The organism is Enterococcus sp. PLH-Efm8, assembly GCF_053011625.1.
Map to the genome: position 1 here is coordinate 2,182,501 of NZ_CP172568.1, position 115,343 is coordinate 2,297,843.

General features: G+C 37.9%; 108 protein-coding genes, 1 tRNA gene, 2 rRNA genes, 1 other RNA gene, 1 riboswitch and 1 other annotated feature (2 of these 114 only partly in view). Of the genes, 29 read left to right on the plus strand and 83 right to left on the minus strand.

Translation table 11 applies throughout. The features are described from left to right. The 4 genes from ACIFUW_RS10805 to ACIFUW_RS10820 all read right to left on the minus strand — a co-directional run. Positions 1-420 (minus strand): 23S ribosomal RNA (locus tag ACIFUW_RS10805) (it extends 2,495 nt beyond the left edge of the window). Positions 421-764: 344 nt separating this feature from the next. Further along, positions 765-2,324: ribosomal RNA gene (locus tag ACIFUW_RS10810) — 16S ribosomal RNA — on the minus strand. Together the 16S and 23S rRNA genes form the textbook arrangement of a ribosomal RNA operon. Positions 2,325-3,021: 697 nt before the next feature. Beyond that, positions 3,022-3,384, minus strand: a complete 363-nt coding sequence (locus tag ACIFUW_RS10815) for a hypothetical protein (RefSeq protein WP_002287172.1) — start codon at positions 3,382-3,384, stop codon at positions 3,022-3,024. A gap of 73 nt (positions 3,385-3,457) precedes the next feature. Next, positions 3,458-3,838: a CvfD/Ygs/GSP13 family RNA-binding post-transcriptional regulator gene (locus tag ACIFUW_RS10820; RefSeq protein ID WP_002287231.1), complete on the minus strand. Its 381-nt coding sequence runs from the start codon at positions 3,836-3,838 to the stop codon at positions 3,458-3,460. An 81-nt stretch (positions 3,839-3,919) separates the two neighbouring features. On the opposite strand from ACIFUW_RS10820, the gene ACIFUW_RS10825 reads away from it, so the two are divergent. Next, positions 3,920-5,095 (plus strand): MalY/PatB family protein, encoded by a 1,176-nt coding sequence (locus tag ACIFUW_RS10825; protein ID WP_002296072.1) that lies wholly within the window; start codon positions 3,920-3,922, stop codon positions 5,093-5,095. Positions 5,096-5,171: 76 nt separating this feature from the next. Here ACIFUW_RS10825 and ACIFUW_RS10830 read toward each other — a convergent pair whose 3' ends face one another. Continuing rightward, positions 5,172-5,756, minus strand: a complete 585-nt coding sequence (locus ACIFUW_RS10830; RefSeq protein ID WP_002287167.1) for a peptidylprolyl isomerase — start codon at positions 5,754-5,756, stop codon at positions 5,172-5,174. Positions 5,757-6,164: 408 nt separating this feature from the next. Between ACIFUW_RS10830 and ACIFUW_RS10835 the strand changes: the two genes are divergently transcribed. The 3 genes from ACIFUW_RS10835 (at position 6,165) to ACIFUW_RS10845 (ending at position 9,359) form a co-directional block, all read left to right on the plus strand. Next, positions 6,165-7,415, plus strand: a complete 1,251-nt coding sequence (locus ACIFUW_RS10835; RefSeq protein WP_002297404.1) for an IS110 family transposase — start codon at positions 6,165-6,167, stop codon at positions 7,413-7,415. 324 nt (positions 7,416-7,739) lie between these two features. Continuing rightward, complete coding sequence (locus ACIFUW_RS10840) at positions 7,740-8,738, plus strand: NAD(P)/FAD-dependent oxidoreductase (RefSeq protein ID WP_002287165.1); 999 nt, start codon at positions 7,740-7,742, stop codon at positions 8,736-8,738. 111 nt (positions 8,739-8,849) lie between these two features. Next, on the plus strand, positions 8,850-9,359 hold the full coding sequence (locus tag ACIFUW_RS10845; protein WP_002287163.1) for a phosphatidylglycerophosphatase A family protein: 510 nt from the start codon (positions 8,850-8,852) through the stop codon (positions 9,357-9,359). A gap of 29 nt (positions 9,360-9,388) precedes the next feature. Here the strand turns inward: ACIFUW_RS10845 and ACIFUW_RS10850 are convergent, their stop codons facing one another. From ACIFUW_RS10850 to tadA, 7 genes are all read right to left on the minus strand, one after another. Further along, positions 9,389-10,048, minus strand: coding sequence for a TIGR01906 family membrane protein (locus ACIFUW_RS10850; RefSeq protein WP_002287161.1), 660 nt, complete (start codon positions 10,046-10,048; stop codon positions 9,389-9,391). 1 nt (position 10,049) lies between these two features. Beyond that, the gene (locus ACIFUW_RS10855; RefSeq protein WP_002287159.1) at positions 10,050-10,814 is read right to left on the minus strand and encodes a TIGR01457 family HAD-type hydrolase; all 765 of its coding nucleotides are present in this window, start codon (positions 10,812-10,814) and stop codon (positions 10,050-10,052) included. Positions 10,815-10,821: 7 nt separating this feature from the next. Then, the gene (locus tag ACIFUW_RS10860) at positions 10,822-11,499 is read right to left on the minus strand and encodes a YutD family protein (RefSeq protein ID WP_002287156.1); all 678 of its coding nucleotides are present in this window, start codon (positions 11,497-11,499) and stop codon (positions 10,822-10,824) included. Between the two features lie 36 nt (positions 11,500-11,535). Then, positions 11,536-12,921: a bifunctional metallophosphatase/5'-nucleotidase gene (locus ACIFUW_RS10865; RefSeq protein ID WP_002287155.1), complete on the minus strand. Its 1,386-nt coding sequence runs from the start codon at positions 12,919-12,921 to the stop codon at positions 11,536-11,538. Beyond that, positions 12,890-13,144 carry a hypothetical protein gene (locus ACIFUW_RS10870; RefSeq protein ID WP_002287235.1) on the minus strand — a complete coding sequence of 85 codons (255 nt, stop codon included), beginning with the start codon at positions 13,142-13,144 and terminating at the stop codon, positions 12,890-12,892. Before ACIFUW_RS10870 ends, ACIFUW_RS10865 begins: the two co-directional genes overlap by 32 nt. Further along, an RNA gene (ffs, locus tag ACIFUW_RS10875) (signal recognition particle sRNA small type) lies at positions 13,130-13,216 on the minus strand. The genes ACIFUW_RS10870 and ffs overlap by 15 nt, the downstream gene beginning before the upstream one ends. 21 nt (positions 13,217-13,237) lie before the next feature. Then, positions 13,238-13,753 carry a tRNA adenosine(34) deaminase TadA gene (tadA, locus tag ACIFUW_RS10880; RefSeq protein WP_002287154.1) on the minus strand — a complete coding sequence of 172 codons (516 nt, stop codon included), beginning with the start codon at positions 13,751-13,753 and terminating at the stop codon, positions 13,238-13,240. Between the two features lie 106 nt (positions 13,754-13,859). On the opposite strand from tadA, the gene ACIFUW_RS10885 reads away from it, so the two are divergent. Next, entirely contained in the window at positions 13,860-14,717 is an 858-nt protein-coding gene (locus ACIFUW_RS10885; protein ID WP_002287150.1) for a helix-turn-helix domain-containing protein, read from the plus strand. A gap of 80 nt (positions 14,718-14,797) precedes the next feature. On the opposite strand, the gene ACIFUW_RS10890 is transcribed toward ACIFUW_RS10885, so the two are convergent. From ACIFUW_RS10890 to ACIFUW_RS10900, 3 genes are all read right to left on the minus strand, one after another. Further along, positions 14,798-15,133, minus strand: a complete 336-nt coding sequence (locus ACIFUW_RS10890; protein ID WP_002287147.1) for a hypothetical protein — start codon at positions 15,131-15,133, stop codon at positions 14,798-14,800. 66 nt (positions 15,134-15,199) lie between these two features. After that, the gene (locus tag ACIFUW_RS10895; protein WP_002287145.1) at positions 15,200-16,570 is read right to left on the minus strand and encodes an RsmF rRNA methyltransferase first C-terminal domain-containing protein; all 1,371 of its coding nucleotides are present in this window, start codon (positions 16,568-16,570) and stop codon (positions 15,200-15,202) included. A gap of 77 nt (positions 16,571-16,647) precedes the next feature. Then, on the minus strand, positions 16,648-17,184 hold the full coding sequence (locus tag ACIFUW_RS10900) for a TetR/AcrR family transcriptional regulator (RefSeq protein ID WP_002287143.1): 537 nt from the start codon (positions 17,182-17,184) through the stop codon (positions 16,648-16,650). Between the two features lie 308 nt (positions 17,185-17,492). On the opposite strand from ACIFUW_RS10900, the gene ACIFUW_RS10905 reads away from it, so the two are divergent. After that, positions 17,493-18,974 (plus strand): helix-turn-helix domain-containing protein, encoded by a 1,482-nt coding sequence (locus ACIFUW_RS10905; protein WP_002287140.1) that lies wholly within the window; start codon positions 17,493-17,495, stop codon positions 18,972-18,974. Positions 18,975-19,076: 102 nt separating this feature from the next. Here the strand turns inward: ACIFUW_RS10905 and ACIFUW_RS10910 are convergent, their stop codons facing one another. The 7 genes from ACIFUW_RS10910 to ACIFUW_RS10940 all read right to left on the minus strand — a co-directional run bounded on the left by ACIFUW_RS10910 (position 19,077) and on the right by ACIFUW_RS10940 (position 25,812). Further along, positions 19,077-19,784: a zinc metallopeptidase gene (locus ACIFUW_RS10910; protein WP_002287139.1), complete on the minus strand. Its 708-nt coding sequence runs from the start codon at positions 19,782-19,784 to the stop codon at positions 19,077-19,079. Positions 19,785-19,862: 78 nt separating this feature from the next. Continuing rightward, entirely contained in the window at positions 19,863-20,201 is a 339-nt protein-coding gene (locus ACIFUW_RS10915) for a zinc ribbon domain-containing protein YjdM (protein ID WP_002287137.1), read from the minus strand. 110 nt (positions 20,202-20,311) lie between these two features. Beyond that, positions 20,312-21,274, minus strand: a complete 963-nt coding sequence (locus ACIFUW_RS10920; protein WP_002287135.1) for a DHH family phosphoesterase — start codon at positions 21,272-21,274, stop codon at positions 20,312-20,314. A 14-nt stretch (positions 21,275-21,288) separates the two neighbouring features. Continuing rightward, complete coding sequence (locus ACIFUW_RS10925) at positions 21,289-22,620, minus strand: DRTGG domain-containing protein (protein WP_002287134.1); 1,332 nt, start codon at positions 22,618-22,620, stop codon at positions 21,289-21,291. Between the two features lie 7 nt (positions 22,621-22,627). Further along, positions 22,628-23,308, minus strand: coding sequence for a metal-dependent hydrolase (locus tag ACIFUW_RS10930; RefSeq protein WP_002287133.1), 681 nt, complete (start codon positions 23,306-23,308; stop codon positions 22,628-22,630). Between the two features lie 218 nt (positions 23,309-23,526). Then, positions 23,527-24,006 carry an aminoacyl-tRNA deacylase gene (locus ACIFUW_RS10935; RefSeq protein WP_002287132.1) on the minus strand — a complete coding sequence of 160 codons (480 nt, stop codon included), beginning with the start codon at positions 24,004-24,006 and terminating at the stop codon, positions 23,527-23,529. 126 nt (positions 24,007-24,132) lie between these two features. Continuing rightward, a complete protein-coding gene (locus tag ACIFUW_RS10940) occupies positions 24,133-25,812 on the minus strand; it encodes a ribonuclease J (protein WP_002287130.1) in 1,680 nt (559 codons plus the stop codon). A gap of 547 nt (positions 25,813-26,359) precedes the next feature. On the opposite strand from ACIFUW_RS10940, the gene ACIFUW_RS10945 reads away from it, so the two are divergent. Further along, the gene (locus tag ACIFUW_RS10945; protein WP_059355908.1) at positions 26,360-27,862 is read left to right on the plus strand and encodes an ABC transporter permease; all 1,503 of its coding nucleotides are present in this window, start codon (positions 26,360-26,362) and stop codon (positions 27,860-27,862) included. 12 nt (positions 27,863-27,874) lie between these two features. Beyond that, the gene (locus ACIFUW_RS10950; RefSeq protein WP_002287128.1) at positions 27,875-28,537 is read left to right on the plus strand and encodes an ABC transporter ATP-binding protein; all 663 of its coding nucleotides are present in this window, start codon (positions 27,875-27,877) and stop codon (positions 28,535-28,537) included. 100 nt (positions 28,538-28,637) lie between these two features. Here ACIFUW_RS10950 and ACIFUW_RS10955 read toward each other — a convergent pair whose 3' ends face one another. From ACIFUW_RS10955 to ACIFUW_RS10985, 7 genes are all read right to left on the minus strand, one after another. Beyond that, on the minus strand, positions 28,638-28,841 hold the full coding sequence (locus ACIFUW_RS10955) for a CsbD family protein (protein ID WP_002287127.1): 204 nt from the start codon (positions 28,839-28,841) through the stop codon (positions 28,638-28,640). Positions 28,842-28,951: 110 nt separating this feature from the next. Beyond that, positions 28,952-30,136 (minus strand): beta-aspartyl-peptidase, encoded by a 1,185-nt coding sequence (gene iadA, locus ACIFUW_RS10960; RefSeq protein ID WP_002287126.1) that lies wholly within the window; start codon positions 30,134-30,136, stop codon positions 28,952-28,954. A gap of 156 nt (positions 30,137-30,292) precedes the next feature. Then, a complete protein-coding gene (gene yfcC, locus ACIFUW_RS10965) occupies positions 30,293-32,032 on the minus strand; it encodes a putative basic amino acid antiporter YfcC (protein ID WP_002294022.1) in 1,740 nt (579 codons plus the stop codon). 772 nt (positions 32,033-32,804) lie between these two features. Continuing rightward, positions 32,805-33,419, minus strand: a complete 615-nt coding sequence (locus tag ACIFUW_RS10970; RefSeq protein ID WP_002287124.1) for an SIS domain-containing protein — start codon at positions 33,417-33,419, stop codon at positions 32,805-32,807. A gap of 605 nt (positions 33,420-34,024) precedes the next feature. Next, positions 34,025-34,402, minus strand: a complete 378-nt coding sequence (locus ACIFUW_RS10975; RefSeq protein ID WP_002294021.1) for a hypothetical protein — start codon at positions 34,400-34,402, stop codon at positions 34,025-34,027. A gap of 299 nt (positions 34,403-34,701) precedes the next feature. Continuing rightward, positions 34,702-35,583, minus strand: a complete 882-nt coding sequence (gene galU, locus ACIFUW_RS10980) for a UTP--glucose-1-phosphate uridylyltransferase GalU (RefSeq protein WP_002287122.1) — start codon at positions 35,581-35,583, stop codon at positions 34,702-34,704. A 42-nt stretch (positions 35,584-35,625) separates the two neighbouring features. Beyond that, positions 35,626-36,645: an NAD(P)H-dependent glycerol-3-phosphate dehydrogenase gene (locus ACIFUW_RS10985; RefSeq protein WP_002287121.1), complete on the minus strand. Its 1,020-nt coding sequence runs from the start codon at positions 36,643-36,645 to the stop codon at positions 35,626-35,628. A gap of 224 nt (positions 36,646-36,869) precedes the next feature. Here ACIFUW_RS10985 and ACIFUW_RS10990 point away from each other — a divergent pair, with 224 nt between their 5' ends. After that, a complete protein-coding gene (locus ACIFUW_RS10990; protein ID WP_002296840.1) occupies positions 36,870-38,057 on the plus strand; it encodes an IS256-like element IS16 family transposase in 1,188 nt (395 codons plus the stop codon). A gap of 695 nt (positions 38,058-38,752) precedes the next feature. Here the strand turns inward: ACIFUW_RS10990 and ACIFUW_RS10995 are convergent. The 7 genes from ACIFUW_RS10995 to ACIFUW_RS11025 all read right to left on the minus strand — a co-directional run bounded on the left by ACIFUW_RS10995 (position 38,753) and on the right by ACIFUW_RS11025 (position 46,199). After that, positions 38,753-39,757 carry an SIS domain-containing protein gene (locus tag ACIFUW_RS10995; RefSeq protein ID WP_002287119.1) on the minus strand — a complete coding sequence of 335 codons (1,005 nt, stop codon included), beginning with the start codon at positions 39,755-39,757 and terminating at the stop codon, positions 38,753-38,755. 12 nt (positions 39,758-39,769) lie between these two features. Continuing rightward, on the minus strand, positions 39,770-40,819 hold the full coding sequence (locus ACIFUW_RS11000) for an SIS domain-containing protein (protein WP_002287118.1): 1,050 nt from the start codon (positions 40,817-40,819) through the stop codon (positions 39,770-39,772). 16 nt (positions 40,820-40,835) lie between these two features. Further along, a complete protein-coding gene (locus tag ACIFUW_RS11005; protein ID WP_002287116.1) occupies positions 40,836-41,657 on the minus strand; it encodes a PTS system mannose/fructose/sorbose family transporter subunit IID in 822 nt (273 codons plus the stop codon). Beyond that, positions 41,644-42,423, minus strand: coding sequence for a PTS mannose/fructose/sorbose/N-acetylgalactosamine transporter subunit IIC (locus tag ACIFUW_RS11010; protein ID WP_002287115.1), 780 nt, complete (start codon positions 42,421-42,423; stop codon positions 41,644-41,646). Before ACIFUW_RS11010 ends, ACIFUW_RS11005 begins: the two co-directional genes overlap by 14 nt. Before the next feature lie 16 nt (positions 42,424-42,439). Beyond that, entirely contained in the window at positions 42,440-42,910 is a 471-nt protein-coding gene (locus ACIFUW_RS11015) for a PTS sugar transporter subunit IIB (RefSeq protein WP_002287114.1), read from the minus strand. An 11-nt stretch (positions 42,911-42,921) separates the two neighbouring features. Beyond that, the gene (locus ACIFUW_RS11020; RefSeq protein WP_002287112.1) at positions 42,922-43,341 is read right to left on the minus strand and encodes a PTS sugar transporter subunit IIA; all 420 of its coding nucleotides are present in this window, start codon (positions 43,339-43,341) and stop codon (positions 42,922-42,924) included. A gap of 80 nt (positions 43,342-43,421) precedes the next feature. Next, complete coding sequence (locus ACIFUW_RS11025) at positions 43,422-46,199, minus strand: sigma 54-interacting transcriptional regulator (protein ID WP_002287111.1); 2,778 nt, start codon at positions 46,197-46,199, stop codon at positions 43,422-43,424. 190 nt (positions 46,200-46,389) lie between these two features. Between ACIFUW_RS11025 and ACIFUW_RS11030 the strand changes: the two genes are divergently transcribed. From ACIFUW_RS11030 to ACIFUW_RS11040, 3 genes are all read left to right on the plus strand, one after another. Beyond that, entirely contained in the window at positions 46,390-46,614 is a 225-nt protein-coding gene (locus ACIFUW_RS11030; RefSeq protein ID WP_002294014.1) for a hypothetical protein, read from the plus strand. A gap of 778 nt (positions 46,615-47,392) precedes the next feature. Beyond that, on the plus strand, positions 47,393-49,108 hold the full coding sequence (locus ACIFUW_RS11035) for an ABC transporter ATP-binding protein (RefSeq protein WP_002294013.1): 1,716 nt from the start codon (positions 47,393-47,395) through the stop codon (positions 49,106-49,108). 2 nt (positions 49,109-49,110) lie between these two features. Then, positions 49,111-50,874, plus strand: coding sequence for an ABC transporter ATP-binding protein (locus tag ACIFUW_RS11040; protein ID WP_002289511.1), 1,764 nt, complete (start codon positions 49,111-49,113; stop codon positions 50,872-50,874). A 39-nt stretch (positions 50,875-50,913) separates the two neighbouring features. On the opposite strand, the gene ACIFUW_RS11045 is transcribed toward ACIFUW_RS11040, so the two are convergent. Both ACIFUW_RS11045 and mgsA read right to left on the minus strand, forming a co-directional pair. Further along, positions 50,914-51,450 (minus strand): folate family ECF transporter S component, encoded by a 537-nt coding sequence (locus tag ACIFUW_RS11045; protein ID WP_002289509.1) that lies wholly within the window; start codon positions 51,448-51,450, stop codon positions 50,914-50,916. Positions 51,451-51,487: 37 nt separating this feature from the next. Continuing rightward, a riboswitch (THF riboswitch) is annotated at positions 51,488-51,586 on the minus strand. Positions 51,587-51,772: 186 nt separating this feature from the next. Continuing rightward, entirely contained in the window at positions 51,773-52,195 is a 423-nt protein-coding gene (gene mgsA / locus ACIFUW_RS11050; protein ID WP_002289508.1) for a methylglyoxal synthase, read from the minus strand. A gap of 208 nt (positions 52,196-52,403) precedes the next feature. Between mgsA and ACIFUW_RS11055 the strand changes: the two genes are divergently transcribed. Continuing rightward, complete coding sequence (locus tag ACIFUW_RS11055) at positions 52,404-53,513, plus strand: ABC transporter ATP-binding protein (RefSeq protein WP_002289507.1); 1,110 nt, start codon at positions 52,404-52,406, stop codon at positions 53,511-53,513. Between the two features lie 123 nt (positions 53,514-53,636). Here the strand turns inward: ACIFUW_RS11055 and ACIFUW_RS11060 are convergent, their stop codons facing one another. The 5 genes from ACIFUW_RS11060 to ACIFUW_RS11080 form a co-directional block, all read right to left on the minus strand. Next, positions 53,637-54,266 carry a hypothetical protein gene (locus tag ACIFUW_RS11060; RefSeq protein WP_002294011.1) on the minus strand — a complete coding sequence of 210 codons (630 nt, stop codon included), beginning with the start codon at positions 54,264-54,266 and terminating at the stop codon, positions 53,637-53,639. Positions 54,267-54,716: 450 nt separating this feature from the next. Continuing rightward, entirely contained in the window at positions 54,717-55,601 is an 885-nt protein-coding gene (rsmA, locus tag ACIFUW_RS11065) for a 16S rRNA (adenine(1518)-N(6)/adenine(1519)-N(6))-dimethyltransferase RsmA (RefSeq protein ID WP_002294004.1), read from the minus strand. Further along, a complete protein-coding gene (gene rnmV / locus ACIFUW_RS11070) occupies positions 55,594-56,163 on the minus strand; it encodes a ribonuclease M5 (protein ID WP_002305490.1) in 570 nt (189 codons plus the stop codon). The genes rsmA and rnmV overlap by 8 nt, the downstream gene beginning before the upstream one ends. Further along, positions 56,156-56,932: a TatD family hydrolase gene (locus tag ACIFUW_RS11075; protein ID WP_002294001.1), complete on the minus strand. Its 777-nt coding sequence runs from the start codon at positions 56,930-56,932 to the stop codon at positions 56,156-56,158. Before ACIFUW_RS11075 ends, rnmV begins: the two co-directional genes overlap by 8 nt. Positions 56,933-57,086: 154 nt before the next feature. Then, the gene (locus tag ACIFUW_RS11080; RefSeq protein ID WP_002294000.1) at positions 57,087-58,409 is read right to left on the minus strand and encodes an APC family permease; all 1,323 of its coding nucleotides are present in this window, start codon (positions 58,407-58,409) and stop codon (positions 57,087-57,089) included. A gap of 174 nt (positions 58,410-58,583) precedes the next feature. Here ACIFUW_RS11080 and ACIFUW_RS11085 point away from each other — a divergent pair, with 174 nt between their 5' ends. Further along, a complete protein-coding gene (locus ACIFUW_RS11085; protein ID WP_002293998.1) occupies positions 58,584-59,171 on the plus strand; it encodes a hypothetical protein in 588 nt (195 codons plus the stop codon). Positions 59,172-59,649: 478 nt separating this feature from the next. Here ACIFUW_RS11085 and metG read toward each other — a convergent pair whose 3' ends face one another. Next, positions 59,650-61,659, minus strand: a complete 2,010-nt coding sequence (gene metG, locus ACIFUW_RS11090) for a methionine--tRNA ligase (RefSeq protein WP_002289325.1) — start codon at positions 61,657-61,659, stop codon at positions 59,650-59,652. A 267-nt stretch (positions 61,660-61,926) separates the two neighbouring features. On the opposite strand from metG, the gene ACIFUW_RS11095 reads away from it, so the two are divergent. Beyond that, positions 61,927-62,205, plus strand: coding sequence for a hypothetical protein (locus tag ACIFUW_RS11095; protein ID WP_002289337.1), 279 nt, complete (start codon positions 61,927-61,929; stop codon positions 62,203-62,205). A gap of 96 nt (positions 62,206-62,301) precedes the next feature. Then, positions 62,302-63,123 carry an NUDIX domain-containing protein gene (locus ACIFUW_RS11100; RefSeq protein WP_002289327.1) on the plus strand — a complete coding sequence of 274 codons (822 nt, stop codon included), beginning with the start codon at positions 62,302-62,304 and terminating at the stop codon, positions 63,121-63,123. Positions 63,124-63,407: 284 nt separating this feature from the next. Here ACIFUW_RS11100 and ACIFUW_RS11105 read toward each other — a convergent pair whose 3' ends face one another. The 5 genes from ACIFUW_RS11105 to opp3b are packed head-to-tail and all read right to left on the minus strand — an operon-like array spanning position 63,408 to position 68,434. Then, the gene (locus ACIFUW_RS11105) at positions 63,408-64,418 is read right to left on the minus strand and encodes an RNA-guided endonuclease TnpB family protein (protein ID WP_002289328.1); all 1,011 of its coding nucleotides are present in this window, start codon (positions 64,416-64,418) and stop codon (positions 63,408-63,410) included. A gap of 11 nt (positions 64,419-64,429) precedes the next feature. Further along, positions 64,430-65,383, minus strand: a complete 954-nt coding sequence (locus tag ACIFUW_RS11110; RefSeq protein ID WP_002289330.1) for an ABC transporter ATP-binding protein — start codon at positions 65,381-65,383, stop codon at positions 64,430-64,432. Continuing rightward, a complete protein-coding gene (locus ACIFUW_RS11115) occupies positions 65,373-66,443 on the minus strand; it encodes an ABC transporter ATP-binding protein (RefSeq protein ID WP_002289332.1) in 1,071 nt (356 codons plus the stop codon). The genes ACIFUW_RS11110 and ACIFUW_RS11115 overlap by 11 nt, the downstream gene beginning before the upstream one ends. A 5-nt stretch (positions 66,444-66,448) precedes the next feature. Beyond that, positions 66,449-67,492 (minus strand): ABC transporter permease, encoded by a 1,044-nt coding sequence (locus tag ACIFUW_RS11120; RefSeq protein WP_002289334.1) that lies wholly within the window; start codon positions 67,490-67,492, stop codon positions 66,449-66,451. Beyond that, entirely contained in the window at positions 67,493-68,434 is a 942-nt protein-coding gene (gene opp3b, locus ACIFUW_RS11125; protein WP_002293573.1) for an oligopeptide ABC transporter permease, read from the minus strand. An 83-nt stretch (positions 68,435-68,517) separates the two neighbouring features. On the opposite strand from opp3b, the gene ACIFUW_RS11130 reads away from it, so the two are divergent. Next, positions 68,518-68,865 (plus strand): DUF3899 domain-containing protein, encoded by a 348-nt coding sequence (locus tag ACIFUW_RS11130; protein WP_002293992.1) that lies wholly within the window; start codon positions 68,518-68,520, stop codon positions 68,863-68,865. Between the two features lie 69 nt (positions 68,866-68,934). On the opposite strand, the gene ACIFUW_RS11135 is transcribed toward ACIFUW_RS11130, so the two are convergent. Next, positions 68,935-70,596, minus strand: a complete 1,662-nt coding sequence (locus tag ACIFUW_RS11135; RefSeq protein WP_002289796.1) for a peptide ABC transporter substrate-binding protein — start codon at positions 70,594-70,596, stop codon at positions 68,935-68,937. A gap of 178 nt (positions 70,597-70,774) precedes the next feature. On the opposite strand from ACIFUW_RS11135, the gene ACIFUW_RS11140 reads away from it, so the two are divergent. Further along, entirely contained in the window at positions 70,775-70,894 is a 120-nt protein-coding gene (locus ACIFUW_RS11140; protein WP_002293990.1) for a ribonuclease P protein component, read from the plus strand. 247 nt (positions 70,895-71,141) lie between these two features. Here ACIFUW_RS11140 and ACIFUW_RS11145 read toward each other — a convergent pair whose 3' ends face one another. Continuing rightward, on the minus strand, positions 71,142-71,690 hold the full coding sequence (locus tag ACIFUW_RS11145) for an aminoglycoside 6'-N-acetyltransferase (RefSeq protein ID WP_002289795.1): 549 nt from the start codon (positions 71,688-71,690) through the stop codon (positions 71,142-71,144). Positions 71,691-72,242: 552 nt separating this feature from the next. Between ACIFUW_RS11145 and ACIFUW_RS11150 the strand changes: the two genes are divergently transcribed. Then, the gene (locus ACIFUW_RS11150) at positions 72,243-73,346 is read left to right on the plus strand and encodes an iron-containing alcohol dehydrogenase family protein (protein ID WP_002303623.1); all 1,104 of its coding nucleotides are present in this window, start codon (positions 72,243-72,245) and stop codon (positions 73,344-73,346) included. Here the strand turns inward: ACIFUW_RS11150 and ACIFUW_RS11155 are convergent. The 7 genes from ACIFUW_RS11155 to ACIFUW_RS11185 all read right to left on the minus strand — a co-directional run bounded on the left by ACIFUW_RS11155 (position 73,343) and on the right by ACIFUW_RS11185 (position 81,355). After that, on the minus strand, positions 73,343-73,549 hold the full coding sequence (locus ACIFUW_RS11155; protein ID WP_002321602.1) for a hypothetical protein: 207 nt from the start codon (positions 73,547-73,549) through the stop codon (positions 73,343-73,345). The genes ACIFUW_RS11150 and ACIFUW_RS11155 overlap by 4 nt on opposite strands. Continuing rightward, positions 73,539-74,606 carry a 23S rRNA (adenine(2503)-C(2))-methyltransferase RlmN gene (gene rlmN, locus ACIFUW_RS11160; RefSeq protein WP_002293986.1) on the minus strand — a complete coding sequence of 356 codons (1,068 nt, stop codon included), beginning with the start codon at positions 74,604-74,606 and terminating at the stop codon, positions 73,539-73,541. Before rlmN ends, ACIFUW_RS11155 begins: the two co-directional genes overlap by 11 nt. 229 nt (positions 74,607-74,835) lie before the next feature. Further along, positions 74,836-77,283 carry a DNA translocase FtsK gene (locus ACIFUW_RS11165; RefSeq protein WP_002289244.1) on the minus strand — a complete coding sequence of 816 codons (2,448 nt, stop codon included), beginning with the start codon at positions 77,281-77,283 and terminating at the stop codon, positions 74,836-74,838. A gap of 188 nt (positions 77,284-77,471) precedes the next feature. Next, positions 77,472-78,908: a glycoside hydrolase family 1 protein gene (locus ACIFUW_RS11170; protein ID WP_002289243.1), complete on the minus strand. Its 1,437-nt coding sequence runs from the start codon at positions 78,906-78,908 to the stop codon at positions 77,472-77,474. Positions 78,909-79,226: 318 nt separating this feature from the next. After that, positions 79,227-80,042, minus strand: coding sequence for an amino acid ABC transporter substrate-binding protein (locus tag ACIFUW_RS11175; protein WP_002289242.1), 816 nt, complete (start codon positions 80,040-80,042; stop codon positions 79,227-79,229). A gap of 17 nt (positions 80,043-80,059) precedes the next feature. Beyond that, on the minus strand, positions 80,060-80,695 hold the full coding sequence (locus tag ACIFUW_RS11180; RefSeq protein ID WP_002289241.1) for an amino acid ABC transporter ATP-binding protein: 636 nt from the start codon (positions 80,693-80,695) through the stop codon (positions 80,060-80,062). Between the two features lie 18 nt (positions 80,696-80,713). Next, a complete protein-coding gene (locus ACIFUW_RS11185) occupies positions 80,714-81,355 on the minus strand; it encodes an amino acid ABC transporter permease (RefSeq protein WP_002303625.1) in 642 nt (213 codons plus the stop codon). Positions 81,356-81,510: 155 nt separating this feature from the next. Continuing rightward, positions 81,511-81,745: a binding site (T-box leader), on the minus strand. An 89-nt stretch (positions 81,746-81,834) separates the two neighbouring features. Here ACIFUW_RS11185 and ACIFUW_RS11190 point away from each other — a divergent pair. Then, a complete protein-coding gene (locus tag ACIFUW_RS11190) occupies positions 81,835-82,320 on the plus strand; it encodes a prolyl-tRNA synthetase associated domain-containing protein (RefSeq protein WP_002289239.1) in 486 nt (161 codons plus the stop codon). A 271-nt stretch (positions 82,321-82,591) separates the two neighbouring features. Here the strand turns inward: ACIFUW_RS11190 and acm are convergent, their stop codons facing one another. Then, the gene (gene acm, locus ACIFUW_RS11195; RefSeq protein ID WP_002289238.1) at positions 82,592-84,757 is read right to left on the minus strand and encodes a collagen-binding MSCRAMM adhesin Acm; all 2,166 of its coding nucleotides are present in this window, start codon (positions 84,755-84,757) and stop codon (positions 82,592-82,594) included. A gap of 494 nt (positions 84,758-85,251) precedes the next feature. Further along, entirely contained in the window at positions 85,252-85,551 is a 300-nt protein-coding gene (locus ACIFUW_RS11200) for a bacteriocin immunity protein (RefSeq protein ID WP_002289237.1), read from the minus strand. Between the two features lie 350 nt (positions 85,552-85,901). Here ACIFUW_RS11200 and ACIFUW_RS11205 point away from each other — a divergent pair, with 350 nt between their 5' ends. Together ACIFUW_RS11205 and ACIFUW_RS11210 are read left to right on the plus strand one after the other, a co-directional pair. Beyond that, positions 85,902-86,534: a pentapeptide repeat-containing protein gene (locus ACIFUW_RS11205; protein ID WP_002289236.1), complete on the plus strand. Its 633-nt coding sequence runs from the start codon at positions 85,902-85,904 to the stop codon at positions 86,532-86,534. Positions 86,535-86,656: 122 nt separating this feature from the next. Continuing rightward, positions 86,657-87,295, plus strand: coding sequence for a CPBP family intramembrane glutamic endopeptidase (locus ACIFUW_RS11210; protein WP_002303626.1), 639 nt, complete (start codon positions 86,657-86,659; stop codon positions 87,293-87,295). Between the two features lie 118 nt (positions 87,296-87,413). Here the strand turns inward: ACIFUW_RS11210 and ACIFUW_RS11215 are convergent. Further along, positions 87,414-87,486 (minus strand) — tRNA-Thr (locus ACIFUW_RS11215). 120 nt (positions 87,487-87,606) lie between these two features. Here ACIFUW_RS11215 and ACIFUW_RS11220 point away from each other — a divergent pair. Continuing rightward, positions 87,607-87,849: a hypothetical protein gene (locus ACIFUW_RS11220; protein WP_002294094.1), complete on the plus strand. Its 243-nt coding sequence runs from the start codon at positions 87,607-87,609 to the stop codon at positions 87,847-87,849. A 138-nt stretch (positions 87,850-87,987) separates the two neighbouring features. Here ACIFUW_RS11220 and upp read toward each other — a convergent pair whose 3' ends face one another. From upp to ACIFUW_RS11270, 10 genes are all read right to left on the minus strand, one after another. After that, on the minus strand, positions 87,988-88,617 hold the full coding sequence (upp, locus tag ACIFUW_RS11225; RefSeq protein WP_002294095.1) for a uracil phosphoribosyltransferase: 630 nt from the start codon (positions 88,615-88,617) through the stop codon (positions 87,988-87,990). 133 nt (positions 88,618-88,750) lie between these two features. Beyond that, complete coding sequence (locus ACIFUW_RS11230) at positions 88,751-89,698, minus strand: alpha/beta hydrolase (protein ID WP_002303627.1); 948 nt, start codon at positions 89,696-89,698, stop codon at positions 88,751-88,753. A gap of 152 nt (positions 89,699-89,850) precedes the next feature. Continuing rightward, the gene (glyA, locus tag ACIFUW_RS11235) at positions 89,851-91,095 is read right to left on the minus strand and encodes a serine hydroxymethyltransferase (RefSeq protein ID WP_002294099.1); all 1,245 of its coding nucleotides are present in this window, start codon (positions 91,093-91,095) and stop codon (positions 89,851-89,853) included. Between the two features lie 174 nt (positions 91,096-91,269). Next, positions 91,270-92,295, minus strand: a complete 1,026-nt coding sequence (locus tag ACIFUW_RS11240; RefSeq protein WP_002294101.1) for an L-threonylcarbamoyladenylate synthase — start codon at positions 92,293-92,295, stop codon at positions 91,270-91,272. Positions 92,296-92,316: 21 nt separating this feature from the next. After that, positions 92,317-92,496, minus strand: a complete 180-nt coding sequence (locus tag ACIFUW_RS11245) for a hypothetical protein (protein WP_002300130.1) — start codon at positions 92,494-92,496, stop codon at positions 92,317-92,319. Then, the gene (gene prmC, locus ACIFUW_RS11250) at positions 92,489-93,328 is read right to left on the minus strand and encodes a peptide chain release factor N(5)-glutamine methyltransferase (protein WP_002303629.1); all 840 of its coding nucleotides are present in this window, start codon (positions 93,326-93,328) and stop codon (positions 92,489-92,491) included. The genes ACIFUW_RS11245 and prmC overlap by 8 nt, the downstream gene beginning before the upstream one ends. Continuing rightward, on the minus strand, positions 93,321-94,394 hold the full coding sequence (gene prfA / locus ACIFUW_RS11255) for a peptide chain release factor 1 (RefSeq protein ID WP_002289676.1): 1,074 nt from the start codon (positions 94,392-94,394) through the stop codon (positions 93,321-93,323). Before prfA ends, prmC begins: the two co-directional genes overlap by 8 nt. A gap of 2 nt (positions 94,395-94,396) precedes the next feature. Continuing rightward, a complete protein-coding gene (locus tag ACIFUW_RS11260) occupies positions 94,397-94,981 on the minus strand; it encodes a thymidine kinase (RefSeq protein WP_002289675.1) in 585 nt (194 codons plus the stop codon). 105 nt (positions 94,982-95,086) lie between these two features. Next, complete coding sequence (locus ACIFUW_RS11265; protein ID WP_002289674.1) at positions 95,087-95,335, minus strand: GNAT family N-acetyltransferase; 249 nt, start codon at positions 95,333-95,335, stop codon at positions 95,087-95,089. Next, complete coding sequence (locus ACIFUW_RS11270) at positions 95,326-95,556, minus strand: hypothetical protein (RefSeq protein ID WP_002294104.1); 231 nt, start codon at positions 95,554-95,556, stop codon at positions 95,326-95,328. Before ACIFUW_RS11270 ends, ACIFUW_RS11265 begins: the two co-directional genes overlap by 10 nt. Before the next feature lie 105 nt (positions 95,557-95,661). Here ACIFUW_RS11270 and ACIFUW_RS11275 point away from each other — a divergent pair, with 105 nt between their 5' ends. Next, complete coding sequence (locus ACIFUW_RS11275; protein WP_002289673.1) at positions 95,662-96,264, plus strand: class I SAM-dependent methyltransferase; 603 nt, start codon at positions 95,662-95,664, stop codon at positions 96,262-96,264. A gap of 103 nt (positions 96,265-96,367) precedes the next feature. Here the strand turns inward: ACIFUW_RS11275 and lepB are convergent, their stop codons facing one another. The 4 genes from lepB to ACIFUW_RS11295 form a co-directional block, all read right to left on the minus strand. Beyond that, positions 96,368-96,937, minus strand: a complete 570-nt coding sequence (gene lepB, locus ACIFUW_RS11280; RefSeq protein ID WP_002294105.1) for a signal peptidase I — start codon at positions 96,935-96,937, stop codon at positions 96,368-96,370. A 229-nt stretch (positions 96,938-97,166) separates the two neighbouring features. Beyond that, entirely contained in the window at positions 97,167-97,934 is a 768-nt protein-coding gene (locus ACIFUW_RS11285) for a DUF6681 family protein (RefSeq protein ID WP_002302142.1), read from the minus strand. Further along, positions 97,931-98,410, minus strand: coding sequence for a hypothetical protein (locus tag ACIFUW_RS11290; RefSeq protein ID WP_002294107.1), 480 nt, complete (start codon positions 98,408-98,410; stop codon positions 97,931-97,933). Before ACIFUW_RS11290 ends, ACIFUW_RS11285 begins: the two co-directional genes overlap by 4 nt. 124 nt (positions 98,411-98,534) lie before the next feature. Then, the gene (locus tag ACIFUW_RS11295) at positions 98,535-99,272 is read right to left on the minus strand and encodes an epoxyqueuosine reductase QueH (RefSeq protein ID WP_002287242.1); all 738 of its coding nucleotides are present in this window, start codon (positions 99,270-99,272) and stop codon (positions 98,535-98,537) included. 160 nt (positions 99,273-99,432) lie between these two features. Here ACIFUW_RS11295 and ACIFUW_RS11300 point away from each other — a divergent pair, with 160 nt between their 5' ends. The 3 genes from ACIFUW_RS11300 (at position 99,433) to ACIFUW_RS11310 (ending at position 103,099) form a co-directional block, all read left to right on the plus strand. After that, entirely contained in the window at positions 99,433-100,833 is a 1,401-nt protein-coding gene (locus ACIFUW_RS11300; protein ID WP_002287243.1) for a TrkH family potassium uptake protein, read from the plus strand. 222 nt (positions 100,834-101,055) lie between these two features. Next, the gene (locus ACIFUW_RS11305) at positions 101,056-102,408 is read left to right on the plus strand and encodes a Mur ligase family protein (protein ID WP_002287244.1); all 1,353 of its coding nucleotides are present in this window, start codon (positions 101,056-101,058) and stop codon (positions 102,406-102,408) included. Next, complete coding sequence (locus ACIFUW_RS11310) at positions 102,401-103,099, plus strand: type 1 glutamine amidotransferase (RefSeq protein ID WP_002287245.1); 699 nt, start codon at positions 102,401-102,403, stop codon at positions 103,097-103,099. Before ACIFUW_RS11305 ends, ACIFUW_RS11310 begins: the two co-directional genes overlap by 8 nt. A gap of 112 nt (positions 103,100-103,211) precedes the next feature. On the opposite strand, the gene ACIFUW_RS11315 is transcribed toward ACIFUW_RS11310, so the two are convergent. The 4 genes from ACIFUW_RS11315 to ACIFUW_RS11330 form a co-directional block, all read right to left on the minus strand. Next, the gene (locus ACIFUW_RS11315) at positions 103,212-104,507 is read right to left on the minus strand and encodes an ISL3-like element ISEfa11 family transposase (RefSeq protein WP_002297218.1); all 1,296 of its coding nucleotides are present in this window, start codon (positions 104,505-104,507) and stop codon (positions 103,212-103,214) included. A 175-nt stretch (positions 104,508-104,682) separates the two neighbouring features. Next, positions 104,683-105,834, minus strand: a complete 1,152-nt coding sequence (locus tag ACIFUW_RS11320) for a mannitol-1-phosphate 5-dehydrogenase (RefSeq protein ID WP_002287246.1) — start codon at positions 105,832-105,834, stop codon at positions 104,683-104,685. A 12-nt stretch (positions 105,835-105,846) separates the two neighbouring features. Beyond that, positions 105,847-106,284, minus strand: coding sequence for a PTS sugar transporter subunit IIA (locus tag ACIFUW_RS11325; RefSeq protein WP_002287247.1), 438 nt, complete (start codon positions 106,282-106,284; stop codon positions 105,847-105,849). A gap of 14 nt (positions 106,285-106,298) precedes the next feature. Beyond that, complete coding sequence (locus tag ACIFUW_RS11330; protein WP_002303600.1) at positions 106,299-108,065, minus strand: PTS mannitol-specific transporter subunit IIBC; 1,767 nt, start codon at positions 108,063-108,065, stop codon at positions 106,299-106,301. A gap of 263 nt (positions 108,066-108,328) precedes the next feature. On the opposite strand from ACIFUW_RS11330, the gene ACIFUW_RS11335 reads away from it, so the two are divergent. Both ACIFUW_RS11335 and ACIFUW_RS11340 read left to right on the plus strand, forming a co-directional pair. Next, positions 108,329-109,006, plus strand: coding sequence for an ATP-binding cassette domain-containing protein (locus tag ACIFUW_RS11335; RefSeq protein WP_002287251.1), 678 nt, complete (start codon positions 108,329-108,331; stop codon positions 109,004-109,006). 2 nt (positions 109,007-109,008) lie between these two features. Then, on the plus strand, positions 109,009-110,136 hold the full coding sequence (locus ACIFUW_RS11340; protein ID WP_002294108.1) for an ABC transporter permease: 1,128 nt from the start codon (positions 109,009-109,011) through the stop codon (positions 110,134-110,136). A 199-nt stretch (positions 110,137-110,335) separates the two neighbouring features. Here the strand turns inward: ACIFUW_RS11340 and ACIFUW_RS11345 are convergent, their stop codons facing one another. The 4 genes from ACIFUW_RS11345 to manA all read right to left on the minus strand — a co-directional run. Next, complete coding sequence (locus ACIFUW_RS11345) at positions 110,336-110,776, minus strand: PTS sugar transporter subunit IIA (protein WP_002303601.1); 441 nt, start codon at positions 110,774-110,776, stop codon at positions 110,336-110,338. A gap of 10 nt (positions 110,777-110,786) precedes the next feature. After that, on the minus strand, positions 110,787-112,820 hold the full coding sequence (locus ACIFUW_RS11350; RefSeq protein ID WP_002287256.1) for a BglG family transcription antiterminator: 2,034 nt from the start codon (positions 112,818-112,820) through the stop codon (positions 110,787-110,789). A 1-nt stretch (position 112,821) separates the two neighbouring features. Then, positions 112,822-114,525 (minus strand): PTS transporter subunit EIIC, encoded by a 1,704-nt coding sequence (locus ACIFUW_RS11355; protein ID WP_002303602.1) that lies wholly within the window; start codon positions 114,523-114,525, stop codon positions 112,822-112,824. 93 nt (positions 114,526-114,618) lie between these two features. Continuing rightward, positions 114,619-115,343 carry the 3' portion of a mannose-6-phosphate isomerase, class I gene (manA, locus tag ACIFUW_RS11360; RefSeq protein ID WP_002294110.1) on the minus strand. The gene runs 226 nt beyond the window's last position, so only the last 725 of its 951 coding nucleotides appear in the window; its start codon lies off the right edge, out of view; its stop codon occupies positions 114,619-114,621.

Sequence of the window (115,343 nt, forward strand, 5' to 3'; positions counted from 1 at the left end):
TCCGCCGTACTCAGGATCCTCCTAGGTGTCTTCCACATTTCGTCTACGGGGTTTTTACCCTCTTTGACTGACTTTTCCAAGTCATTCGACTATCTGAAAGAACTACCATATTGGAGTCCTACAACCCCAACAAGCAAGCTTGCTGGTTTGGGCTTTTCCCGTTTCGCTCGCCGCTACTCAGGGAATCGAATTTTCTTTCTCTTCCTGCAGGTACTTAGATGTTTCAGTTCTCTGCGTCTACCTCGAATGTGCTATGTATTCACACAATCGTAACATCCTATTAAAGATGTTGGGTTCCCCCATTCGGAAATCTCTGGATCATAGCTTACGTACAGCTCCCCAAAGCATATCGGTGTTAGTCCCGTCCTTCATCGGCTCCTAGTGCCAAGGCATCCACCGTGCGCCCTTATTCACTTAACCTTATCAACCTTACGGTTGGGTTTTGATCCTTCTTCTAGCGATAGAAGTTAGATCAAGAAAATAAGCAATTGAACTTATTAAAAAACTCTATCCAGCTCACAAATCAGCCTGTACGGCAAAAAGATCGATCGTCTCATAAAATCAAAGATTTTATAGCCGTCCGCCTATTTTGCTTTAGGCTAAACAATTTGTTCAGCTTTCAAATTCAACGCGGTGTTCTCGGTTTGTATTACTTACATTTACTTCAAATATCCAGTTTTCAATGAACAAAAGTGTTTGAGAGTAAACCTCTCAAAACTGAACAAAGTAAAAACAAATTGTGTAGTCTCCGTAATATTCCTTAGAAAGGAGGTGATCCAGCCGCACCTTCCGATACGGCTACCTTGTTACGACTTCACCCCAATCATCTATCCCACCTTAGGCGGCTGGCTCCAAAAGGTTACCTCACCGACTTCGGGTGTTACAAACTCTCGTGGTGTGACGGGCGGTGTGTACAAGGCCCGGGAACGTATTCACCGCGGCGTGCTGATCCGCGATTACTAGCGATTCCGGCTTCATGCAGGCGAGTTGCAGCCTGCAATCCGAACTGAGAGAAGCTTTAAGAGATTAGCTTAGCCTCGCGACTTCGCAACTCGTTGTACTTCCCATTGTAGCACGTGTGTAGCCCAGGTCATAAGGGGCATGATGATTTGACGTCATCCCCACCTTCCTCCGGTTTGTCACCGGCAGTCTTGCTAGAGTGCCCAACTGAATGATGGCAACTAACAATAAGGGTTGCGCTCGTTGCGGGACTTAACCCAACATCTCACGACACGAGCTGACGACAACCATGCACCACCTGTCACTTTGCCCCCGAAGGGGAAGCTCTATCTCTAGAGTGGTCAAAGGATGTCAAGACCTGGTAAGGTTCTTCGCGTTGCTTCGAATTAAACCACATGCTCCACCGCTTGTGCGGGCCCCCGTCAATTCCTTTGAGTTTCAACCTTGCGGTCGTACTCCCCAGGCGGAGTGCTTAATGCGTTAGCTGCAGCACTGAAGGGCGGAAACCCTCCAACACTTAGCACTCATCGTTTACGGCGTGGACTACCAGGGTATCTAATCCTGTTTGCTCCCCACGCTTTCGAGCCTCAGCGTCAGTTACAGACCAGAGAGCCGCCTTCGCCACTGGTGTTCCTCCATATATCTACGCATTTCACCGCTACACATGGAATTCCACTCTCCTCTTCTGCACTCAAGTCTCCCAGTTTCCAATGACCCTCCCCGGTTGAGCCGGGGGCTTTCACATCAGACTTAAGAAACCGCCTGCGCTCGCTTTACGCCCAATAAATCCGGACAACGCTTGCCACCTACGTATTACCGCGGCTGCTGGCACGTAGTTAGCCGTGGCTTTCTGGTTAGATACCGTCAAGGGATGAACAGTTACTCTCATCCTTGTTCTTCTCTAACAACAGAGTTTTACGATCCGAAAACCTTCTTCACTCACGCGGCGTTGCTCGGTCAGACTTTCGTCCATTGCCGAAGATTCCCTACTGCTGCCTCCCGTAGGAGTTTGGGCCGTGTCTCAGTCCCAATGTGGCCGATCACCCTCTCAGGTCGGCTATGCATCGTGGCCTTGGTGAGCCGTTACCTCACCAACTAGCTAATGCACCGCGGGTCCATCCATCAGCGACACCCGAAAGCGCCTTTCAAATCAAAACCATGCGGTTTTGATTGTTATACGGTATTAGCACCTGTTTCCAAGTGTTATCCCCTTCTGATGGGCAGGTTACCCACGTGTTACTCACCCGTTCGCCACTCCTCTTTTTCCGGTGGAGCAAGCTCCGGTGGAAAAAGAAGCGTTCGACTTGCATGTATTAGGCACGCCGCCAGCGTTCGTCCTGAGCCAGGATCAAACTCTCATAAAAAGTTCGAACAATCTTGCGATTGTTAAGCTCAATTTGTTTGCTAGCATATTGCTTGCTTGTTAAAAATGTTTGTTGTCTTGAATTGAATCAAGACGCCCTACACATTTGGTTTGTCTTACTTTGTTCAGTTTTCAAAGGTCTACTTCATCGGGAGTGTTTCCCGATTCGTTTTTGGCTGCTGTAGCAACTTTTATATCATATCAGAGAGACAAGCGATTGTCAACTCTTTTTTAAAAGTTTTTTTCGATTTCGTTTTTCGAAATCTTTCAGCAACTCATTTATCATAACTTATCGTTTGTTATTTGTCAAGAACTTTTTTGAAGTTTTTTTCGATAGAATCAAGCTTCGCAAGTGGTTCTTTTTTAACGACTCAGTTATCTTATCATGTCGTTAGTAACATGTCAATAACTATTTTTTAAATTTTTTAGAAATGTGATATAACATCCACTTCAGAATCAACGCTGTTAAATTTATCATGTATTTCTTCCTTGGTCAACTATAAATTAAGCATTACTTTGTGAAATGATTTTTCGATCAATTATTATTATTCGTTATACAACCGTTTTCAACATATTTTGAAAATAAAATGCACTAAAAAACTATCTTTAGCAGAACATTTCATTGTATTTTTTGGACCAAACAATAAAAAAAGAAGTTTGAAAAAAATTCAAACTTCTTTGTTCGCTTAATCTGTATTTTAGAAGAAAGGCACTCCCTCTACTTCGTAAGTTCCAAGAACAGAGCGCATTTGACCTGGTTCTTCCCAAATATATCCTTCGCCTAATTCTTCTCTTTGATTCTTTTGTTCAGTTTCAAAGACAAACAACGGAACATTTTCCTCTTTAATATGTGTATTTGTCAATTCCATCAAACTAATCTTGCTAACATCGATATGAACTATTTCTTTTAAGAAATTAAGTATATTCGCTAAACCAGTCTTTCCTTCAGAAAGTTCCGCTAACGCAAATTCCAACTTGTCATCAATTGAATGGACCAAAAATTTTTTAGTACCATCCTCCAAATGCAACATAATTGTACCAGCAACTCTTTTGCTTGCCAAAATTTCCACCTCGATCAACTTGTTCTATGGCTTACATAAAAATTCTAGCACATTTTCAGAAAAAATACACTTTTTATTTCTTATTTTCTTTCCGTTCTAGTTCAGATAATGCTTCTTCTATCCAAATAGGTAACTGCTCCGCAATAGTGGTAAATCCGATCTTACGATTTTTATTCGTGAAATACCTTTTTCTGCGATATGGAACAGCTGGATTTGTTTTTTCTAACGTTCTTAAAGATAAACTGATTTTTTTGGAATATTCATCAATGTCGATGATCTGAACTGTTACTGGCTGTCCGACTTTTAACAATGAATGGATATTTTTCGTATAACCGGATTGTACTTCTGAAACATGAATAAGTCCTTGCGTCTCGTTATCAAGAGAAACGAATGCGCCATAAGGCTGTATCCCTGTCACTTTTCCTTCAATTATTTGTCCAATTTTATAAGTCATCTACTTCCCTCTCTTCGCATTTATCATTATACTGTAAATAGCTCAAAAAAAGAAGCGACGAAAATGACTGGAGGTCTTAAGATGATCGAATTTGATAAACAGATTTCAAGAAAAGATACAGAAAGTGTAAAATGGGACGCAATTGCTGAGACATATCAAATGGATGACTTACTTCCTTTGTGGGTAGCAGATATGGACTTCTTGTCTCCCGGTGGGGTAGCTAAAGCGTTTAGTGAATACATCAAACATGGAATCTTTGGTTATGCCACTCTGTCTGATAAACTATATCAGGCTATCATTCATTGGGAACGCCAACACCATGCTGTGGAGTTGACGAAAGAAAATATCGTTTTTACAAGTGGTGTGTTAACCAGTTTAGCTGCAGCAGTACAAACTTTTACAAAACCAGGCGATTCTATTTTGATTCATGACCCAGTTTATCCTCCATTTTCCTCTATTATAGAAACAAATCAACGTCACATCGTTCGAAGCTCTTTGCTAGAAAAAAATAATCATTTCATCATGGACTTGTCTGACATGGAGAAAAAAATCGAAGAAAACAATGTAAAAGCAATGATTTTATGCAATCCTCACAATCCTGGAGGGCGTGTTTGGAGCAAAGAAGAATTGAAACAGTTAAGCGAATTGTGTTTAAAACATCAAGTGATTCTGTTTAGTGACGAGATCCATCAAGATTTAACTTTATTCGATCATACATTTACTTCCATGCTAACGATTGATCCTAATTTAGATGATCTACTAGTTGCTTTTACTTCCGCAACCAAGACTTTCAATCTAGCTGCAATCAAAAATTCAATGGTATTTATCAAAAATCCAGAGATGAAAGCTGATTTTGAAAAACATTTAGTGATGAACCAACAGCACGAAATCAACACTTTTGGACTGATTGGAACCCAAGCGGCTTATGAGACGGGTGGAGAATGGTTAAGCCAACTGATTCCTTATCTAGAAAAAAATGTTCAAACAGTTAATCAGTTTTTTGAACAGTATCTTCCGAAAGTGAGAATAATGAACCCTGAAGGAACTTACTTAATGTGGTTAGATTTTACCGCCTATATTTCAGACGACCAAGAATTGGAGAACACTCTTGTTCGGAAAGGAAAAGTCGTATTAAATCCTGGCATCACGTTTGGTCCTTCCGGTCATGGGCATATGCGCTTGAATATTGCTTGTCCAGAAGAAACTTTACTGGAAGGACTTAATCGAATCAAGTATGCTTTAGAGACAATCGATTAAATCATTTATTCAAAATAAAAGGACGAGACCTTACTAGGTTTCGTCCTTTTTCATAATTACTCCGTACCATACCAAACTATTCTGAAATTTCAATTGTTTCAATCACTACATCATGTACAGGTCGGTCTTGTGGACCACGTTGTACATTTGCGATTTCATCTACTGTGTCCATCCCTTCTAGTACATGTCCAAAGACTGTATGTCGGAAATCTAGCCAAGGAGTTCCGCCACCTTTATACGCTTCAATGATTTCTGATGGGAATCCAGCACCTTCTAGTTGTCCAAGCATATTAGCTGGCACATTTGTGTTATTTACAATAAAGAATTGGCTTCCGTTTGTGTTTGGACCTGAATTTGCCATAGATAAAGCTCCGCGAAGGTTGAACAGTTCACGACTGAATTCATCTTCAAAACTTTCGCCATAAATACTTTCGCCACCCATTCCTGTTCCAGTTGGATCGCCGCCTTGGATCATGAAATCAGGAATAACGCGGTGAAAAATCACGCCATCATAATAACCTTTTTTGGAAAGTTCAATGAAATTTTGAACCGTCTTCGGTGCTAGTTCAGGGAATAATTGAACAGTAATGTCACCACGGTTTGTTTTGATAACAGCTTTTGGTCCTTTTTCACTTTTTAAATCTAGTTGTGGGAATGCCATATTGTTTCCTCCTCGTAAAATATCATTTGTCTAATAGTTTTTATTCAAAATGTTTCTAGATTATAAAATTTATTGAATAACACATTCCTAACGGAATTTGTTTCGATATTGTGTGATTTCTCAGAGTACAATGGATGTATGGAAAGGATCCAACGGGAATTTGCTATTTCCTCCTGTAGCGTTTGTCTACCCTGTTTAGTCTGTTACCCGAACCACTGTTATCACTACCAACTCATTAGCTGTTTCGATAATGGACTAGACTTTCAAATAGTAGTTTGGAAGGCAGCTTCTAGCTCTTTTATCACCGTATTCTATTAGGCGAGGTTGTGGCTATACAGTGAGTTTCTGGGAAATCCCACAGTATCGAAGCATTTTCCAAAATTTATATCGAAAGGAGGTCCTTCTTCCATGAAATTATTTGTCGGTATTGACGTTAGCTCTGAAAAACTAGATGTTTGTTTTTTAACAGACGACAATCAATTGTCTATCTTATCTGAAATCTCTGTTGCCAATGACATCGAAGGTGCTTCATTCATACGAGAAACAATTCTTGAATTCAATGACAGCTACCACTTTGATCAAATTGTGATTGGCATGGAGTCAACGTCCATGTACAGCTTCCATCCTTCCATGTTTTTTCATGAAGATGAGAAACTAAAGAAGCTCAACACACTTGTAACGATTGAAAATCCTTTTCGGGTGAAACAATTTAGTCGCATGTTTGATGAGAATAAAACTGATCGAAACGATGCATTAAGAATCGCTGATTTCTTGCGTATTCAACGATTCACAACTTCCCCTATCAAAGAAGAGAAATACATGGCCTTACAGCGTTTAACACGTACTCGCTATCAACTTATTAAGCAATTGATTCGTACAAAGCAACATTTTCTTGAAAATCTAACGTACAAATGTAATACGCTTGCTCGAGAAATGCGAGACGAATCGACGAGTCTTTTTAGTGCAACCCTCATTTCACTCATGACGGAAGATTTCACATTGGATGAACTTGCTGAGCTTCCTTTAGAAGCTTTCTGTGATTTACTTCAAGAAAAAGGAAAAGGCCGTTTCAAGCAACCAGAAAAAATCGCTAAAGCAATTCAACGTGCAATTACCATGAGTTACCGCCTAGGTGCTCTTGCACAAGAATCAATTAATGTTGTTTTAAGTGTTCTCGTACGAGAAATACGAGCACTTGAAAAAAATATCAAAGAATTAGATAAAGCCATCGAACAAGTAATTGTTGTCATTCCAGAATATCAATGCTTAACCAGTATTCCAGGCGTTGGTAAAGTCTATGCTGCCGGTTTAATCGCTGAAATTGGTCAAATCGAAAGATTTGAAGATCAGACAAAATTGGCAAAATACGCTGGATTAAGTTGGAAAGTGAACCAATCTGGAAACTATCAGTCGCAAAATACACCTCTGACAAAACAAGGAAATCGATATTTTAGATACTACTTAGTTGAAGCTGCCAACTCTGTAAAAAATTATCTTCCTGAATACAAAGCTTTTTATCAAAGTAAATATAAGGAGGTTCCAAAGCATCAACACAAACGTGCACTCGTCCTAACCGCAAGAAAATTTACGCGTCTGGTGGATACGCTACTACGTAAACACCAACTCTATACGCCACCAAGGAGTGTGATAGAGAAATAACAATCCGTTATTGACGCAAATCCTTGAATCAACCCGAAAAAAATTTGATTTTGATCGGGTCTAGTTTCGTGCGCTTCAAAACATATTACTCAATAAAGAAAATCTTAAATTTCATCTTGACTTATCACCATTAGACTAATATTTGCATACTTCATAATAATAATAACATAATACCTAACCTCTCGTAAAAATACTAGATTTGTTTTCTTTTATTTTTCATCACTAGATACATTCTATAACTTACCGTTTCGATTTCGAATTCAAACATTTTTGAGAAGCATTCTCAATTAAATTCTGCTATAGTGTGAAAAGGGAGGAATTTTTATGGAAATCTATGACATTACAATCATCGGTGCAGGTCCTGTAGGGATGTTTGCCGCTTTTTACGCAGGAATGCGCCAAGCTAAAACAAAAATCATTGACAGTCTACCTCAACTTGGTGGTCAATTAGCAACTTTGTATCCCGAAAAATATATTTACGATATTCCTGGGTATCCAGCAATAAAAGCAAGTGAATTAATCGATCAATTAGAAAAACAATTAACTACTTTTAACCATACATTCCATTTAAAAGAAGAAGTTCTCTCGCTTACTCGTGAAGACGAAGTTATCGAGATTACTACAAATAAAGGCATCCATTATTCCAAAGCAGTCATTTTAGCTTTAGGAAATGGTTCATTCCAGCCAAGAAAATTGAATTTAGATAATGCTGAATCATTTGAAAACCACGGATTGGATTATTTCGTGAATGATTTGATGAAGTATGCTGGAAAAAAAGTCGCTATTGCTGGAGGTGGTGATTCTGCTATCGATTGGACGTTGATGTTAGAGCCTATTGCAAGCGAAGTTTACTTGATTCATCGTCGCCCGGAATTTCGTGCGCACGAACATAGTGTATCACGCTTGAAATCTTCATCTGTCAACTTGCTTACTCCCTATCTCATCGATGGATTATCAGGCAATAATGGGGAACTGACAGATATCCGGTTAAAAAAAGTGAAAAGTGACGAGACGATTGATTTGATGATTGATTCTCTGATCGTCAATTATGGATTCTCTTCTAATTTAGAACATCTTTCTTCTTGGGGACTTGATAGTACCAGAAATGCCATTACTGTAAAATCAGATATGTCTACTTCTATTCCAGGCGTTTATGCAGCTGGTGACATCTGTACCTATGAAGGAAAAGTGAAACTGATTGCTACTGGGCTCGGTGAAGCACCTACTGCAGTGAACAACGCTTTACACTATATTAATCCAAAGGAACGAACTCAGCCTGGTCACAGCACAAGCTTATACGATAAAAATCTTCGTCCTAGTTGATTTTTTATATCTCTTTGCATTTCAAGTTAAACCCGAAAGCAGTTTCTTGCATTTTTTTCATGTTCCGTTAACATGAAATAGAGAAAGAAAAAATAAAGGGGGAGCAATAATATGGTCGTCAAAACTGAGACTTTAGAAGAAAAGGCAAGAGAACTATTGAAGGAACGTGGCGTAACTGTAGAAGATATCGCACAACTTGTCATGTTTTTACAAAAAGACTATATTTCTGATTTGACTTTGGCGGATTGTACTGAAAGTGTCAACAGCGTGCTAACAAAGCGTGAAGTACATAACGCCATTATCACTGGAATCCAATTAGATATATTAGCAGAAAAGAAAAAATTGATGAGTCCGTTGCAACATATTATCGAAGATGACGAAGGCCTTTACGGTATCGATGAGATCCTAGCCTTGTCAATCGTGAATGTTTACGGTACGATCGGCTTTACGAATTATGGTTATATCGACAAGGTGAAACCTGGTATTTTAAAAGAACTAAACAGCCACGATGGCGTTCATGTCCATACCTTCTTAGATGATATCGTCGGAGCGATCGCCGCTGCTGCTGCCAGTCGATTAGCACACAAAGAACCAGAAAAAAGAAGTCGCCTTACTCAATAATTCAACAAAAAAAGAAAGAAAACGTCTATTTAGACGAGTTCTTTCTTTTTTGTTTGTTTCAAGCTATTTTTTCCTAAGAAAAGAAAAACAGCAAAAAATAATTCTAATAATACAAAAAATAAGATAAAGCTATGCATGAAAAATTCTTCTGGAAGTACATTGATGATTGGATCAGTAACGGGATCGAATAACCAGTCATCGTTGTTGAAAAACGTTTCATGAAAAAGGATAAAAAAGCGATCAAATCCTATCATCATGAAAAAACCGAAAACAACTGGCAGTAACATGCCGATTTGAAACGGACGAATCAACCGCCAAAGCCGATCATTCTTTTGCAAATATTTGATAAACAAAATACTCGGGATCAAAGTGATGAAAAACACAGCATAATCCACTAAAAACAAAATTTTCACTTCATAAAAGTGATGGGCTCCGCTAGCAGAAACTGGGAAATCTGGCAAGCTGAGGATGGTTTTGAAGGGATTATTGAGATAATTCATTAGGTGATCAAAATTTTTCAGTAACGTCTCTTGATCTAAAGAAGTATAATCCAAAATTTGCAAATGTCCGATATCAAATACGTATAGTGGTCGAAAGTTGATCGTCACACCAACTGCCAGACTGATCAGTGTCAGAAATAGGCTGAACAATCCAGCATATTCCATCCACTGCCATCTCGAATTTTTCATATTAGAAGCTCCATTCATCCAGTGATTGTTTCACATAGGTAGCTGGGATAGGCAACCCAGGTACATCTTCTTCTTTTGTAAAACCTGATAAAACGAGCAAAGTATCTATATTATTGCGTATCCCAGCTTGGATATCTGTTTCATAGTTATCTCCAACCATGATTACTTCTTCTTTTTGCAGCCCTAATACTTCAACGGCTTTATCCATAATGATGGCTTCTGGTTTTCCGATGTAGATCGGCGGCGTTTGGGTTGCTGTCTCTACAAAAGAGATGACTGACCCTGCTCCAGGAAGAAGGCCGCGTTCAGTAGGTATATTCTTATCTGGGTTCGTTCCAATGAAAGTAGCACCTTTTTGAATAGCAAGTGTTGCTTTAACTACTTTTTCATAGGTCAGATAATTATCTAAGCCTACCACTACATAGTCAGGAGCCTCTTCTTCCCATGTAAATCCGGCAGCTAAAATCAAGTCAATCAATCCTGCTTCTCCGATAACATAGACTTTTTTCCCTTTTCCATCTGCTTTCATAAAATCGATTGTTGCCAAAGTAGCTGTGTAGACTGTCTCTGGAGCTACATGAATGTCAAACTCATCTGCTAGACGATTAGCTACTGTTTCTGGTGACTTAGTCGTGTTATTGGTAACAAACAAGAAAGGTAATTTTCTTTTTTGCAATTCTTCCACAAATCGTTTACCGGCCGGTATGGGTTGTGTCCCACGATAAATCGTTCCGTCTAAATCAATTAAATATCCTTTATAGTCCATTCATCCACTACTCTTCCCTTTTTCTGATCGTAAATGCTGTTTTTGTTTTTTCTACTTGTTTAGGTTGTTCTTGTTTTTTTACTTTTTCAGAGGTTTTTGCTGACTCTGTTTTTCGATTTTTAATAACCGGTTTTTTGCGATTAGATGCGACTGGTCCTTTTTTCTCATCGATATACGCACGATTATGGTTTTTTTTCTTTTTTCGGCGCTGAGTTGTCTTTTCTTTTTTACCGCCGATTCTCTCGATGACAAAATACGCACAACCAAAATTGCAATATTCGTAAAGATAGTCTTCCAAGGAATCGATTCGCTGATCTGGATGCGCCCGTCGATTATCCGCTTGGAAAAATCCTTTTAGGCGTAGTTGTTCATAACCCCAATCTCCTACGATATAATCATATCGGGCTAGTACATCACTGTAACGTTCTCCAAGCTTTTCTGCATTAAATCCTTCACGATAATCGGACACAAGCCGATAATGTCTTTCACCTATCAAAAAATTACTGTCATCTAACAGTGTCACTAGCTCGCCTTTGACTTTTTCTGCTTTAGGCTCCTCAACGATTTCTTCCAAAGCAGCTGTCAGTTCTTCGGTGACTGTTGTTTCCTGTTCAGCTGATGATTTTTTCTTAGCAATTTCTGTTTTATGCTCAACGTTCTGCTGTTCATTTTGTTTTGCAGACATGCGTTCACCACCTATCTTTTTTATTATACCTTGTTTTTATTTGATTGGGTAGTGAGCTTTCAAGTAATCTCCTACCACACTTCGGATAAATTCAGGGAACAAAAATTCATTTTTTCCAGCAATCTCAATCGTTGGAAAAAATGGAACAAACATCAAATGATCTACGGTAGTAAAAGTATAATTTTTATTCAGATCGATTGGCTTGTTCTTCCAAAAGACTTGATGGTTAATAGAATCATATGTGATTCCATTATAGACCATCTGCCCAAAAATCTTACCGCGAAATCCCATTCCCTTCATAGGATAGTTACGTAAAAAGTTACGATTTTTTTCTATTTCTAAAACTAAGCGGATCAGATCATTTCCACCCAATGTGACATTTAACAAGTGCATCGGATGCGGCAACGCAGTGTGAAGCTGATCCTGATTGACCCGCCCTTTTGGAATTTCAGTTAAAAACAGACCACTGTTTAATATTGCTGCTTCCGTCTTTCCTCGTTCTTTCACCGCCTCAAAGGCTACTTGGATAAACGAATGCTCATTGAAGATATCTAGACTCAGAGAAAATGGCAAATCTGCTACTTCTTTTTCTTTTAATAATTCATGCCCACGTTCTAGATAACTATTTATTTCTTGTTCATCTTCTGTAAAAGCTGTCATTGTTTCGGTAGGGATGGCTTTGGCTGAATGCTTAAGGATTTTTTTCTCTTCATCGATGGTTAAATGGACTTCACCGACATACTGCCCGTACTTTCCAGCGGCTGCTATTTGGACATCATTGATTACGTGACCTTCTCTGAATAAATGATGGGTGTGCGATCCTAAAATAACATCAATTGCTGGTATTTCTTTTGCAATTTGGAAATCATCCTGAATCCCGAGATGACTCATCAAAACTAAAACATCCACTTGTGAACGTAAATCTTCGACTAATTCTGGCAAAATATCATAAGGATTCCGTATGTCCCAGCCATTCGGATTATAAGTAAGCGGAAATGGAGCAGTAAATGCAATTAGTCCGATTTTCGTCTGGTGTTTCGTTGTAATGATTTTATATGGTTTCGTCCATGCCGGTGGCTGGAGCGTATTTTTATCGAATAAGTTATCCAGGATGATATCAAACTCAGCATGATCGTATAAATGATTCAACTCTTCTTTGGAATTTCCTACGCCTTCATTGTTTCCTATCGTCGCTGCATCATAACCAACTTCATTCATCAGCAAGATATTTTCCTGTCCATTCGTTGCTTCTGACAATGGATGCCAACGATCCACAAAATCACCTAGATCTACTGCAATCGTTGTCGTTTTTTCTTTCTTTTCGTTTTCTCGTTTACGTTGATCCAAAAACCTTCTGATCCTTGGCCAATTTTCTAAATGAGAATGCAGATCATTCGTATGTAAAATCACTATTTTTTCCATGTACCCTCTCGCCTCTCTTTATCTTTATCATACCATAGGCAGCTTTTTCTTCCATTGAAACAAGCTCTATTTCAGAGTTTTTCCTGCCTTGAAGCAAATTGTATAAGTACAATATTCGATAAATCAGTCTGGCTAAAAAATCAGGAACATTCATTTTTACAGTACTATAAAAATAAAAAAAACAGACCCGAAAGTCTGTTGTCGTTTCATTATAATCAGACACATGGCGGAACCTGCTTAGTGCTGCTTCCTTCCAGACCTGACACGCTTCACAAGCCCACCATTGTCCTAGCCTTTCGGCAAAGAATAGTATACCTTATTTTTCATTCGTTGACCAGTCTTTTTTTAATTTCTTTTTTCGCTGGCGGAGCTTTCGGAAAAAGTCAGTCAAAATCATCCCACATTCGTCTTCTAAAATGCCACCTTCTACATATGCTTGGTGGTTAAACCGCTCGTCCTCCAAAAGATTCATCAAGGTACCGGCTGTTCCGCCTTTTGGATCATACGCGCCGAAATAAACTTCTGCTACACGAGACAAAATCATCGCGCCGCTGCACATAGGACAAGGCTCTAAGGTAACAAAAAGTGCAGCATCTTCCAAGCGCCAGCTTCCCACTTTTTCACAGGCTTCCTTGATTGCAAGCATTTCTGCATGTGTAGTAGCATCTTGCGTGGTTTCTCTAAGGTTATATCCTCTTCCAATCACTTTTCCATCCAATACAACCACTGCTCCAATCGGAACTTCATGAAGCATTTCTGCTTTCTTTGCTTCTGCCAATGCAAGGCGCATCCATTTTTCTTTTTCTACTGCATCAAGATTTGTATTTACCAATTACCCTTCCCTGCCTTTGTTTTTTCTTGTTTTACTTTAGCATATGATAAAAAGGCTGTAACTAACTTTTTTTTCTATGGTAAAATAAATACAAGAGGTGAACAAGATGAAAATGGATAAATTACTTGCTCTTTACCCACAAGCACAGAAAAAAAACTCTCCAGCATCAGAAGCGGATATCCTTTCTTTTGCAATTGATGATGCTTTTATCTGGATCAAACAAGATTCATTATCTCAACAAGAAACCAGCCTTTTGAAAGCGTTATTCCCTGTAATCAACGATCAAAAAAAACACCCATGGTATCACTATCTTTTTAAAGATGCTTCTTGTGTTCAAGAAAAAAGCTTTCGTTTGATCCAGCTTCACGTCGAATCAAAAGGAGAATTCTTAAAAAAAGAATGGCAAGATACTATTTTGGAATTATTTCGCTATTCTGCTGATTTCTTTTTTTATACAGACACAGATGCGCTCTTAGTCGAACAAATAAACCGTGATTATCTTGATGCTACTGAAATCAACGGTATTTTTCTATCTTTAGATGCTGATTTTGATACGACAACGTCTGTATTCGTTGGTTCTTTCCATTCACCTGGCACCGACCTCGTCCCTTTGTTTGCTGAAGAAAGAAAAATTTTTTTAACAGAGCAAAACAATCTTTATACTCACAGCCGTACTTTTTCTATGCAAGATGTGGCTTTACATTACTATACAAAAGATACTGTAAAAGATAGTAAGTTGATCAAAAGTTACATAGAACTGATCAAACAAAATGAAATGGAAGTGATCATTCAAGAATTATGGAATGAATTAGGCAATGTCAGCTCTGCTGCAAAAACACTGTTTCTTCATCGTAATACTCTAAAATATCGAATCGAAAAATTTCAAGAACAGTCTGGTTTCAATCTAAAAAAAGCCAACGATTTACTGTTTTGCTATCTTTTATTGCTTCATGAACATAATTAAAGATAGATTAAAGGGGTTGTGACAATAATTTTGTCACAACCCCTTATTTCGAATGAATAGTGTTCAAAAGCTAGTTTCTCTTACATCATTTTTTCAACAAAATGCATTAGCCGGTCTTTTACATCTTCGGTTGAATCTTTGATTGAATCACCATAAACAGAGATTTTCTTTTTTCCTGATTTGATTTTTGCTAACATTCCCATCAAAGAATCCAAGTCACTATCTGAAAGACCATCTACGATTTCTAGTAATTTTTCATTTCCATCAAATTTGTCATAGACGAATTTTTTTACTTTCGTCCGAGTAGTCATATGATGGATCTTTTCCATTACTTTTCCCGATACAACGACTGCTGTCGCTACACTGGCAGCGGCTGCTACGCTTAATCCGATTGTTACTTTTGTTGATGTTTTCATAAGTATCAGCTCCTTTTTATCTATCTCCATCATAGCATAGACAAAAAAATAAACGAACTAATCCACTCAGTGAAATCTCAATCCTTTAGGGAAAAAGTTCTTTACTGTTCCTTTTACTTGTTTCCCAAATCCGACAGGTATCTTATCTAATACTAGCAAAACCCATCCTTGATTCCCATCACGTTGAAATGTTTCTCCTGCTGTGTAAGATTGCCATTCCTTTTGAGTGATCGGCAAGCAAGGTATATTCTCTATCTTTTTTGTAGCAAGCGCTAATGCATAGCTAGGTTCAAATCGATTCTTTTTGAAATCTCCTAAATGCAAACCTGTACGTACGACTTTTAAACCATCGAGAGAAGGGGCTAACTCAGGAACTTCCCAAAGATGGTCGTTGAACACTAAAAGTCTTCCAGTAGCTTCATAATGAAAATCATTTGAAAACTCCGTCCAGAGTTTTTCCTGCTCTTTTGTCATTTGCACTTTACTTTTTTTTCGTGTCTTCTTTTCTTTATGCATCTGATTTTGTCCATGAAAAGTCAGCTTTGCAACAAAATGTCCTTCACCCTGATCTTTATGAGGCCATATACGTATTGTTTTTTCCAAACCAGCTACGCTTCCCCATTCAGAACGTCCTGAACTAACGGATTGAGTCAAAGGAATCTCCTCAATCGTTACTGGATAATTTTCTACAAGCCAGCTAATGATCTCTTCATTTTCTTCTGGTGCAAACGTACAAGTCGAATAAATCAGTTGTCCTTTATTTTTTAGCATTTTTATTGCTGAAGACAAAATCTCTTGCTGACGTTTTTGACAGTATAGCGGAGATTCTTCTGTCCACTCTTTTATTGCATTTGGATCTTTTCGGAACATTCCTTCTCCTGAACAAGGAGCATCAACCACGATCCGATCAAAAAAGCCCGAAAAATGAGGGACAAGTTCTGCGGGTGCATGATTTGTCACTATTGCGTTCGAAACTCCCCATCGTTCTATATTTTCTGATAAAATCTTCGCACGTTTCGGAAAGATCTCATTCGTCACTAATAACCCTTTCCCCTTCATTTGAGCAGCTAATTGGGTTGATTTACCACCGGGAGCCGCACACAAATCCAAAACTTTTTCACCGGGTTTTGCTGCAGCAGCTGTTCCAACGATCATTGCACTTGGTTCTTGGCTATATTCATACCCAGCTTGATGGAGGAAAGACTTTCCATTGACAGTGCCAAGAAATCCCTCATTGCTGTAGGGAGCGGGTTGTAATTCTTCGCTATGGTAAGTTTGGACCATGTCCAATCCTGCCGGTTTTAGTGGATTCCACCGAAATCCTTTTTTCACGCTTCCTTGTTCAAGCGCAGAAAAAAAATCGGATGCTTCTTCGCCTAAAAGAAGACGATATTTTTTGATAAATTGCTGTGGTAACGTTGTCGCTTCCTCCTTCATTCCAATGTTTCGTTAGACATTTTACAATCTTTTTTACGAAAAATAAAGGTGGCTGATCTACTTTTTCATGTTGCTGCCTAAGGTGACTGTTCCTTTAAGATATTTTCCAAGTATTCATCCGTCACCTCGTTTTTATCCCAAACAGCGTTCATCATTTCAAGAAAATCTTGAGAAGAATCATCTGAGCGCAAACTTCCCAATGCATTAAGCCATACCAATTCAAGCGACTTTTCTTCTTTGATCTTCGTGTGACCTTTGACATATGAGAAAAATGGCCGCTTAAATAGCGAATCCATGTCTAAATCAGATTTTGCAATGATTTCACGAATACTTTCATGGATAGAAAAAAAATCTTTCAATAAGTAGACAATGCTTAAAACATCATCGGAACTGCATTCAGCTAAGTAGTTTTCAAAATAAACAGTGATTTCTTCTAATATCTTCTCTTTTAACCCGCTGATTGATTTGAAATGTGTATAAATCGGGTATGTAGAACAACCGCAGAACTCTGCTAACTCTCTTGCAGTAATTGACTTCATTCCATATTCTTCCACGTATACCATACTTTTGAACAGCAAATATTCTTTACTATAATTTGTTACTCTCCCCATCATTCTTACCTCCGTCTCTTTTCATCTACCCATAAATAAATAACATAAATAATTCTAAAAATATTATTGATAATTATCAAAACATATTTAGTTATATCCATTAAAAATCAATTTTTCCGCCTTAAAAACAAGAATATCTTGACAAAATACCCTAGGAAATAAACAATAGAATAAACAAGGTAACAAAAAAATTAAATAACGTTATATAAAAAAGAAGGCGACACTCTGTGAGAATAACACAGACTGAAATGACTTTCCACTCACAGTTTTTGTCTAACTATATACAAAAACAGAATAAAAAGGAGGTATTTATGCTAATTGAAGCAAGAAAAAAAGAGTTACTTGTTCTACAAATGGTCATTCAAAAAAATAATTGTTCTTTACAAGAATTATCCAATGACTTACATATTCCAAAACGGACAATCAAAGAACTGATCCGAAAAATAAATGTATCACTCAAGCAATTTTTATTGATTGATGAATTTATTTATTCTAATCATAAAGGAGAGATCCAAACCAAAGAAACCGATCAAACTAAAAAGTTAGCTGTTTTTTCTAAGTTAAAATTATGCTACCTAAAAGAATCCAATCGTTTTAACTATTTGATGTTACTAATCAATTATCCACAAACTGCTGTACCAAAAAAATATTTACTTGAACAACTTTATATATCGCCCTCCTATCTCGAAAAACTGACAAAACAGCTCAATCATTCCTTAAAAAAATTCCATTTACGGATCCTATCTGTAAAAAATTGCTGTACTCTTGAAGGAAATGAGTTATCTATCCGTCTCTATCTTTACTTTTTTCTTTCAGATACATTTGGAGGTAACGATTGGCCATTTTCCTCACTTGAATTAAATGCACTAAAAATGAACAGTACAGATGAGCAAATAGAAAAAATTTCAAAACAAGAAAAAAATATCTACTTGCTGTTAACTTTATTCATATTACGAAACAAACAACAGGCATATTTTCCAAAAACTTCTTCTGAAATCACTGAATTGATGGACTTATTGCAGCATACACATGATTATTCAGAATACTTTACTTCTTTTTCAGTGAGTCGCCCTTGTGAAGAGACAGAAACAGAGAGAGCCTACTTTAATTATTTTTTCTATTGTTTTTTTCCAAATCAAATCTCTTTTCGACAAAAACAGGAGATTGGTTTTTTATTTTCCACAAGCAAAAACCTTATTTGTCGACAAGTCGGTCAATTGATGACTTACTTAACTCAACAGTTTCCTCTCAACCATTTAGAAAATAAAATACCAATTTATTTTTATTTTCTTGTGTTGGCAGTTGTTTTTTTCGAACTGTTGGGTGAATCCAGCAGTAGTTTTTCTACACTTTGCTTTCCAGAAGCCACGTCCAATCATTCTAGTTCTTTTATACAGGAAAAGAAATTAAGAGAAAAAATCGATACAATTTTTTCAAAAAATGGGGAAAGAAACCAAATCAGTCAATACCTTAGTCAATTGATCCAACACTTACTACAAACAGAAACGAAAGAGCAGTTACTCATCCATTTGCAGATAACCAAACAGTTTACAGGAAATTATCATCTTCAAAGCCATTTGCAGCAGTTATTTCGCAAAGATGCTGTTAAAATTACCGCATATTCAGAACATGCTGATTTGATCATTACAGATCAGCATGAGAAAATTTCAGATGAAACGGAGACTTTCTATCTGGATACAACGCACAATACAGTGTTATTTGGCAAGTTAATAAAAGCGGTTCATGAACTGTATATGAAAAAAGGTTATGAGAACAAAACAAAGAGGATGTGACAAAATTCTTGTCACATCCTCTTATTCCAAATAAATGGTATTCAATCAGCTAACTCTCGGTATTAGCTCAGATCAAAGCGCTGATTTCACAACTTCTTTATTTTAATCTCTTCGGTTGCCGCCGAACAATAAGATCAAGCGCAACAGCTGCAGGAATGTCGAAAGCGCTGCTGCAACATAAGTCAGTGCTGCTGCAAATAATACGTGTCTTGCCATCGGTACTTCTTCTTCCGTCAGTAGTCCGCCTTCACTCAAAATTTGGATTGCTCGCCGAGACGCGTTAAATTCGACTGGTAATGTCACCAATTGGAAAAGTAATGCTAAAGAAAAAGCGAAAATCCCGATATTGATTAACGTAGAGTTCCAGCTAAGCAATACACCTACCATAATCAAGGGGAACGAAATCATCGAACCAAAGTTAGCTGCTGGAACAAGTGCTGCACGAATCTTCAATGGGACATAACCCGAAGCATCTTGTACCGCATGTCCGCATTCATGAGCTGCTACACCTATCGCAGCAACTGAAGTAGACTGTGCAGTTGCTTGAGACAAACTCAACATCTTATTACCTGAATTGTAGTTATCTGTGAGATCTCCGGCAATTTGTTGAACACCGACATTATTTATCTGTTGACTTTGTAATATATATTGTGCTGCTTGTGTACCAGTCACATTGTTTTTGCTTCTCACTTGATCGTATTTTCGGAAAGTACTATTGACGTACGCTGACGCAATTCCGGAAATAACTAATCCAAGAATGACCAAAAGAAATGTCGGATCTAAAAAACCATACATTCCATAACCATACATTTTCGTTTCACTCCTTTTCGTTTACTTTATTTTATCATTAGTAGTAGGAAAAGAATGTGAAAAGACCTTGAATATTCTTTAATTCTTTTTCACAAATTCCGATTTCAGTTTCATCGGTCCAAATCCTTCTACCTTGCAATCGATATTATGATCGCCTTCTACTAAACGGATGTTCTTGACTTTTGTTCCTTGTTTAATGGCACCTGACGCACCTTTTACTTTCAAGTCTTTAATCACTGTCACGCTATCGCCCTCTAACAGACGGTTTCCATTTGCATCTAATACCACTAATCCGTCTTCTATGACAGTTTCTTGTTCTTCTTTGTTCCATTCGTTCCCGCATTCTGGGCAAATCAACAAGCCTCGATCTTCATATGTGTACTCTGAGCCACATTCTGGGCAATTTGGTAATGTCATCTTCTTTCTCCTTTAAAATCTTTAGTGAGCACTATTGTAACGGAAAAAGAAGATCTTGAAAAGATACATTTGTGATTTTTACTACAAAAGGCACGTTTTCGAACGAAGTATCATTCTGTTTTTCTGCTCTTATACGATTGGCATATATCTTGGATCTCTTTATAGATTTCCTCTACTTCTGCTAAATCTTTTGCATTCGCACCACTTGCTAATGGATGGCCTCCTCCATGATGGCGTTTAGCCAATTCATTGATGATCGGCCCCTTAGAACGTAAACGTACGCGGTAATACCCTGAAGGCTGCTGAACAAAAATCCCCCAAGCCAGCACTTCGTCAATCACTCCAGGAAGTGAAACGATCGAAGCTGTCTCTGAATCATCGATTCCATATTTATCAAGAATTTCTTGCGGAAGGATTATTCTTCCTGCACCATTTTCATCCACCTGGATATTTTGATAAAGATAACCGGAAAGTTTAGCGACTTTCATCGGCATTTGTTCAATCTCTCTGTTCAAAGCACTTGCATCAAATGGATAATTTCTCAATATCGAAGCAATCTCTAATGTACGGGACGTCGTGGAGGGATACAAAAAGCGCCCTGTATCTCCGACGATTCCTGCATAAAGTAACCGTGCAGCCTTAACGTTCATCTTTAAAGATTCAGGAAACATCAAAGCAAATTCTGCAATCATCTCACTACAGCTACTTGCTTTTGTATTTACCCACACAAGATCTCCATAAGGGTCATCATTGGGATGATGGTCGATTTTGATCAGTTTTTCTGCCAACTGATATCTTTGATCACTGATTCTGGGTGAATTAGCTGTATCAGTCACGATGACTAGCGCTCCTTGGTAGAAGACATCTTCAACTTCTTGCATTTCTGCTAAAAAGCGAAGCCCTTCAATCGTTTCACCTACTTGACGTATTTCTTTTTCTGGGAAACTTTCCCGTAATAGTTCGGCTAATCCTACTTGTGATCCTAATGCATCAGGATCAGGGCGCAAATGCCTGTGGATAATGATTTTATCGTATTTTTTTATTGTATCTACTATTTCTTGCTGTACTGTCATTTCACTCCTGCTTTCTAAGAACGTTCCATTACTTGACAAACAACGATTGCTTTGGAAACGATGGTGTTTTCAATAAACACTTCGATATCCAGTTTAGCGGAACGTCTGCCGATTTCCAATACACGTGGACGAATGTCTAATTCGCTTTCCAATTGGATCAGCCGCAAATAATGTAGGTTCACTTGTTCAATCAAGATATTTCGTTTTTGGTTCATCACCATTGTTTTTTGTGCGACATCAGAAATGATTTCGCTAAGTACGCCAAAAGAAATGGTTCCAACGCCATTGACCATTTGTGGTGCTACTACGAATTTGAACTTAGGGTTTTCCAAACGATTTCCTTCACGGTCAGTATCAATCGTATGGATATTTCCAGATATCTGATCCGAAATCGTATCTGCAATCTGCGGTTGTCGCTGGACAAGCTGCATCGCTTTCATTACATCTTGCCGGGTAATCAAGCCTTCCAATGTCAAGTCATCGGAAACGACCGGCATGACTTCTAGCCCATCCCAGATCATTTGATGGCTAACAGAGGCAATACTCATTGTTTTCTTTACACTGATTGGTTCTTTCGTCATCACCCGATCGATGATCTGGTTTGGCGATTTCCCTAAAACATCTTTTGCCGTAACAATCCCCATCAAACGATGATGGCGGTTGACGACTGGAAAACGCGAATGCTGCGTTTCTTCTGACAAACGCTGATAATCAGAAATCGTATCTGTCTGCTGCAAATAATGAGTCTTTTCAGCTGGCATATAGATATCACTGACAAGCATGATATCTTTTTTGATCAATTGGTCGCTTAACGCTCGGTTGATCATGGTTGCGACTGTAAATGTATCATAAGAGGTGCGTAAGATCGGCATTTCAAGATCATCAGCTAGCTTTGCAATCTCAGCAGTCGTATTGAATCCTCCTGTGATCAATACTGCGGCGCCATCTTCCAATGCTAATTTTTGGACTTCCGCCCGGTTGCCGACGATCATTAGTGATCCTGGCGTAATATAGCGTTCCATGGCATGTTTAGTCATCGCGCCGATGACGAATTTATTCAAGACCTTGTCTAATCCTGCCGCCCCGCCTAAAACGTCCCCTTCAATGATCCTGACGACCTCGCCAAATGTCAAACGTTCAATATGTTTTTTTAATTTGCGTTCGATACGGATGGTCCCTACTCGTTGAATTGTTGAAACTAGTCCGACATTTTCTGCATCTTTGATTGCACGGTACGCTGTTCCTTCACTGACATTCAATTCTTTTGCGATGCTTCTTACAGAAATTCGATTACCAACAGGTAAACTTTCAATATATTCTAAAATCAAATCATGTTTTGTCGCCATTTTCTGCCTACACTTCCAGCGTTTCCGAGACGCTCATTATTTTTCCTTCACTATCTTCCAGTAACTCTACAAAAGATTCGGGATCTTGTTCAATGACAGGGAAAGTATTGTAATGGATTGGAACTACTTTCTTGGCACGAATTGTTTGCGCAGCCTTTGCTGCATCTTCTGGCCCCATCGTATAGTTATCGCCAATCGGCAAGAAAGCGACATCAATATCGAATTCTTCTGCAAGCAATCCTAGATCACTGAAATAAGCAGTATCCCCTGCATGATAAATCGTTTTTCCTTCTGCTTGAATAATAATTCCGCTAGGCTCGCCCATATACTGAACGATACCGTCTACTTCATAGCTTGAACTATGCTGTGCATGTACGAATTTTACCACGCCGAATGGAAACGCATGTTTTCCACCGATATTCATACCGAATGAATCTACTCCTCTGCTGTTCGCATAATCAGCAATCTCAACAATACTGATAATTGTGGCTTGATTTTCTTTTGCAATAGGAATCATATCTCCTATGTGGTCACTATGACCATGAGTAATCAGCAACCAATCTGTCTTTACTTCTTCTGCAGTTAAGTCTGTCAATGGATTTCCTGTAATAAACGGGTCAATCATCACGCGTTGGCCATTTTCCATTTCAATTGTTAAACAGGAATGTCCATGATACGTAATTTTCATATTTTACACCTCGCGTTTTCTCTGTATCTTTTTTATTAAAAACGATTTCATCACTTGCACATCAATGAAAAAATATAGCTGCTAAATATATTTTCATTGGATTGATAGTACAGTATGTACAAAGCAATTGTAACAGATAATACAGGATGCACCAAGTACCAAGCAGATATAATCTCAAGTTTGAGGTCTCTGCTCTGCTTAGCTTCTCTTCTCGTCCCTTAACTAATTAAATCAGCGTAAATAGGATGGACGATCTTTTCTAAATCGGCTACTTTTATCCGAAGGCTTCTCCCGATTTCACCGCTTGACACAATTACTTCTTCTTTTTCTTTTAAAGAACTGTCTGCTAAAAAACAATAATCAGGATGTGCGAGTTTTATTCCAATAGGGGTGTTTGCTCCGTGGGGATATCCTGTATGCATTAATACAAAATCCATTCCAGGAAAACCAACTTTACGATCTTTCGTCACTTGTCTCGTTTTTTTGTAATCTAAGTGATCGTTCAAAGGAATCAATGCGATGATCACCCCAGTTTTGTTTCCTTTCACTACGAGAGTTTTACATATCAAAGCTGGATCAATCCCTCTTTTTTGTAGTTCTTCTGTGAAAGATTCTTCTACCACATGACTAAAATCAAGTGGTTGATAGCTGATCTTTTGTTCTTCTAAATAACGTTCGACTTTTGTTTGACTCATCATTGATTCACTCCCTTTATTCTATCGTTTATTATAAAGCGAGGGATGCTGTATTCAAAAATTATTTGTTTTTCGCAAAAAAAGAGCAAGACGAGCACTCTATAGAGAGGTTCATCTTACTCTTTTTGTTTATTTTTTATTTCGACGTTGAGTAGCTTCCATAATGACTGGCAAGATCACTGGGCGGCGTTTTGTTTGTTCAAATAAGTAACGGCCTAATTGATCTCGGATGTCTTGCTTTAATTTGCTCCACTCAAAATCATTGCTTTCTAAATGTTTCTCAACGATTGTTTCAATCATATTGCTGCTTTCTTTCATCAGATCACGGCTAGCTTTTACGTAAACGAATCCCCGTGAAGTAATTTGAGGTTTTGAAATGATTTTCTTTTCTCGCCGACTGATAGTGACAACCGCTACGAAAATCCCGTCTTCTGACAAGATTTTTCGATCACGTAAAACAATGTTTCCGATATCACCTATGCCTAATCCATCAATCATTACATTTTCTGCACTTGTAGTTCCTGCAACACTCATACGCTTGTTCTTATATTCCAGCACGTCTCCGCGTCCAGTAATATAGATATTTTTGTATGGCATCCCTACTGCATGAGCCAAATCTGCATGAGCAGCTAATTCACGATACTCTCCTTGAACTGGCACAAAATATGTTGGTTTCATCAAATTGATCATTAATTGCAAGTCATTAGGATTGGCATGGCCAGAAACGCGCATATTCTCAGAGATCAACTTCACTGTTCCACCAGCTCGATAAATGATATCTTCCGTTTTCGCCACGATGGTTTCCATCGCGATGCTTGGCGTAGTAGTGATATAAACCAAATCTCCTTCTTCAATCTTGACATTACGGTGTGTACCGTTTGCCATTTTTTGCAGAGACTTGATGGGTTCACCCATTCGGCCAGTTTCTAAAATGATCAGTTCTTCTGGATCATAGTTTTTCATGTCTTTCAACGTAACAAGCAGATCTTCACTTGGTAATTGAAGTTTTTCTAAACGCATCGCTGTGCGAATAATTCGTTCGAAATCTTGACCAGTCAAGACAACTTTTCGTTGTGCTTTTTCTGCTGCATCCAATACTTGTTGCACTCGTTGCAAATTACTTGCTACACAAGCGACGATGATACGCCCTTCCCAATATTTGATCGTATCAAATACTTCATCTGCTATTTGGGCTTCAGAAGCTACAGGCTGAGGATTTTCTGCATTTGCCGATTCACTTAGTAAGGCTAAGACTCCTTCTTTGCCGATTTCCGCCAATCGTGCATAATCTGTTTGATACATTGGGATAGCCGTTTGGTCAAATTTAAAATCTCCCGTATAAACGATACTACCTTCTTTTGTTTTCAGATTGATCCCCACTGAATCTGGTATCGTATGAGTGGTACGGAAAAAGCTCACTACTGTTTCACCAAAGTCTATTTCTGTATGCTCATCTACCACATGGAAATCCTTAAATCCTTTGGCTGCTTCATTACGACTGACATTCAATTTTGCTAACTCGATCGTCAACTCTGTCCCGAATACTGGTACAGAAATTTTTGACAACAAGTAAGGAAGTGCCCCGATCGCATCTGCATGTCCATGTGTTAAAAAGACACCAGCTACACGATCAATGTTTTCTTCTAAATACGTAAAATCAGGGATTACGACGTCGATCCCCAACAACTCATTTTCAGGATATTTTAGCCCACAATCTAAAATAAAAATATCCTCGCCCACTTCTGCGACATACATGTTTTTTCCATTTTCACGAACGCCGCCTAATGGGATAATTTTAATGGTACTCACAAACTTCACCTCTTCTTATGACATCCAAGTTTAAAGATGTCGATTTTCTTCTTTATCTAAATATATGAGCCATTCCAATGAAGCATATGCAAAATCACTATTTCTCAACTTATGGAGAATCAGCAGGAAAATTACCAGCACATCCGCGTTCTGACAGTTGGATGGGCATTTTATTTTGGATATACTTCATTAACAAAATGGATCTTTTGCGAAACGCTATAGCCAGAATACTTATATAAGTATTCAGCTGTTCCCCATTATTATACAACAAATAAACTAAATCGCTAGTATCAGCAATTGTTAGAACAACTATGCACGTAAAAATCCCTCTGTAGCATCTAGGATTTCTTTTGCTATTCCTCTTTCATTTCTTCTTCGTCGGTTTGAAACATACTTTTTTCATTTTACCACATTTTTTGCAATAACTATAGTGACTTTTTATATATACAGAACCTCATGTTGATGGTGTGCAAACAGCATAAGATTTAAGCTAGCTTTAAGATAGGTTGTCTATTATCAAATGCATCTACTAGGAGGGATGCAAAATATGAATTTTATGAAACGTGCATGGAAAAGTACAAAAGTAAAATGGGGACGTTCATTGTTATTGTTTGCCGTGTTCACAGCCATTCTTATTTTTGTGCTAGCTGGCCTCACGATTCGAAGCGCTGCAGAAGAAGCAGCGAATCAAGCACAAAAAGAAGTTGGAGCAACAGTGACTTTAAGTGCCAATCGAGAAGCTTCATTTAAAAAACAGGAACAAACTTCTTCAAGCGGTTCTACCACTGAAGAACGTCCAGATCCAGGCAGTTTTTCTCTTACACCAGTTTCCTTAACGGACGCGGAAAAAATAGCTGAATTAGATAATGTAAAGAGTTATTCCTTTGAAAGTTCCGCCTCAGCTATGGCAAAAGATGGAATAACTGCCATCACTAGTTCTGATTCAAGTGAAGACAGTTCAGAAACTACTGATGCAGGCGGTGAACCTGCTGGAGGAATGGGCGGGAATCCGCAAATGACTCAAGCAGACTTTCAAATCAGTGGTGTGTCAGCAACTGCACAAAATAGTAATTTTTCTGATGGAACAGCAAAAATCACGGATGGTGAAGGAATAGATGACAGCGACAAAGGCACAAACAATGTAGTCATTGATTCTACTCTAGCAGAAACAAATGACCTGGCAGTCGGAGATACTTTCACAATCACGAGTACTGAAGATGAAGATACCACTTATGAAATGACGATCAAAGGAATTTATGAATCCAGCGAAACAAGCGGCAGTATGGGTATGAAATTCAACTTCATGAATCCGTCGAATACACTTTACACTTCTTACACTTTTGCAAATGAACTAAATGGGACATCTGACGATAACACGATAGATTCTGCTATTTACACTCTATCTGATCCAGATAAAATGGATGAGTTTCTCAAAGAAGCTGAGAAGCTGATCGACACAGATACATTTAGCTTACAATCAAATGATTCCATGTATCAGTCAATGTTGGAACCTTTAAACAACGTGGCAAGTTTTTCTAAAAATGTTGTTTTACTAGTGACTGTAGCCGGTATTATCATACTTACTCTGATCATTATGATTACCATTCGGGAGCGTCGGCATGAGTTAGGCGTCTTGCTATCTTTAGGAGAATCCAGAAGTAAAATCATTCTCCAATTGTTTACCGAAGTGGCTATTTGTATGATTCTTGCATTAGGAGTTGCTTCGCTTAGCGGAAACGTCGTCGCGAATGCCGTGGGACAGCAGCTACTTGACCAACAGACAGAAACCACGACACAAAACCAGCAAGCTCCTGGCGGTGGACAAATGCCAGGTAACAGACAAGAACAAGGCGGTCAACGCGATGGTCAACAAGGAACCACGAATAATCCATTTGCTGTTTCTGATCAAGTCAGCGAATTGGAAATCAATGTCAAACCTGCACAATTGGGACTATTAGCCGGAGTAGCATTTGGAATCAGTCTGTTTTCTGTCTTTTTAGCTTCTATAGGGATATTAAGATTAAACCCAAGAAAAATCCTATTAAACTAAAGGAGGAATTTGATGTTACGGACAGAACAATTGGGATTTTGGTATCAAGATCCGCAAGATGCGCTTTATAAAGATGTAGAACTGAATTTCGAAGCTGGAAAAATGTACGCTATTTTAGGAGCAAGTGGTTCTGGAAAAACGACTTTTCTTTCGCTTATTTCTGGACTAGATGCACCAAAAGAAGGAAAGGTATACTATCAAGATCGTTCACTGAACAAAATCGGGTTAAGAAGTTATCGTAAAAATGATGTCTCGATTATTTTCCAAGCTTACAACTTGCTTCCTTATTTATCGGCTCTAGACAACGTCATAGCAGCAATGGAAATCACTAAGACCAAGCAAGAGAATTATCGACAAGTTGCTTTAGATCGACTGGCTCGTGTAGGAATTGATGAAATATTAGCAAAAAAACAGGTGACCAAACTTTCGGGAGGTCAGCAGCAGCGAGTCGCTATCGTTCGTGCTATCTGCTGTGAACATCAACTAATCGTAGCGGATGAGCCTACTGGAAATCTAGATGAAACAACTTCACAAGATATCGTCAAACTTTTCCAAGAAATCGCCCATGAACAAAATCGCTGTATTATCATCGTGACTCATGAGATTGAAGTAGCAAAAAGCTGTGATGAAGTCTTTGAACTAAAAAATAAAAAATTTCAAAAAATCGAAGTTTAAAAAACAGGATAATGATCAAATAAAAAATCCGAACCATATCTGTCTCGCAGATATGGTTCGGATTTTTTATTTGCTTGATTCAATTAGTAATAAGTGGTTTTTATTTTTTTTCGTCTTTTCGAGAAAACTTGTCTTTGACTTCGTCGCCTAAATTTCGAGCTTTTTCTTTGATGTCAGCACCTAGTGATTGTGCTTTCCCTTCTGTTTCTTTGCTCTTGTCGTCTGTTGCTTTGCCGTATGCTTCTTTTCCTTCACCGACTACTTTATCTTTCATATCTTTAGAACGTCCTTTTAAATCTGCCATTGTGCTTCCTCCTCTTAGTTTGTTTATTGATCTACCTTCAGGGTAACATCAACAACAGATACAGACAAACAGAACGCTCGTTTTCTAAAAAAGATAGTTAGAGCTGTTGATTAAAAACTTTTTTCGAAAGTCCCCCATACTTTGACTTCTTTTTCTTGGACCATTATTTCTCCTTTAGCGATAACTGTATCAATATCAAGCGTTTCTTTATCCAAGATACACAGATCTGCATCAGCACCAATTTCGATTTTTCCTTTTTTATCCAATTTCAATATACGTGCTGGATTACTGGTTATAGCTCGTAAGGCGATTTCCAAAGGGATACTTTCTTTTTGCACAGCTTCTTTGATCCCTACTAGCAATGCCTTGGCACTTCCTACTCCTAACCCTAGGAAATGATTGTTTTCATCAAAATAAGGCAAGCTTCCTTGTCCATCTGAGGTCATCGTGAAATTATCTAAAGAAACATCTTCCTCGATCAATCGTTTCAGTGCTTTGCTGAAGCGAACTTCACCATCTGTCTTCTCCCAAAAATCAGGATCTTCGCTAGCAGTGAAGTCAATCGTGCCACCACGTTTGGCAAATGCCACGCAAGCTTCAAATAATTCTGGTGTGCGATTTGCATGAGTAGGCAAAAATTGTGTGATCGGAATTTCTGTTTCTTCTACGATTCGTGTCAATAGCTCTAGCTTTCTTTTTCCTCCGCCTAAGTGGACATTGATGATCCCAGCTTTTCCGGATAACATGCCTCCTACACGAGCATCTGCTACTGCACGAGCGAACTCTTCAAAACTTGGCTGAGAAGAACGGTGATCGGATACTGCGATTTCTCCGATTCCGATAATTTTATCAATTGTCAAAAAGTCTTTGATGATAGAATCTGTTACTGTTTTTACCGGCAATCGGTACGAACCTTCGTATACATAAGTGGAGATTCCTTCTGCTTCCAGACCTTTCGCTTTGCTGATCAACGCAGTCATATCTCTACCTTCTCCGTCTGTTCCCAAACAACCGACAACTGTCGTTACACCAGCTGTAGTCAATTGGCTCAATGTGACTTCTGGCGTTCGATTTTGATAACCGCCTTCTCCTCCTCCACCTAAAATATGGAAATGACAGTCAATGAAACCCGGGGTTAGTACTTTTCCCTCACCTGAAAGTTCTTCTACTTCCACTCCTTCGTAGCCGCCTTCTAGCTGTTCTTCTACAGCCAAAATCTTCCCACCGGCAATCAGTACATCCATTTTTCCTAAGTAATCTGGTGCAAACACTTCAATTTGTCGAATGATTTTCATACATTTTTCCTCTTTCTTTAAGTATAACTGATGATAGGATCTTAAAAAATAATCCAAACGATAGGATCTTTACTCCTTTGATTTTACCGTAAAATGACGGTTCTTGGAGTCCTTATCTACTGTTTGGATTACTTTTTTATTTACAGGTCTCCAGTACTACTGCAGACCTATTGCAATGGCAATCATGATGAAAATAGTTCCTAAAACAAACAGGAATCCTTGCATCTTGATTTGGAATCTTGCCCATTTTGCCCATTCGATCCGTGCAACACCTAGCACACCAATCAAGCTGGCTGATACGGGTGTAAAAGCGTCCATAAAACCTGAACCAAGCTGATAAGCAAGAACTGCTACTTGTCTGGATACACCTACTAAATCTGCCAGTGGAGCCATGATTGGCATAGTCAAAGCTGCTTGTCCTGAATTTGATGTAACAACCAAGTTGAACAAACTTTGGAAGATGTACATCGCCCAAGCACCAATGACAGCTGGAACACCGGTCAACGCCGTCCCGATCCCATGCAAAATCGTATTCAAAGCTGAAGGAACAGATGCATCAGATCCTCCCAAGACAAGAAGAATCCCTTTGGCCATACCTACTACGATTGCTGTACCAGCTAAATCAGCTGCACCAGATTGGAAAGAAGAAGCGATGTCATTGACTTTCATTCCATCTAATTTGAAAAGAACAGCAATGATTCCAGCAACTAATCCCATCACAAAGAATTGAGAAGCGATTTCTGGAATGTAATAGCCTTTTTGAGTCACGCCCCAAACGATCCAGACAAGGACAACTAACATCTCTAATAAGATCAATTTATGCCCAAGCATGAATTTTTTATTTTCATCAGATGTCTTTTTGATATGAGAACGGAAATAATCATCTGATTTGTAAGTCAACGAACTTTCTGGTTTTTTACGGATTTTTTCTGCATATATCATCATATAACCAGCGGCTAATGCAGTAACAACTACCCACATAATCAATCGGAATGTCGCACCAGACAACACGGGGATTCCAGCAATCCCTTGAGCCACCGCTACGCTAAACGGGCTCATCCAAGAGGTCGCATTTCCGACTTGAGATGCGACATAAGTCACGGTTACTGCTACGATCGAGTCATATCCTAACGCAATGACAAATGGAACCATCACCATTGAGAATGGAATTACCTCTTCTGCCATCCCGAATGTAGCGCCACCGAATGAAAAAGCAAAGAATAATAGCGGTAAAGCTAAACGCTCCAGTCCCTTAGTTTTACTGATAAACGCATAGATACCTGCGTCGATCGCTCCGGTACGCATAATAATACCAAAAGCACCTCCAACAACAAGGATCAATGCAGCGATCCCTACAGCAGATCCATACTTATCTCCAGATACTAGTCCTTCAAAAACAAAATTTAAGAAACCAAAGCCGCCAAAATCATCTGTTCCCCATATTTTGGCTGTTTTATGCAATTTTTTAGAAGTATCATAGATATTTTCGCCGTACTGATCGTAAAGCACATCATCTGTCAAGGAGATTTCATCTAGTTTTTCCTGCGTAAGATTTTTTTCTCCGTCAGCAATGACTTTTTCCAATCCTTTTTCCGGAACATCCAGTTTTTCACGTTCTGCTGGATGATCTTGCAGTTCTTCTAATTGATCAAACACATACGACTTATCCAGCTCGTAAGCATAACGGAAGGAATCTTGACGTAAAACAGTACGAGTACTTGTTTCGCCATTTGCATCTTTGTATTCAATATCTTGCGTGCTGAACTTTCCTGCTGGAACGACAAAAGTCAGTATCCATGCAAAGATGACTACACCAAAAATAATGACATACGTATGGGGTGTCGATAATTTAGTGAAGTCGCGTTTCGGTTTTCCTGAAGAATTTGTTTTCTTCAAATTTATTTCTTCCTTTCTTTTTTCAGTAATTTTGATGAATAAAAAATGGATAATCAAATGAATTATACAGTAAAAATGACATTTCCACATGAATAATTTATTAGAAAATCACTTTTTTCTATTTTGTTTTTTTTCTCCTATGTATGATTATTTTTTTCTCTTTCCATTTATATTAAGTATTTTATTTCTCTGTTTTTCCTTAAAATTCTTTTTTTATTTTTAGATTAGAGAAAATCTCGTCCTGTTTTTTTCATTTTACAATCATTGAAAAATTGAATTTCATTGCAAAAAAAATAATAAACACTTATAAATATCCATTATCTATCCTTCAATTTTTGTGTATTTTATTTCTATTAGAAAAAGGTATCCTGTTGGACAATTTTGTTATATCAGGTAAACTTCATTGCAATAATGATAACAAATGTACTATAATTACTTTGTAAAGAGTTTTGGGGAAGACTCTTTCATCAACGTGTATTAAGAGACAAGAAAGAATCCATATGGATTCTTTCTTGTCTCTTTTTCCACTACTTTTTATTTTTCTGACACTACATATTCTTATAACTCATTTCTCATAACTGTGAAACAACTTATAAAAATAACAAACTTTAAACAAAACAAGCTTAAAATCAAAGATGATCCATCTTAAAATAACTAAAACAAAAAAAGTAGTCGTTGTTAATCCTCATTAATAATCGTTTTCTTTTTTTCAAACGCTCCATTTTTATGTGGAACATTATTTTTTTAAGGAACTTTGTCAACATGTGGATAACTATTTTCCACTTGTGTCCTGGACTAGCTGTTTTGCTGTAAAATACAAAACTTGCTGCAGCAAAAAGATCGTTGCAAGAGAGGCTGTTCCGCAGATCGCTGGATCTAGATTTGGCAAAGTCAAGACTGCATCATGTAAATTGGCGTGGTTGTCCAAAACCAAATCAGCAAATTCAAATAATCGCAAACCACTGCTATGTTGCGATTTGATACTTCGTGACAAATCAAATCCAGTAACAATGATTAATGGATGACCATTTTCTTTGATCCACTGAGCTAGTTCGATGATTGCCGGGTTTCTTCCTTCATTCGAAAGAAGAAGAAAAATGTCTTCTGATTTGACAGAAAGCTGATCAATAATTGCCTGTCCTGCACCTTCTAGCGTTTCATAGACACCTCCGGCTGGATTTTCAATCAATATACTTGGTACAAGATCCGGGGTTTGATCCCAAAATTCAAATGCTACACCACTTAGTGTGCGGCTAGCATATATCTGCAATCTACCACCTTGATTAATTTGTTTCGCGATCCAAGTGCCAGCTTGAAGCATCAGCGGCTCTTCTATCCTTAATTTCTCTTCCAATTGGTGATAATAGTCAAAATAACATAAACTCATTTATCTCTCCCGCCTAGCTATACTTGACATGAATAGAAACAGCTGCCTAATCTAAGGAAGTACATAAAAAAACAGTAGTTAGACAGTAACACATGTGGTCTTTGCTGTTTCAAACACAAAAAAGGCATTGAACGAATACGCCCAATACCTTGACATAGCAAATAAAACAACGTGCAGACCATGGAAAATATCTACATAGGGGTAGAATTTTCACCCTAGATTAGGTACAATAAATTAGGTCGATGCACTGCATTGACTATGGCAAAATGATCGGTCAGGGTGTATGTGTGTGACTGGTCATTCCCTGATTCTTAGCGCCAACTAAGGGTCAGGGAGCCTTTTTTTATTCAGCTGTTTCTATCTGAATTTATTGTAAGTAATCTCTTATCCAAGTGCAAGCAAGAAAATACAAAAAAACATTGGTATGATTTATATATATATAAATAACATAAAAAAAGGAATGGCTTATCCCGATACAACAAGCATTCCTTTAAAAAAGATTCTTTTATATAAGTGAAAAAAGCTTTTTTCCACCAATTAAATAAATCTCTCATCTCAATAGTTTATCCATTATTTTATCTTTTTTTGCGTATACCTACTAAATATTACCGTCTTCTTCTCGTTCTTCTACTTTGTTCGAGAGAATCTGTACTAGAAAAAGTAGTTGTATGTCTACCTTTTCTGCCTATCCGAGACTTTCTTTTCATATATGGGATATAAATGATTAGATACAGTACAGCAAAAAATAAAGCAAATACGCAAGCTTCCCAACTACCTAACGCCAATTCAACCATCAAGGTAGCAACCCCAACGGATGCTGCATACCAGATAAAAATCAGAAACGTTTCTTTTTTTCTGACCATGCGAAACATGATAAATAGACTAATAAGCAATAGTGGCAACACAAATATCCAATTGCTTCCTTCCATCAGCCACTTGAGTATATCAAGCAGCGACTGTGCAACAGCGACTAATTTTCCCATAGTGAACACACACCTTTTTTTATAATTAAAAAATTCGCCTTTTTATTCTACTATGAATCTTCTGGCTTGGCTTTCATTTCTCTTATGTAATCATTTTCTTTTATACAACTTAAAAAAAAATTAAACCATTAGCATAATATTTTCTGAATCTATTCACGAAAGTCTTTTTCTATCTTTCGTTTTCCACGACTCAACTGATCTAGAGTCAAAAAACTAAAACGACAGTTGCGCAAATGACGCACAAGCTGCCGCTTTAATAACAAATAGCCTTTCATTCTCAGCAGGCCACTTATTTCCAGTTAACTTTCTGTTCTTAGCTTTTTACTCAACTGGATAATATATGCACTTAATGAAGTCCCAATTTCCGAATGTTGAAGTCCATATTCAATATTTGTCTTCATATATCCTAACTTATCGCCTACGTCGTATCTTTTTCCTTTAAACTCTCTCGCATAGACCGCCTCTGTCTGGTTAAGAGTCTGAAGTGCATCCGTTAGCTGTATCTCGTTTCCTGCTCCTGGTTCTTGAGTTTCTAATATCTCAAATATTTTAGGAGTCAGTAGATAACGTCCGATAATGGCTAAATTACTTGGTGCTTTTCCCATTTCAGGTTTTTCTACAAACCCTTTTACTCTGCAACGACCCTTTTCGCTATCTGTTTTAGGATCAATAATTCCGTATTTAGATGTTTCATTTTCTGGTACACGCATGACGGCAACAGCGGAAGCTTGTGTTTCTTCATAATCCATCATCAATTGTTGAGTCAATGGGATATCATCTTTCATCAAATCATCCCCCAGCATGACGACAAACGGTTCATTTCCTATAAATGCTTTTGCTTGAAGCACGGCATCCCCCAGTCCTCTTGGATGAGATTGACGGATGAAGTGAAGATTGACTTGAGTCGTTTCTTCAACTAAAGCGAGTAATTCTGTTTTTTCCTTTTCCCGCAAATTGTTTTCCAATTCGATATTTGCATCAAAGTGATCTTCAATGGGTCTTTTTTCTTTTCCCGTTACGATCAAGATGTCTTCGATTCCCGAATCCAATGCTTCTTCCACAATAAACTGGATCGTTGGTTTATCCACGATTGGAAGCATTTCTTTTGCCATGGCTTTTGTTGCCGGCAAAAAACGTGTTCCTAGCCCAGCGGCAGGAATGACTGCTTTTTTGACCTTCACTTGCTGTTCCTCCTAAACGACGATTAACTATTGATCATCTATTTAACGAAGAGAAAATTCATTCTCCATTTTTCCGTCACGTAACATGATTTCTTTTGCTGCTTTTTTGATATCTTCTCCATTATACAAAACATTATAGATTGTTTGAGTAATTGGCATCTCAACACCTAGCTGTTGAGCTAGCTCTACTGCTGCTTTTGTCGTTGCCACACCCTCAACGACCATTCCCATGTTTTCTAGAACTTCTTCCAGCTTATGTCCCTGTCCTAACAAGTTACCGGCACGCCAATTGCGAGAATGAACACTTGTACAAGTAACGATCAAGTCCCCCACACCACTCAAACCGATAAATGTCAGAGGATTGGCACCCATCGCGACACCAAGACGGCTGATTTCTGCCAATCCTCGAGTCATGATTGCTGCTTTTGCATCATCTCCGAATCCTAATCCATGGATAGCGCCGGCACCAATTGCAATGATATTTTTCAGTGCTGCACCAGTTTCTACGCCAATCACATCATTATTTGTATAAATCCTGAAATAATCATTCATGAACAGTTTTTGTACATAGGCTGCTGCTTTTTGATCAATACTTGCAGCTGTAATTGTTGTGATATCATGTACTGCCACTTCCTCAGCATGGCTAGGACCAGATAATACAACAATTGCCTGTCTTTTTTCTTCTGGAATTTCTTCAGCCAAAACTTCTGAGATTCGTTTATGCGTATCTTGTTCTAGTCCTTTACTTGCATGTATAATGATTGGCTTAGTATTCATTTTACCAATAAGTTCCTGTGCGACTGAACGAATCGCTTTTGTTGGAACAACAAATAAAATAGCATCTGCGTTATCCACTGCTTCTGCCAATTCTTTATATCCGATAATCGATTCTGGGATCGTCAAATCAGGTAAAAAATGCTGATTTGTATGATACTTATTGATTTCATCAATCTGTTCAGGTACATTTCCCCAAATACGGACATCATGCCCGTTTTCTGCCAATGTTTGTGCTAAAGCAGTGCCCCAAGATCCAGGACCAAGAACTGCGATTTTTTGTTTCATGGATATTCCTCCAAATAAATAATTGATAATTTCCATTATAGTATACATTTCTTAAAGTTGGGACTAATTTCCATTGTTTTTAAGTGTTTGTTTACTTCTTTTATCGTTTTTACTTGGATTACGTCCATATAATTGTGTAAAAGTGAAGCATCAAAAAAGCCATTGATCTCAGTTAGGAGTACAATGTTTTTTGCAGAAAACATACTCGAATAGGACTGATATCAATGACTCAAGTACATTTTACTTTTGAAAGCGAAGAAATTCAAGCAATTATAAACGAAAGCGGTGCGAATGATACCGCAAAAACACTTATGACTATCATGTTTAATCAGCTGATGGAAGAACAACGAAATCAATATATTCAGGCAAATGCCTATGAACGTTCAGAAGAACGGCAATCACAAAGAAATGGTTACTACGATCGTTCGTTTACAACTCGAATTGGTACGTTAGAACTTCATGTTCCACGAACCAGAGACGGTAAGTTTAGTCCTACTATCTTTGAAAGATATCAGCGAAGCGAAAAAGCTTTGATCGCTGCCATGATTGAAATGGTCATTTCTGGTGTCTCCACTCGCAAAGTAACTAAAACAGTTGAACTGCTAACGGATGGTGCGACTGTTTCTAAATCATTCGTTTCAAATCTGATGAAACAGTTGGATCCATTTGTTTTTGAGTGGAGAAACCGGAGCCTAGAAGGCTCGGAATATCCATTTTTCATGTGTGATGCCCTGTATATGAAAGTAAGGGAAAATCATCGTATTGTCTCAAAAGGTGTATATATTGGTATCGGCATTGATTCTGATGGACGACGTACGATTCTTGGTTTTGATGTTCAAGACGGCGAATCGGAAGATAATTGGGATACCGTTTTTCAATCGTTCGTTCAACGAGGTTTGTTCGGTGTAAAACTGGTCATTTCTGATGCACACAAAGGGTTAGTTAAGGCTGTTCGCAAGAACTTTTTAGGTGCGAGCTGGCAAAGATGCCAAGCCCACTTTTTGAGAAATATTTTTGATAAGCTGCCAAAGAAAGTTTCTTCTGATGTAAAAGACGAGTTGAAGAGTATCTTTAAAGCCTCTGAACTTGAATTGACACGTGAAAGAAAAGAGCACTTCTTGGAAAAATATGGTTGTGATTCAAAATTAAGTGCTGCTTGCGACATTTTAGAAAACGGCTTTGAAGATGCTATTCAAATTTTGTCTTTTCCTGAAAATATCCGCCGAAGGATTCGTACAACCAATGTGTTGGAACGGTTGAACGAAGAGATTCGCCGGAGAGAACGAGTGATTCGGATTTTTCCAAATATCAATTCCATCACTCGGATAATTGGAACACTTTTGATGGAAAAAGACACTGAGTGGCTGGCTTCTCCACGAAAATATTTAGAATTTAATTCGAATAACATTTAGCACCATGAACCTGTGCGAGTCTCTTCTTTCTGAGGAGAGACATCAAGAGTCGCTGCGCTACTGCTCCTGACCTCTCTCCTCAGAAAGAAAGGCATGGCAGTTAGGTTCACAACGCAAAACATTGTGCTTTTGATGAGGTTGAACTTTTACACAAGATTGTGGACTTGACTTTTTACTTGAAATAATCAATGATATGTTACAATAGTCTACATTTTATTTTTACACTCGTTATGCTTTGCTTGTTCCTAAGAGGAAGCAGTTTTGACAATGTTACTACCAGCATTACTATTAGGAGGTTAGGAAACTTCTCCTAGTGAGTATTGATTTAAAATACATAAGAGACAGATTGAACATTTCTAAATCTGTCAGGTCCTGCAACGGACAGATTGTCTCTGTTGACGGTTGACATAGGAACTTTTGTTTTAGTCAACATTCTGGATACAAAACGCTATGTAAACTGGCGCAACTCGTTGTACTTGGACTTTTACTACGGATCCATGCAACAACTAAATAGTACTATTGCATAACAAAAAATGGTTGGCACCCACATGTCCCATTAAACAGATTATAAGTTGAACTGTAGATAATGCAAAAAATGTGTTTTATAACGTAATTGATGCCAATATTTTAAAAAAATAAAGGGAGCAGTTATCGCTGCTCTCTTTATTTTTTATATTCTTTTTATCCAGTCTATCCTAATAATCAAACTGACGATAGTAGCGGCGTATCTCTAATGGATGGCAGTTCAACTGCTCCACATGAGCATCGATGCGTTGTGTCACTACATGCATCAATAAGAAAGACAAAACACGTCCGCGATATTTTTCACTGATACCTTCTACTGGATAGTCTTTTGTGTCTATCAATGTATAATTGCTGCAAATTTTTGGCAAAAGTTTAGCCACACGTTCAGATAACACTCTCTGTTCATCTTCGCCTAAAAATAATGTGACTGGGGTTGTTTCTTCTACGATCTCTAACGTCCCGTGAAGAAACTCGGCAGCATGGATAGATTTCGATGGAAGCCAGCTTTGTTCTTCCCAGTAACACATGGCATATGAATAAACAGCTCCCCATTGATTCCCTGCTCCAATAAAATAATGCATACTATCACGTCGATGTTTTTCTGCAAATGATAAGCCAAATGCATCTGCTTTTTTCTCTGCTTCCACTAACCCTGTTGGTAAATAACGTTCGAGCTGTTCATAGTATTCTGAATAAGCTTCGAATTCTCCATTCAAATACATCAATCGATCTGCTGCCATAAAAAATTTGATTTGTTCTGTTCCAGGAGCTGGATAAGTGACCACAAAATCGCATAGCTGAGACAACTTACTGTTCGCTTTATCGATAAATCCAATCAGTGTCGCTCCTACTTTCTTGATTTGTTCTACTGCTTTCACTACTTCTTGAGTTGTACCGGTAACAGAGGACAAAATAACGATAGAATCTTTTGTTAATCTTTTGTTTCCAGTAGTGTAATATTCTGCAGCATGCTGTACAAAGACAGGCAAGTTGCTTTTCCCATTCATATAAGTGACAGCTTGCATCGAGGAAGCATACGTTCCACCGATTCCTAGATAATAGACAGCGTCAAATTTTTCCGCATAAAGTTTATCGATGATTTCTTCTACTTGCGGACGTAAAGCTAGTGCGCCTTTTATTGCTTTGATTTGTTCTTCTTCATTGAATTTCAGCATGATTTCCACCTCTTATAATTTACTTTTCAAGACTGTATCAAAGTCTTCAAAAATCTTTTTGTTCAAGTCAATACCTTTAGCTACTGCGGTTTTATAAGCGAATAGTTGAAACGGAACGACAAGCGCTAATACAGACAGATATTCATCACATTCTATTGCTAATCCAAGTGTTTTCTCGTTTCTTGCTTTTTTTGTGGTAATGGTGAGAGTCTCTCCAACGTACCGACTCATATATCTTTGCAACTTTTGCGAACGTTCCTTATTTACACTTTCCCCTTCAATAAAGAATAGCAAATGCGAAGCATCTGCCTCCAGGTATGGGCCGTGCATATAAGCTTCTAACTCAAATCCTTGTGACGGAACGCGGATTGTTTCAGTCAATTTCGTCTCTGCTTCTTTAGCTGTTCCCCAGTTTGGACCATATCCAATGGTGACGAAACGCTGTGCTAAACGAAATAAACTTTGATATCCATCAAAAAATTCTTCCGTTTTTTGAATAATCGCTGGTAAATGGTTGATTATTTTGCGCAACTGTTGCATGTAGTCTTGTTCTATTTTTTTGCTGATTTTATTTTTACTTATTCCAATTCCTATCCCTAAGAGTAGTAACTGTAAAACAGTCGCAGAATAGCCTTTTGTAACGAAGCCTACTGATTCTACCCCGGCACCTAAATCAATAATTTGTGCAGCTTCTAAAGCAAGTGGACTTTGCACGTCATTTGTGATAGCAACAACAGGTAACCCTTGTTTTTGTATCATTTTTACTGCTTCAACAGTAGAAGCACTTTTCCCGCTTTGTGACACAGCAATCACAGTATCGATTGAAGGAGAAAGTTTTCCATAATTGAAAAAATAAAAAGGTTCTTGAATATCGACAGTAAGATCACCATAAGATTCCAATGCTGGCTTCGCTGCTAAACAAGCGTTATAAGATGAACCCGTTGCTAAGATCAGTAAATTCACTGTTTTTTTCATATGTTCTCTTGTCGAAAAATCATTCTTTTTCAAGATCGTACTTAGTACTTCCTTTTCTTCATAGATATAATCTTGCATCGTAAACATTTTCTCTGCTCCTTTTTTAAAAAATCCCTATCCACGAACCAAAAATTCCAAAGAAAGCTAGTCCGATCAAGATCGTTAATGGTTTCACTTCTTTCTTCAATAGATAAAACACTATGCCAAATGCTCCAAGACATAAGATATTTGGAACGATATCATCAAAAATACTTTGAACAGTCACAGCATTTTCTCCTGAACCGATTTTTAAAGGAATATTGATGGTGATCATCGTGGCAGTCATTGCTCCAACGACCATCAGTCCAATAATAGACGCGCCTAATGTCAAACTTTCCATCATACCGTTTGCCTGGATCTTTTTCAAAAAACCCGTTCCTAAGCGATATCCCCAACCTGTTGCTAGATAGCGAAACAGAATGTGCGGAATATTGAAAATCAAAATGAACAAGATAGGGCCTAAAATATTTCCTTGCATGGCTAAAGAGGTACCCACACCTGTGGCAATCAATCGCAAAGTTCCCCAAAAGAAAGAATCTCCTAACCCTGCAAGAGGTCCCATCAAAGATGTTTTGATACTATCGATCGCAGTCACATCAAATTCAGGATCATCCTTATTTTCTTCCTCCATTGCAGCCGTGATTCCTAAAATCAGTGTAACGATATGTGGGGTCGTGTTAAAAAACTCTAGATGCCGTTTCAAAGCTGCTGCCATTTCTTCTTTCGACTGATATAACTTTTTCAAAATCGGAATCATTGCATAAACATAAGCCATATTCATCTGACGTTCATAATTCCAAGAAAACTCCATTTGAAAAGAACGCCAAAATACGTGATTTAGCTCTTTTTTCGTTATTTTGCTGTTTTTGATCTCAGAATTCTTCATCTTCTTCTACCTCCCCTGCAGTTGTTTGAAGTGGTAGTTGACGGACATTCATAATATTGACTACCACAACTGCTAAAATCGCACCAAAAATAGCTACTCCGGTCACAGGAATCTCTAAGTAAGAAGCTATAGCAAAACCTAAGAAAAAATATGGTGCAACTTGTTTGTTGATCAGCAAACGAGCAAGCATCGCAAAACCAAGAGCTGGAATCAACCCTGTAGCTACTGACAACCCCTTTTGAACGAAGTCAGGAATCATATTTAATAGATTTCCGATCGTATTGCTTCCCACCATATAAGAAACCATTACCACAACACCAAGCATCAAGGAAAGACCGATACCGGCAAGCAAGTGCATATGCTCGACTCCTTTATAATTTCCTTCTTCTGCATAATTGTCTGCTTTATGGTTCATAATTGGAATCAAAAGCCCTAAGTAAATATTTTTCAATATCAATGTCAACGTAGCAATCGGCAAACCTAGTAAAAGCGCGGTTTCTGTACCGGCTCCAGCTGTAATAGCAAAAGCCGTCCCTAAAATCCCACCGGTCACAACATCAGGTGGAATCGAAGCACCTACTGAGAACGATCCGATAAATGCTAACTCTAAAGTTGCGCCCATAATGATCCCAGTTTTTACATCACCTAACACGATTCCTGTAAACAGCCCCGTCACAATCGGACGAGAAAGCAACGATGTCCCTAGTGCATATTCTGATTGTGCGACAAATGCAACAATTCCTAATAAGACTGCTTGTACAATCATTGAGGTTCTTCCTTTCTTACAAAACTTCTCTTACATCCACTTTTTTATCTGCTGGTACTTGACGGATTTCTACTTCTATTTGTTTGTCAATTAATCGTTTCAAGCGTTCCTCCTCTTCTGGTAAAATATTTACCGCTTTTCCGATGCTGCGAGTACCAGGTTTTGCCTTGATCCCTCCTAAGTTGATGGTTTTGATTTCTGGATACGCTTCTGCCAGCTTATATGCATCCTCGATCGATTCCACTACGATGAATAACTTATATTTATCTGTCACCCCGCTTTTCAACGCGGCAATCGAGTCATCAATTGATTTGATCACTAGTTTGACTCCTTGTGGCTTGGCTAATTTGATCGTTGTCTTTCGTATCTCATTCGTAGGTACATCATCATTAGCAATCAAAATACAGTCTGCGCCTATTGTTTGTGTCCATGAAAAAGCTACTTGTCCGTGTAATAACCGATGGTCGACTCTTGTCAATACAATCATTTTTCTTCCTCCTAAAATTCGTCTTCTTCTATTTTCTGATTGAGCCGCTCGTTACAAAACTGGATCATTTTTTTTGAATCAGTTAGCACCTGCTGGATCAAAACAGTTGTCTCTACTTCAGCGTCCAACCGAGATACTAGCTCAATCAATAGTGGCAAATTCAATCCGGCAACGAGATAGACATGATCCCGATTGATATATTGTAAGAATTCGTTGTTGACACTTCCGCCAAAAAGATCCGTCAGAACAATGATTTCTTTATCTTTGTACCTCATAAAAAGCTGCCTTACTGTTTCCGCTAAATCAAAATTCTCATCAGTATAGCAATCGAATACAGTAATAGAATGATTTTTCCCATAGATCAGCTCTAATGAATCTAATATCCCTGAAGCAAATTTTCCATGGGAAGCTAAGATAATTTCTCTATCCACTTTTTCATCTCCTCTTTTCACTTACACATACTAAAAAAGCAAGTTGCATGCCAAAATTAGTGGCAACAACTTGCTTATGTTCAAAATTCTTCTTCTATCGAGAGAAACTCTGTATCTTCACTCAAAATATCATAGATATAGGCAATCTCAGAATTGGGGATCATGACACTATAATGCTCTTCAATGACACTAAACGCAGATTTAATAGCAGATAACCCTTCTTTTTGACACTGCTTCCATTTCTCTAATCCTTGATAGGTTTCGATTGGCATTTGTCGGATCAATCGTTCAATGAGACAGCTCACATGGACATACAACGCTAATTTTTTGGGATTGCTGATGCTTCGATTCAACTGCACCTCTAATTCTCTCATAAAATGATCGATTTCTCCCATCACCTTCTCTGTATCTAGAATAGTCACGGAATCCAGTACTTTTTCCAATGAAAAATTACGAATGATGCGCTGATTGAATATTTCCTTCTCTGAAGCATTCATAGTAGTGTCCAACCATTCAGCTAGTACAGACATCTTTTCCCCCGAGATGAGGTCTTCTAATGAAAGATAGTCGATATTGGTGATATCAGGATCTGTGGTGCCAATCATTCCTACGACTTCGTATATGGAAAATAATGGGTCACTGTTTTTCTTATCTTTTAATTGCTGATATTCATATGGGATGATTTTCAACTGACAAGCCGTAGGTAAGCTTTTTTCTAGCAGTTCACTTAAGTGGACCGCCGTACCGATTCCAGTGAAGCAAGTAGTAATGAGTGCTTTGGGTTTGTTTTCCTCTGGATAGAGCAGTCGCCATTCTGGCTGGATCTGTCGAACAGTCTCTTCTGCTATCTCTTCTAATGATACATTTTTTTGCAGGCATTCCCCTACTGTGATTGCTAAAGGTGTCGTCACATTATTCAAAATCAAAAGCGGTACGGATAACTGTTTTTTAAAAAACTGATGGATTTCTTTCAGAGATCCCATGTCTACTAATATGATCAATCCATTTGAAACATCGCTGTTTTCGCAATAATCAAGGATTTCTGAAGCAATCTGCTGTGGTGTGACATCTAGTGGCATATCAAATGATTCAAATAGATCCTCTTGTAATAAACGATTTACTACATTTGCCATACTGCTAGCAGTTGCATAACCGTGAGCAGCAATCATCGCTTTTGGCAGTCGTTTTTCTTTTGACCATTTCGCTTTTTTTAGATAGATCGTCAGTAAAATCCGATCCATACTTGTGTCTTCAATATCTAATTTGATCTTACTTAATTCCAGAATTCGTTGGACATAGTGATAACTAGATGGATAAGACTGAGAAACTTGTTGTTCTAATTCTTTGATTAGTTGGATAATATCATGTTCTTCCGGTAACCATTTGATAGTGCTTCGCTGATAGAGATAGTAACTCAAGGCATAGACACTGTTTCCATCGAATTTGATTTGATAGGCAGTTTCCATTTGTCGAAAGGTCTCTCGGATAGATTGTGTCCAATAAACCAGCAGCTCGTGTTTTTCTTGTCTACTGGTCTCAAACAGCAAAAAATCAAATAATTGAATCACTTCTTGCTTTAATTTTCCTTCGCAAGAATATAGCAGACAGTTATTTTTCTTGAAATCAATTAGGATTTGCTCAAAACTTTTAACGATTCGCTGCTGTTCGGGCTGTTGCTTCTCCATTAATTGCTCTAAGGTCTGGTCTTGCGTAATATAGATTCCTTGCTGTGCTGTATTTTTAGTAATAGGCTGCGCAAGTAGTTCTTTTTGCAAATGATGGATCGTGACATGGATTTCAGGCTGTTCACGCTGTTCAGCATATGCTTTTGCTGCTGAAACTTTGACGATATTTTTCAGCTCTCCTATGTTTCCGGATAATTTCTGACTTGTTAAAAGTGACAAAGCTGGTCCACTGACTGACAAAGGGCTCCCCATTTTTCTTTGTTCTTCGAGAAAAAAAGAGTAAATCAGTTCTAGCCGTTCATTACGACTACGCTGATTAAGTGCAGGTAGTTCGATTCGGATAGGTATTCTTCGAATGAAAGTTGTTAAGAAATGACTAGTAATCTCTTCAGTCGTAGCAAAAAAGAGACGTGTTTTGATCCGGCGTGACAAATTAGGTTCTCCCATACGATAAATCACACCTTGATCAAGATAGGTGAACAGTTTTTCCTGACCTTCTGGTGTTAAGCGATGTACCTCGTCTAAAAACAAGATCCCACCATCTGCTGCTTCAAAAGCCCCTTTTTTATTTTCTTCTGCACCAGTGTACGCTCCCTTAACATGTCCAAACAAATTGCTAGTCAAAAGTTCAGGATTATCTGCATATTGTGCACAATTAAAAGTGATGAATGGTGCAGAATCTTCTAGCAGATCATGAAGCAGACAATACTGATAGACCAAATTAACTAAATAACTTTTACCTGTGCCACTTTCGCCTGTAATCAAAAGTGGTAATCCGCCATCTGGATAGTAAAGAGCTGTTTTGATTTGTTCGATACTTTCTTTCAAACTGGCGTCGTATCCGATCATAAAAGAGAATAAGTCTTTTGGTTGCGCGAAAAAAGGCTGTTCCTCTTTGAGATCATCGATAGAAAAATAAAAATTCGTGCGTAACTTAAAAAATTGTTTTTCAAAAGCTTCTTTGTGGAAATAAATCACTGGTCGAGAATTGATTTTGACTAGTAGTTGCTCATCATTTAACTGGTTCAAATAATGACTGACTGTGTTTCTTTTTACCCCAAAATGATCAGCTAACCTTTGTGCTGTAAAGACCTCGTTCATATGTTCTAAATCGAAAAAGGCTGTCTGGTTCTCTAAGTAACATAAAATTTCCTTCTTCAACAACTTATTCACCCCTCCTCCATCATAGAAAACGGATTCATTTTGTCAATAAAATCTTTAATAAAGAATTGAAAAATATATCTTATTATAGACAGCAGCCTACTTATCCCTTATAATTTTTATTCTAAAAAACGTACAGTTCCTTCCAGTTTTTATACTGGAATTTCAACATATGAAAGAATAAGGAGGCTATGACTATTCAATGAAATCGGATAAATATAAAAACAGGAAACATACTTCCTGGAAAACTTTTCGAGAAATCATCGGATCTTATCTCGCTGTAGTTGTATTTTTGCCTTTGCTTTATATGGCTATGACAGAACAAACTCGTTTTATTGGCGTAGATACGCAATATATAGCCGAAACAGGATTTTTATTCATCTTTATCTTGATTTTTGCGTTCTATAAATCCTTCCATACAAAATAAGATTCACAGATTTCAACTTTCCTGTCTGTTTTTAGCTATTACAAATCCTTATATGTGGTATAACAACAATTTATTGGCATAATGAGGAAAAACGAGTTATGATGCTTTCAGAGAGTAAAGAGGTACTGTTGTCACCATCCTTTTTATTGATTACGTACACCACTCTTAGTTTTTTCCCATTGATTACGAAAACAAGGTAGAAACATTGATGTTCCTACCTTGTTTTCTTTTTTTATTTTCAGATCAAAATCTCAAGTAGCTTTTGACTTGATGTCGGGAGGTTGTCTTCGTTCCATCAAACCTGATAGAATCTGCGCCAAACCATAGTTTTCTCCACTATTATTTATTCCTCTAAGATAGTACCCACAATAAACGAATAAATATTTTTCTCATTTTCATACTCCTTCTTTGAAAATCAATTAGATTTCTCTCAACCCACTTTTTTACAAAAATTACGTAGCAAAAAAGATTGCAAGAACAAATTAAAAAAGAAGTAAATAGAGTTTCATCTATAAACATTTACTTGATATATTTTTTATGCAGAATTCATTTATAGAAAAATTAAGTAAAATAGACGTTCCTATGAATGAAGAGACTGGCATGTTTTCTCATTTTCTTTTTTTTAAAAAAAATAGTCTATTCAATTTCTAAAGCTTCTTCATAATAAAACTTTCATTTATGAAAAGGCTTGTTCTCTTTTCATTCTAAATTTCCTAAGCTACAATGTGGTAGTACTTGTTTTTTCAATTGTGGACAAATAAATAATAGGAGGAATCATATGATTCAGTTATTACGTTATGCAAAAGACTATCGTAAGCAAATCATTTTGGGCCCGTTCTTCAAATTTCTTGAAGCTGTCTTCGAACTTGTCCTGCCTTTAATGATGGCTTCCTTGATCGATAATGGACTAAAAATGAATGACCGAGGAAAAATCATTGAAATGGGCTTATGGATGGTCGCTATGTCTGTGATTGGTCTGATTTGTGCTATCATTTGCCAATACTATGCTTCAGTAGCTTCACAAGGATTTGGTACAGAGTTACGTAATCAGCTAATCAAAAAAATCAATACTTTCTCTCACAACGAGTTGAATCATTTTGGAACAGATACCTTGATCACCCGAATGACAAACGACATCAATCAGCTTCAGCTAGCTTTAGCAATGGTCATTCGTTTATTGATCAGAGCACCGTTTTTAAGTATCGGGTCAGTGGTCATGGCTTTTGTGATCGACTGGGAAGTAGGTCTGTTTTTCTTAGCATTATTGCCTATTTTCTCAATCATTTTATTTTTTATCATCAAAAAAACCGTTCCTCTCTACCAAAAAGTGCAAGAAAAACTAGATCAGCTCAATGAACACGTTAGTCAGAATCTTAGCGGTGTTCGTGTCATCCGCGCATTTGCGCAGACAAAAAAAGAAACAGAGAAGTTCGATAAAAGCACAAATGATCTAGCGAACAATTATTTACGTGTTTCCAATATCTCTGCCCTATTATCACCTGCTACAACCTTGATCATGAATGTCGGGATCATCTGTTTGCTGACAGTTGGCGGGATCAAAGTAAATATTGGTAGCTTGCAACAAGGACAAGTTCTTGCTTTGATCAATTATATGAATCAAATGCTTTTGGCACTGATCGTTGTTTCAAACCTCGTCGTGATCTTCACACGTGCCGAAGCTTCAGGAAATCGGGTGAAAGAGGTGCTAGACACAGAAAATTCGATTCTTGAAGCTGAGGTCAGTACTACTCCCGATTTTTCTTCTGAAGCAATTATCGCTTTTGACCATGTTGACTTCCGTTATACTCCTGATTCTGGTCTTTCTCTCCAAAATATTACATTTCAGCTGAAGCGAAATACAGTCCTTGGAATCATTGGTCCAACCGGAAGCGGGAAAACGACTTTGACACAATTGATTCCGCGTTTCTATGATGTCAGTTCCGGTACAGTTATAATGGACGGAATGGATGTTCGTTCTTGGCAGCTGGATCATCTCCGTCAGCAAATTGCTCTTGTTCCCCAAACTTCTGTACTATTTACCGGGACTATTCGTGAAAACCTTCAATGGGGTAAGAAAGACGCCACAGAAAAAGAATGTTGGGAAGCTCTGAAAATCGCTCAGGCAGAAGAATTTGTCCGTCAGCTTCCAAATGGTTTAGATACAAAAGTCATGGAAAATGGGAAAAATTTCTCTGGCGGACAAAAACAGCGACTGACGATTGCAAGAGCTTTGATTGCCAAGCCAGCATTACTGATTTTAGATGACTCTTTAAGTGCGTTGGATTATCAAACAGACTTGGATTTGCGTAAGGCGCTACAGACTTATCTTGGCAGTACAGTGATTATTATCTCCCAACGTGTCCGCTCTATTCAAGAAGCACATCATATCTTAGTGATGGATCAAGGTAAGATTGCTGCTCAGGGTACCCATGAAGAATTACTTGCTCAATCAGCAGAATATCAGGAAATCGTCGCATCACAGGAGGAAGAATAGTTATGAAAGTAAAAAAATTATCCTTGCAGACGCTCCGCCGATTCATTCCTTACCTTACTGCCTATGCAAAAGACATTTGGCTAGCTGTGATACTAGGAATCATCAATGGGATTGCAACAGTTGTGATGACGTTACAAATTGGTCAAAGTATCGATCAAATGATTGGAGAAGGACAGGTCCGCTTCAATCGACTGTTCCATTTACTTATTCTATTCGGTGGTATCGTTTTAATCAACGTAGTCAGTCAATGGCTCATCCAAGTGTTAAGCAATCGGTTAGCTTACTTATCCGTTGCAAAATTAAGAAAAGATGCATTTGCTCATCTGAATCGATTGCCACTTCGTTATTATGATCAAAACTCCCACGGAAATATCGTCAGTCGATTTACAAATGATATGGACAATATTTCCATTGCAATTTCTGCGGCCTTCAATCAATTATTTTCTGGAGTGGCAATCATCATTCTTTCGTTTATTTTTATGATGCGTCTAAGTCCACTTCTGACATTAGTCGTTCTTTGTTCTACACCAATTATTTTCCTTGTGAGTTGGATCGTTGCTCGTGCTTCACAAACAAATTTCGATAGACAGCAAAGGATTATTGGGGATATCTCGGGCTTTGTGACCGAACGAATCGGTAACCAGAAAATCGTGAAAGCTTTTCAGCAAGAAGAAGCTAGTCAACAGCAATTTGAACTGCTAAATGCTGATCTATATGAAAAAGGACAACGGGCACAATTTTCTTCTTCCTTGACAAACCCGTCTTCTCGTTTTGTAGATCACCTTGCTTATTTATCGATTGGTTTAGTTGGCGGCCTATTGGCATTGAAGAGTGGTTCGTCAATCACTGTTGGTGTGATTTCCAGCTTTACGATCTACTCAAGTCAGTTTTCTAAACCATTTATCGAACTTTCTGGAATCACGACACAACTGCAAACCGCTTTTTCTGGTCTAGAACGAGCATTTGATTTGATCGATCAGCCAGAAGAAAAGCCTGATTTGCCAGATGCCTATGCCTTGGAACCCAAAAATATCAAAGGAAAAGTCTCTTTTGATCATGTTTCTTTTTCTTATGACCCCAAGCAGCGTTTGATCGAAGATTTCAATTTTACTGCTTATCCAGGTCAAACCATTGCTATAGTAGGAAAAACAGGGGCCGGAAAATCCACACTTGTTAATTTGCTGATGCGTTTTTATGACACAACAAAAGGAACAATTACAGTCGATGACCATGACATCCGCTCTATCCAACGTGATACATTACGTAAAAGTTTTGGAATGGTGTTACAAGATACTTGGCTATTTGACAGTACATTGCGAGAAAATCTTCGTTTTGGGAATCCGGAAGCAAGTGACGCAGAAATCAATGATGCCCTAAAAGCCTCTTATATGTATGAATTTGTAGAACGTTTGCCGGAAAAATTAGATACTAAGATTGGCGGTCAAGGGTTAAAGATATCAGATGGACAACGCCAACTGTTGACGATTGCTCGAACGATGATCAGTAATCCCCCTATGTTGATCTTAGATGAAGCTACCAGCTCAGTCGATACATTGACAGAGAAAAAAATCCAACAAGCCTTCTTAGCAATGATGGAAGGAAAAACCAGTTTTGTGATTGCCCATCGCCTGTCCACAATCAAAAATGCGGACCAGATATTAGTGATGGATCAGGGAGCTATTGTCGAAATGGGCACCCATGATGAGCTGCTTCAAAAAGATGGTTATTACCGACGGCTCTATCAAGCACAATTCACAGCACAATAAAAACAAGCAGTCTTCTGGGATGGGAAGACTGCTTGTTTTTTATTTAGCGTGGATCGCTAAACTTCTTAAAATTTTTTTGTAAGGAATACTACGTCCTACGTAATAAATGGCAATTGATTGAATCGGTAACCATATTACTGTTTTTAACAGGCGGGGCGCCCAAACGACCCAGCTGAACAATGGCACATGGTACATCAACGCAAGCCATAATGGTGTCAAAAATAAGTTGATGATCAGCGTGACACTAAGCGTAGCCAGAATGGCATTTTTCCAAGTGATCTCTTTTCGATAGAAAAAGAATCCGTAGATTGCTCCTTCAATAAATGCATTCAATGTAAATCCAATAAAGAATGCAGATTTCGAGAAGAGGGCCATTCCTACTAAATCAGCTAAAACTGCGCCTATCCCTGACCAAAAAGGACCAAAAAGAATGCCCATGATCACTTGTGGAATAAATGTGACACTGATTTTAATAAATGGGGTCTCGATTGCTACCAGTCGGGACAAAGTGACCATCAATGCAATCAATAAGCCCATAATAGCAATCATACGTGCGTCTAACCGGTGTTTCTTCATTTTTAGCATCTCCTTTAAGAGCTGCTACATCGTATCATGCAGCGAATGCGAAAATAAAACCGCGAACATTACGTCCTTCGTCCAAGAGGCAACATCCCATCCTCTTAGCACTTAACGCTTTATTTTCTACTCTGTATTATTTTTGGGATCTTTTCCCACAGAAACTATAGCATATTTTCACATTTACTGCAAATACGAAAAACTAATATTATTGTTTATATTATCCAATACGTTCGTATTATATCGCATATTATCAGTTTGTTTAGCTTTTATAGCTACATATAGGCGAACATTAAACGTTATTTTTCCATACGCTTATCCATCAAAATGAAAGTGGATGCTTGTCTATTTCATGGACGATTCTTCGAAAATCTAGGAAGCCGGCTTCCAGTCCTCTTAGTAGCACCTCAGCTGTTCCGATATTCGTAGCTAACGGAATCTCATAGACATCAGATAAACGGATAAGTGCTGTTACATCTGGTTCATGGGGCTGTGCAGCCAGCGGGTCTCGAAGAAAAATCACCAAATCTAACTGATCCTCCGAAATCATGGCTCCAATTTGCTGATCCCCGCCTAACGGTCCGGATTTAAACCGATGGATCGGCAAGCCGGTTGCTTCCGTGATCCTCTGCCCAGTCGTCCCGGTAGCAAAAAGTTCATGTTTTTCCAATATTGTTTTATACGCTGTTGCTAATTTCACCATCATAGGTTTTTTTCGGTCATGAGCGATCAAAGCGATTTTCATAAGAGACACTCCTTTTGATATTGTTAACATACTTATTTACTCCAGTGTATCAGTTTTTATTTCTTATGGATATTTATTAAAGCTTAAAACTAGCACATTGACAAAAAAAAGAAAAAATTCTTGTTCAACATGACATTGAAGTTAGTTAACGCTTTCATTTATACTTTAAATAGTTAATAAAACTAAAAAAGAAAGTGTGGAACGTATTATGGTAGAAATGGCTCTGAAAAACGTATATAAAAAATATGACAATGCAGAAAATTATTCTGTAACTGATTTTAATCTATCAATCAAAGACCGTGAATTTATCGTTTTTGTTGGTCCTTCCGGTTGTGGAAAGTCAACTACTTTGCGAATGATCGCGGGACTGGAAGATATCTCTGAAGGAGAACTAAATATCGGCGGAAAAGTCATGAATGACGTGGCACCTAAAGACCGTGATATTGCCATGGTTTTCCAAAACTACGCATTGTATCCTCATATGACTGTTTTTGATAATATGGCTTTTGGCTTGAAATTACGTAAATATGATAAAGCAGACATCAAAAAACGTGTGGACAATGCAGCAGAGATCTTAGGTCTGACAGAATACTTGAAACGAAAACCAGCTGCTTTATCTGGTGGACAACGCCAACGTGTGGCATTGGGACGGGCAATCGTTCGGGATGCAAAAGTCTTCTTAATGGATGAGCCATTATCAAATTTAGATGCTAAATTACGTGTAGCCATGCGTGCTGAGATTGCCAAACTTCACCAGCGTCTTGAAACAACGACCATCTATGTTACTCACGATCAGACAGAAGCAATGACTATGGCTGACCGAATCGTTATCATGAAAGACGGATTTATCCAACAAATCGGTACACCGAAAGAAGTTTATGATACACCCGTCAATATGTTCGTTGCCGGCTTTATTGGATCTCCTGCCATGAACTTCTTTAATGTGACATTGAAAAATGGTGTTATCACAGATGGACATGGGCTTAAGCTTCGTATTCCTGAAGGAAAAAACAAAGTATTAGTTGAAAAAGGTTATGAAGGAAAAGAAGTTATCTTCGGTATTCGTCCAGAAGACATCCACAGTGAACAAGTAGCCCTTGAAGCTTCACCTGAAGCCGTAGTGAAATCAGAAGTTGTCGTTTCCGAATTACTTGGAGCTGAAACGATGCTTTACACAAAAACTGGTTCTACTGAGTTCATCTCAAAAGTAGATGCAAGAGATTTCCATAAACCAGGCGAAATAGTCGACCTTGCCTTCAACATCAGCAAAGGCCACTTCTTTGATAAAGAAACAGAACAAGTCATCAAACTTCCATAAATTGCCCCCTGTTAGAGCTGTGCCAGAAGATGTTGGTGCAGCTCTTTTTAGGACAAAAAACTCTCATCTTAGAGGATTTATTATCCATTACTAGATGAGAGTTTTTTTTTTGAGAGATCATGTCTAATATGTCGTTTTCTTCGCGTACCCTTGAATCGACTCTTTCCGATTTTCTTTTTTTGCTGCCGTAAATACGGGGATATCAAAATATTTGCTGAGTGTTCCTGCTATAAAATAAGCAATATTATAATCAACTAAACTGTGGATAAGCCCACCAATCCCCATCAAGATGAATACTGTATAAAAATATCCTTGAGAATAATATGTTTCAGGCATATTACCAATAAAGTAAAAGATGCTGACTACTAGCATTTCTGCTAAAGAATGAATCACACCGATCACAAAATTGAACCCTTGGAAACGCCAATTAGCAAAAGTAAACTGTCCATTTTTTAAAACGATACTCGGATGCTTTTGCAAGTACCAAGCCCCAATCAACGCAAACACAAGATGTGACAATGCTCGCAATGCGATGATAACCGGCGTTGTTAAAAAGAAACCAAATGTCGTACCTAGCGCAACAGCCACTGCAACTCCTGGTGTAAAAAACATCGCAATAAATAATGGCACATGAGACGCCAAAGTAAAGGAAGCTGGTGGAATCATGATTTTAGGCATGACCATTGGGATAATGACCCCCATCCCAATCAATAAAGCAGAAATCGTTAGTTTTCGAACTGAATTTTTTCTCATTTTTTCTCTCTCCTAATATGTCTTGACACATAAATGTCGACTTAGTATAACTCACTTACTAATAACTGTCAAGACACATATTCTTTTCTAAATCCATACAAAATGAGTGTGAGTATCAAGTATAAGAATTTTTTGATCAAGAAACAAAAATAGGAGATGTGACAAAATTTGTGTCACATCTCCTTGTTCGGCATAATAGTGGTCAAAAGCTTGCATCAAGTAATAAGACCAACTAACTCAAAAACATGAGAAGCTGTTTTTTGAAATTGTTCCTTGTGACTTAGAGTTAAACGGCAGGCCCACAACCTCTTTCTTAAACGGTGTTCAAAAGCTTGCATCTGCGGTAATAAGCCCAAACAAACGAAAAACATGAGGAACTATTTTTGTTTGGCTGTTCTTATTACTTGATGCAGGACAGCTTTTTCACAACTTCTGTCACAACCTCTTTTTTTACTGCATATTTTCTGACATCGCATTGCTTAATGCGGCGAATTCTTGTAATGACAAAGTCTCCCCACGACGTTTTGGATCGATTCCAGCTGTTTCCAAGCTTTTTGCTAACCATGCTTTTGTCTGGTCATCTTTGCCATACGAATGCTGCAAGTTATTCCAAAGCGTTTTTCTTCTTTGCTGAAATGCCGCTTTTGTCAATCGGAAAAATGCTTTTTCGTCTGTCACTTCGACTGCCGGTATATCTCTTCTTGTCAGTTTCAAAATCGCTGAATCTACATTTGGCTGAGGGACAAATACTGTTTTTGGTACGATGAATGCTAAACTGGCTTCCATATAATATTGAACAGCAATCGATAATGAACCATAAGCTTTCGTTCCTGGTTCAGCAGAGATACGATCAGCTACTTCTTTTTGCATCATGACGACTAGTTCATCCACAACCAAATCTGATTCAAGAAAATGCATCATGATCGGTGTCGTAATATAGTAAGGTAAATTCGCTACGACTTTTAACGGAAGCTCCTCATGAAATGTTTCTCTAACAGCTGTTGACAAATCGGTCTTTAAAATATCTTGATGTACAATAGTCACATTGTCATAGGGTTGCATCGTATCAGCCAATACAGGGATCAAACGATCATCGATCTCAAATGCTACGACTTGTTTTGCATGCTTGGCTAATTGTTCCGTCAATGCACCGATTCCTGGTCCAACTTCGATCACGTTCGTATGTTCATCTATTTGCGCAGTTTCTACGATTTTCCTTAAAATATTTGGTTCAGTCAGAAAATTTTGTCCTAAACTTTTTTTAAATGAAAAACCATGTTTCAATAAAATCTCTTTTGTTCTAGAGGGTGTCGCAATTTCACGATATTCACTCATGTTGTTCCTCCACTATTTTCATTGCTTGGGCGAGTTCTTTCGGCGTAATACGAAACATCTTCAAACGTTTTTCCAATTGTTTGCCGTTCGTGTAACCGATGCGCAACTCGTCACCTAGTTTTTCTCGTTTTTCTTTTGCTTGTGCCCCAGCTATTAAACCATAGTCTAAAAGGTCTTGTCTAGTGATTTCAGAAACAGCCGTTTGGGAAATGTCTGGCGTCACGACCTTTTTCAATGCTTCTAAAATAGCAGCATCACTTGCATGCTCGACACCAAGGCTTCCCTTTTTCTTTGGTTTAGCTTGTGTGCGCGGCAAAAAAGCATGTTTTGCCTGAGGAACAGCTTCCATAATGATTTTTCTTATTTTTTCTCCTGAAAAATCAGGATCGGTAAAAACGATCACTCCACGAGTCTCTTGGGCATGTTCAATTTGCATCAGGATCTCTTCATTGATTGCAGACCCTATTGTTTCTATCGTATCTGCATCAACTACTTCCCGCAGCCTTCTTGTATCGTCTTTTCCTTCAACGACTATAATCTCTTGGATCTTCATCTTATCCATGTTCGCTTAGACCAAATAATCGGTGCGCATTTGTCCATGTTTGGGCAGCCACTTCTTCTGTCGGAAGATTCCGAAGTTCAGCAATCTTTTCTACTGTATAACGAGTATAGCCTGGTTCATTTCGCTTTCCTCTAAAAGGAACTGGTGCCAGATAAGGGGCATCTGTTTCCACAAGTAATCGTTCGATTGGTACATTTGCTGCAGCCTCTTGGACGTCTAATGCTTTTTTGAAAGTGACGACACCGCTAAATGAAATATGCATCCCTAAGTCAAGAAATCGTTTTGCCCATTCATAATCACCACTGAAACTATGCATGATTCCACCGATATCTCGAACATCTTCTTCTTTTAGGATTTGATACGTGTCTTCAAGTGCTTCTCTAGTATGAATACTGATTGGTAGGTTCATTTCTTTTGCGATAGCAATCTGTCTGCGAAATACTTTATCTTGGACTTCTTTCGGGTCTTCCATCCAATGATAATCCAAGCCAATTTCCCCTAATGCTACAACCTTTGGTAAAGTCAATTGTTCTTGTAATTTATTTTCGATTTCTTTCGTATAACTGCCAGCCTCTGTCGGATGCCAGCCGATAATACTGTATATATTTGGATAGTCATGGCTTAATTGCAAAGACTTTTCAATCGTTGGCGTATCGAAGCCCACGACCGCCATTTTCGTTACCCCCATTTCTTGTGCTCGCTGAATCGTTTCTGGAATATCTTCATTGAACTGTTCAGCATTTAAATGGGTATGAGAATCAAATATCATGTTTATCTCTCCTTTTCATTCTTACTTTAGCACATAAGCACTACTTGCAGAAGTAGCAAAAATCAAAATAGAAGAACTTGTTTTATTGAAATAGAAAAAGCACGAAGATCTAGAGGACCTAGTTCGTACTTTTTCTGTCTGTTGTTGAAATATTTTACTCTTCTGAGCGTTTTTTCTTTTTTTGATAATAGACTGGGATACCTATCAAGGTAACACCTATACCGATCAATGCTAATTTCGTTTGCGTCATCATCGTCATACCTAAAATGAAAATAGCACCGAGAATCGCAATAATCGGAACGATTGGATAAAGTGGTACTTTATATGGACGTGGCAATTCCGGCGCTTTTTTTCTTAAAATAAAGACACCGATAAAAATCAGTAAACTGAATAGCCACATCACAAAAATCAACATGTCTGTTAAAAAGTCGAAAGAACCAAGGCTCATCATAATACAAGCTACTGCTAACTGGAAAACCGCAGGAACATAAGGAACCGTAAACTTCTTTGAAAGCTTTGTCAGCTGTTTACTGAAAGGTAGCTCGTCTTCTAAAGCCATCGCATAAGGCACGCGGATCCCAGTTAGTGTATAACCGTTCAATGCACCGTATACCGAGATCAAGATCCCAATAGTGACCAGCTTTCCACCGATTCCTCCAAAAATGACGTCTGATGCTTCAGAAGCTGCATTCAAATTACCGGCAAGATGATCAATCGGCAAAGTTTTCAAAAAAACAAAATTGATCAATAGATAAACGACTGTTACAAAACTCAAACCAAGAATAATTGCTTTAGGCAAATCTTTTTCCGGCCGTTTCATTTCCCCTGCCATTGCACCGACACCTAACCAGCCGTCATAAGCAAACAACGTTGCTAACAACGCACTGCTCAATCCTTCGACAAAAGTAACATCTTTTCCAGCTTCGATTGGAAATAACTGGACAGTTCCTTGTCCTGGGGTCAATAATCCCCATATGACAATCACAGCAATTGGTATTAATTTAACAATCAACGTCACTGATTGTACAGAAGCACCGACTTTTGTCCCTAACAAATTCAACCCTGTCACAGAAACAGCGGTGATCACTGCAATCAACAAAAGATAATCGGTAGATAATTGTAATAAGTTCGTCAATTGTGTCGCAAAGATAATCGATAATGCAGCAATATTAGCAGGAAAGTAAATCAAGCTTTGCGCCCATCCTAATAAAAAGCTGGGCAATTTTCCATACGCAGCTTCAATATATTTTACAGCTCCACCAGTTTCCGGGATTGCTGTAGCTAATTCAGCCACTGTCAATCCAGCACAGATCGTTAAGAAACCACCCAAAAGCCAAGCTAGCAATGTCAAACTTGTAGACTGAGTACTAGCAGTAACAGCAGCAGTTTTGAAGAAGACGCCTGCACCGATCACGGTTCCCATAACGGTAGCTAATGCGCCAAACAGATTGATTTCTCGTTTTAGTTTGCCTTTCATTCCCATCCTCTTTCTTCTTTGAAATTTGGTATAATTTTCAGTATAACTGAGAATATTTTAATTTACCATTCTTTTTTCTCCACTTTCAGTGAAAAACTCCCTCTTAAGACGGATGTATTTCTTTTTTATTTTTCGTATACTAAACCTACCTTTTCCACGAAGGAGGAACAGTTTATGGATTTTAAGCGTTCTTATCCGAAATTAGCAGATTATTTATCCAACCGGGTCGATTTTTCCCGTAAAGAACAACAGCAGTCCCATTGGCATTGGTTCACATTAATTTTATTTGGATTAATGACTGTTGCAACGTTATCACAAAAACTAATATTGCTGACTTTGTTCATCGCAATCGTTGCATTGATCAAAGGTCCTGTGATGATCTTGTGGGGGATGTTGTATTCCTTTTTGGTTGGGCTTTTTCCGCCTATCGGTATTTTGCTTTCAGCGATTTTCTTTTTATTGAATATCGGAACATTTACAAAGAACTGGCGGATGACCTTAGTCGGGATCTATTTTTATTTCTATCCTTTTGGAGTGATGGCACTTAGTGAAGTCATGCATTGGGATAATCATTGGTTTATAGCTGGCTCCTTGCTTTTAGGGTTGATCTTGTTACACGTGATGTTGACAAAGCTCTATCAACATTATGGTATCGGACGTACGATTTTCTGGTATGTCTTTTCGATCCCATTTGCACTGCTTACTGCTCTCTTACCAAGCCGTTTGAAGACAAAAATAAAAGGTTACCATAAAATCAAGTGATAGGATTTTTACAAAATAAAGAAAACAATCATCGAAGTCAAAGCCGATGATTGTTTTTTTATCTATATTTTCAATCACACATATAAGAGCACAAACTAATTGAACATAAAGTGATAGAACTTATAATTAACACATCAACGCTACTGTTAGATATAAATATAGATGTAATAAAGTCATTGCATTCAAACTTTATGAATGTAAGGACAATAAAAAAGAGTACCAGATGAATCAATTAAAATCTGCCCGACCCTTTATCATTATGCTTTTTTTCTGTTTTTACGATTCCTATTAGTATTATTCTAAATTAACAAAAATCAGCGAAGCTCGTACTTCTTTTTCTAGGATTTATTTTGGATAGTTCTCTGTTTCTGTATTATATGATTGGCTTCAAGTAATAAGAAGGAATTTACGAAAATTGCTTCTCAAATTTCGGAAAAAGGGGGTATGACACAACTAGTGTCATACCCCCTTTGAATTTCTATGCGATTTCTGAGCCATTTGGCATGGATTTTGGTGCTTCGATTACTTGTAAAGAGCCATCTGGTGCTTCTGCAGAAAGGATCATTCCTTGACTGATTTGTCCACGCATCTTTCGTGGTTTCAGATTTGCTACAATGACGACTTTTTTCCCGATCAATTCGCTTGGATCAGGATAAAATTCAGCGATTCCTGACAAGATTTGACGGTCTTGGCTGTCTCCAGCATCTAGTCGGAATTGCAGCAACTTATCTGCCCCTTCTACTTTTTGACAGTTGATGACTTCTGCTACTTTTAGTTCTACTTTTTCAAATACATCAAATTTGATTTGTTTTTCTTTCGTTGAAACAAGTTCTGTTTCTTCTGGATCCCATTTGACTGTATCTTCGTTTGTTTGAGTACCTTCAGACATTTTTTCTTGAATAAAAGCAACTTCTTCTTCCATATCTAAACGTGGGAAGATTGGTGTACCTTTTGCAACTACTTTTGTTCCTGAAGGAAATTCGCCAAAGTGTAATCCTTCAAGATTCATTGTTTCAGAGTCCAATCCTAGTTGATTGAAGATCTTCTCTGGCGTTTCTGTCATGATTGGCTGAAGTAATATCGCTGCGATACGCAAAGATTCAGCTAAATGGATCATGACACTATTCAATTCAGCTTTCTTTTCTTCGTCTTTTGCTAATACCCATGGTTCTGTTTCATCAATGTATTTGTTTGCACGAGAAATCAGCACCCAGATTTCAGCCAATGCTGTATTGAATTCCATTTTTTCCATTGCATCATGGTAACGTCCGACAACGTTAGCAGCCGTCGTAGACAGTTCACTATCAAATGGAGTGACAAGTGAGGCATAGTCAGGAACGAGTCCATCACAATATTTGTTGATCATAGCAATCGTTCGATTCAATAAGTTCCCTAGATCATTTGCCAGATCATAATTGACACGGGAAACAAAATCTTCTGGCGTAAAGACACCATCTGACCCAAACGGAACAGCACGAAGCAAATAATAACGGAGTGCATCTAAACCATAACGTTCCACAAGCATTTCAGGATAAACGACATTTCCTTTTGATTTAGACATTTTTCCGTCTTTCATCAATAGCCAGCCATGCCCAAATACTTTTTTAGGTAGAGGCAAATCAAGGGCCATCAGCATGATTGGCCAATAGATCGTATGAAAGCGAACGATTTCTTTACCGACCATCTGAACATCTGCAGGCCAGTATTTTTCGAATAGACTTTCATCTTCGGAGCCATATCCTAGTGCAGTAATATAATTGGATAATGCATCGATCCATACATACACCACATGTTTCGGATCACTCTTGACTGGTACTCCCCAAGTAAAAGTTGTTCGTGAAACTGCAAGATCCTCTAATCCTGGTTTGATAAAGTTGTTGATCATTTCGTTTTTACGAGATTCTGGCTGGATGAATTCGGGATGTTCTTCATAGTATTCCAATAGACGGTCTGCGTATTTGCTCATGCGGAAGAAGTATGATTCTTCTTTTACCAATTCTACTTCGTGTCCACTTGGCGCTTTACCACCGATCACGTTACCTTCGTCATCTTTGTACACTTCTGCAAGTTGTGTTTCTGTAAAGAATTCTTCGTCAGAAACAGAGTACCAGCCTTCATATTCACCTAAGTAAATATCTCCCTGTTCTAATAAACGATCAAATATTTTTTGAACAGCTGCTTTATGGTAATCATCTGTCGTGCGAATGAATTTATCATAACTGATATCAAGCGTTTTCCATAATTTCTTGACATCAGCCGCCATTTTATCTACATATTCTTGCGGTTTTACACCTAGTTCTTCTGCTTTTGTTTCGATTTTTTGACCATGTTCATCCACTCCAGTGAGATAAAACACATCAAAGCCCATCAACCGTTTATAACGAGCAATTGCGTCACATGCAATCGTAGTATACGAGTTGCCGATATGAAGTTTGCCGCTTGGATAATAGATTGGCGTAGTGATATAAAAAGTTTCCTTTTCTGCCACGGGGCTCTTCCTCCTTTATCGCATGATGCGAATTCGTTTCCTTGCTAGTATACCATAAAAAAAGCATGCTGTTAGCTTTTTTTCAAAATGAAAAAGACTGGATAAACGACTTCTATCTACGTTCAATCTATCCTTTAAAAGGATGAATAGGTTGAATAAATGCGGGTTTTTGTTTTGTTTCATATCTACTAAAAAACGGCTTTTTATTTCTCCCCTCACACGTGGTATAATAAAGACTATCTATCTTAGTAAGGGACTGGAACAATCATGCAGAAGAAACATCTTTTTTTTACACTTAGTATTGCTTTTCTTTCATTAGCACATTTAATATTCAGCTATTTTTATATTCGTATGTATGGTTATTTTAACCTCCATGGGCATTTGAACAGTTTTATGACAGCAGCTTGGATTTTGCGTTTTATCATTGACGTATATATCGTTATTTGTGGCTTCTTTGCCATTCGTGAAGAGCGGTATAAAGTATTGCCGTTTTATCTGCTTTTCTTTTTATTCAATCTCATACTTCCATTTATTTTTCATATTTAAATGATAACCTAGATTTTTCAAGTAAATCCTTGGTTTTTTTTCAGAGTCTGCTACAATAAGGTAAAAAGTACTTTTACTGTCAATGGAGGTGGTCAGATGAACCGTTTTGCTTCTAAAGAAGAAGAAAAATTATATTATGAACATAAAGCAAGTGAAGAAGAATTTCTTAACTGGTATCAAAAACAGGAACGTCCAGAATATGACAAGCCCTCTTTGACTGTCGATATCGTACTGATGTGCTATAACAAAGAAGAAGATCAGCTGAAAGTTTTGTTGATCCAAAGAAAAGGGCATCCTTATCGAAATTCATGGGCATTGCCTGGTGGCTTTGTCCAAAAGGATGAGTCAACTGGAGAAAGCGTCTTAAGAGAAACAAAGGAAGAAACTGGTGTGGTTATTTCAAAAGAAAATATTGAGCAACTGCATACATTCAGTACGCCTAATCGAGATCCGCGAGGCTGGGTCGTCACAGTCAGCTACTTAGCCTTTATTGGAGAAGAACCGCTAATCGCCGGAGATGATGCCAAGGAAGTACGCTGGTTCACACTAGAACGTCATAGTAACAAGATCCATTTATCTAGCGGAGAAGTGGCTATCTCGCTTGATTTAGTCACTGGAGAGTCTTCTGGCAAAGATACTTTGGCTTTTGACCATAGTCAAATCATCTTGAAAGCATTCAACCGTGTAGTCAATAAAATGGAACACGAGCCGCAAGTTCTACAAGTTTTAGGTAAAGATTTCACGATTACGGAAGCTCGAAAAGTATTTGCTAAATTCTTAGGGATCGATTATAAAACGATCGATCATTCCAATTTTAAGAAAGCTATGCTCCAATATTTCGATGAGATCGGTGAACGTCCTGTAGGAATCGGCCGTCCTTCAAAAATCTATCAGCTCAAGCCGGGGCACCATGAATAAGGTTGTGAGCAAAAGATTCAGACCTAATCATTCAAGAAAAAACGCAAAAACAACTCTTTGTGAGTTACGTTTTTTGTTTCAGAATTTTGATGTATTCGTAAACTTTCTGAATAAAAAATTAACAATAGCAGAAAAAGCTCGTACGAACTTTTTCTGCTATTGTTTTATTGGTTTGTCATAATTAGTGAGCTTTTCTTCAAAAGAAAAATTCCTAGAAACAAAAGTCATTAAGACTTTTTATTAACAAGGCTAACCCTAACGCTCCTATCAGTTTCATTCATTTTTTATCCCTTGATAACCGAATGTCTGCCCATTTTTTCTACTACTTGGCTCTTTCTTACGGAATTGCTTTCTTCTGCTCCGTCGGTATTGATCAAAAGAAATTTTTTATTATACCATTGGGACTTATAACGCAATTTTGTTATTAATTTATGCCAGTCGTGAATAGAAAAATCAGCATGTGCCTCTTCTTTTGGAAAAGATTCTACAAATAAGTAGTCATATTGTTTGACCAATTTCCCAGATAATTGTTCAAGATAATCTTCTCGCTGGTTCTTTTGTTTCAGATAAAGATCCATTACTTTTCTCTTTTGTTTCTGATAATTGCTTGCCTGATCTAACCTGATCTTTCTATGGTGAGCGGAGCGGACTTTCACATTCAATTTCCGCTGTGCATGTTGCAGCTTTTCTTCTGTCTGGTGAAATTTTGGTAAAGTTACTTCTAGAGGTCGAGATGTTTGGATCAATGTCTTCGGATGATAGGCGATCCCGATCCATTTAGCTAAAGATTCTTTTTTTACTGGCGAAACATCACAAAGTAGTGCGACATAAAATTCTTCATTATATCGAGCAGAAATCGTAGCGGAGCGAATCGATCCTTCAACTGGCCGATGCTGATTTATCTTGATTAGTTCTTTTTGTTTTGGTAACTTTAAGTAGCCATTTTCCAGATAGATCGTACGGGTTTGGTTGTTGGTCGTATAAGATTGCCACATACTTTTTTTCGTTTTAAGCTTTGGGAAGCTGGCACGTCCCTTGAAATAATTGCGAAAAGCCCGATCCAAATTAAGCTGTGCATTTGCTAAAGCAAGACTGTCTACTTCTTTTAAGAATGGGTATTCTTTTTTTAATGTAGCGGGTGTGAGCGAAAAATTGGCTACTCCTGTTTGTTGCCAACTTTTCTGCCGCTTTTTCAGCAAATGGTTATAGGTAAATCGAGCACATCCAAAAGTACGAATCAATTGCTGTTTTTGTTCTTCTGTCGGATACATACGGAATTTAAAAGCTTTTAGCATCTATGTCCCTCCTAGTTAGCAACCAGAAGAGATTCCTTTTGTCGTTTTAGTTTTTTTGCGTAATATGGGACTTCCTGCTCAGTTGCATAGACAAAATGTTCTGGTGCGATTTCACGAAGTTGACGTACTTGTCCGTCATCTGGTTCAGGTTGATATTTGATTCTTCTGCGTTTTCTCTCATGGTCTGGATCTGGTAGAGGAATAGCAGATAACAAACTTTCTGTATAAGGATGAACACCGTGATTATAGATTTCATCACTTGTTCCCATCTCTAATAACAAGCCGTTATGCATTACACCGATTCGGTCACTAATATGTTTAACCATCGACAAATCATGTGCAATAAATAGATAGGTCAATTGATGTTCTTTTTGGAGATCTTGCAACAAATTGACCACTTGGGCTTGGATCGACACATCTAGTGCAGAAATTGGTTCATCACAAATGATAAAACGCGGTTTTACTGCCAATGCTCGTGCAATACCAATACGCTGGCGTTGCCCACCTGAAAATTCATGAGGATAACGAGTACCGTGGCTTGGATTCAATCCAACAGTTCTCAATAGATCATCGACTTTTTTTGCACGCTCTTCAGATGATTTAGCTAGTCCATTAACATCAATTCCTTCGGCAATGATATCTCTGACTTTCATACGAGGATTCAACGAAGCGTATGGATCTTGAAAGATCATCTGAACATCATGCCGGAATTTCGTCAAACCTTTTTTATCTTTGATCTTCGTTATATCTTGACCGTCGAATAATATCTCACCATCAGTAGGTTCATTCAAGCGAATGATCGTACGGCCAGTAGTGGATTTTCCGCTTCCAGATTCTCCAACTAAACCGAATGTTTCTCCTTCATAAATGTGAAAGCTGATGTCATTTACAGCATGTACTTCATTCTTTTTTCCTACATTGAAATACTGTTTCAATCCTTTAACTTCAAGTAGTTTATTTGGCATCAGCAATTCCTCCTTGACCGTAAGTATGTTTTTGTTTCTCTTTAAAGATAGCCCAGCGACGTTGGATTTCTTCTGGCGGTGTCACTTTGGGTGCCTGCGGAGCAAGTAGCCAAGTTGCTGCCTTGTGTGTTTTTGATAGTTCAAAAAATGGTGGTTCTTGTTCTGCATCGATTTTCATCGCGAATTCATTTCTTGGATAGAATGCGTCTCCTTTTGGCGGGTTCAATAAATCCGGTGGAGAACCAGGAATAGCATACAATCGATCGTTCGCACTATCTAATGTCGGCATTGAACCAAGCAGGCCCCAAGTATAGGGATGTTGCGGGTTGTAGAAAATTTCTTCCGATGTTCCAACTTCAACGATTCTTCCTCCATACATGACAGCGACACGATCAGCGACATTCGCTACTACACCAAGGTCATGAGTGATAAAGATAATTGATGTATCGATTTTTGTCTGAATTTCTTTCAGCAGCTCCAAAATCTGTGCTTGAATAGTCACATCAAGCGCTGTTGTAGGTTCATCAGCAATCAGGATTTCCGGATAACATACCAGTGCAATCGCGATCACGATCCGTTGACGCTGACCTCCTGAGAACTGATGCGGATAACTGTTGATACGTTTCTCAGCTTCGGGTATTCCAACTAATTTAAGCAATTCTAATGCAGCTTTTTGTCCCTCTTTTTTTGAAACTTTATTATGCTTTCTAAGGGACTCAGCGACTTGCTTCCCAATGGGCATCGTCGGATCTAAAGAGGTCATTGGATCTTGGAAAATCATCGCTATTTCTTTACCACGGATTTTTTGCATCTCTCTTTCTGATTTTCCAACGATATCGTTACCTTTAAAGAGGATTTGACCAGCATCTATATTGGCGTTGCTTGACAGCAAGCGCATGATGCTTCTGGTCGTCACTGATTTTCCACTTCCAGATTCCCCAACGATCGCCAATGTTTCTCCTTTATTCAAATGAAAATTGACACCGCGAATCGCTCGTACCTTTCCAGCATACGTATCAAAAGAGATTTCTAAGTCTTTCACTTCTAAAATTTTCGTCATCGTCTTCACTCTTTCATTTTAGGATCAAAGGCATCACGCAATCCATCAGCAAGTAAGTTAAAGCCAATCATGATAACCGATAAAGTTACTGCCGGAATCCATAATAGATAAGGCAGATACAGGAATGTCTTGTACCCTTCGCTCAACATCGTTCCTAATGAAGCTGACGGAGGCGTAAGACCTAAACCGATAAAGCTTAAAAAGGCTTCGAAGAAAATAGCAGATGGAATACTAAACATCATTTGAATAATAATGACACTAGAGATATTCGGCAAAATATGTTTGAATGCAATTTTCATTCTTGATTCACCTAATGTCAATCCAGCTAAAACATATTCTTGATCTTTTAATTTCATTGTTTGTGCACGAACGATACGTGCCATTGGTATCCAGTTTGTGATGGCCATAGCAGCCACGATTGAAAAAATTCCTGGTTCAAAAACGACCAACATCAAAATCATGACAACGAGGTTTGGAATTCCTGATAAGATTTCCAAAAAACGTTGCATCACGTTATCGACACGTCCGCCTAACAAACCAGAAACCAACCCGTAAGCTACACCAATCGTTACATCTAGTAATGCAGCAATAAATGCGATCAGCAACGAGATTCTCATTCCCATAAATAAGCGGCTTAATACATCACGTCCCAAACCGTCTGTTCCTAAAAAGAAATTTACGTTTGAAGGGACGTTTGCTTGAGCATATTTATCAACAAGTTCACCACCAACCATTGCTTTTCCATTCAATCCATCGATATTGATTCCCGGAATACGAGGAGGCAAATTGATATAAGCCACGTTTTGGGCAGTTGGATCATGAGGAGAAACAAAGATTGTGATCACAGAGATCAAAATGATGACCAATAGTAAAACCATTGAAATAACGGCAGCTTTGTTTTTCTTTAAACGGCGCCATGAATCTTGGATAAAATTCAAAGAAGGTGCAGTAATCTGTTCACGTTCTTCTTCGGTATTTTTTTGTAATGGAAGAAATTCATCCGCAGGGATATCTGCAACTGTTTCATAACGCTTTGGTATCATTTCCATTTATCCTCGGCTCCCTTCTGAAACACGAATTCTTGGATCAACTAGACCGTACAATAGATCCACGATCAAAATAACAAAAATCAGCATAAATGAGTAAAGGATCGTTACAGCCATGATCGTAGGATAATCATTTGTTGTGATTGACTTAACGAATTGTTCCCCGATACCAGGAATAGCAAAGATATTTTCTACCACCAGTGATCCGGTCATCAATGCTACAGCTAACGGTCCTAATAAAGTCATCAATGGAATCAAACTATTTCGAAGACCATGTTTAAAGGCGATTTCCCAACGGCTCAATCCTTTTGCTTTTGCTAATTCCACATAATCACTATGCAGTACTTCCACCATTTCCGTACGGATAAACCGAGCAGAGTCAGCAAGCGGCGACATGGCCAACGCAATTGTTGGTAAGATTGTGTACACAAAGCCATCCCATTTTGCGATTGGCAAAACTTGTAATTTGATTGCAAAGATATATTGTAATAAAACAGCAAATACAAAGTTTGGAATGGAACGACCTAATATCGCTACGAGTGTAGAAGATGTATCTGCCCATGTATTTTGCTTCATGGCAGAGATCGTTCCTAAAATCGTCCCTAGGACTGTTCCAAAGATAATTGCCTGTAACCCTAACTGCAAGGATGGTCCGATTCTTCCAGCTAACAAATGTGCGACTGGCTGGTTTTTAAATTGGAAGGAAATTCCAAAATCTCCTTGAAGCAAATTAGAAAGATAAATCCCATATTGTACGATAACTGGTTTATCCAAACCGACTTGTTTATTTAGCATCTCGATTGTTTCAGGACTCAAACGTTCCTGATTCGTATATGGCGTGCCCGGCAGCAATTGCATCAAGAAAAAGGTGATTGTTGCAATTAACCAAAGCGTGATGATCATGAAAAAGACACGTTTTAATACATATTTGATATAACTATTCACTAATGTTTCCCCCTAGCTTTTGACTTCTGACAGATGTTTCGCTACATTATTAGATAATGAACCAAAAATAAAGGAGCAATCAAATGAAAAAAAAATCTATCCCCTACGCAGTAGCTTTTCTACTGATTCTGGTTATTTTAATAAAAAATCTCATCAACCATTCCTTTACACTCATTCAATTATCTAATGATCTATTCTTATGGTCATTGCCGTTTCTGATTATCGGCGGTTTTTTATGGGTCTTTTCTTCGGGTTTCTTCGATCATTTTCAGCGATCGGTCCATCTTGCACGAACAAGGAACCGAAAGAAAAAACCAGAATTTTCCTCGCTCTCGTCTGCCAGCTACGGTATGTACAGCTTTTGGCTGATCATTGCCGGAATACTAATTGCTCTTTCTGCTATTTTCATGCTTTTTTCTTTGTTAGGATAAGTGAATATGAGAACGAGGTTGCGACATTTGCCGCAGCCTCGTTTTTTCTCATGCTCACGGTATTAACGATTATTCTTCAACGTATGTCCATTTGTAATCCCATGAAGCGCCTGCCGCATGGTGAACGATACCTTTGATTTTTTCATTCACTAGGTGACCTTCTGCTTTTTGGTACACCGGAACGACACCCATATCATCAGAGATGATCTTGATTGCTTTTTGGAAATCATCCCAACGGGCTTGTTCATCGCCAGCGTCTGTTGATGAAGCTGCTTTAACTGCTTCGTCATATTCTGCATTGCTCCAGCGACCACGGTTGTATGAATTACCTGTGACAAACAAATCAGTAAAGCTGCTTGGGTCTGCATAGTCAGCAGCCCATCCGCCTAGTACTGCGTCAAAATCACCCGAAGTTGAGCGGTCAAGACGTACAGAGAATGGAACAGGTGTTGGTTTGACTGTTACGCCATCCAAGTTTTCTTGGATTGAGTTTTGAACATATTCGATTACTTTTTTCGATGAATCATCATCAGAAGCCATCAAATCAAATTCTAAAGAATCAACGCCCAATTCTTTTTTCGCTTTTTCCCAATATTCTTTTGCTTTATCTTTGTCATAAGAAACTAATTTTCCAGCTTCTTTTGCAAAGTCTTCGTTCGTTGTTGGACTTTTTACCATATCTGATGGGATCAATCCTGTAGAGACAACTGATCCGTCACCTAGTACTTGTTTTACTAAAGCTTCACGATCGATAGAATAAGAAATAGCTTTTCTTAGGTTCACATTGTTGAATGGTGAATTCTTTTCACGTTGATTGAATTCGATATAGCTTGTCCGCGCTTCTTTAACAGAAGTATAAGCTGGATCGTTTGCGTTTTGCTGTGCTAACTCACCAGACAAGATCACGTCATCTGCTTGGCCATCTTTGAATAAGTTCAATGCAGTAGAAGATTCTTTTACTACACTGACTTTGATTTCAGAAAGTTTTACTGTATCTTTGTCCCAGTAATGATCATTTTTCTTATAAGTCCATTCTGTATCTGTTCCTGGTCCATCAAAATCTTCTAATGTGAATGGTCCATTATAAACAGCTTTATCACTTGCAGATGCATAGGCATCCCCATTTTCTTCCACTACGGATTGTTTTTGTGGGAAAAATGATGGGAAAGCAAGCAGATATTGGAAATATGGTGTTTGTTTCGTCAATTTGATTTCTAATTCATAGTCACCAACTGCTTTGATCCCTAGTTCTGATTTATCTTTCTTTCCAGCTGTAATGTCTTCTGCATTTTCAACTGGCGCATACAGGTAAGCATATTCAGAAGCTGTAGCTGGGTCTACTGTTCGTTGCCAGCCATAAACGTAATCCGCTGCTGTAACAGGATCACCATTTGACCATTTTGCGTCTTCTCGTAATTTGATTTTGTAAGTTAATCCGTCTTCACTGACTTCTGCCAACTCGCTAGCTCCTGCCGGCTGTGGTTTGCTGTCTTCATCAAGACGGTAAATTCCTTCATAAACGTTATTCAATGCTGTAAAACTGATTGTATCTGTTGCAACTGATAAGTCAGCTGTAGGCATTTCTTGAGGCACGACTAAGTTAAATACGCCTCCTCCATCTGCTGAACCGCTTTTTGCTGAACTACTGCTTGTGGCTGAACTGCCGCCATAACATCCAGCAAGTACAAGGCCGCATACCGCAACCAAACCAAATGTAAATTTCTTTTTCATTTTACGTACCCCTTTATTGGAATTTTCAGAATAATTAATATTTTCTGAAGTTGTTTAAGAGTTTAATGAATAATTATTAAAAAATCAACACTTTTTTTTGTCTTTTTCATAAAATAATGATTTTTTCGTGAGGTTTCAAGGAATTTTTCAGAAAAAATAGCTTTGTACAAGGTTTTCCATGGTCTTCCAAAAGCCATTAAATAATTTTCGTTATATTGTCTATTATTGCCATACAAAGATAAAAAAGAATAAACAAAAAGAAACTGTGACAAAAGTCTTGTCACAGTCCCTTATCTGAATAAACGGTGTTCAAAAGCCAGTTTCTCGGTATTAAGCCAAATTTATGCAAAAATGTAGAAAGCCATTTTCACAAAATTTTTCTTACTACTCGAAACTAAGCGACTTTTTCACAACCTCTGGTACACGGTGTTCCAAAAGTAGCTTCTTCGGAAATAAGTTGGAATTTCACAAAAATTCAAGAAGTAATTTTCGTAAATTCCTTCTTATTTCTTGAAGCTGATTACTTCTGTCACAACCTCTTTTTATTATTGAGAATTTGGTCGAGGAATAATCGTTTTTGCCATCCAAATATCCGGTTTGTCCCAGCCATTTGCATTTGGTAAGACACCTACGATTTTATAACCTAATTTTTCATAGAATTCATACGGATGTTCACGAAGGTTCTGGATGGAAGCCACTTTATCAAATGTATGCTCATACAGGTCCGTTTGACTTAACGTTGTTCCATGGTCTAAATCATCCGTACCTAAATAAATCGTGATTCCTCCTCTGGAAGCTACTTCTTTTTCTAAGTAATTGACTAATCGAGTACCTATTTGGTTCTTTCGTCGGGAGCTTTCTACAACTAATGGATGCAATTCCCAACCTGTGATACCGTATTGAGGGATTGCACCAATAAATCCTACTAACTCATCTTGGTCTACCGCTGCTACCGCGATTCGTTCTGGATTCATCATTTCTTCTACTTCTTCTGCCGAGCTGTCTCCATATTCTTCCGGCCAAGTCAGTCTCAGTAAATCAGAAAGCTGATCTTTCAATACTGGATTATTACGGTCAAATTCACTGATTATCATACGTCTTCCCCCTTGTTCTTGCTTATTCTAACAGTCCTTTTGAAAAAACGAAATGTTCTCGCTCAAAAATCTTTAGCTACCAATCAGTATCTCTATTCTTTCATTATTTATCTTACTTATAAAATAAAAAAATTATACAGAAACACTTTATTCAAAATAGGAAAGATCAGGAAAGCCATCAATTGGAGGAAAAAACTCTGTTTGTTCATCATGATATAGATTATCTTTTGCTTTAAAAAAAACCAATTATGAATTGACAAATAAAACCTGTTTTCATATAATAATCTTAATTTTTAGAATTTTTAGATAATTACAAAAAAGCAAAGGGAATCGGTAGAAATACTAAGAGGAACAAAAATTCATTATTGTCGTTTTCAATGTTTTTGTACTTGTTCGTTTTTAGGATACTTATTGATGATTTCAAGGTGTTCATGCCACCTTATTCATCACTTATCCTGTCTTAGGTTCACCTCTACTCCATCTACAGCCGCAGTCAGATCGATCACTCTTTAAAATTTTAACCCGTTTCAACGAAGAAAGAAGGAAATGAATATGAGTCAAAGTGTTTTCTTACCAAATTATACCATTGGAACAGATGCGTATGAAAAAGCAAATGGAATCGTCAAAGAATATGGGACAAAAGTAGTGCTGATTGGAGGGAAGACTGCACTTTCAAAGGCAGAAAACAAAATAAAAGTAGCTTTGACACAGGAAATAGAGGTTGTCGCCAGTCTCTGGTACGGGGGTAATTCAACTTATGGAAATATTGAACAGTTGATCCAGCATGAAAGTGTCCAAAAAGCAGACGTCCTGTTTGCAGTCGGTGGTGGCCGTGCTTGCGATACTGTAAAAGTCATTGGTGAAAAACTAGCTAAACCAGTCTTCACCTTTCCCACTATTGGTTCGAACTGTTCGCCCGTCACTGCGGTATGTGTCATCTATAACGAAGAAGGCGTAATGGACGGACTCTTCTTTCCTTCAAAACCACCTGTACACACCTTCATTGATACAGCAATTATTGCCGAAGCACCTGATAAATACTTATGGGCAGGTATTGGCGATGCTTTATCCAAAGAAGTCGAATCTACTTTTTCTGCTCGTGGCGATGATCTAGGCTACACGGATAGATTAGGAATCCAAATCGGAAAAATGTGCATTGATCGTCTCTTGACTTATGGTACGCAAGCATTGAAAGATAGTGCCGACGATCGTCCCTCATATGCAATTGAACAAGTCGTTTCGGATATCATTGTTACTACCGGATTGGTTTCTGTTTTAGTTAACAATAACTATAATTCTGCTATGGCACACTCATTCTATTACGGTACGACTGTTCTAGAAAAAATGGAGGGATACCTTCACGGAGCATCTGTCAGTTATGGTGTACTGACCTTATTGATGATGGATCAGCAGTTCGATTTGTTTGATAAAATCTATGTGTTTATGAAAAAGAACCAACTTCCAGTATCGTTAACCGACATGAATCTCAATGTCACGACCGATTTAGAAGCAATCTTAGATAAAGCCATGGCAACAAATGATATTAAACATGTGCCTTATGAAATCACCCGAGAAAAATTTAAACAGGCCATTCTTGACGTAGAAACTTATCATGCTACACAAGAAAGCCAGCAAGGATATAAGAAAATCAGTTAAATAATTGCTAAAACCCCCATCAAGCAGGCTGTCATCAAATTGAGGACATTTCTTTGCTTGATGAGGGTTTTTCTTGTCAAAAAAAGCTTTATAGCTTTCGCTATAGAATCTTTTCTCTTATTTAAGTTGAACAGTTCCTTAATTAAGAAAACTGCTCCTTTTATGGTAATTGAAAAAACGAGTAGGATACGATTATTTGGCAACTGTTTTTTTCATTTGCTTGCTTCGCAATTGTCCGCAAGCTGCATCAATATCTGTACCATGTTCTTTACGTATCACACAGTTTACGCCGTTTTTCTTCAATACATCATAAAATCTCAATACATCAGCTTTTGGACTGCGAGAATATTGATCATGTTCACTGACTGGATTATATGGAATCAAGTTGACATATGCTAATTTTTTCTTATCTTTTAATAGATCTGCTAATTGTTGCGCATGCTCTGGTCTATCATTTACTTGATTCAACATGATATATTCAAACGTGATTCGACGGTTTGTTTTCTCTAAATACTCATCCACAGCTTCCATCAATTTCTCAATTGGGAAACTTCGGTTGATCCGCATGATCGATGTTCGCACCTCATTATTCGGCGCGTGCAAGGAAATAGCCAGATTGACTTGCAAGCCGTTATTAGCGAATTCCTTGATTTTGTGTGCTAATCCACTAGTGGAAACTGTAATGTGCCGAGCACCAATTGCCAATCCTTTGGCATCATTGATGATATGCAAAAAGTCCATTACATTGTCGTAATTATCAAATGGCTCACCGATCCCCATTACAACGACATGTGAAACGCGTTCGCCAAGATTGCGCTCATCAAAATAATGTTGGACCATCATGATCTGTGCAACAATTTCTCCAGCAGTCAGATCACGGTTCTTTTTGAGCAGCCCGCTTGCACAAAACGTACAGCCGATATTACATCCTACTTGTGTCGTCACACAAACTGACAAGCCATATTCTTGTCTCATCAGTACAGTCTCAATCATGTTTTTATCAGGGAGTTCAAACAAATATTTTACTGTACCATCCGAAGCTTCTTGGACGACCATCTGTTTTAGAGGATTGATGATAAAATGCTCCGATAATTTTTCGATCAATTGTTTCGATAGATTCGTCATTTCTGTGAAATTACTTACACGTTTTTGATACAACCATTCCCAAACTTGGGCAGCTCGGAATTTTTTCTCGCCGTTTTCTATAAACCAATTGATTAATTCTTCATTCGTCAAGCCATAAATGGACTGTTTTTCCAAAGTATTTTCCCTCTTTTTCTCAAAGTTTCGCTACATACTATACATGATTCATTTCCTTAATGCAATACTTCACAAATAAATCGAATAGAACTTTAATCTCACAAAAACTAAAAAGACAAGACATCATACCGTATTAGAAAAGATGGAAAAAAACCATTTTTTCTTTTGGTATCATCATGCCTTGTCTTTTTATTGGTTATTCGTTTTTCAACCCTTCATCACACAAGTTTTACATGTCATTATCGTCCGGCAACGTTTCTGATGTTTCTTCCTGCTCAATGAATACTTTCCGAGGCTTGCTTCCTTCTGACGGGCCAACAACTCCATGAGCTTCCAGTTCATCTACTAAACGTGCTGCTCGGTTGTAACCGATCCGAAATCTTCTTTGGAGAAGGGAAATACTTGCCGTTTGCATTTCAACGACAAGTGCTTTTGCTTCTTCAAACAGCTCATCTTGTGGCTGTTCTGGAGCACCTGTCGTTTCAACTTCATCTGTCGGCATCATTTTCTCTTCATAATGAGCTTCTTGCTGATCTGTAACAAATTGAACGACCCGTTCTACTTCGTGGTCAGAAATGAATGCTCCTTGCACACGGATCGGTTTATTCTCACCCATTGGCAAGAATAGCATATCTCCTCGCCCTAAGAGCTTTTCTGCCCCATTAGAATCAATGATCGTCCGAGAATCTGTACCGCTTGATACCGCAAATGCCATTCTGGAAGGTACATTTGCTTTGATGATTCCTGTGATAACATCCACACTTGGACGTTGAGTAGCTAGGATCATATGAATCCCCGCTGCCCGAGCCATTTGCGCTAAACGAATAATCGCATCTTCAACTTCATTGCTGGCTACCATCATCAAATCAGCTAATTCATCTACGATCACTACGATGAATGGTAAGGTTGGATGTTTCGTTCCGTTTTCCAAGTTTTTCTGTTGAACAAATTCATTGTAACCAGAAATATTTCTTACTCCGGTTGCCGCGAATTTTTCATATCGTTCTTCCATTTCTTGTACTACTTTTTGTAAGGCTTGCGCTGCTTTTCTAGGGTTCGTCACGACCGGCGTCAACAGATGAGGTATGCCGTTGTACATATTCAATTCAACCATTTTCGGATCGATCATCATCAGTTTTACTTCATGGGGCTTAGCACGCATTAATATACTTGTGATAATCCCATTAATTGCTACTGACTTCCCACTACCAGTCGAACCAGCCACGAGTAAGTGAGGCATCTTCGAAAGATCAGCCGTTTGTACCCGTCCAGAAACATCACGTCCTAAAGGTACTTCTAGTAATTTATCTGGGTGGTTTGGTTGTGCTTCGATGATTTCTCTAAAGGAAACCATACTGATCTTTCCATTTGGTACTTCAATACCAATCAGTGATTTACCTGGAATCGGTGCTTCCATCCGGACATCTTTCGCCGCTAAAGCAAGCGCGATATCATCTGTTAAGTTCACAATTTTACTTACTTTTACCCCTACAGCCGGCTGGACTTCGAATTTTGTGACGGATGGTCCTAAGCTGGCTTTGACGACCTTGGCATCGACACCGAAACTTTGGAAAGTTTGTTCTAATACGCCGATATTTTTTTCAATTTTTTTATACTCATCACTTTGATCCACAGTTGGTATAGAATCAAGCAAATCAACTGTCGGTAATTCATAGTCTTGATTTTCCTGTTCTGCTTCAATCTCAAATTCTAATGAGGTACCGTCATCCTCTGGCAACTCATCTGAAAAACCTTCTGCTGTATTGGTCTGTTTTGGTGTATCTGGTACTGGTTTCTCTAGATTCGCAGGATGGATATTTTCTTGAAAACTGTCGATTGGAACAAAACTTAGCTGCTCCGGCTCTGTATTTTCTGGTTCCTGCCATTCATCAGCAGTATTTTCCCTTTGCTGGCTCACCGCTTTTTTCTTCTCATATTCTGCAGCTTCTTTTTCTGCAGCTTCTTTTGCAGCTAAGCGCCTTGCTTCTTTCGCTTCTGCGCGCTGTTTCATTCTCTCTTCCTTTGCCGCTTGCTTTCGAGCTTGCTTGGCAGGATCACCTTCCAATAATTCCTGTACTCGTTCTCCAATTGATTGGATACCATTTAACAGCTGATAGCCTTCCAGATTACTGAACAGGAATGCTCCTCCTGCCAGTAATAGCACTGCTGCTAAATAACTTCCAGGCTGTGCAATCAAGAAGTAAGTAAAATGATAAAGGATTGCTCCAATCATCCCACCACCAACGTTATTGTCTACTTGACTTTGTTTTATATCACTGGCTAACAAATCCCATGTCGTCCCCATGATATTTGGTTCCCCAGTATGGAGTTTGCCAAATAAATGGGCATGTAACAATAATAAGATACCGAAATAAAAGAGTATGCCGCCAAACCAGCGTCGGTTTTTACCAATTGAAAACTCTGTATTCTTAATGACAATCCAAAATCCTAATACGGCTAATAAAAGACAGAGGATTTGGTAAGTATTTCCTGCAATGATCCGAAAGCCGTTTGCAATCAATATTCCTAAAAAACCTAATTTTAAAAAGCCGAAGACAGCAAATAAAATCAAGGCAAACCCAACACCAATCGTCAGCATTTGTTCCTGCTGCTGTTTTTGCTTTTTCGTTTTTTTCGTCTTTTTCCTTTTTTTAGTAGGCCGTTTCTTTTGTGCCATTTATTATCCCTCATTTCATCAAGTTTCATTATACAAAAAAAAGTAAGGGAACTAAAGTTTTGTTTGAAAGAACTGACGCTTTCTTTCATTTTTCAGCTTATTTTACAGTTTTTCTTAATTTCTAAATGATTTTATCAAGAAAAGGCACGGCCATATCCAGCCGTACCTTCTTGTTTTAAGTATGTGAACTAAAGGTTCTCTCCATTTTCTTCAATCAGTTTTTGGTACCAGTAATAACTGTCTTTCTTATATCGTTCCAAAGATCCTTCTTGTGTTTCGTCTTGATCAACATATACAAATCCATATCGCTTTTGATAACCGTTCAGCCAGCTAAGCAAATCTGTATAAGACCAGGTGCAATAGCCTAGGACTTCTGCTCCATCCGAAATTGCTTCTTTGATGGCTTTGACGTGGCTTTGTAAGTAATTGATTCGATAGTCGTCATGGATTTGTTTATCTTCTGTCAACTTGTCATACTCTCCTAAGCCATTTTCCGTAATCAGTACCGGCATGCGGTAACGGCTTGTGATACGACGCAGTCCGATCCTTAATCCTTCTGGGTCAATCTCCCAGTCCCAATTTGTTCGTTCGACAAATGGATTCTCAACTTTTTTATACATTCCAGGAACTCCAGTTTCTTCTGATGAACCTTTTTTTCCTGTCGTATTCATTTTTCCAGCACCAACTCCGTTTAATGGATTGAATGCATTCGTCGCCGTTTGATAGTAATTGATCCCAAGAAAATCTGGTTTAGCAGATTCTAGCAATTCTGCATCGCCAGCTTCAATCGTTGGTGCCCATCCTTTTTCTTCTAAGAACCTCATGGCAGCAATCGGATATTTTCCCCACATATAGACATCCATCCAATAATTGGCCATCAGGTCTTCTGCATTTTCAGCAGCCAGAACATTTTCAGGATTACTGTCAATTGGATAATTTGGCGTATACGCAAAGCTTGGTCCGATTTTTCCAGGCATTTCTAACTCGTGAAATTTATTGATGACAGATGCATTTGCTAAATTAGCAATATGGTTAACTTCATACATTCGTTTCGGGTCTGTCACACCTGGCGGATGTGCTGCTAACAAATAACCTAATGAAGTGAAGATATTTTGTTCATTCAAACTAATCCAGTAATGGACTTTCCCGCGGAATGCCTCAAATAATGTTTCTGCATAATGAGTGAAATCTTCAATGATCTGACGTGATTCCCAACCATTATATTCATCTTGCAATGCTTGTGGAAGATCCCAATGATATAAAGTCAACATAGGTTCAATATCGTTTTCAATCAATTCGTCGATCAATCTCTCATAAAAAGCGAGCCCAGCTTGATTGACTTCTCCTCGTCCATTAGGAAAAATCCGTGTCCAAGCTACAGAGAAGCGGTAAGCTTTCAGACCTTGTTCTTTCATTAAAGCAATATCTTCTTTATAACGATGATAGTGGTCTACTGCCAAATCACCGTTCGTTCCTTTAAATGTCTTTCCAGGTATCCGTACAAATCGATCCCAGACTGATTCTCCTTTCCCATCTTCTTGCCAAGCTCCTTCTACTTGATACGCTGCAGAAGCAGAGCCCCACAGAAAATCTTTTGGAAATGAGGTAAGTTCTTTGTGTTCCATTCATCTCTTCCTTTCCTATAACCTTCAATCGTTCCTCTTTTAGAATAACACGAAACCCCTTCCACAACAAAATAAAATTATGTAAAGGAGGTTGTGAAAAAGTCGCTTAGTTTCGAGTAGTAAGAAAAATTTTGTGAAAATGGCTTTCTACATTTTTGCATAAATTTGGCTTAATACCGAAAAACTGGCTTTTGAACACCGTTTACCAAGAGGTTGTGAGCCTGCCATTCAGCTCCGAGTCACAAGGAGTTGGCAGGAGAACACTGTTTATTCGGAAAAAGGGACTGTGACACGTCTTTTGTCACAGTCCCCTATTTGTTAATTTCTCGGCGTAACATCTTCGCCAAACCATTTATCGGATATTTTTTGGAATTCACCTGTTTTCTCTAGTTGATCTAGGGCTTCATTGATTTTTTTCACTAATGTACTATCTGACTTGCGTGCACCAACTGCAAAATCCTCACTCTCATAAGAACCTTTTGTTATGTTGAAGTCTTCTAGTTCGTTTCTTTGTTTCAAATAATAGTCTGCGTATACTTTATCCATCAGCAGACCATCGACCCGTCTGCTTTTCAGATCGATCAATGCTTCATTAAAACTATCATACAAAACAGCATCTTGGTTTTTGACTATCTCTTTTAATACTTCTGGTTGTTTCGTAAATACATCATAACCAGATGACCCATTTTGCGCACCTAATCTCTTATTATTCATTTGTCCAAAGTTTGTGATTCCTGATTCTTTAGGTGTGATCAGCACTTGATCGTTTTCCATATAAGGTTTTGTAAATTGCACTTTCTTTTCTCTTGCCGGCGTTTTGGAATAGCCGTTCCATATCAAATCGATCGTTCCATTGTTCAGTTCAAATTCCTTCATTGACCAGTCAATGGGCTGAAAGTCTACCGTAATCCCATATTGTTCAAAGACTGCTTTGGCTAAATCAATATCAAATCCTGTGAGCTTCCCGTCTTTATCTCTAAATCCCATAGGAACAAATGTATCGTCTAAACCTATAACGATTTTTTTCTCTTCGTTGATAGTCGCCCAATTATCTGCTGAAGTTTTTTTGTTCGAACAGCCTGCAAAAAGAAGAAGACCTGCGATCAAAGCGAATAGAAAACTGGTTTTTTTCATCTCTATCTTCTCCTTTCTTAATGAATTGGGGAAACTTTTAGTAATTGATCACCGACATTTTCTGCAAATACTAAATCATGGGTGACAATAATTTGGGTTACCCCATCTTCTTTCAATGATAGGATCAAACGCTCGACTTGCTGGCGTAATTCAGGATCTAAAGCACTTGTTGGTTCATCATAAGCCAATACCCGTGGATTCATAGCCAATGCTCTGGCAATCGCTACCCGCTGTTTTTGTCCGCCAGAAAGCTGATAAGGATAGATATTCAATAAATCACTAATCCCTAATGAAGCCGCTAATTCTTCTGCTTTTTTGGTGTATTCTTCTTTTGTCTGTTTCAATACCATTTTTGGTGCTAAGGTAATGTTTTCAAAAATATTCAGATGTGGAAATAGCTGGAAGTCTTGGAATACGACTCCTACAACTTGTTCTTTCATTTTAAGCTCGAATGGGTTGAACGGTACACCGTCTAAATAAAATTCTCCGCTGTCAGAACTTTCTAAGCCAGCCAAGATACGTAAAAGCGTGGTTTTACCGCCACCGGAAGGACCTACGATAGCTAATGTTTTCCCATCTGGAATGATTAGATTCAAATCTTTGATTATTTTTTTTTCACCAAATGCTTTGTTCACTTTCTTCAATTCAATCATATTTCTTCCTCCTATCAGTTAGCGGTAATAATTTAATTTTCCTTCAACTTGTTTCATTATGATTGTTAGAATACCAGTCAATGTAAGATAGATGATTGCCACGCCTAGCAAAGGCAGTAAAGTCGCGTCGCGTTCCATCGCGATTTTCCCAGCACGCATTACGTCACCTAAACCTAATATATAGATCAAGGAAGAATCTTTGACCAAGTTGATAACTTCATTCCCTACAGAAGGTAAAACAATCTTTGTCACTTGTGGGATGACGATTTTCGTCACCGTTTGAAAGGGACTTAATTGCAAAACTTGCGCTGCTTCATATTGACCTTGAGGAATCGATTGTATCCCTCCACGAAAGATCTCTGCAAAATAAGCTGCATAGTTTAAGATAAAGGCAATGAGTGCTGCTTCGAAACGATCAAAAACGATCCCAATCGTCGGCAACCCATAAAAAATAAAAATCAGTTGCAACAACAGCGGTGTTCCCCGCATAACCCATACATATGTTTGAAGCAAGTAGCGTAGCGGCTTAAAATGCAAAGACAATCCTAATGCTAAAACAATCCCTAATGGTAATGAGCCAATCAAGGTAAATAAAAATAATTTCAATGTTGTGAGTGCTCCTACTAATAATTGCGGCATAACTTCAATCAAATACTCCATCTTCTTTTCCTCCTTTAAAATAAAAAAATCCTCTTGGCAAATGCCAAGAGGACGTATTATACGTGGTTCCACCTCTGTTTATTTTTTCCTTGCAGAAAAAACCTCACACAGTCGTTGCCGTTCAGATGAAAACAAAAAGTCCTTTGATCCGAAGATCAAAGGACGTTAATCACGTGGTTCCACCTTTTTTTACCGACTCCTCACGGAAAAGCCAGCCTTATCTGGTCATCTAGCAACGACCGCAGCTGTAACGGGCTCCCCGGATTTTCCTACTATACGCTTCAGAAAATCGACTCCAAGATGTGTTTCACGGTTAACTGCTGCCTCTTTCCACCAACCAGAGACTCTCTAAAAACACCTAACGGCTACTCTTCTTTTCGATGTCATTTGTTTTAACTTTACGTGTAATTTACATGATTATTTTTCATTTGTCAACTCTTTTTTATGATACACTAATAAAAAAAGGAGGGTGATGCGCGATGAGTCGTGCAACCGAACAAGAAGCTTATGAACTACTAAAAAAACTGGGTATCTCTTTTCAAAAAGTCGATCATCCTGCGATTACGTCAGTCAAAAATGTCCCTTTTTCCCTACCTGGTCCGCAAGTAAAAAATCTATTATTGAAATCAAGAAAAGGAAAACAAATCTATCTTGTCATCTTGCCTGATGAAAAGCACGCCGATTTAAAACAACTAGCTGAACAATTAAAAGAAAAGCGCTTATCTTTTGTTTCTGAAGAACAGCTTCCTGACCTCCTAGGCGTTCCAGCAGGTACAGTGACTCCATTAGCATTGATGCACGACAAAGAGAAAAAAATCCAAGTCGTGATCGATGCTGCTATTGATCGTCAAGATACCGTAGGCTTTCATCCAAATATCAATACCACTACGTTGATTATGGATTTTTCCGACTTTGAAAAGATACTTGTTTACTTAGAACATCTGCCAGTTTATGAAAATTTGTAATGATAGAGTAGTTTTCTTATTTCCCAATTCAAGCGTCTTTTTCTTTATTTAGCACAAAATATATCAGAAATTCTTTTGGCCAATCAAACAATGTAACAACTAGTATGAACGCTGAAAACTAATACGAGTATTCTTCCATAGTTAGCCAAATCCATATTTATTGATTCTACGAAAAAAGAAGCATATATAAAAATGCTTCTTTTTTCGATTATAAATCGGAATTTTATTCTTTTGATTTCAGTCATATTTAACAAAAAATATTATATTCTAACTAAACTTTTTTATATTTTTGTAAGAATATCCCAGCACAGATAGTTACTATCAATAAACCAATGATTACAGCAAAACTAGATTTTTTACTACTTGTTTTAGGAAGAATGCTTTTTGATTTATTTGTTATCTGTTTAGGTACAGCTCTCTTACTAATATAATTGCTTCTTTGTTCGCTGGATTCTCCTGTATGAGCAAATATTTGCAATTTTTGAGAGAATAGATTTCTAATTTTCTCTCTCTCTGTCTTCTCTGGAAAATTTTTCCACGGTGTTATATGGCTACCTGGTATAGATATATTTGTTTTTTCCGGTGTATAACTGTTTTTGATGTTATACCCGTCAATCGTCGTACTGTATTCGGGCACGTTGTCTTCCGTTACAGTATAGATGATTTCTTGCCCGTCTCTGTATTTTGGCAGATTTGTGAAACGATAGCGCCAATCATCTTTTTCACTTACTTCTTTGTGTTGGATCGGTTGACCGTCGGCTAATAGATTTACTGTGATCGTCGTCGGTCGTTTGCCGTCTTGGTTCTCATTGTCTTCCCATGTTTTTTGTCCTGAGACTGAAATGACTTCTTTATTCTCATTTGTAACGACTAGCCCGTTTTCAATTTTTTGATAACCTGAAGGGACATAATCATTTCCGTTTTGATCTACTTCTTGCACTTTAAACGTATATTCGTTTCCACTATCATCATACTGTTGGATATCTTCCCAAGTCACTGAAGTTATTCCATTGTCTAATCGTTTTGTTTCTGCATCAGGAACTGGTTCCCAATTGTTTGTACTTGCTCTGAATAATTTAAAATAAATACTCGGTCTTGGAGTGGTTCCACCGTTCCAAATTTTAGTTGCTGTGATGTTCGTAACCTTTTTCTTGTTATAAATAGGTAAACTGACTCCCTCTGTATCATTTTCGTTTATGGAGAATTTGAGTTCATTTGAACTTAGTGGATCAAAATCAATCCAATTGGGTGCTTCTTTTTCTTTTACAACATAGTCTCCTACTTGCAGGCCTTTGATACTAGCTTCTCCCTGTTCATTCGAAGTCAACAGGATACTAGACTGTCCTTGAATAGGCTGTTCATCTGCTCGTCTTAATTCGAAAGTCACATTTGGGATACCAATCTCTGTGTCATTGATATATTTGAAAATCTTCAATTCGCCTCTAACTGTACCGTTGACTCCACCAGAAGCTGAAATATTTTTAACTGTATGATTGAAACTTTCTCCATCAACAGCAGGTTTATTAAATTCTTTAAACCAAGCTTCCGAATGATTCTCAAAATTTATTTGTTCTGGGTTTTCTATGATCGTCTTATAACTCACCATTATTTTCCTAAGATTGACAAAGTTTTTTGGTATAGTTATTTCAATGTAATTATCAGTTACTGAAAAATTAAATGTAGCGCTGGGGAAATCTTGTAAAAATTGTTGGATTCCCTCTTCTCCTCTATAAACCTTCTGTTCACCTAAGTGTATTTGATTAATTTCAAACGTACTTGGATCTAATCTTTGTCCACTTTGGATTTCATCACTGATTTTAACTGGTTGTTCAACATAAGTGCCGTTATTGTTAATATTCAAAAACCATCGAATGTGCTTAGTATCTTCAGGTAGCATGTCTCCTGTTTTATAATAAAAAACGCTAGAAGAAGAACCAGAAGCTGGCTTTGTCACATTTACAGTAGCTGTTTTATCACCGCTCGTCACGGTGAATGGTCCCGTATTTTCTTCACCGGTATCGGTTACGTTTCTGGCCTGTATCTCAAATTGCCCCCAACCTTCTACTGAGTCTAGGTTTTTAATATTTTCATTAAACACAACCTGCGCAGAATCTTTTCTGACCGTTAAAGTTCCAACATTTTTATTTTCAATCATTAATGGGATTTCTTTTTGGAATCCTTCACCGCGAATATTTCCTTCACTTGGCCAATTGATCCAAAGATAATCACCTGGTTGGATATTTTGTTTTTTTTCGTCAAACGAGAATTTTACTTTTATGTTTCCTCCATCTGTAATATTCGTTGGGTCCACGGTCAACGAAGTGACATTACTGCTGATATCTCTGCCTGCATCCGCATAGACATGAACAGGAATCAGTGATGTTATATTAGTAATAATAAATAACATTGATAAAATAATATTTCTACACTTTTTCATTTTTTCTATCTCCCCTATTTTAACTAAAAATAAAACCTACTATATCATCTCTCAAAAATCCTTTCTTCAATTCCTCCCCCACTCATTTCCAATCTTTTAACTAAAAAATTGATAGTTATTTTACAAATATTTATAAAAAATAAATATGCCAAAAAACTGTTTTTACAAGGTTTTTCCTAATGTAAATTATTTTTTCGCATATATTCATTTTATTTTACTTATTGCTTTCATTTTTTCAATCTATATTTCCAATTTTTAACTTACAAAAATGCAACATTAATAAATAACGATAGTTTCATAAAATACACTTTTAATTAACATTATTAGTTTATACTAGCTGTTTTTGTGTTAATTAAAGGATAAAATACAATATAAAGAAACATCTGTTTCTTTATTTAGAATAAAAAAATACAGACTCTGTTCAAATAAATGAACCTAGCCTGCATTATGAGATTGACTATACTTTTTAATTCATTGAGATGAATAACTCGTTTTTATAAATGCCCAAAAGTAATCGGTGCCGAAGCCATTCCTCGACCTAATTCTTTTTCAAATTTTCCTATTGTTGATATCTCCATATAAAACGGTGATACTGGTTTAGACAATTCTCCCCTGATTGCTAACGGACGTAAACTACGTTCCAAATTATTTATGACTTTAGGATAATACTGACCTTTTTCTAAGCCTGTCTTTGCGTCTATCAAAAGTATACGTTCCTTTTCTTTGATCTCTGGATTTAAAACGAGATCATATAATTTTAGTACCATGTTTTCTATTTCTTCACTTTTAGACATCACGATTTCCTCCCAAAAATATATTTCTTCCCACTACATTCTATAAACAAAGTATACGCTACATCTAGATTTTTTTAAATCATTACTGGATTGTTAAAACCTTTCAATACACTGTTATGGCAACGATTTTTATTTTAAAAACATTCTAAATTAAATCAGTAAAAATTTTTATTCTAAGATTTTTATTAGAATTACGCCTAATTTGTGTCTCTCAGGGCAATTCTAAGAACGTTTCAAGAGATAGCGACACTATCGTTATCGAAAAAGGCGAAAACCTATCTCATTTTCTGCTAATGTAAGTTGGTTTAGCTTTTGTTAATATGACTTTATGAAAATGGAGGTAATTAAATATGATTTTTCCTAAAGTTAATGAAGCAAGCTTGAATAAAGGATCCTTTTTTCATATCTATGAAAACGAAGATTTTGAACTGTATAATATCCTTTCACAAAAAGAGGTCATCGAAAACCAAATAATCTGCCATCCAATTATTTACAAATCTATTTTCAAGTATGCATTTTTTGCTTCCAATGATTTTCAAAGAATGGAGATTACCGACTGTATATTCGAAAACTGTGATTTTTCAGGCTGTATATTGACAAAAAGCATGTTGCATCGCGTGAAATTTGTCAATTGTAAATTAACAGGTACTAAATTGATGGAAAGTTATATTGGGAACACGTTATTCGAGAATTGTAAAATGGACTATGTAAATTTATCTGGTTCAAACATAAAAGAAAGTACCTTTGAGCACTCTGTCTTATCAAGCGCAGATTTTGTAGACTGTTCCCTCACTAAAATAATGTTTTCTACTAATGATTTAGAAAATGCTAGCTTTTTTGATACTGATTTAAAAAATATCGATTTAAGTAGCAACTCCTTTGAAATGATTGAAGTACGCTCGGAACATCTAAAAAATTGTACGCTTAATCAGTTGCAAGCACTTGGTTTTGCTAGAAAATTTTTACAAATAAAAGTAGTATAATCAAAATGAATATATAAGATAAATTTTTAGCAATACAAATATCCATAAAAAAACATTGCCTATTTTAACTCTTCATGTATACTGACTCTATCTTCAAAAACTGAATAGTAGGAGTTATTATCATGAATAACATTTTAGGAAAAAAAATAGAACTTAAAAAAGGGATATTGGGCACTATTGTCGTTGTACTCGGTTTGTTAGGGTTGCTATTTGCGCCATCCATTATTAGCATTTTTTCTTTAACTATCACTGGATTTATAGCATTTACACTTGTTTTTGGTAAAAAAGATACGAAAAAAATGTTCTCGAAACCTGTCGCTCCTGTCAAAAATATAGCCAAATATTTTTTTATCAATGTAGTAATCAGTGCCGCAGTCTCGGTATTTTTGCAACAAATTTTGAAATGGGGTTTAACAGGCAATCCAATAAATGAGGCTTTCAGCCCGTTATTATTTATTATTTTGCCTATCATGATACTTGGAGAAGAATTGTTCTCAGTGTATTTTCTCGCTATTTTTTCTAGTAAGTTCAGCATTCCTGTCGCTAGTTTCTTGTCAGCAATCATCTTTGGATTTATCCATTACAGTACTTATGATAATGGAAATATTTTACACACTGTAGCACACATCCTTTTGATACAAGGGGTGGCAAGATTGTTATTCAACCAAGCTGCCATTAAAAGCAACTCGATCATTACAAGTTGGGCAGTTCATGTGATATTTGATTTCACAGCTATATTGCTAGTCGTTTTATTCTCCTAAATTTTTATAGAAATAATACATGCTCTATTGCTAAGAAAGCATACTTTATTTCCTTTAAACAAAAAGACAGATGTATCAATGGATTAAAAATCCTTGATATATCTGTCTTCTCTTTTAATGCCAGCTATAGGGATCGAACCTACGACCTACGCGTTACGAGTGCGTTGCTCTACCAACTGAGCTAAGCTGGCCTTATCCAAAAGAAATTATATACTCTATTTGGCTGATTGTAAAGAGTCCGATGGAAAATTAGTTTAATTTCATGATATTTTTCATAAAACGTGGTATAATTGATGTGAAAGGCAGGTTTTATGAAAATGGCAACTTTTGGAAAATTTGATACAACTATCGTACCATCGGAAATTGGTGAAAAATTCAAGATCAATACTCACGTAATGTTCACAATTCACGGCAAGTCGCAAACTGGAACGATTTCAAAGCAATTGAAAAATTCCGCTGTTGTTGAGATTGATGAAACTGCAGAAAATGCGAACTTGATGACGCAAAGTAAGGGTGTAGTAATCGTTAACTACAAAGAACTAAAAAAGATTTGAATTTGACCATCTCTGCATTTTTGGGATGGTTTTTTTATATGCAAACGAAAGCTGTGAAAAAGCTGTTCTGCATCAAACGTTAAAAATGACCAAAAAAGGATGTGACAAAAGTTGTGTCACACCCTTTTTCGTATTTACTTATTTTGTACCAAACAAACGGTCACCCGCATCCCCTAGTCCAGGAACGATATAACCATGTTCATTCAATTTTTCATCTAGAGAAGCTGTATAGATGTCAATATCAGGATGCGCTTCTTGCAAAGCTTTTACTCCCTCAGGTGCTGCTACCAAACAAACAAATTTAATGTTCGACGCGCCACGTTCTTTCAATGCATCGATTGCCATGATTGCTGATCCGCCTGTTGCCAACATTGGATCTACTACAAACAACTGACGTGCATCAATGTCTTCTGGAAGTTTGACGAAATATTCATGTGGTTCCAATGTTTCTTCATCTCGATAAAGACCGATATGTCCCACTTTAGCAGCTGGAATCAATTCCAAGATACCGTCAACCATTCCAATACCTGCGCGCAAGATTGGAATAATCGCTACTTTTTTACCAGACAACGTTTTTTGTGTTGTTTCAGTGATCGGTGTTTCGATCACGATGTCTTCCAATGGCATATCCCGTGATACTTCATATGCCATCAACATAGCGATTTCATCGACTACTTCACGAAAAACCTTTGTTCCGCAGTTTTTGTCCCGAATAATAGTTAGTTTGTGTTGAATCAATGGATGATCGATCACTTGAAATTTGCCCATTTTTTAAGCTCTCCTTTGTTCTGTCGTTTCTTTTTAATTGTAAAACAAAATCAAGTGATTGACTAGTCAAACTCGCCATTTTTCCTAAGAAAATCCGTTTTTGAAAAGAAGTTTTCCTGCGGACAAGCAAAGCTTATTCTTTTTTCTTGATCCAAGAAGTAGATAATGCCATTGCTGCACGCGTTGCCTTTGTCTGATCCATAGCATTTACCATGACAAAATCATGGATGATTCCTTGGAAGCGTACTTGTGTAACAGGAACCCCTGCATCACGAAGTTTGCGCGCATAAGCCTCACCTTCATCTCTTAATACATCCGCTTCTCCCGTTAAAATCATTGCTGAAGGAAGATCATTTAGTTCATTTATATTTGCTCTCAAAGGCGAAGCTGTGATTTCAGCACGCTCTTCTTCATTCGTCGTATATTGGTCCCAAAACCACATCATTCCTTCTCTTGTCAAAAAATAGTTTTCTCCGAATTCATGATAGGAATCTGTATCAAAATCAGCGTTTGTGACTGGATAATACAGCAATTGCTTGGATATTGGGAGGCCCTTTCGTTCTTTTGTTAAGATCGTCATGACTGTAGCCATGTTACCACCTACTGAATCTCCTGCAACGATTAGATTCTCGAGATCCAGATTTTTTGACTTGGCTAATTTATTCAGCTGTTGCAACACAGCATAATTTTGTTCAATTGCTGTTGGATATTTTGCTTCTGGTGATCGACTATATTCTGGAAAGACAACGACGGAATTCGTACGAACCGCAAGTTCTCTGATCAATTTATCATGGGTTTGAGCACTGCCAAAAACCCAGCCTGCTCCATGAATATAAAAAATAACTGGTAATTTATCCATATTCCCTTCTGGTCGTACGAGACGAATATTGAGTTTTCCCCATTCGCCAGTATCCACCATCAAGTCTTCAATATCGACGGAATATTTGTTCACAGGTGATTCTTGTACTTCTTCTAGTAAAACTCTTCCTTCTTCCGGTGCTAGTTCATAGATACGCGGATGAGGCGCATTTGCATCACTGAATGCTACTGCTTCCTTTTCTAACGAGATACGATCAGTCATGACTTTTCCTCCCTGAGATTTAGTGTGAAGACTAAAATTACACCTCATATACTAGAGAGCATCACCGATATTGTCAAAGAATCCGTTTTCCCAAAAAATAAACAGAAAAGCCCAACATTGAACTTTTCTGTTTACTAATGGAATTTAAATTTTTATTTTTTATGCAACGGAAATTTTTCAGTTAATTCGCGTACACCTGTTTTGACTTCGTCTAGTTGAGCGTTATCATCTTTTGCTTGTAATGCTTTGACAACTAGTTCAGCCACTTTTACAGCATCTTCTTCTTTGAACCCGCGAGTAGTGATTGCTGGCGTGCCGATTCGAATACCGCTTGTTTTGAATGGACTTAGTGTTTCAAAAGGAATCGAGTTTTTATTTACAGTGATATTCACACTGTCCAAAATGCTCTCTGCTTCTTTTCCATTTATACCTAACTCGCGAACATCGATCAACATCAGATGATTATCTGTCGCCCCTGAAATGACTCTGGTTCCAATTGCTTGATTGAAAACTTTGACCATTGCTTTTGCATTGGCGATGATTTGTTCACTATATTCTTTAAATGCAGGATCTAATGCTTCTTTGAATGCTACTGCTTTACCCGCAATCACATGCTCTAGAGGGCCGCCTTGAATACCAGGAAATACCGCACTATTTATTTTTTTTGCTAATGCTTCATCGTTTGTCAAAATCATGCCGCCTCGAGGGCCACGCAATGTTTTATGAGTGGTAGTCGTTGTGATATCTGCATAAGGAACTGGATTAGGATGAAGTCCTGCTGCTACTAATCCTGCGATATGTGCCATATCTACCATCAGTTTTGCGCCTACTTCATCTGCGATTTCTCTGAATTTCGCAAAGTCGATCGTTCGTCCGTAAGCACTGGCACCTGCTACGATCAATTTTGGTTGATGTTTTCTAGCTAAAATACGTACCACATTATAATCAATAACTTCTGTTGTCGGATCAACACCGTAAGCAACAAAGTGATAGGTTTTGCCACTGAAGTTGACTGGTGATCCATGTGTTAGATGTCCGCCTGCGGAAAGATCCATTCCTAAGATCGTGTCCCCTGGTTCTACCAAAGCGAGATAAGCAGCCGTGTTGGCTTGAGAGCCGGAGTGAGGCTGGACGTTCGCAAATTTCGCTCCGAATAATTCTTTTGCACGGTCAATCGCTAAATTTTCAACGATATCGACAAATTCACACCCACCATAATAGCGATGCCCTGGATAACCTTCTGCGTATTTATTTGTCAAGATACTTCCTTGTGCAGCCATCACTGCTTCGGAGACAAAGTTTTCAGAGGCAATCAGCTCCAAATTATGTTCTTGTCTTTCTTCTTCTTTGGCGATCGCAGCCCAAAGATCAGGGTCAAACGTTTTGTAATCTACCACAAACAACAGCTCCTTTTTATTTTCCTACAATTTTATTTTTCCCATCAAAAACAAATTGCCAAATATTCGTATCTCTTCTATTACGATTAGTTACGCTTAGTTTTTCGTTCACTGATAGAAGATTTACTTGATAGCATTGTATCATACTAAAAGAATGCGACAATAACCAATTGATCATTTTTCAAAATAATTTTGTCCTGCTGCTTTTTTCAAGCGATTCATGTAAGCATTCCCCAATCCAGTTTCTGGATACACTTGTACAAAAATCAAATCTAATCCAAGTGTTGGTTCATCTAATCCTCTTAGACCTGCAAACAATCCTTTAGCCGCCGCTTCTACTGAGTTGTCGTTATACATATAAACAGCTGCAGTATCTGTCCGCACTTGATCCGCAATTTCGGGGCTTGCTATGACACCTGCACGGATCTTCTTATTTTTTGCCCATTGAACTGCAGTTGACCAATCGCCATCTCTGACCATCAGAACACGTGTATCGGGTGAGTAGTGTTTGTATTTCATCCCAGGGGCTTTTGGTGTTTCATTTTCTTTTACAAGATGCTGATCAATAGCAACAGGAGATTCGATGACTGCTTCGATTTGTTCTTTCGTTACTGCACCTGGTCGTAAAATCATAGGCATGGCTGTTGGATCACTTAAATCAAGAACAGTGGATTCTACACCAATTCGCGTAGCTCCATCATCAATAATCCCGGTAATTTTTCCTTGTAGATCATGATATACATGATCTGCAGTCGTTGGACTTGGTTTTCCCGACGTATTTGCACTTGGACCGACAAGCGGAACACCGGAAAGTTCGATTACTTCTAGTGTTTTTTTGTTATCCGGTATACGAAATGCAGCTGTGGATAATCCTCCCGTCACAACTGAGGGCAAAGTGTCTTTTTTGATCTTAAATATCAAAGTTAATGGTCCAGGCCAGAAGTTCTTCACAATCTTCTCTGCTGCCGGATGAAAGTTGTCCACATACTCTTTTACTTGTTCAAAAGAGGCGACATGGACGATTAATGGATTATCTTGCGGTCTCCCTTTTACAGAAAACACTTTCTTGACAGCGTTTGGTAAAAGAGCGTTGGCGCCCAATCCGTATACTGTTTCGGTAGGAAAAGCAACAAGTTCTCCTTCTTTCAGTGCTTCGGCTGCCTCTTGCAATTCTGTTTCATCATATCGTTTCGTTTCCACAGTTTATCCACAACCCCTTTTTCATACATTCTTATTTTGTCTGAGTTTATCCTCAAGTTTTCCACTGTTTGTGGATAATCTATTTGTCAATAGTGGATAAACTTGTTGATAAACCAAAAAGTCGTTTACATCCTTGTCAAATAAGTGTTTTTTTATAATAAAAAAACAAATAAAAAATTTTTCATCCACAACTTCAACCATAAACTTGGATCATTCGTTCATTGCCAAAAAGATCCTTTTTTATCGCCACTTTTTTATCTGGAAATGCTTGCTGAAATATTTTTTTTACTGCTTCACCTTGGCGAAATCCGATTTCTAAAAAAATCTTTCCATTTGATTTTAGTACGCTTGGTGCTTCAACTGCTATTTTTTCATAAATAGCTAATCCATCGTTCTCAGCAAAAAGGGCCATTTTAGGTTCGAATGACCGGACACTTTCATCCATCAGTTCCCATTCATTCCGACTGATGTACGGCGGATTAGAAATAATCACATCAAATTGCTGATCCATTACTGGTCCTAATGTATCTCCATGATAAAAACTGATTTTCGTTCCTTCTTTCTGAGCATTTTCTTTCGCTACTTCTAATGCTTCTTCTGAAAGATCCACAGCAGATATATGCCAATTTTTTCTTGCTGCTTTCAAACTAATAGCAATTGCTCCAGTCCCTGTCCCAATATCTATCACTTCTAACGGTACACCAGGCGTCTCGTCTAAACACCATTCGACTAACTCCTCTGTTTCTGGTCGAGGGATCAGTGTTGCTTCAGTTACCTTTAACCGATGATCATAAAAATCTGCATATCCTAGCAAATACTGAGGTGGATGATCTGCAAGCAGAAGTCGCAGATCGGTTTCGATCAACCGCTGTTCTTCTTCTGAAATCTCTTCGTTCATATGAAGGAGCCAATCAAGTTTTTTCCATTGTTTTCGTTCCAAAAATAAAAATTGGATACTATATGCTTCTTTCCCATGATCCTCTAAAAAAGAAGAAGCCCGTGACAGGACTTCTCGATAGGTCATTTTACCCATTTTGCATAGCTTCCAGTTTTGATGTTTGATCATACATGATCAATGCATCAACGATCTCATCTAATTTCCCTGCTAAAATCTGATCTAATTTTTGGATAGTTAATCCGATACGATGATCAGTCACACGATTTTGCGGGAAATTATACGTCCGGATCCGTTCTGAACGATCCCCAGTTCCGACTGCTGATTTTCGATTGGCATCATACTCGCTTTGTGCTTCTTGCTGGATCTTATCGTACACACGAGCACGCAAGATTTTCATTGCTTTTTCACGGTTCTTGATTTGAGAACGTTCATCTTGCATAGCAACAACGATCCCTGTTGGTAAGTGAGTCAAACGTACAGCAGATGCTGTTTTATTGACGTGCTGTCCGCCAGCACCTGAAGCATGATAGATATCTGTACGGATATCTTTGTCTTCAATATCGATCTCTACTTCTTCAGCTTCTGGCATCACGACAACTGTTGCGGTGGAAGTATGGATACGCCCTTGCGATTCAGTTGAAGGAACACGCTGGACGCGGTGCGCACCACTTTCATATTTTAATTTCGAATATACGTTGTCTCCGGTGATCATCATGATCACTTCTTTATATCCACCGATTCCGGTAACGTTAGCTTCCATCACTTCTGTTTTCCAGCCTTGTGCTTCAGCATACTTTTGGTACATATTGAAAAGATCGCCAGCGAATAATGCTGCTTCGTCTCCGCCTGCTGCTCCACGGATTTCCATGATGATATTTTTATCGTCATTTGGATCTTTTGGTAAAAGCAAGATCTTGATTTTTTCTTCTAAGACTTCTTTTTCTTTTTTTAATTCAGATAATTCTTCTTTTGCTAGTTCAGCCATTTCATCATCCAGTTTTTCACCAAGCAGTTCTTCTGTATCGGTGATTCCTTGTACTACTTCTTTATAACGACGATAAACTTCGACTGTTTCGCGCGTGTTTGCTTCTTCTTTTGAAAGCTGCATAAAACGCTTTGTATCAGAAATCACTTCTGGGTCACTTAAAAGTTCTCCAAGCTCTTCATAACGGTCTTCAATTGCTTGTAATTGATCGTACATGCTTATTCTCCTTCTGTAATCATTGATGGGTGAAAGTAATGTTTTCGACAAACGGGGTAATAAGCTTCATTTCCGCCAATTTGCACTTGATCGCCTTCATAAACAGGGTTTCCATCAATATAATGTAAATTCATGATTGCTTTTTTGTGGCAGAACCAACAGATTGTTTTCATTTCTTCGATTTTGTCTGCATAAAGCAATAAATATTTTGATCCTTCAAATAACTCGTTTCGAAAATCATTTTTCAAACCAAATGCCATAACCGGAATATCCAATTCGTCCACAATTCTCGTAAAAGCAATGACATGTTTCTTTTTTAAGAATTGCGCTTCATCGATCAGCACACAATAGGGTTTGCTTTCCATTTTCTGAATTACGTCAAATACGTCTGTTTCTTCAAATATCGGCATCGCATTACGTTTCAGTCCGATTCGGCTTGAAACAACGCCTAAACCATCTCTTGTATCAATACCGCTTGTCATTAAGACAACTGGCTTATTTTGTTCTTCATAATTATGTGCGACTTTTAGGATCTCGATCGTCTTGCCGCTATTCATTGCGCCATACTTAAAAAATAGTTGTGCCATGCTCTTTTTCACCTTCCAGTTTGTTCCTATGGTATTATACTTGATTTTCAGCATTTTTTACAGTGAGAATTTTCATCAAGCACAGATTAGTATTAAATCTATTGCTCACTTTTGTTCCAATTTTTTGACAAGAACTAAACATGGGTTCCATTCATCCCATAAATTTGGAAAAACTTCCAACCTTGAAAATCCTAATGATTCGTAGAAACAAATAGTTTGATCATATATAGAGTAGTGCCCCTCGTCTACAGTCTTCACTTGCAAATATTTGTAATGTTTTGCTGCGTAACCTTCTGCTTCTTTAAAAAGTTTTGTTCCTAATCCTTGGTGATGATAGTCTTTTTTTATTCCCATACAATAGAATAGATTTCGGCAGTATCTTCACTTGTCTGTGAAAGAGTGATAAAGCCTAAATATTCTTCTTTTCTTTTTTCACACCATAAAGGTAGTTTACTTGATTCCTCGATATATTTTTCCGTTGATTCAGGAAGCCCAAACCACTCAGGCAAGTCTAGTAATATTTCTCGGACACACTTTCCTTTTTCCTCTCTATCTTTTACAAACGATATCGGCATATTCTTTCTAGATTCTCCCTTTTTGAATTGAGTATAGCATGCTTTCTTTCTTTTCACGTGCTATAATAAGTTAAAATTTCAAAGTTTTACGTAAGGAGCTATTTGATGACAAAAAATATTTTTGATTCCATCGCTAACCATTATGATTCCCCTGACCGTCAAGCATTAGCCAAGATTATTCGCGAAGAACTAACTACTTATCTACCGCGCGACAGCCACCAAAAAGTCCTGCTGGATTACGGAGGCGGAACTGGGCTTGTTAGTTTACCGCTTGCGGAAAGATTCAAAGAACTGATCATTGCCGATGCTTCAGAAACTATGCTGAAAATGGCAGAAGAAAAGATCCAAGCAGCAGATCTGAAAAATGTCCGAACGATCCACGCTGATGCTTCTGTCGAATTTCCTGCTGTCCAAGCTAATCTCATCCTTCTATCACTTGTACTTTTACACATTCCTGATACGGAGAATATTCTTACAAAACTTTATGAAATTTTAGCTCCTGGCGGTCAATTGATCATCGTAGACTTTGACAAGAATGAACAAATTAGTCATCCGAAAGTCCATAATGGCTTTAGCCAAGAAGAATTGAATAATCGATTGGAAAAAACGGGCTTTGTCTCTGCTACTAGTCATACCTTCCATCGTGGGGAAAAGCTATTTATGAACAAAAACGCTTCGCTTTTCTTATCCATCAGCCAAAAAGCTTAAAATGAGATTGCAAAAAAAGTGAGCAACTCCAAGAAATAAGAAGGAATTTTCGGAAAAAGAAGCTGTGACAAAAAACATGTCACAGCTTCTTTTTATTTTTTCATCACATGATTTTAATTTCTGAAAGAGGCCAATAACGGAAAACAACTTTTCCTTGGATCATATCTTTGTCGACTAACCCAAACATTCGGCTGTCTTTTGAAATCAAGCGGTTATCGCCTAGAACAAGATACTTTCCTTTTGGCACAGTATATTCAAAGTCACTCGTAAAGGTGGATGAACTTTCTGCTTGTGCTTGGAATCCTGAGCTATAAGCATATTCTCCTTGTAACTTATCTTCTGAAAATTCTTTTTTGAACTCATCCAGATAAGGTTCATCATACTTTTTGCCATTAATGGTCAACTGGTCATTTTCCATCTTGACTGTATCTCCAGGCATACCGATGATCCGTTTAACAATCATCCGTTCTTCATCCCCCGGTTCCTTTGTAGTAATAATATCCATTCGTTCATAGTTTGAGATCTTAGATGAAATCAATCGTTGTCCATCACTTAATGTAGGGTCCATCGAATGCCCGTTTACAGTAACTGGTGTAAACACGTACACTCTAGCTAATAAAATAGCCGCTAATACAAGGATCAAAATCCCCCAATTTTTCAAAAATTCTTTCACAGCTTACCTCCTACTTGTATTTTCCTCGTTATTTATTACGTTTTTTCACAATACTTCGTTGTACTTTCTTTATTCTACAATGTTTATAAATGAAAGGAAAGAATAAGTGATGTGTTCGTCTTATCTTTCTCGTTATATAAAAAAGGAACGTGACAAAAGACGTGTCACATCCCCCTTATTCCGAATAAACGTTTTTATCGCAACCACTGATACACGGCGTTTCATCACATTATGAATGTCTTCTTCTTTGGCTACGACTATAAACCACTGGTTCTTCCTGCGACTGTGCCTTTTTTGCAATCAATTTCAGACGATAAGGCTCATGATAGCGTAACCCGTCTTTGACAAAATCACCGCCGACGATGAACAATCCGACAGGTTCCAATGTGTCTTCTGTTGAGTCAAGTCGAATGGTCCCTACTTTTTCCATGTCCGAGTAGCTTCGTCCAATATTTAGAACATACTCTTTCTCTCCTGTTTTCTTGACATAGTAATAAGGATACAATGTATTTCTATCGACCAGAAATCCATCCATGCGACCGAGTTCATTTGTTTTGATCTCACCATTTCCAATCAAATACCGCATATTCTCGGCTAATTTCAATTGATAATCTTCGTCATAAGAAACCATGACCTCTTGTGTATTCACTTTATCGATCGAATTTCCATTATCTATCGATTCTTCTGTCTGGATGTTGAACGCTTCATCAGGTAAATACTTCACAAAAAGCTGAGTGACATCGGCTTTCGTGTTTTTATCTAAAAAGTAATAAAATACATTTAAAACAGTAAAATAAACAAGCACTAGAAATGCAAGTCCATATAAGAAAAATTGAAGATAGTTTTGGTTTTGCCAAAGTCCATAAACAATTCTCAATAAATAAAGCGTGGGAATCACACTTAAAATCGTATATCCACGGTTAAGATATTTAGGACTGATGTCTAAATAGCCAAGGAATTTATGCACCCCGTTGATAAGGTCTAGTAAAAATGTCATTGAGAATCACCTGCTTGCTGGTTATACGTTTGGGTATTTCCTGAATCTTGGTTTTGCTGTGCTGTACGTGCTGCATCATCATTTTGCGTGTTATCATCTACAGTCGTACTGCTTGGTATCGTTTCGGAGCTAGCACTTGTATCCGGACTTGTACTTGGATTGGTTGAATCCGATGGAGTGCCATCTGGTACCGTATTACTTGTTTCGCTTGAGCTGTCAGTTGTATATGTCTCATCATACGACGAACTAGTTGTTGTATCGTCCCATGTACTTGTCGTAGTGGTTTCATTCAAACTTTCCGTTGTTGTTGGTTCAGATGTCGAGACTGAAGTAGTTGGTGTTGTTTCTTCTACAGTACTAGAACTTGAACTTGGTGCACGGTAGCTGGAACTATTCACAATACCTGTAGTAGTCGCGACAATCGTCGAGATTGTTAATACAGCGATTGGCTTCAAAATAGGTGCTACTTTTCGCATCTTATCTCTTCCTTCATTGAAATTTATTCTTGTTTCCTTACTTTACTACGGACAAATTATACAGTCTACCTTATTTCTACCATAAATTCTTTATTTTTTTCTTACGTTTTTCCGAAAGATTTCTTTAATTTTCCTCAAAAACTACGGTTGATGTTTTTAAGTAAGCTTTTGCTTCCCGATTGATTTCTTTCAGATCGCATCCTTGCTGCTTGGCAGCGAACACGCAACCACAATAACATTGGCGATAAATATCATACTCTTTGCACATTTGCAAAGAGCGTTCATAGCCTTTGTTTTTCTTGAAATCACTTGGCAAGTATTGTGTCCCGTAAATCTTTTGGATATCCATTCCGATCTGATTGATCAAAGCTGCATTTTTCTTTGGCGAGATGGTCAGGGCACTTCCAAAGTAATCGTATCCTAGTTCTTGCGCTTTTTGCGCAACAAGATCTAATCGCATATTGAAGCATGCACTGCAGCGAGCACCACCTTCTTTTTCGTTTTCAAGATGGTTTGTTAAAACCATTTTGGTGAATTCATTTGGACGGTATTCATCAACGATTAGCGCAACATGATGGTCAGTTTTCTCATTAAATTGGTCTACAAATCGTTTTTGTTCATGTAATCTTCGCAAATACTCACTTTTAGGATGAATATTCGAATTTGAAAAAAATAACGTGATCTCTGCATATTGAGACATGAATTCCAATGTGTGCGTACTGCAAGGAGCACAGCATGTATGTATTAATATCTTAGGCTTTACTTCTTCTTTCTCCCATTGCATGATCATTTTTTTCAGAACTGTATCATAATTTATTTTTTGATTTTTCATTTTTTCTACGATTTGTTGAGCATTAATCAATTTGTTATTCCTCCTCCTTCTTTTTTCTAGGATTTTCCTTATTATAAGCCATTTCTATTTTAATCGAAAGCTGTATTGTTATCTGTTTGATAATTTCTTTGAGTATTCCTAATTCCCCTTGTATACTGGTAGAAACGACTATTGTCAGGAGGATAGTACTGTGCATGTTGATTTATTCTTTCGAAGGCTGCAGCGGCGAGGACAGAAGTTTGCTGCCAATCATTTCTCATCGATCCAAATCATCGTTTTTTATTATATATTGATGACGGTCTTATCACTCGTTCTATTTTATATGCCGATTTTTCGCGAACCAGATAGCCATGTTTCTTTTGTGGACATGCTGTTCATGGCAATCAGTACAGTGAGTGTGACTGGACTATCGACTTTTGATATCAATTCTGTGTTCAATGATAACGGTATTATACTGCTGGAAATATTATTTCAAGTTGGTGGTTTGGGGATCATGATGATTTCTACTGCTTTTGTCATTTTTTCTAAACGACGGATCACACTGAAACAGCGACAGCTGATCATGACGGATATGAATCAACCGCGTTTGTCTGGTATCGTCCGACTGATTCGGATCACTTTTGCTATTTTAATCTGGTTTCAATTACTTTTTGGGACATTCTTTTCTATTTATTTTTATTACAGAGGCTATTTTGATCGTTGGCGTGATGCCGTTTTTTACGGTTTTTATCAGGCGATATCGGCTGTCACGAACTCTGGGTTTGACGTCACTGGGGATTCCATCAAGCCCTTTGCACATGACTATTTTTTCTTGATCCTGATCATGTTTTTGATTTTTGTCGGAGGAATTGGTTTTCCTGTATTGATGGAGTGCCGGGAATGGCTATTATACAAACGTTCCAATGCGAAGCTTCCGTTTCGTTTTTCCTTGTTTACCAAATTAGCTGTGTTAGCTTTTGTTATCTTGTTTGTTTCGGGAACTGTCTTGATTTATCTATTGGAAAAGGACCATTTATTCCAAGATTCCAATATGAGTGTCAAATGGATCAATTCGATGTTTTATTCGATTACGACTCGTAATGCTGGTCTGCAGATTCACGATTTGGGTGATTTTCAAATCACAACACTGATCATTTTTTCTTTACTGATGTTTATCGGATGCAGTCCTAGTTCTGTAGGCGGCGGGATTCGAACAACTACTGTAGCAATCATCGGTTTGTATCTATATTCCTTCCTCAAAAGTGAAGATAACATCAATATTTTTGGACGGAGAATCGATCAAGATGATGTGCGAAAATCAGTCGTTGTCTTTATGCTTTCTCTTGGTATGTGTTTCTTTTGTATCGTTTTTTTATCTGCTACAGAAGAACAAACGCTGATCTCGATCATCATCGAAGTAACTTCTGCGTTTGGAACAACTGGTTTATCTTTAGGGATTACCGGAGACTTGTCTGTTGTGGGCAAAATCACGATTGCTACACTGATGTTTATTGGGCGGATCGGAATGCTATATACATTGATGTTATTCGTGCCAAAAGAAACACGAGATCTAGGCTATGAATATCCAAGCGAGAAAATTATTATCGGTTAAAATGGGAATATAGGTAAGAGGGAATAATAAAATCACAGCAGCTTGAAACAATCATTTTGTTTCAAGCTGTTTTTTTGTTAAATCATGCGATTTTGTCCGATTTCATGCACTTTCAGCCGTAACCTTTTCTTAAGAATAAGAAAAGCAATTTAACCTTTTTTTCAACATATGGTATGATTAGTTGAATTTATTCGTCAGCAAATCGTTTTTGGAGGTTACATAATGGGAATACGCAGTCATTTTGCGATTGCAGTTGGAAAAACGTCGCAATGGGCATTAAAAACTTTTTTTAAAGGCGGATCAAGTTTACCAGGTAAACTAGCGCTGAAAGTCGATCCACATATACTAGATAGTTTGGCAAAAGACTACCAAGTCGTCGTTGTCACCGGAACAAACGGTAAAACATTGACTACCGCTTTAACAGTCAATATTTTGCGCCAGCAATTCGATGAAGTTCTAACCAACCCTACTGGTGCGAATATGGTACAGGGAATTGTATCGACTTTCTTGCAGGCAAAACCAAAAAAAGGACAGAAAAAGTTTGCTGTCCTAGAAATAGATGAAGCAAGTTTGAGCAAAGTCACAGAATATATGAAACCAGAACTGTTCTTATTTACAAATATTTTCCGTGATCAAATGGATCGGTATGGAGAAATCTATACGACCTATAAAATGATTGTAGACGGTGCCGCAAAGTCACCAAATGCAACGATTATCAGTAACGGTGATTCACCAATCTTCAATTCTATCGAAACAGTCAATCCTAGAAAATATTATGGCTTTGACCATGAAGAAGATCGTGAACAAATGGCTCATTACAATACAGACGGTGTCTTATGTCCAAATTGTCATCACATCTTGCATTATAAAATGATCACTTATGCAAACTTAGGGAAATATTACTGTCCAAATTGTGACTTCAAACGTCCTGAATTGGATTATCGATTAACTGATATGGTACGGATGGACAATGTGTCAGCAGATTTCGTGATCGATGGTCATGAATACGGAATCGAAGTTGGCGGTATGTATAATGTCTACAATGCTTTAGCAGCTACTGCAGTGGCAGAGTACTTCAATGTCGATCCTGATAAAATCAAACAAGGTTTAGGATATGACGAGAAAGTATTCGGCCGACAAGAAGTCATCAATATCAATGGGAAAAAATGTACATTAGTACTTGTCAAAAATCCTGTAGGTATCAATCAAGTAATCGATATGATTGGTCTAGCTCCTTATCCATTTTCTTTAGTGGCTTTATTAAATGCCAATTACGCAGACGGAATCGATGTCAGCTGGATTTGGGATGGTAATTTTGAAAACTTTGCCGATATGGATATCCCAGCTGTTATTTCTGGAGGAGACCGTCATACAGATATGACTTTACGTCTAAAAGTTGCCGGGATTCCAGAAAATAAATTGACAGAAACAAAAGAATTACCAGAAGTAATCGAAAAAATCAAAGAATTGCCAACTGAGCATGTCTATATTTTAGCTACTTACACTGCTGTATTGCAGCTTCGTAAAGAACTAGCTGCTCAAGGATTTATCAAAGGAGGAATGAACCGTGGCTAATTATGAACTCAATATCGCCCACCTTTATGGAAATTTGATGAACACATATGGTGATAACGGAAACCTTTTGATGTTGAAATATATAGCAGAAAAAATGGGGGTTTCTTGCCATACGGAGATCGTTAGTATACATGAACCTTTTGATGCTGATAAATATGACTTGGTTTTCTTTGGCGGTGGTCAAGACTTTGAGCAATTAATCATTTCAAAAGACATCCAGAAAAAGAAAGATTCTTTGATCAACTATATCGAAAATGATGGCGTCATGTTAGCCATTTGTGGTGGCTACCAATTGCTAGGTCACTACTACATGGGAGCTAATGGAGAAAAGATCCAAGGAATCAGTGCACTGGATCACTACACGTTAAGTCAGGAAAATAACCGGTTTATCGGTGATATCGTTATCCATAACGAAGAATTCAATGAAACTTATTATGGATTTGAAAACCACAATGGTCGGACTTTCTTAGGTGAAGGTGAACGACCTTTGGGGAAAGTGGTACAAGGTCAAGGAAATAATGGTGAAGACCAATCTGAAGGTGTCATTTACCGAAATGTCTTCGGTTCTTATTTCCATGGACCTATCCTTGCAAGAAATGAGAACCTGGCAGCTCGTTTGATCCGCCTAGCTTTAGAACAACGTTACGGTAAAGAATTGGATCTGCCCTATCTTGAAGGACAAACAGCCTAGTTATTCGAAAAAGGGGAATGTGACAAAAATGGCTCTTTGTCAATAAGGACTGATGAGTTGTGCAAAATCAAATCTGAGTCAGAATGAACCACATTCTGGCTCAGATTTTTTGTTATCTTACATTGATTAATTGATTGATCAAAAAGATTCTAATTCTCATGTTCTCAAATGATTTAAATCCGTAGGATACTCGTTTCATTGTCTTTATGTGGGTATTCTTCGCTTCTATTTTTCCATTGGAATAAGGATAGATCATTGCGTTGGTGATGCCTTCTTCATAGGTCAGAAGGTTTTGAAGCTTTTCCCGAAAGCTGTCATCTAACGTTTCGGGAAGTTCTGCCAATAAGGAGAAAAATAAGTCAGGGTCTTTGTCTCGAAAGGCTTCAACTAATTCATGAAAAAAGGGATACGCCTCCTTTAGGGGCGGAGAAAACTCAAGCAATCGATCAATCATCATTGCTTCAGTAAGAAATGGGTATTTTGGTGCTCGGAAACTTTTCCATGTTTTGTATTCATAATGGTTGATGTTTGCACGATTTTTTAGCAAAAAGCGCCAGTTCTTTTTCAGTTTTTCTGCCTGGCTTTTCTGTCCGGCTTTACGAAGTTCATTCATTTCACGGATACGCAACTCATTGAACGCTTGATTCATGTGTTTGACAATATGAAACCGATCAATCACGACTTTCGCATTTGGCAGAACACGTTTGGTGAGCTGGAAGTAGGCGGCGTTCATGTCTGTCACCAAGAATTCTACTTCTTCTGGATTGGTACAACCTAAGAAATAGCTTGTTAATCGAGGTAATTTACGCGTAGGCAAAACATCTATTAATTTTCCTGTTTCGCCATCCGCGCAAATAAAGCTCATCTTATCTTCTATGGAAGCATGCGAACGAAATTCGTCAACCATCAATACTCTGGGGAGGATCTTCTTAGATTGCTTTGGTAAATAGCTTTTAAACTCTTTCAATGTACGAATAACGGTGGTCAAAGATACCTGACAGCTTTTCGCAATAAAAGATAAAGATACTTTTTCAGTCAGTAAAGAAGCAATTTTATATCTAACATGATTTGCGATTGAATGTCTGGGTTGGACAAAATAACTTTGAGCCGTCCAATGGGTGCGACAGTTTTTACAGGTATAGCGTTGCTTTTTTAGGCGCATAACCAAAGGCATATGATTGTATTGTTCAAAACGGACAATCGTTTCCTTTTTTCCATTTTTCACTATAATTGCTTTCCCGTTTCCATCTACCACAGTAGAACCACAACTTCTACAAGCACGAGGAGTAGGCGAGAGAACAGCATCGACGACCAACGTCTTTTTCTTCTGAAGGGTCTCGTAAGAGACCTCTGTAATCATCAAATCTTTCTCTGTTATTCTCAGCATTTTTTTGATAGAATCATTCATATAGCGTATCGTCCTCTCAGTTGTTTATTTTGTGGTGATTTAATCATACTAGAGAACGATATGTTTTTTAATACCTAAAATGAAAATGGGGCTGAAGAATCAATTCTGATTCATCAGTCCCATAAATTATAGAGCCACAAAAATTTCGTCACATTCCCCTTTTTCGTATCCTATTTTAAGCGACTTGCTTGGCATAACGGTTCACGTTTTGCTTGATATTCCCGATTGTTTTCGGATCATTGATTCCTGTGACTTCTTGAATCAATTGTTCCAAGTTTTCATGGATCTTCATTTCATGCAATTGACGGCTTTGTTCATCTTCAGGATCATAGTAATTAAAAATAATCCCCATTGTTGCCGTCAAATGTGGGCAAGTCAAGTTATGTTCTTGTAGTTCTCTCACTGGACGTGTAAATCTTTCTTGATAACCTAACTTACGTAATGGTGTCCGAGCGACACGTGTGATCGCATCAGAGATATTTTTGTTTTGGAAGCGATGAATGATTTTTTCAATATACGCATGATGCTGCTCTGCATCAAACCCCCATTTGGCAATCAGCAAACTTCCTGTTTCCTGCAAAACTGATTTTAATTGTGCCACAACTAACGCATCTTGCATTGCTTCATCAATGGTCTGGTAACCTAACAAGGCACCTGTATAAGCGACAGTCGCATGACCAGTATTGACACTAAATAGTTTGCGTTCGATATATGGTTCTAGATCATCTACATATAAAACCCCTTTTAATTGGATTTTTTTATTTTTTCTTTGGCTATCGTCAATGACCCATTCTTTGAAAGGTTCCACTTGGACGAATAAAGGATCTTCATGGTGTTGTAATGGGACGATTCGATCGACTGCTGCATTTGGAAAGCCGATATATTTGTCAGTAAATGATGTTTCCGGAAGATATTTATACACTTCTTTTTCTAGAAATGCTGAACCGCCAATCATATTTTCACAGGCAATGATATCTAAAGATGTTGTGCTTCCTTCCTTTTCTCTTTCTTGGATACCTTTTGCAATCAACTCAGCAATAAAAGGTAAGATATTCGGGCCAATGGCGGTAGTAACTAAATCTGCTTCAGCGATTTCTTGGATTACTTTTTCTGGATTTGTTTGATTGTTGATTCCTTTGACATTTTTTACAGTGATTTTTTCTTTTGATTCATCTGCTAATTCGATTTCGTATTCTTTTCTTTCATTTAAAGCATCAATGATCGTGTGATTCACATCTACGAAAGTAATCTCAAATCCATTAGCTGCCAAAACCTCTCCAATAAATCCTCGACCGATATTTCCTGCACCAAAATGTACTGCTCTCATTTTTCTCTCTCCTTAAGCAATTGCTAGATTTTCCGTTACTTCTTCTTTGCTGAGCGCGTCTGCTAGCTGGACAACATTGTCCATATCACTGCAATAAAGTGCGATTTGCTGTACAAGTTGCAAATGCTCATCTCCGACTCCTGCAATACCGAACAAAACAGTCGCAATCTTTTCTTCTTCTTCGGTACCAAAATCTACACCATCTGGTACTTGAACGACACAGATGCCGGATTTTTTCACATATTTTTTTGCTTCATCTGTTCCATGAGGAATCGCGATAAAATTCCCCATATAAACAGATAACATTTTGTCTCTATCTACCATGGCATCGATATATTCCTCATCAACGCACCCTGCTTCTACAAGCATCTGACCGCAATAGCGGATCGCTTCTTCTTTGGTTTTAAAAGATCGATTGAGCTCGATCATGTCGAATGGCAAACTTTGCATGCTGTTTTCCTCCCTTAAGCTGTCTGTTTCAAATATTGTGCAATCGATTCGTATTTTTGCGGATTGACCATGCTGTTGACTGATAAATGAATGGATTGAGGTGCAGCCATCTGTACTTTTTCCGCTAAACTTTCTTTGGCTACGATCAGTGAATCAGGTTCATCTTTTAAATCTTGGATATTGACTTTTCTTAACGGGATAGTTAAATGGTTCTTGTCTAATATATCTTTGAGCACGGTCATCCCCATTGTTGCTGATCCGGAACGATCATCGTGGACAAGTAGAATCTCTTTGATTTGTTTGATGTTTGCTGAAAGAAACTCTTCTGCTGGCTCATTCTCAATTTCAGAAACTGATGTTTTCTGCTTGCTGCTTAATTCTTGAATGATTTCATCATATCGAGGTGAATTCAAAAAGTTTTCTACTGAGACAAAACGCGCGCTCGGTGCTTTTTGTTTTGCTCTTTCTTGTAGTTCGACCTGAGTAACGATCAATGTATTCGAGTCATCTGTCAGTTGGCTGATTGCTTGATTGGTCACCGTTTGAGGCAAGTCTGCTTCCTGTACTTTTTTTCTCAAGATCGAAGCGCCCATCGCACTTGATCCCATTCCTGCATCACAAGCAAAAATGATTTTTTGTACGCCAGAGAATGTAGCTCCTTGAGGAATACCTTGGGCACCTTTGGAAGCTTGCTTAGCTGCCTTTGTCTCTTGAACAGATTTTTCGAAGTCTTCATTTGTATCTTTCGCATCCGCTTTCAAAATTACTGCAGAAATACCAAACGAAACAGCTGCGGCAACAATCACGCCCAAAATAACAGGAAGGTAAGAATTGAACGGTGTCATCGCTAGAATCGCAATGATCGACCCTGGAGAAGCTGGCGCTCTTAGTCCAGCATCCATCAATTGGAAAATGAAACTTCCTGACATTCCTCCGCCTATAACTGATAAGAATAATAACGGTTTCATCATAACGTAAGGAAAATAGATTTCATGGATCCCGCCTAAAAAGTGAATGATCATGGCTCCTGGTGCTGAAGATTTTGCTGCTCCTTTGCCAAACAAAGTAAAAGCAAGTAATACGCCAAGTCCTGGACCAGGATTTGCTTCAAGCAAGAATAGAATAGATTTTCCAGCCTCTGCTACTTGTTCAGTTCCCAATGGTGTCAAAATCCCATGATTGATTGCATTATTCAAAAATAAGATTTTTGCTGGTTCAATAAAAATACTTGTCAATGGAATCAAATGGGCAGATAAAATGATCTCTACACCTTTTGCCATTGCTTGAGTCAATGCATCGACAACTGGACCAATCGCAGAAAAACCTAATAACGCTAATCCAAAACCGATAAGACCTGCTGAAAAATTATTGACTAGCATTTCAAAACCGGATTTGATCCGTTTTTGGAATAGCTGATCAAATTTCTTGATGGCATATCCACCAAGAGGTCCCATGATCATCGCGCCTAGCATCATTGGAATATCTGTTCCGACAATCACACCCATCGTTGCAATTGCCCCAACAACTGATCCGCGGTCACCAGCAATTACTTTTCCGCCAGTATAACCGATCAATAAAGGAATCAGATAAGTTAGCATTGGGCTTACCATGGTAGCCAAAGCCTCATTTGGTAAATAACCATCTGGGATAAATAGAGCCGTTAATACACCCCAGGCAATCAGTGCTCCAATATTTGGCATGACCATGCTTGATAAAGTACTGCCTAATTTTTGTACCCTCGCTTTTAGCGAAATGTTGTTTTTGGGAATCGTCCGTTCCATTTTGTCTCTCCCTCTCTCCTTTTGATACTCTAATTGTATCCGCTTACTAAAAAGAGAAATAGTCGTACTTTGGCACGAAACTTTGTGCCAAAGGTTTGAGTATGTCAGCAAAATAAAAAGATTTCGGTATCAGAAAACTTCAATTTTAAATAAAACTGTTATTTTAATTTTTTTATAATATGCAAACAATAACTTTTGTTAGCATTTAATTTAGATGTTTTCCATTCTATTATGTTATTAAATTTTATATTGGAGGCCTATCTATGACATTACTGATCAAAAACATGAACATGAAACGTGGTAAAAAACGTGTGATTCGACAATTGAATCTTTTAGTAGAATCAGGAGAAGTAGCTGCTTTGATTGCCCCGAACGGATTTGGCAAAACAACTTTGCTGAATGGCATTGCCCAACTGCTGCCAACAACTTATGATCAATTGTCCCTTCACAACATCTCTCCTACTGCTTATACAGATTATCGCCGGTCTTTCTTTTTTCTAGAATCAACGAATCAGTTATCCGACTATCTATCGGCTGTTGATTATTTGACTTTGATCAAATACTATTGGCAGAGCAAAGTAGAATGCCAAACTGTTTTCCAACGATTGAAGATGACTGAGTACCTTACTTTGCCGATTGGAAAAATGTCTCTAGGAATGAAACAACATGTCTTGCTTGCTGCTTACTTGATCAGTGATTCATCTGTCATGTTATTCGATGAACCGTTGAACGGATTAGACCCAGGAAGTATTGATATCTTGAATAGCCTCATCAGACAATGGCAGAAAGAGGGGAAGACGATTCTTCTTTCTTCCCACGCTATCGCGAATATCCAATCGATTTGTTCTAAAGCATGTTTTCTAAAAAATGGAGAAATCGTCACAGAATCCTCAAATATGGAAGAGATTTTAGCTATTTATCGTAAATTATATGAGGTGTAACTATGTCTTTACTTACATTTGAACGCAATCTCTTACTAAAAAACAAAGTAAACTTTTTATTTCCTCTATTGTTGGTCGTGCTCTTTGCATTCCCACTTTTTTTTGATCATAAACTTGCTTATACAGAATTCGATGAACTGAATCATAACTATGAAGAGATGCAACGTTTGATTGAAACGTTGAAAGAAGATGAGAATGAGAAAGAATTTGTGGAAAGTTTAGAGAAAAGCAACAAACTGATCGAAGCAATCTTACATGCAAAAAACACAGGGAATGTCCAGCAAATGGTCGAAGCAACTTATCATTATGAAAAAGATATACTGGATCGACTGATTTCTGGTCAAAGACAAGGAATTCCAATCATTGAACAACAAAAACGTGTCGAGTTGCTCCGTTATATGAAAGAACATCAGATCCAAAGATATTCTATTTTTGACTTGCCAGCGCATCTCCCTTTAGCAAATTACTACGAAAATATTTTTTCAGGAATGATTTCTAGTTTTTTGATTTTATGTATAACCGCCTTGTTTCTTTCTTCCATCATCTCTTATGAAAAAAGAAAGCAGGTAATCTCTCTAGTCAATCTATTACCGGATAGTATGGTAAAGAAACATAGCATCCGTTTTACCATTTATTATGGTGCAGCTATGCTAAGTCTCGTGATGCCATTTTTGATCGTCTCTATACTAGTAATAATCAAAAATGGTTTGGGAGACTTCCGTTATCCTGTAGGAACGATCATTGGTCAGGAGATACGAATCCTTCCGATGTATGAGTATCTTTTCCAGAGCTTTCTGTTCCTGTTGTTGTGGGTGCTCTTTTTAAGTACAATCAGTTTTCTTCTATCTGCTTTATTTGAACATTCTCTAGTCAATCTTTTAGGTACACTTCTTTGTCTTTTCTTAGCAGAGTATCGCTTGTTTTCTTCGATTGGATGGATAGAATCAATCAGTCATTACTTGCCAACTTCTTATGTTGATTTTCAAAATGTGATCATAGGAGGAGATATTTTCTCGCCACTAGCTTCAGAACAGGTTACTTTCATGAATGGTATCTTGACACTTGGTATATGGAGTATCGTTTTATTATTCATAGGTATGGGCACTATCTATATAAAAAAGAGCTATTAAAACACAAAAATAATAGGGGCGGTGACAAAAACCTTGTCACCGTCCCCTATTTCAAATAAACGGTTTTCTAGAATAAATAGTTTTCAAAAGCTTGCATCCGCAGTAATAAGAACCTCCCAACAAAAATAGCTCCTCTTATTTTTATCTTGGTTGAAGTTATTACTTGATGCAAGGCAGCTTTTTTTACTGTGAACATTGGTTATATATGTCCATGTTCAAAAATCATTTGGACTTCTTCAATGGTTTTCGCATCACTGAGCGCCATTACTTGGTCGATGTCTGAACAGAAAAAGGCTAAATCTTGGAGCACCGCTAACTGATGTTCTTTTTTTAAAGCCACTACAAATAAGAGTGTCGCGATTTTTGGTTCCTCTTTTGTTCCAAAGTCCACACCATCAGGCACTTGGACTAAATAGATTCCTTCTTCTACTACTTCTTCATCTTTGTCAGTCCCATGTGGCAAGGCTACGAAATTCCCGATATAGACACTCGCTTTTTCTTGTCTTTCGATCATTGATTGGATATATGCCGGTTTGATTCCCCCTTGTTGGGTCATCCACTGGCCGATCTCGGTCAACGCTTCTTTCCAATTTTGATAGGATTGATCGAGCAATATTTTTTCTGCTGGTAGCTGTATCATCTTTTCACCTTCATTTCTTTATTTCTTCAATCAGGATTTTCGCTAACAACTGATAAACGATTTCTTTATTTCCTGAGCGGAAGATCTCGGTGTTCAAGTCATTCATGATGATTGCTCCACTGATCTTTCCTAAAAGAATCCCGTCTTTTTCTTGGATTGGCGAAGGCGCCAGCATAACTAACATACGGGACAAATCGACTGGCTGTCTATCCATCCCTTCAATGGTCAACGGATGTTTCAAATTGAAAATACAAAAGATCGGTTTAGAAATCAATGAGCTGGATGTATGGAATAACCCCATATTTGTATGAGGAATACCGATAGGTGCTTGTTCATATCGCTTAAGCAGCCGGCGATGAACCACCTCTTCATCCGTTACTAGTCCTTCAGGAAAATAAGGAAATAAGCTGCGAATCGTTTCGGAAATCGTCTCAGGATTATCCAGTTCTTGGATAAAAAAACGACCGAGTAATTGATTGATTTGATCCATGAAATGCATTGTTTCCTCATAAGTATCTTCTATCATCCACTCGTTATTGCTGTTATACGTAATTTTTTGCCTTTTTTTCTTCTCAATATGCGAAAAAGCTTCTTTTAGCTGCTTGACTTCATCTTCTAGCAGTAGCGGGGAGACTAAAATATATTTTCCACCGTATCCTGGTAAAATAGATGTAGAAATAACAACATCATATTCTTCTTGTAAATCGATTTTTTTTAAATCAGCAATCCGATAGAAATGAATTTGTTGGATGAAGGGAAAATACCTTTTCAATCGTAGTTCCAACATGCTAGTAGAAGCTAATCCACTTGGCGAAAATCCTGCAATACTGATATTGCTTTCTTTCGGACTTCGTTCCAATGAATTCGCAAAATGAAGGACCATATAAGCGATCTCTTCTTCGGATAATTTTTTTTCTTGAAAAATCCGCTCTACTGCTTTACGGATTGCATTCGCAACTTCCTCGTATTGAACCATGATTTTTTCTAAAATCGGATTGGTCAGTGTCTCTTCTTGTAAAACGGCTCTTGAAAACACACCAGATAAATGAGTCAACAGCATTTTGTACAAAGTTTCATCTTCATAAAAATGGACATTCGTCTCTTCACTTACTTCTTGAATCAGTTGTTTTACTAAATAAGCAAGCTGTGTATCGAACGTCTCTTCAAAGAAATTCTGATCAAATGAGTTCGTGAAGTCATTTAATAATCCTGCAAAAAAGACGATCTCATTTACTGGATAAAGTTGTTTTGTCTCAGAAGCGATCCGTGAAAACAATCGTTTAGCTGTCTGTAGTAATTCTTTGTTTGCCAGACTATTATATGTCTCATTTGTCAGTAAATGATTTTTAGTCACACGCTCCATCGTCAATGTCAGCATCAAAACCAAATGTTCAAGCTTTCTATCACTTAGATTGGTCTTTTTTTGGATCAATTCTTCCCCGATTACTTTGCGTGCAAGAGATAGATGTTGCGGATCAACGAATCGAAAAAAATAATTCAGTGATGCATCGAAAGAAATACTATGAAAAAGTTCATATTCATTGATTTCTAATTCTAATACATTCGCTGTCAGAAGCCGGCGGTATTTTTCCGGTCCTTCGATCTCGTATCCCTGGTTCCGAATGATTTCCAAAGGCAGTTGGCGAATACTTTCTTCCAACTGTTTGATATCTGCATAAAAAGTGGTATTACTGATGCGATATGATTCCATGAAATGAGCAAGACTCAACGGCTCTGTCGTCAGTAACAACTCGGCTAAAATCGCGTGTTGTCGTTTAGCAGTGGATAAGTCATTACTTTTCCCATCTGTATTTTCTTTTAATTGCTCTAATACTTCTTCTGATGCCTCAATGACAAATGAGCCTCTAGCTGCTTTTTTCAAAGAAGCATTTACCGATTTCAATGAGACTTCAAGATTATCTAATTCGCGGTAAATAGTCCGTTTACTGACCTTCAATAAATTCATCATTTTTTGGATAGATACAGGTGACGGGCTACTGAGAAATTCTGCTAATAATTGTTTTTCTCTGGGCGATAAATACATCTTATATTTCTCCCTTCACGAGTTTTTCGTATTCATTCGTAGCTACCCAATGTTCAACTAGAACTAGCCGAGGGATCTTTTCTTCTAGCTGTTCAGTTACAGCTAGTTCTCTTTGTGCGATATAAATCGTTTCTTCTTGGATTTTGATTTTTTCTATTGATTCTTTTGAGATAACAAACTGTTTTTTCGCTTTTTTTGCTAATTGACTTAAAATCGTCATGCCCATAGTTTGTGAGCCGCGTCTGTTGTTTTTATACAAAAATACAATATTAGCAGGCGACTTTTTTTGTTCTGTGATATCTGCTATCTCTTTTTTTTCTTCCCGCTTTGGAAATTGGATCGCTTCTTTTATTCGTGACAGCAAGATATCTGTTTCCAAAAAGTGATCCAGTACATAGATTTGACTTTGAGGTACTTTTTCTCTTGCAAGACCCGCTAGTTCATGTTGCACGATAACCAGCTGATTTACTTGGTTATTCAATTCATAGATAGAGCTGTATCCGACAGAAAGATCGATTTTTTCTGCTGCTAATTTCTTTTTCAGCAGGGCGGCTCCCATAGCACTTGATCCCATACCTGAGTCGCAAGCAAAAATGACGGAATGAATGATAGATGGTTCCAAGATTTCTCCCCTTTCTTTGACCGTTTTGTTCTCTTTTTCTTTATTTGGTAATTTCAATAGTATCGCTGCACAAATGAAGGTCACAAATGTACTGATTGCTATCCCTATACTTACCCCAGCTAGTTGTGGATAAGGCGCATTGGCAAAAATCACGAGTAGTGACCCAGGCGATACAGGTGCAGCTAATCCCGTATCTAACCATTGAAATATCAACGTGCCGCTTGCCCCACCAGCCATTACAGCTAAAAATAGATACGGTCGCAGCAAGACAAATGGAAAATAGATTTCGTGAATCCCGCCAATCGCATGGATCATCAATGCTCCACTCGCATTTACTTTTTCCTGTTTTTCTGCAAAACAAAGGATAGAAAGTAAGATCCCTAAACCAGGTCCAGGATTTGCCTCCATCAAAAATAAGGAAGAGTACCCGACTGTTTGTGAGAATTCGATTCCTAAAGGTGTCAATACACCATGATTGATTGCATTATTGAAAAATAGTACTTTTAGAGGTTCTAAGATCAGACTGACAAGTGGTAACAGATTCATTGTGACTAGCCAAGACACAACGGAGGCGAGCAACAAGTGAACACTATTTAAAACTGGTTCAATAAAAACGATTCCAATTATACAAATAACGCTACCAGTCAGTCCTACTAGTAGGTTGCTGACAAGCATTTCATATCCAGCCTTGAATTTCACGTGGAATCTAGAAACAAATTGTTCATATACGATGCCGGCAAGCGGCCCGATAATCATCGCTCCTACGATTTGTGGAGCATTGGAACGAGCGATCAACCCTAAAGAAGCAATTGCACCGGCGACTGCCCCTTTTTGTCCCCCTACCGATTTCCCGCCTGAATAACTGATCAAGATGGGTAAAAGCAGCTGGATCATCCAATGGCATACCTCTTCTAATGTGGTGTGCAAATCGCCAGACACACCTTTTGTTGCTAATGACAAGATTCCCCAAGCGATAAACAGACTTAGATTTGGCATGATCATTTCATTTAAGTGATGTCCAGCTTTTCTCAGTTGTTTCATAGACACGCGACTGCTGTTGTTTGCTTTCCATTTGTATTCCATCTTTTTCACCATACTTCTATTTATTGATGGACGGATTTTATGTAGAAAAAGCAGCAAACGAAAAACCGTCTGCTGCTTTCAGCTATCTGGGAACTATTTGCCTGGTTCAGTCGCAATGATTGCTAGTTCACCTTGGACCGCCCACTCAGAAACGCCATTTGGAATAATACAGCTTGTTCCTTTTTCTAATGGATATGTTTTTCCGTCAACGACAAGGTCTCCTGCTCCTTCGATTACCGTCATCAATGTATAAGGGGCTTGTTTTTTGAAAGATGTGATTCCTTTAATATCCCACTCATATACATTGAAAAACTCAGTTTCTAAATAAGTGACGATCGATGAATTCCCTTTTCGGACTTCTTTGATTTGTAATTCTGGTGTTTTCGCAGGGACAGTTGTTACATCGATCGATTGTTGGATATGCAGCTCTCTTGTTTGTCCTTGCGCATCTTTTCTGTCGTAGTCATACACGCGGTAAGTCGTGTCAGAACTTTGCTGTGTTTCTAAAATCATGATTCCTTTACCAATAGCATGGATCGTTCCGCTTGGTACATAAAAGAAATCACCTTTTTTAACTGGTACTTTCTTCAAAAGGTCATCCCAGCGCCCATCTTTGATCATCTCAGCTAGTTCTTCTCTTGTCTTTGCATGATGACCATAGATGATTTCTGCACCAGGTTCAGCATCGATGATATACCAGCATTCAGTTTTTCCTAATTCACCTTCATGTTTCATCCCATAGGCATCATCTGGATGTACTTGTACAGATAGATCATCTTCTGCGTCTAAGATCTTGATCAATAATGGAAACACTGGTT

Excerpts from the sequence above, each read along its gene's own strand:
- ACIFUW_RS10820 (WP_002287231.1), bottom strand. The coding sequence starts at position 3,838 with ATGACTTATAAAATTGGACAAATAATTGAAGGAAAAGTGACAGGGATA.
- ACIFUW_RS10825 (WP_002296072.1), top strand. The coding sequence starts at position 3,920 with ATGATCGAATTTGATAAACAGATTTCAAGAAAAGATACAGAAAGTGTA.
- ACIFUW_RS10830 (WP_002287167.1), bottom strand. The coding sequence starts at position 5,756 with ATGGCATTCCCACAACTAGATTTAAAAAGTGAAAAAGGACCAAAAGCT.
- ACIFUW_RS10835 (WP_002297404.1), top strand. The coding sequence starts at position 6,165 with ATGAAATTATTTGTCGGTATTGACGTTAGCTCTGAAAAACTAGATGTT.
- ACIFUW_RS10840 (WP_002287165.1), top strand. The coding sequence starts at position 7,740 with ATGGAAATCTATGACATTACAATCATCGGTGCAGGTCCTGTAGGGATG.
- ACIFUW_RS10845 (WP_002287163.1), top strand. The coding sequence starts at position 8,850 with ATGGTCGTCAAAACTGAGACTTTAGAAGAAAAGGCAAGAGAACTATTG.
- ACIFUW_RS10850 (WP_002287161.1), bottom strand. The coding sequence starts at position 10,048 with ATGAAAAATTCGAGATGGCAGTGGATGGAATATGCTGGATTGTTCAGC.
- ACIFUW_RS10855 (WP_002287159.1), bottom strand. The coding sequence starts at position 10,814 with ATGGACTATAAAGGATATTTAATTGATTTAGACGGAACGATTTATCGT.
- ACIFUW_RS10860 (WP_002287156.1), bottom strand. The coding sequence starts at position 11,499 with ATGTCTGCAAAACAAAATGAACAGCAGAACGTTGAGCATAAAACAGAA.
- ACIFUW_RS10865 (WP_002287155.1), bottom strand. The coding sequence starts at position 12,921 with ATGGAAAAAATAGTGATTTTACATACGAATGATCTGCATTCTCATTTA.
- ACIFUW_RS10885 (WP_002287150.1), top strand. The coding sequence starts at position 13,860 with ATGAAAATGGATAAATTACTTGCTCTTTACCCACAAGCACAGAAAAAA.
- ACIFUW_RS10890 (WP_002287147.1), bottom strand. The coding sequence starts at position 15,133 with ATGAAAACATCAACAAAAGTAACAATCGGATTAAGCGTAGCAGCCGCT.
- ACIFUW_RS10895 (WP_002287145.1), bottom strand. The coding sequence starts at position 16,570 with ATGAAGGAGGAAGCGACAACGTTACCACAGCAATTTATCAAAAAATAT.
- ACIFUW_RS10900 (WP_002287143.1), bottom strand. The coding sequence starts at position 17,184 with ATGATGGGGAGAGTAACAAATTATAGTAAAGAATATTTGCTGTTCAAA.
- ACIFUW_RS10905 (WP_002287140.1), top strand. The coding sequence starts at position 17,493 with ATGCTAATTGAAGCAAGAAAAAAAGAGTTACTTGTTCTACAAATGGTC.
- ACIFUW_RS10910 (WP_002287139.1), bottom strand. The coding sequence starts at position 19,784 with ATGTATGGTTATGGAATGTATGGTTTTTTAGATCCGACATTTCTTTTG.
- ACIFUW_RS10915 (WP_002287137.1), bottom strand. The coding sequence starts at position 20,201 with ATGACATTACCAAATTGCCCAGAATGTGGCTCAGAGTACACATATGAA.
- ACIFUW_RS10920 (WP_002287135.1), bottom strand. The coding sequence starts at position 21,274 with ATGACAGTACAGCAAGAAATAGTAGATACAATAAAAAAATACGATAAA.
- ACIFUW_RS10925 (WP_002287134.1), bottom strand. The coding sequence starts at position 22,620 with ATGGCGACAAAACATGATTTGATTTTAGAATATATTGAAAGTTTACCT.
- ACIFUW_RS10930 (WP_002287133.1), bottom strand. The coding sequence starts at position 23,308 with ATGAAAATTACGTATCATGGACATTCCTGTTTAACAATTGAAATGGAA.
- ACIFUW_RS10935 (WP_002287132.1), bottom strand. The coding sequence starts at position 24,006 with ATGATGAGTCAAACAAAAGTCGAACGTTATTTAGAAGAACAAAAGATC.
- ACIFUW_RS10945 (WP_059355908.1), top strand. The coding sequence starts at position 26,360 with ATGAATTTTATGAAACGTGCATGGAAAAGTACAAAAGTAAAATGGGGA.
- ACIFUW_RS10950 (WP_002287128.1), top strand. The coding sequence starts at position 27,875 with ATGTTACGGACAGAACAATTGGGATTTTGGTATCAAGATCCGCAAGAT.
- ACIFUW_RS10955 (WP_002287127.1), bottom strand. The coding sequence starts at position 28,841 with ATGGCAGATTTAAAAGGACGTTCTAAAGATATGAAAGATAAAGTAGTC.
- iadA (WP_002287126.1), bottom strand. The coding sequence starts at position 30,136 with ATGAAAATCATTCGACAAATTGAAGTGTTTGCACCAGATTACTTAGGA.
- ACIFUW_RS10970 (WP_002287124.1), bottom strand. The coding sequence starts at position 33,419 with ATGAGTTTATGTTATTTTGACTATTATCACCAATTGGAAGAGAAATTA.
- ACIFUW_RS10975 (WP_002294021.1), bottom strand. The coding sequence starts at position 34,402 with ATGGGAAAATTAGTCGCTGTTGCACAGTCGCTGCTTGATATACTCAAG.
- ACIFUW_RS10985 (WP_002287121.1), bottom strand. The coding sequence starts at position 36,645 with ATGAAACAAAAAATCGCAGTTCTTGGTCCTGGATCTTGGGGCACTGCT.
- ACIFUW_RS10990 (WP_002296840.1), top strand. The coding sequence starts at position 36,870 with ATGACTCAAGTACATTTTACTTTTGAAAGCGAAGAAATTCAAGCAATT.
- ACIFUW_RS10995 (WP_002287119.1), bottom strand. The coding sequence starts at position 39,757 with ATGCTGAAATTCAATGAAGAAGAACAAATCAAAGCAATAAAAGGCGCA.
- ACIFUW_RS11000 (WP_002287118.1), bottom strand. The coding sequence starts at position 40,819 with ATGTTTACGATGCAAGATTATATCTATGAAGAAAAGGAAGTACTAAGT.
- ACIFUW_RS11005 (WP_002287116.1), bottom strand. The coding sequence starts at position 41,657 with ATGAAGAATTCTGAGATCAAAAACAGCAAAATAACGAAAAAAGAGCTA.
- ACIFUW_RS11010 (WP_002287115.1), bottom strand. The coding sequence starts at position 42,423 with ATGATTGTACAAGCAGTCTTATTAGGAATTGTTGCATTTGTCGCACAA.
- ACIFUW_RS11015 (WP_002287114.1), bottom strand. The coding sequence starts at position 42,910 with ATGATTGTATTGACAAGAGTCGACCATCGGTTATTACACGGACAAGTA.
- ACIFUW_RS11030 (WP_002294014.1), top strand. The coding sequence starts at position 46,390 with ATGAAATCGGATAAATATAAAAACAGGAAACATACTTCCTGGAAAACT.
- ACIFUW_RS11035 (WP_002294013.1), top strand. The coding sequence starts at position 47,393 with ATGATTCAGTTATTACGTTATGCAAAAGACTATCGTAAGCAAATCATT.
- ACIFUW_RS11040 (WP_002289511.1), top strand. The coding sequence starts at position 49,111 with ATGAAAGTAAAAAAATTATCCTTGCAGACGCTCCGCCGATTCATTCCT.
- ACIFUW_RS11045 (WP_002289509.1), bottom strand. The coding sequence starts at position 51,450 with ATGAAGAAACACCGGTTAGACGCACGTATGATTGCTATTATGGGCTTA.
- mgsA (WP_002289508.1), bottom strand. The coding sequence starts at position 52,195 with ATGAAAATCGCTTTGATCGCTCATGACCGAAAAAAACCTATGATGGTG.
- ACIFUW_RS11055 (WP_002289507.1), top strand. The coding sequence starts at position 52,404 with ATGGTAGAAATGGCTCTGAAAAACGTATATAAAAAATATGACAATGCA.
- ACIFUW_RS11060 (WP_002294011.1), bottom strand. The coding sequence starts at position 54,266 with ATGAGAAAAAATTCAGTTCGAAAACTAACGATTTCTGCTTTATTGATT.
- rsmA (WP_002294004.1), bottom strand. The coding sequence starts at position 55,601 with ATGAGTGAATATCGTGAAATTGCGACACCCTCTAGAACAAAAGAGATT.
- rnmV (WP_002305490.1), bottom strand. The coding sequence starts at position 56,163 with ATGGATAAGATGAAGATCCAAGAGATTATAGTCGTTGAAGGAAAAGAC.
- ACIFUW_RS11075 (WP_002294001.1), bottom strand. The coding sequence starts at position 56,932 with ATGATATTTGATTCTCATACCCATTTAAATGCTGAACAGTTCAATGAA.
- ACIFUW_RS11080 (WP_002294000.1), bottom strand. The coding sequence starts at position 58,409 with ATGAAAGGCAAACTAAAACGAGAAATCAATCTGTTTGGCGCATTAGCT.
- ACIFUW_RS11085 (WP_002293998.1), top strand. The coding sequence starts at position 58,584 with ATGGATTTTAAGCGTTCTTATCCGAAATTAGCAGATTATTTATCCAAC.
- ACIFUW_RS11095 (WP_002289337.1), top strand. The coding sequence starts at position 61,927 with ATGCAGAAGAAACATCTTTTTTTTACACTTAGTATTGCTTTTCTTTCA.
- ACIFUW_RS11100 (WP_002289327.1), top strand. The coding sequence starts at position 62,302 with ATGAACCGTTTTGCTTCTAAAGAAGAAGAAAAATTATATTATGAACAT.
- ACIFUW_RS11105 (WP_002289328.1), bottom strand. The coding sequence starts at position 64,418 with ATGCTAAAAGCTTTTAAATTCCGTATGTATCCGACAGAAGAACAAAAA.
- ACIFUW_RS11110 (WP_002289330.1), bottom strand. The coding sequence starts at position 65,383 with ATGCCAAATAAACTACTTGAAGTTAAAGGATTGAAACAGTATTTCAAT.
- ACIFUW_RS11115 (WP_002289332.1), bottom strand. The coding sequence starts at position 66,443 with ATGACGAAAATTTTAGAAGTGAAAGACTTAGAAATCTCTTTTGATACG.
- ACIFUW_RS11120 (WP_002289334.1), bottom strand. The coding sequence starts at position 67,492 with ATGGAAATGATACCAAAGCGTTATGAAACAGTTGCAGATATCCCTGCG.
- ACIFUW_RS11130 (WP_002293992.1), top strand. The coding sequence starts at position 68,518 with ATGAAAAAAAAATCTATCCCCTACGCAGTAGCTTTTCTACTGATTCTG.
- ACIFUW_RS11135 (WP_002289796.1), bottom strand. The coding sequence starts at position 70,596 with ATGAAAAAGAAATTTACATTTGGTTTGGTTGCGGTATGCGGCCTTGTA.
- ACIFUW_RS11140 (WP_002293990.1), top strand. The coding sequence starts at position 70,775 with ATGGTCTTCCAAAAGCCATTAAATAATTTTCGTTATATTGTCTATTAT.
- ACIFUW_RS11145 (WP_002289795.1), bottom strand. The coding sequence starts at position 71,690 with ATGATAATCAGTGAATTTGACCGTAATAATCCAGTATTGAAAGATCAG.
- ACIFUW_RS11150 (WP_002303623.1), top strand. The coding sequence starts at position 72,243 with ATGAGTCAAAGTGTTTTCTTACCAAATTATACCATTGGAACAGATGCG.
- ACIFUW_RS11165 (WP_002289244.1), bottom strand. The coding sequence starts at position 77,283 with ATGGCACAAAAGAAACGGCCTACTAAAAAAAGGAAAAAGACGAAAAAA.
- ACIFUW_RS11170 (WP_002289243.1), bottom strand. The coding sequence starts at position 78,908 with ATGGAACACAAAGAACTTACCTCATTTCCAAAAGATTTTCTGTGGGGC.
- ACIFUW_RS11175 (WP_002289242.1), bottom strand. The coding sequence starts at position 80,042 with ATGAAAAAAACCAGTTTTCTATTCGCTTTGATCGCAGGTCTTCTTCTT.
- ACIFUW_RS11180 (WP_002289241.1), bottom strand. The coding sequence starts at position 80,695 with ATGATTGAATTGAAGAAAGTGAACAAAGCATTTGGTGAAAAAAAAATA.
- ACIFUW_RS11185 (WP_002303625.1), bottom strand. The coding sequence starts at position 81,355 with ATGGAGTATTTGATTGAAGTTATGCCGCAATTATTAGTAGGAGCACTC.
- ACIFUW_RS11190 (WP_002289239.1), top strand. The coding sequence starts at position 81,835 with ATGAGTCGTGCAACCGAACAAGAAGCTTATGAACTACTAAAAAAACTG.
- acm (WP_002289238.1), bottom strand. The coding sequence starts at position 84,757 with ATGAAAAAGTGTAGAAATATTATTTTATCAATGTTATTTATTATTACT.
- ACIFUW_RS11200 (WP_002289237.1), bottom strand. The coding sequence starts at position 85,551 with ATGTCTAAAAGTGAAGAAATAGAAAACATGGTACTAAAATTATATGAT.
- ACIFUW_RS11205 (WP_002289236.1), top strand. The coding sequence starts at position 85,902 with ATGATTTTTCCTAAAGTTAATGAAGCAAGCTTGAATAAAGGATCCTTT.
- ACIFUW_RS11210 (WP_002303626.1), top strand. The coding sequence starts at position 86,657 with ATGAATAACATTTTAGGAAAAAAAATAGAACTTAAAAAAGGGATATTG.
- ACIFUW_RS11220 (WP_002294094.1), top strand. The coding sequence starts at position 87,607 with ATGAAAATGGCAACTTTTGGAAAATTTGATACAACTATCGTACCATCG.
- upp (WP_002294095.1), bottom strand. The coding sequence starts at position 88,617 with ATGGGCAAATTTCAAGTGATCGATCATCCATTGATTCAACACAAACTA.
- ACIFUW_RS11230 (WP_002303627.1), bottom strand. The coding sequence starts at position 89,698 with ATGACTGATCGTATCTCGTTAGAAAAGGAAGCAGTAGCATTCAGTGAT.
- ACIFUW_RS11245 (WP_002300130.1), bottom strand. The coding sequence starts at position 92,496 with ATGGTTGAAGTTGTGGATGAAAAATTTTTTATTTGTTTTTTTATTATA.
- prmC (WP_002303629.1), bottom strand. The coding sequence starts at position 93,328 with ATGGGTAAAATGACCTATCGAGAAGTCCTGTCACGGGCTTCTTCTTTT.
- prfA (WP_002289676.1), bottom strand. The coding sequence starts at position 94,394 with ATGTACGATCAATTACAAGCAATTGAAGACCGTTATGAAGAGCTTGGA.
- ACIFUW_RS11260 (WP_002289675.1), bottom strand. The coding sequence starts at position 94,981 with ATGGCACAACTATTTTTTAAGTATGGCGCAATGAATAGCGGCAAGACG.
- ACIFUW_RS11265 (WP_002289674.1), bottom strand. The coding sequence starts at position 95,335 with ATGGGAATAAAAAAAGACTATCATCACCAAGGATTAGGAACAAAACTT.
- ACIFUW_RS11270 (WP_002294104.1), bottom strand. The coding sequence starts at position 95,556 with ATGCCGATATCGTTTGTAAAAGATAGAGAGGAAAAAGGAAAGTGTGTC.
- ACIFUW_RS11275 (WP_002289673.1), top strand. The coding sequence starts at position 95,662 with ATGACAAAAAATATTTTTGATTCCATCGCTAACCATTATGATTCCCCT.
- ACIFUW_RS11285 (WP_002302142.1), bottom strand. The coding sequence starts at position 97,934 with ATGACATTTTTACTAGACCTTATCAACGGGGTGCATAAATTCCTTGGC.
- ACIFUW_RS11290 (WP_002294107.1), bottom strand. The coding sequence starts at position 98,410 with ATGCGAAAAGTAGCACCTATTTTGAAGCCAATCGCTGTATTAACAATC.
- ACIFUW_RS11305 (WP_002287244.1), top strand. The coding sequence starts at position 101,056 with ATGGGAATACGCAGTCATTTTGCGATTGCAGTTGGAAAAACGTCGCAA.
- ACIFUW_RS11315 (WP_002297218.1), bottom strand. The coding sequence starts at position 104,507 with ATGAATGATTCTATCAAAAAAATGCTGAGAATAACAGAGAAAGATTTG.
- ACIFUW_RS11320 (WP_002287246.1), bottom strand. The coding sequence starts at position 105,834 with ATGAGAGCAGTACATTTTGGTGCAGGAAATATCGGTCGAGGATTTATT.
- ACIFUW_RS11325 (WP_002287247.1), bottom strand. The coding sequence starts at position 106,284 with ATGCAAAGTTTGCCATTCGACATGATCGAGCTCAATCGATCTTTTAAA.
- ACIFUW_RS11330 (WP_002303600.1), bottom strand. The coding sequence starts at position 108,065 with ATGGAACGGACGATTCCCAAAAACAACATTTCGCTAAAAGCGAGGGTA.
- ACIFUW_RS11335 (WP_002287251.1), top strand. The coding sequence starts at position 108,329 with ATGACATTACTGATCAAAAACATGAACATGAAACGTGGTAAAAAACGT.
- ACIFUW_RS11340 (WP_002294108.1), top strand. The coding sequence starts at position 109,009 with ATGTCTTTACTTACATTTGAACGCAATCTCTTACTAAAAAACAAAGTA.
- ACIFUW_RS11345 (WP_002303601.1), bottom strand. The coding sequence starts at position 110,776 with ATGATACAGCTACCAGCAGAAAAAATATTGCTCGATCAATCCTATCAA.
- ACIFUW_RS11350 (WP_002287256.1), bottom strand. The coding sequence starts at position 112,820 with ATGTATTTATCGCCCAGAGAAAAACAATTATTAGCAGAATTTCTCAGT.
- ACIFUW_RS11355 (WP_002303602.1), bottom strand. The coding sequence starts at position 114,525 with ATGGAATACAAATGGAAAGCAAACAACAGCAGTCGCGTGTCTATGAAA.